The organism is Streptomyces sp. NPDC087440, from assembly GCF_044744005.1.
GTDB lineage: Bacteria > Actinomycetota > Actinomycetes > Streptomycetales > Streptomycetaceae > Streptomyces.
In genome coordinates this window covers 232,849-348,191 of record NZ_JBIUXN010000004.1, presented here as the reverse complement: position 1 = coordinate 348,191, position 115,343 = coordinate 232,849, and the positions used below count along the sequence as shown (strand labels likewise).

General features: G+C 71.9%; 99 protein-coding genes and 1 tRNA gene (2 of these 100 only partly in view). 70 read left to right on the top strand and 30 right to left on the bottom strand.

The window, feature by feature from the left end:
• The 21 genes from typA to ACIO3O_RS12535 all read left to right on the top strand — a co-directional run.
• A protein-coding gene (typA, locus tag ACIO3O_RS12635) for a translational GTPase TypA (protein WP_401744839.1) crosses the window boundary here: on the top strand, positions 1-1,774 show its 3' portion. Its footprint begins 131 nt before the window's first position; only the last 1,774 of its 1,905 coding nucleotides appear in the window; its start codon lies off the left edge, out of view; it ends in the stop codon at positions 1,772-1,774.
• Positions 1,775-2,221: 447 nt separating this feature from the next.
• A complete protein-coding gene (locus ACIO3O_RS12630; RefSeq protein WP_401744838.1) occupies positions 2,222-3,865 on the top strand; it encodes an ABC transporter substrate-binding protein in 1,644 nt (547 codons plus the stop codon).
• 143 nt (positions 3,866-4,008) lie between these two features.
• Positions 4,009-4,935 (top strand): ABC transporter permease, encoded by a 927-nt coding sequence (locus ACIO3O_RS12625; RefSeq protein ID WP_401744837.1) that lies wholly within the window; start codon positions 4,009-4,011, stop codon positions 4,933-4,935.
• The gene (locus tag ACIO3O_RS12620) at positions 4,928-5,896 is read left to right on the top strand and encodes an ABC transporter permease (protein ID WP_401744836.1); all 969 of its coding nucleotides are present in this window, start codon (positions 4,928-4,930) and stop codon (positions 5,894-5,896) included. Before ACIO3O_RS12625 ends, ACIO3O_RS12620 begins: the two co-directional genes overlap by 8 nt.
• Before the next feature lie 9 nt (positions 5,897-5,905).
• Complete coding sequence (locus tag ACIO3O_RS12615) at positions 5,906-6,964, top strand: ABC transporter ATP-binding protein (protein ID WP_401744835.1); 1,059 nt, start codon at positions 5,906-5,908, stop codon at positions 6,962-6,964.
• Positions 6,957-8,105 (top strand): ABC transporter ATP-binding protein, encoded by a 1,149-nt coding sequence (locus tag ACIO3O_RS12610; RefSeq protein ID WP_401744834.1) that lies wholly within the window; start codon positions 6,957-6,959, stop codon positions 8,103-8,105. The genes ACIO3O_RS12615 and ACIO3O_RS12610 overlap by 8 nt, the downstream gene beginning before the upstream one ends.
• A gap of 334 nt (positions 8,106-8,439) precedes the next feature.
• Complete coding sequence (locus tag ACIO3O_RS12605) at positions 8,440-10,059, top strand: ABC transporter substrate-binding protein (protein WP_401744833.1); 1,620 nt, start codon at positions 8,440-8,442, stop codon at positions 10,057-10,059.
• A 51-nt stretch (positions 10,060-10,110) separates the two neighbouring features.
• A complete protein-coding gene (locus tag ACIO3O_RS12600) occupies positions 10,111-11,034 on the top strand; it encodes an ABC transporter permease (protein ID WP_401744832.1) in 924 nt (307 codons plus the stop codon).
• Positions 11,027-11,995 (top strand): ABC transporter permease, encoded by a 969-nt coding sequence (locus ACIO3O_RS12595; RefSeq protein ID WP_401744831.1) that lies wholly within the window; start codon positions 11,027-11,029, stop codon positions 11,993-11,995. The genes ACIO3O_RS12600 and ACIO3O_RS12595 overlap by 8 nt, the downstream gene beginning before the upstream one ends.
• 13 nt (positions 11,996-12,008) lie before the next feature.
• Positions 12,009-12,983, top strand: a complete 975-nt coding sequence (locus tag ACIO3O_RS12590; protein WP_401744830.1) for an ABC transporter ATP-binding protein — start codon at positions 12,009-12,011, stop codon at positions 12,981-12,983.
• On the top strand, positions 12,976-14,118 hold the full coding sequence (locus ACIO3O_RS12585; RefSeq protein ID WP_401744829.1) for an ABC transporter ATP-binding protein: 1,143 nt from the start codon (positions 12,976-12,978) through the stop codon (positions 14,116-14,118). Before ACIO3O_RS12590 ends, ACIO3O_RS12585 begins: the two co-directional genes overlap by 8 nt.
• 215 nt (positions 14,119-14,333) lie before the next feature.
• Positions 14,334-15,407, top strand: coding sequence for a hypothetical protein (locus tag ACIO3O_RS12580; RefSeq protein ID WP_401744828.1), 1,074 nt, complete (start codon positions 14,334-14,336; stop codon positions 15,405-15,407).
• 235 nt (positions 15,408-15,642) lie between these two features.
• On the top strand, positions 15,643-15,837 hold the full coding sequence (locus ACIO3O_RS12575) for a hypothetical protein (RefSeq protein WP_401744827.1): 195 nt from the start codon (positions 15,643-15,645) through the stop codon (positions 15,835-15,837).
• 118 nt (positions 15,838-15,955) lie between these two features.
• Positions 15,956-16,846, top strand: coding sequence for an N-acetyl-1-D-myo-inositol-2-amino-2-deoxy-alpha-D-glucopyranoside deacetylase (gene mshB / locus ACIO3O_RS12570; RefSeq protein WP_401744826.1), 891 nt, complete (start codon positions 15,956-15,958; stop codon positions 16,844-16,846).
• Complete coding sequence (locus tag ACIO3O_RS12565; protein WP_401744825.1) at positions 16,843-17,355, top strand: DUF6113 family protein; 513 nt, start codon at positions 16,843-16,845, stop codon at positions 17,353-17,355. The genes mshB and ACIO3O_RS12565 overlap by 4 nt, the downstream gene beginning before the upstream one ends.
• 228 nt (positions 17,356-17,583) lie before the next feature.
• The gene (locus tag ACIO3O_RS12560; protein WP_401744824.1) at positions 17,584-19,836 is read left to right on the top strand and encodes a hypothetical protein; all 2,253 of its coding nucleotides are present in this window, start codon (positions 17,584-17,586) and stop codon (positions 19,834-19,836) included.
• A gap of 144 nt (positions 19,837-19,980) precedes the next feature.
• Positions 19,981-20,895: an ABC transporter ATP-binding protein gene (locus ACIO3O_RS12555; protein ID WP_401744823.1), complete on the top strand. Its 915-nt coding sequence runs from the start codon at positions 19,981-19,983 to the stop codon at positions 20,893-20,895.
• Complete coding sequence (locus tag ACIO3O_RS12550; protein ID WP_401744822.1) at positions 20,892-21,629, top strand: ABC transporter permease; 738 nt, start codon at positions 20,892-20,894, stop codon at positions 21,627-21,629. Before ACIO3O_RS12555 ends, ACIO3O_RS12550 begins: the two co-directional genes overlap by 4 nt.
• On the top strand, positions 21,626-22,816 hold the full coding sequence (locus ACIO3O_RS12545; protein WP_401744821.1) for a sensor histidine kinase: 1,191 nt from the start codon (positions 21,626-21,628) through the stop codon (positions 22,814-22,816). Before ACIO3O_RS12550 ends, ACIO3O_RS12545 begins: the two co-directional genes overlap by 4 nt.
• Positions 22,817-22,826: 10 nt before the next feature.
• Entirely contained in the window at positions 22,827-23,456 is a 630-nt protein-coding gene (locus tag ACIO3O_RS12540; protein WP_401744820.1) for a response regulator, read from the top strand.
• 100 nt (positions 23,457-23,556) lie between these two features.
• Positions 23,557-24,012: a carboxymuconolactone decarboxylase family protein gene (locus tag ACIO3O_RS12535; RefSeq protein WP_401744819.1), complete on the top strand. Its 456-nt coding sequence runs from the start codon at positions 23,557-23,559 to the stop codon at positions 24,010-24,012.
• A 10-nt stretch (positions 24,013-24,022) separates the two neighbouring features.
• On the opposite strand, the gene ACIO3O_RS12530 is transcribed toward ACIO3O_RS12535, so the two are convergent.
• On the bottom strand, positions 24,023-24,877 hold the full coding sequence (locus ACIO3O_RS12530) for a transglutaminase-like domain-containing protein (RefSeq protein WP_401744818.1): 855 nt from the start codon (positions 24,875-24,877) through the stop codon (positions 24,023-24,025).
• Between the two features lie 33 nt (positions 24,878-24,910).
• Positions 24,911-25,915 (bottom strand): GNAT family N-acetyltransferase, encoded by a 1,005-nt coding sequence (locus ACIO3O_RS12525; RefSeq protein WP_401744817.1) that lies wholly within the window; start codon positions 25,913-25,915, stop codon positions 24,911-24,913.
• Positions 25,916-26,059: 144 nt separating this feature from the next.
• Here ACIO3O_RS12525 and fdxA point away from each other — a divergent pair, with 144 nt between their 5' ends.
• Entirely contained in the window at positions 26,060-26,380 is a 321-nt protein-coding gene (fdxA, locus tag ACIO3O_RS12520; protein WP_014154250.1) for a ferredoxin, read from the top strand.
• A gap of 141 nt (positions 26,381-26,521) precedes the next feature.
• A complete protein-coding gene (gene dapC / locus ACIO3O_RS12515; protein WP_401744904.1) occupies positions 26,522-27,622 on the top strand; it encodes a succinyldiaminopimelate transaminase in 1,101 nt (366 codons plus the stop codon).
• Positions 27,623-27,743: 121 nt separating this feature from the next.
• On the opposite strand, the gene ACIO3O_RS12510 is transcribed toward dapC, so the two are convergent.
• Positions 27,744-28,193 carry an ATP-binding protein gene (locus ACIO3O_RS12510; protein ID WP_401744816.1) on the bottom strand — a complete coding sequence of 150 codons (450 nt, stop codon included), beginning with the start codon at positions 28,191-28,193 and terminating at the stop codon, positions 27,744-27,746.
• Between the two features lie 405 nt (positions 28,194-28,598).
• Positions 28,599-29,606 carry a hypothetical protein gene (locus tag ACIO3O_RS12505; protein ID WP_401744815.1) on the bottom strand — a complete coding sequence of 336 codons (1,008 nt, stop codon included), beginning with the start codon at positions 29,604-29,606 and terminating at the stop codon, positions 28,599-28,601.
• Positions 29,607-30,035: 429 nt separating this feature from the next.
• On the opposite strand from ACIO3O_RS12505, the gene dapE reads away from it, so the two are divergent.
• Together dapE and ACIO3O_RS12495 are read left to right on the top strand one after the other, a co-directional pair.
• The gene (dapE, locus tag ACIO3O_RS12500; protein ID WP_401744814.1) at positions 30,036-31,115 is read left to right on the top strand and encodes a succinyl-diaminopimelate desuccinylase; all 1,080 of its coding nucleotides are present in this window, start codon (positions 30,036-30,038) and stop codon (positions 31,113-31,115) included.
• Between the two features lie 69 nt (positions 31,116-31,184).
• Entirely contained in the window at positions 31,185-31,934 is a 750-nt protein-coding gene (locus ACIO3O_RS12495; RefSeq protein WP_401744813.1) for a TIGR00730 family Rossman fold protein, read from the top strand.
• Between the two features lie 65 nt (positions 31,935-31,999).
• Here ACIO3O_RS12495 and folP read toward each other — a convergent pair whose 3' ends face one another.
• The gene (gene folP / locus ACIO3O_RS12490) at positions 32,000-32,860 is read right to left on the bottom strand and encodes a dihydropteroate synthase (protein ID WP_401744812.1); all 861 of its coding nucleotides are present in this window, start codon (positions 32,858-32,860) and stop codon (positions 32,000-32,002) included.
• A gap of 135 nt (positions 32,861-32,995) precedes the next feature.
• Here folP and ACIO3O_RS12485 point away from each other — a divergent pair, with 135 nt between their 5' ends.
• Both ACIO3O_RS12485 and ACIO3O_RS12480 read left to right on the top strand, forming a co-directional pair.
• Positions 32,996-33,505 carry a DivIVA domain-containing protein gene (locus ACIO3O_RS12485; RefSeq protein WP_401744811.1) on the top strand — a complete coding sequence of 170 codons (510 nt, stop codon included), beginning with the start codon at positions 32,996-32,998 and terminating at the stop codon, positions 33,503-33,505.
• The gene (locus tag ACIO3O_RS12480; RefSeq protein WP_401744810.1) at positions 33,502-34,086 is read left to right on the top strand and encodes a DNA-3-methyladenine glycosylase I; all 585 of its coding nucleotides are present in this window, start codon (positions 33,502-33,504) and stop codon (positions 34,084-34,086) included. Before ACIO3O_RS12485 ends, ACIO3O_RS12480 begins: the two co-directional genes overlap by 4 nt.
• Positions 34,087-34,107: 21 nt before the next feature.
• Here the strand turns inward: ACIO3O_RS12480 and ACIO3O_RS12475 are convergent, their stop codons facing one another.
• Positions 34,108-34,908 (bottom strand): enoyl-CoA hydratase/isomerase family protein, encoded by an 801-nt coding sequence (locus ACIO3O_RS12475; protein WP_401744809.1) that lies wholly within the window; start codon positions 34,906-34,908, stop codon positions 34,108-34,110.
• A gap of 332 nt (positions 34,909-35,240) precedes the next feature.
• Here ACIO3O_RS12475 and ACIO3O_RS12470 point away from each other — a divergent pair, with 332 nt between their 5' ends.
• Positions 35,241-35,408, top strand: a complete 168-nt coding sequence (locus ACIO3O_RS12470; protein WP_003966491.1) for a DUF3117 domain-containing protein — start codon at positions 35,241-35,243, stop codon at positions 35,406-35,408.
• Between the two features lie 228 nt (positions 35,409-35,636).
• On the opposite strand, the gene ACIO3O_RS12465 is transcribed toward ACIO3O_RS12470, so the two are convergent.
• The gene (locus ACIO3O_RS12465; RefSeq protein WP_189820724.1) at positions 35,637-36,302 is read right to left on the bottom strand and encodes an O-methyltransferase; all 666 of its coding nucleotides are present in this window, start codon (positions 36,300-36,302) and stop codon (positions 35,637-35,639) included.
• A gap of 152 nt (positions 36,303-36,454) precedes the next feature.
• Between ACIO3O_RS12465 and sigE the strand changes: the two genes are divergently transcribed.
• The 5 genes from sigE to ACIO3O_RS12440 all read left to right on the top strand — a co-directional run bounded on the left by sigE (position 36,455) and on the right by ACIO3O_RS12440 (position 42,456).
• Complete coding sequence (gene sigE, locus ACIO3O_RS12460; protein ID WP_401744808.1) at positions 36,455-37,246, top strand: RNA polymerase sigma factor SigE; 792 nt, start codon at positions 36,455-36,457, stop codon at positions 37,244-37,246.
• Entirely contained in the window at positions 37,243-38,232 is a 990-nt protein-coding gene (locus tag ACIO3O_RS12455; RefSeq protein WP_401744807.1) for an anti-sigma factor family protein, read from the top strand. The genes sigE and ACIO3O_RS12455 overlap by 4 nt, the downstream gene beginning before the upstream one ends.
• Positions 38,233-38,699: 467 nt before the next feature.
• Positions 38,700-40,892 (top strand): trypsin-like peptidase domain-containing protein, encoded by a 2,193-nt coding sequence (locus ACIO3O_RS12450; RefSeq protein ID WP_401744806.1) that lies wholly within the window; start codon positions 38,700-38,702, stop codon positions 40,890-40,892.
• Between the two features lie 151 nt (positions 40,893-41,043).
• Positions 41,044-41,523 carry a sec-independent translocase gene (locus ACIO3O_RS12445; RefSeq protein ID WP_401744805.1) on the top strand — a complete coding sequence of 160 codons (480 nt, stop codon included), beginning with the start codon at positions 41,044-41,046 and terminating at the stop codon, positions 41,521-41,523.
• Between the two features lie 255 nt (positions 41,524-41,778).
• Entirely contained in the window at positions 41,779-42,456 is a 678-nt protein-coding gene (locus ACIO3O_RS12440) for a hypothetical protein (protein ID WP_401744804.1), read from the top strand.
• 59 nt (positions 42,457-42,515) lie between these two features.
• Here ACIO3O_RS12440 and ACIO3O_RS12435 read toward each other — a convergent pair whose 3' ends face one another.
• From ACIO3O_RS12435 to ACIO3O_RS12420, 4 genes are all read right to left on the bottom strand, one after another.
• The gene (locus tag ACIO3O_RS12435) at positions 42,516-44,678 is read right to left on the bottom strand and encodes a glucoamylase family protein (protein WP_401744803.1); all 2,163 of its coding nucleotides are present in this window, start codon (positions 44,676-44,678) and stop codon (positions 42,516-42,518) included.
• A 258-nt stretch (positions 44,679-44,936) separates the two neighbouring features.
• Entirely contained in the window at positions 44,937-46,070 is a 1,134-nt protein-coding gene (locus ACIO3O_RS12430) for an Mrp/NBP35 family ATP-binding protein (protein ID WP_401744802.1), read from the bottom strand.
• Between the two features lie 43 nt (positions 46,071-46,113).
• Positions 46,114-46,794, bottom strand: a complete 681-nt coding sequence (locus ACIO3O_RS12425) for a DUF1003 domain-containing protein (protein WP_401744801.1) — start codon at positions 46,792-46,794, stop codon at positions 46,114-46,116.
• A complete protein-coding gene (locus ACIO3O_RS12420; RefSeq protein ID WP_401744903.1) occupies positions 46,715-47,986 on the bottom strand; it encodes a magnesium transporter MgtE N-terminal domain-containing protein in 1,272 nt (423 codons plus the stop codon). The genes ACIO3O_RS12425 and ACIO3O_RS12420 overlap by 80 nt, the downstream gene beginning before the upstream one ends.
• A gap of 207 nt (positions 47,987-48,193) precedes the next feature.
• Between ACIO3O_RS12420 and ACIO3O_RS12415 the strand changes: the two genes are divergently transcribed.
• Positions 48,194-48,961 (top strand): hypothetical protein, encoded by a 768-nt coding sequence (locus tag ACIO3O_RS12415; RefSeq protein WP_401744800.1) that lies wholly within the window; start codon positions 48,194-48,196, stop codon positions 48,959-48,961.
• Here ACIO3O_RS12415 and ACIO3O_RS12410 read toward each other — a convergent pair.
• Together ACIO3O_RS12410 and ACIO3O_RS12405 are read right to left on the bottom strand one after the other, a co-directional pair.
• On the bottom strand, positions 48,958-49,482 hold the full coding sequence (locus ACIO3O_RS12410) for a hypothetical protein (protein WP_401744799.1): 525 nt from the start codon (positions 49,480-49,482) through the stop codon (positions 48,958-48,960). The two genes, ACIO3O_RS12415 and ACIO3O_RS12410, sit on opposite strands and share 4 nt — an antisense overlap.
• Before the next feature lie 34 nt (positions 49,483-49,516).
• Entirely contained in the window at positions 49,517-50,629 is a 1,113-nt protein-coding gene (locus tag ACIO3O_RS12405; protein ID WP_401744798.1) for a magnesium and cobalt transport protein CorA, read from the bottom strand.
• A gap of 524 nt (positions 50,630-51,153) precedes the next feature.
• On the opposite strand from ACIO3O_RS12405, the gene ACIO3O_RS12400 reads away from it, so the two are divergent.
• A complete protein-coding gene (locus ACIO3O_RS12400; RefSeq protein WP_401744797.1) occupies positions 51,154-51,738 on the top strand; it encodes a suppressor of fused domain protein in 585 nt (194 codons plus the stop codon).
• Between the two features lie 138 nt (positions 51,739-51,876).
• Here the strand turns inward: ACIO3O_RS12400 and ACIO3O_RS12395 are convergent, their stop codons facing one another.
• On the bottom strand, positions 51,877-52,218 hold the full coding sequence (locus ACIO3O_RS12395) for a peptidoglycan-binding protein (protein ID WP_401744796.1): 342 nt from the start codon (positions 52,216-52,218) through the stop codon (positions 51,877-51,879).
• A gap of 212 nt (positions 52,219-52,430) precedes the next feature.
• Positions 52,431-53,678 (bottom strand): MFS transporter, encoded by a 1,248-nt coding sequence (locus ACIO3O_RS12390; protein WP_401744795.1) that lies wholly within the window; start codon positions 53,676-53,678, stop codon positions 52,431-52,433.
• Between the two features lie 189 nt (positions 53,679-53,867).
• Between ACIO3O_RS12390 and ACIO3O_RS12385 the strand changes: the two genes are divergently transcribed.
• The 3 genes from ACIO3O_RS12385 (at position 53,868) to ACIO3O_RS12375 (ending at position 56,304) form a co-directional block, all read left to right on the top strand.
• Positions 53,868-54,503: a DUF6758 family protein gene (locus tag ACIO3O_RS12385; RefSeq protein WP_401744794.1), complete on the top strand. Its 636-nt coding sequence runs from the start codon at positions 53,868-53,870 to the stop codon at positions 54,501-54,503.
• Positions 54,504-54,658: 155 nt separating this feature from the next.
• Positions 54,659-55,525, top strand: a complete 867-nt coding sequence (locus tag ACIO3O_RS12380) for a PHP domain-containing protein (RefSeq protein WP_401744793.1) — start codon at positions 54,659-54,661, stop codon at positions 55,523-55,525.
• 173 nt (positions 55,526-55,698) lie between these two features.
• The gene (locus tag ACIO3O_RS12375) at positions 55,699-56,304 is read left to right on the top strand and encodes a MarC family protein (RefSeq protein WP_401744792.1); all 606 of its coding nucleotides are present in this window, start codon (positions 55,699-55,701) and stop codon (positions 56,302-56,304) included.
• A gap of 122 nt (positions 56,305-56,426) precedes the next feature.
• On the opposite strand, the gene ACIO3O_RS12370 is transcribed toward ACIO3O_RS12375, so the two are convergent.
• Positions 56,427-56,579, bottom strand: a complete 153-nt coding sequence (locus ACIO3O_RS12370; protein ID WP_401744791.1) for a hypothetical protein — start codon at positions 56,577-56,579, stop codon at positions 56,427-56,429.
• Between the two features lie 222 nt (positions 56,580-56,801).
• Here ACIO3O_RS12370 and ACIO3O_RS12365 point away from each other — a divergent pair, with 222 nt between their 5' ends.
• Together ACIO3O_RS12365 and ACIO3O_RS12360 are read left to right on the top strand one after the other, a co-directional pair.
• Positions 56,802-57,737 carry an NYN domain-containing protein gene (locus ACIO3O_RS12365; protein WP_401744790.1) on the top strand — a complete coding sequence of 312 codons (936 nt, stop codon included), beginning with the start codon at positions 56,802-56,804 and terminating at the stop codon, positions 57,735-57,737.
• Positions 57,738-57,810: 73 nt separating this feature from the next.
• On the top strand, positions 57,811-58,695 hold the full coding sequence (locus ACIO3O_RS12360) for an alpha/beta fold hydrolase (RefSeq protein WP_401744789.1): 885 nt from the start codon (positions 57,811-57,813) through the stop codon (positions 58,693-58,695).
• Positions 58,696-59,157: 462 nt separating this feature from the next.
• On the opposite strand, the gene ACIO3O_RS12355 is transcribed toward ACIO3O_RS12360, so the two are convergent.
• A complete protein-coding gene (locus ACIO3O_RS12355) occupies positions 59,158-61,161 on the bottom strand; it encodes a DEAD/DEAH box helicase (RefSeq protein ID WP_401744788.1) in 2,004 nt (667 codons plus the stop codon).
• 493 nt (positions 61,162-61,654) lie between these two features.
• On the opposite strand from ACIO3O_RS12355, the gene ACIO3O_RS12350 reads away from it, so the two are divergent.
• A complete protein-coding gene (locus ACIO3O_RS12350; RefSeq protein WP_401744787.1) occupies positions 61,655-62,413 on the top strand; it encodes a ferritin-like fold-containing protein in 759 nt (252 codons plus the stop codon).
• Positions 62,414-62,554: 141 nt separating this feature from the next.
• Here the strand turns inward: ACIO3O_RS12350 and ACIO3O_RS12345 are convergent, their stop codons facing one another.
• From ACIO3O_RS12345 to ACIO3O_RS12330, 4 genes are all read right to left on the bottom strand, one after another.
• Positions 62,555-62,824 (bottom strand): hypothetical protein, encoded by a 270-nt coding sequence (locus tag ACIO3O_RS12345; protein ID WP_401744786.1) that lies wholly within the window; start codon positions 62,822-62,824, stop codon positions 62,555-62,557.
• A gap of 250 nt (positions 62,825-63,074) precedes the next feature.
• Positions 63,075-63,302 carry a DUF3107 domain-containing protein gene (locus ACIO3O_RS12340; RefSeq protein ID WP_345228559.1) on the bottom strand — a complete coding sequence of 76 codons (228 nt, stop codon included), beginning with the start codon at positions 63,300-63,302 and terminating at the stop codon, positions 63,075-63,077.
• Between the two features lie 137 nt (positions 63,303-63,439).
• A complete protein-coding gene (locus ACIO3O_RS12335; RefSeq protein WP_189820701.1) occupies positions 63,440-64,081 on the bottom strand; it encodes a TetR/AcrR family transcriptional regulator in 642 nt (213 codons plus the stop codon).
• Between the two features lie 278 nt (positions 64,082-64,359).
• A complete protein-coding gene (locus ACIO3O_RS12330; protein WP_401744785.1) occupies positions 64,360-64,581 on the bottom strand; it encodes a hypothetical protein in 222 nt (73 codons plus the stop codon).
• Between the two features lie 166 nt (positions 64,582-64,747).
• On the opposite strand from ACIO3O_RS12330, the gene ACIO3O_RS12325 reads away from it, so the two are divergent.
• The 8 genes from ACIO3O_RS12325 (at position 64,748) to ACIO3O_RS12290 (ending at position 76,281) form a co-directional block, all read left to right on the top strand.
• Entirely contained in the window at positions 64,748-65,782 is a 1,035-nt protein-coding gene (locus tag ACIO3O_RS12325; RefSeq protein ID WP_401744784.1) for an alpha/beta fold hydrolase, read from the top strand.
• Positions 65,783-66,210: 428 nt separating this feature from the next.
• On the top strand, positions 66,211-67,362 hold the full coding sequence (locus ACIO3O_RS12320) for a DUF3152 domain-containing protein (protein WP_401744783.1): 1,152 nt from the start codon (positions 66,211-66,213) through the stop codon (positions 67,360-67,362).
• 230 nt (positions 67,363-67,592) lie between these two features.
• The gene (locus ACIO3O_RS12315) at positions 67,593-69,491 is read left to right on the top strand and encodes a DUF3492 domain-containing protein (protein WP_401744782.1); all 1,899 of its coding nucleotides are present in this window, start codon (positions 67,593-67,595) and stop codon (positions 69,489-69,491) included.
• A complete protein-coding gene (locus tag ACIO3O_RS12310; RefSeq protein WP_401744781.1) occupies positions 69,488-70,762 on the top strand; it encodes a hypothetical protein in 1,275 nt (424 codons plus the stop codon). The genes ACIO3O_RS12315 and ACIO3O_RS12310 overlap by 4 nt, the downstream gene beginning before the upstream one ends.
• 294 nt (positions 70,763-71,056) lie before the next feature.
• Positions 71,057-72,064 (top strand): NAD-dependent epimerase/dehydratase family protein, encoded by a 1,008-nt coding sequence (locus tag ACIO3O_RS12305; protein WP_189820696.1) that lies wholly within the window; start codon positions 71,057-71,059, stop codon positions 72,062-72,064.
• A complete protein-coding gene (locus tag ACIO3O_RS12300; protein ID WP_401744780.1) occupies positions 72,052-72,861 on the top strand; it encodes a spherulation-specific family 4 protein in 810 nt (269 codons plus the stop codon). Before ACIO3O_RS12305 ends, ACIO3O_RS12300 begins: the two co-directional genes overlap by 13 nt.
• 63 nt (positions 72,862-72,924) lie before the next feature.
• Positions 72,925-74,103 (top strand): adenylyltransferase/sulfurtransferase MoeZ, encoded by a 1,179-nt coding sequence (gene moeZ, locus ACIO3O_RS12295; protein ID WP_189820694.1) that lies wholly within the window; start codon positions 72,925-72,927, stop codon positions 74,101-74,103.
• A 165-nt stretch (positions 74,104-74,268) separates the two neighbouring features.
• Positions 74,269-76,281, top strand: coding sequence for a DUF11 domain-containing protein (locus tag ACIO3O_RS12290; RefSeq protein WP_401744779.1), 2,013 nt, complete (start codon positions 74,269-74,271; stop codon positions 76,279-76,281).
• Positions 76,282-76,333: 52 nt separating this feature from the next.
• Here the strand turns inward: ACIO3O_RS12290 and ACIO3O_RS12285 are convergent, their stop codons facing one another.
• The 3 genes from ACIO3O_RS12285 to ACIO3O_RS12275 all read right to left on the bottom strand — a co-directional run bounded on the left by ACIO3O_RS12285 (position 76,334) and on the right by ACIO3O_RS12275 (position 82,555).
• Positions 76,334-77,941 (bottom strand): alpha/beta fold hydrolase, encoded by a 1,608-nt coding sequence (locus tag ACIO3O_RS12285; protein ID WP_401744778.1) that lies wholly within the window; start codon positions 77,939-77,941, stop codon positions 76,334-76,336.
• A 177-nt stretch (positions 77,942-78,118) separates the two neighbouring features.
• The gene (locus ACIO3O_RS12280; protein WP_401744777.1) at positions 78,119-79,675 is read right to left on the bottom strand and encodes an alpha/beta hydrolase; all 1,557 of its coding nucleotides are present in this window, start codon (positions 79,673-79,675) and stop codon (positions 78,119-78,121) included.
• Positions 79,676-79,780: 105 nt separating this feature from the next.
• On the bottom strand, positions 79,781-82,555 hold the full coding sequence (locus tag ACIO3O_RS12275; protein ID WP_401744776.1) for a lysylphosphatidylglycerol synthase domain-containing protein: 2,775 nt from the start codon (positions 82,553-82,555) through the stop codon (positions 79,781-79,783).
• 200 nt (positions 82,556-82,755) lie between these two features.
• Here ACIO3O_RS12275 and ACIO3O_RS12270 point away from each other — a divergent pair, with 200 nt between their 5' ends.
• The 5 genes from ACIO3O_RS12270 to nudC all read left to right on the top strand — a co-directional run bounded on the left by ACIO3O_RS12270 (position 82,756) and on the right by nudC (position 93,282).
• A complete protein-coding gene (locus ACIO3O_RS12270; protein ID WP_401744775.1) occupies positions 82,756-83,172 on the top strand; it encodes an MGMT family protein in 417 nt (138 codons plus the stop codon).
• A 278-nt stretch (positions 83,173-83,450) separates the two neighbouring features.
• Positions 83,451-87,098, top strand: a complete 3,648-nt coding sequence (locus ACIO3O_RS12265; protein ID WP_401744774.1) for a UvrD-helicase domain-containing protein — start codon at positions 83,451-83,453, stop codon at positions 87,096-87,098.
• An 86-nt stretch (positions 87,099-87,184) separates the two neighbouring features.
• Positions 87,185-90,781: a UvrD-helicase domain-containing protein gene (locus ACIO3O_RS12260; protein WP_401744773.1), complete on the top strand. Its 3,597-nt coding sequence runs from the start codon at positions 87,185-87,187 to the stop codon at positions 90,779-90,781.
• A 10-nt stretch (positions 90,782-90,791) separates the two neighbouring features.
• Positions 90,792-92,189 carry a dipeptidase gene (locus ACIO3O_RS12255; RefSeq protein ID WP_401744772.1) on the top strand — a complete coding sequence of 466 codons (1,398 nt, stop codon included), beginning with the start codon at positions 90,792-90,794 and terminating at the stop codon, positions 92,187-92,189.
• Between the two features lie 181 nt (positions 92,190-92,370).
• Positions 92,371-93,282 carry an NAD(+) diphosphatase gene (gene nudC / locus ACIO3O_RS12250; RefSeq protein ID WP_401744902.1) on the top strand — a complete coding sequence of 304 codons (912 nt, stop codon included), beginning with the start codon at positions 92,371-92,373 and terminating at the stop codon, positions 93,280-93,282.
• 115 nt (positions 93,283-93,397) lie between these two features.
• Here the strand turns inward: nudC and ACIO3O_RS12245 are convergent, their stop codons facing one another.
• Positions 93,398-93,655, bottom strand: a complete 258-nt coding sequence (locus ACIO3O_RS12245) for a glutaredoxin domain-containing protein (RefSeq protein WP_345228545.1) — start codon at positions 93,653-93,655, stop codon at positions 93,398-93,400.
• A gap of 189 nt (positions 93,656-93,844) precedes the next feature.
• Between ACIO3O_RS12245 and ACIO3O_RS12240 the strand changes: the two genes are divergently transcribed.
• The 5 genes from ACIO3O_RS12240 to ACIO3O_RS12220 all read left to right on the top strand — a co-directional run bounded on the left by ACIO3O_RS12240 (position 93,845) and on the right by ACIO3O_RS12220 (position 97,772).
• Complete coding sequence (locus ACIO3O_RS12240) at positions 93,845-96,028, top strand: ATP-dependent DNA helicase UvrD2 (protein ID WP_401744771.1); 2,184 nt, start codon at positions 93,845-93,847, stop codon at positions 96,026-96,028.
• Positions 96,029-96,219: 191 nt separating this feature from the next.
• Complete coding sequence (locus tag ACIO3O_RS12235) at positions 96,220-96,570, top strand: hypothetical protein (RefSeq protein WP_401744770.1); 351 nt, start codon at positions 96,220-96,222, stop codon at positions 96,568-96,570.
• Between the two features lie 171 nt (positions 96,571-96,741).
• Entirely contained in the window at positions 96,742-97,110 is a 369-nt protein-coding gene (locus ACIO3O_RS12230; RefSeq protein ID WP_401744769.1) for a WhiB family transcriptional regulator, read from the top strand.
• Positions 97,107-97,436, top strand: coding sequence for a hypothetical protein (locus tag ACIO3O_RS12225; RefSeq protein ID WP_189820681.1), 330 nt, complete (start codon positions 97,107-97,109; stop codon positions 97,434-97,436). Before ACIO3O_RS12230 ends, ACIO3O_RS12225 begins: the two co-directional genes overlap by 4 nt.
• A gap of 126 nt (positions 97,437-97,562) precedes the next feature.
• Positions 97,563-97,772 (top strand): hypothetical protein, encoded by a 210-nt coding sequence (locus tag ACIO3O_RS12220; RefSeq protein WP_401744768.1) that lies wholly within the window; start codon positions 97,563-97,565, stop codon positions 97,770-97,772.
• A 40-nt stretch (positions 97,773-97,812) separates the two neighbouring features.
• Here ACIO3O_RS12220 and ACIO3O_RS12215 read toward each other — a convergent pair whose 3' ends face one another.
• Both ACIO3O_RS12215 and ACIO3O_RS12210 read right to left on the bottom strand, forming a co-directional pair.
• Complete coding sequence (locus ACIO3O_RS12215) at positions 97,813-99,189, bottom strand: ABC1 kinase family protein (protein ID WP_401744767.1); 1,377 nt, start codon at positions 99,187-99,189, stop codon at positions 97,813-97,815.
• Between the two features lie 87 nt (positions 99,190-99,276).
• Positions 99,277-100,416 carry a ThiF family adenylyltransferase gene (locus ACIO3O_RS12210; RefSeq protein ID WP_401744766.1) on the bottom strand — a complete coding sequence of 380 codons (1,140 nt, stop codon included), beginning with the start codon at positions 100,414-100,416 and terminating at the stop codon, positions 99,277-99,279.
• 264 nt (positions 100,417-100,680) lie between these two features.
• Here ACIO3O_RS12210 and ACIO3O_RS12205 point away from each other — a divergent pair, with 264 nt between their 5' ends.
• From ACIO3O_RS12205 to ACIO3O_RS12190, 4 genes are all read left to right on the top strand, one after another.
• Entirely contained in the window at positions 100,681-101,223 is a 543-nt protein-coding gene (locus ACIO3O_RS12205; RefSeq protein ID WP_401744765.1) for a M48 family metallopeptidase, read from the top strand.
• A 145-nt stretch (positions 101,224-101,368) separates the two neighbouring features.
• Positions 101,369-103,102: a TerD family protein gene (locus ACIO3O_RS12200; RefSeq protein ID WP_401744764.1), complete on the top strand. Its 1,734-nt coding sequence runs from the start codon at positions 101,369-101,371 to the stop codon at positions 103,100-103,102.
• A gap of 14 nt (positions 103,103-103,116) precedes the next feature.
• Positions 103,117-103,797 (top strand): AIM24 family protein, encoded by a 681-nt coding sequence (locus ACIO3O_RS12195; RefSeq protein ID WP_401744763.1) that lies wholly within the window; start codon positions 103,117-103,119, stop codon positions 103,795-103,797.
• A 16-nt stretch (positions 103,798-103,813) separates the two neighbouring features.
• Positions 103,814-104,569, top strand: a complete 756-nt coding sequence (locus tag ACIO3O_RS12190; protein ID WP_401744762.1) for an AIM24 family protein — start codon at positions 103,814-103,816, stop codon at positions 104,567-104,569.
• Between the two features lie 74 nt (positions 104,570-104,643).
• Here the strand turns inward: ACIO3O_RS12190 and ACIO3O_RS12185 are convergent, their stop codons facing one another.
• Positions 104,644-105,174: an NUDIX hydrolase gene (locus ACIO3O_RS12185; RefSeq protein WP_401744761.1), complete on the bottom strand. Its 531-nt coding sequence runs from the start codon at positions 105,172-105,174 to the stop codon at positions 104,644-104,646.
• The gene (locus ACIO3O_RS12180) at positions 105,171-106,631 is read right to left on the bottom strand and encodes a zinc-dependent metalloprotease (protein WP_401744760.1); all 1,461 of its coding nucleotides are present in this window, start codon (positions 106,629-106,631) and stop codon (positions 105,171-105,173) included. The genes ACIO3O_RS12185 and ACIO3O_RS12180 overlap by 4 nt, the downstream gene beginning before the upstream one ends.
• 191 nt (positions 106,632-106,822) lie before the next feature.
• Between ACIO3O_RS12180 and ACIO3O_RS12175 the strand changes: the two genes are divergently transcribed.
• The 4 genes from ACIO3O_RS12175 to ACIO3O_RS12160 all read left to right on the top strand — a co-directional run bounded on the left by ACIO3O_RS12175 (position 106,823) and on the right by ACIO3O_RS12160 (position 110,184).
• Positions 106,823-107,971, top strand: a complete 1,149-nt coding sequence (locus ACIO3O_RS12175; protein WP_401744759.1) for an SDR family oxidoreductase — start codon at positions 106,823-106,825, stop codon at positions 107,969-107,971.
• Between the two features lie 114 nt (positions 107,972-108,085).
• Positions 108,086-108,556: a molybdenum cofactor biosynthesis protein MoaE gene (locus tag ACIO3O_RS12170; protein ID WP_401744758.1), complete on the top strand. Its 471-nt coding sequence runs from the start codon at positions 108,086-108,088 to the stop codon at positions 108,554-108,556.
• A 141-nt stretch (positions 108,557-108,697) separates the two neighbouring features.
• Positions 108,698-108,943, top strand: a complete 246-nt coding sequence (locus tag ACIO3O_RS12165; RefSeq protein WP_401744909.1) for a hypothetical protein — start codon at positions 108,698-108,700, stop codon at positions 108,941-108,943.
• A 152-nt stretch (positions 108,944-109,095) separates the two neighbouring features.
• Complete coding sequence (locus ACIO3O_RS12160) at positions 109,096-110,184, top strand: PDZ domain-containing protein (protein ID WP_401744757.1); 1,089 nt, start codon at positions 109,096-109,098, stop codon at positions 110,182-110,184.
• Between the two features lie 24 nt (positions 110,185-110,208).
• Here ACIO3O_RS12160 and ACIO3O_RS12155 read toward each other — a convergent pair whose 3' ends face one another.
• Positions 110,209-110,790, bottom strand: coding sequence for a PPA1309 family protein (locus ACIO3O_RS12155; protein ID WP_401744756.1), 582 nt, complete (start codon positions 110,788-110,790; stop codon positions 110,209-110,211).
• A gap of 188 nt (positions 110,791-110,978) precedes the next feature.
• Between ACIO3O_RS12155 and ACIO3O_RS12150 the strand changes: the two genes are divergently transcribed.
• The 3 genes from ACIO3O_RS12150 to ACIO3O_RS12140 all read left to right on the top strand — a co-directional run.
• On the top strand, positions 110,979-113,927 hold the full coding sequence (locus ACIO3O_RS12150) for a UPF0182 family protein (RefSeq protein WP_401744901.1): 2,949 nt from the start codon (positions 110,979-110,981) through the stop codon (positions 113,925-113,927).
• A 77-nt stretch (positions 113,928-114,004) separates the two neighbouring features.
• Positions 114,005-114,078 (top strand) — tRNA-Met (locus ACIO3O_RS12145).
• A gap of 172 nt (positions 114,079-114,250) precedes the next feature.
• Positions 114,251-115,343, top strand: the 5' portion of a protein-coding gene (locus ACIO3O_RS12140; protein WP_401744755.1) for a tetratricopeptide repeat protein. The gene runs 854 nt beyond the window's last position; only the first 1,093 of its 1,947 coding nucleotides appear in the window; the start codon lies at positions 114,251-114,253; its stop codon lies beyond the right edge, outside the window.

Below are 115,343 nucleotides of genomic sequence, written 5' to 3'. Positions count from 1 at the left end.
CCGCATGATGGACTCGAATGACCTGGAGCGTGAGAAGGGCATCACGATCCTGGCCAAGAACACCGCGGTCAAGTACCACCCGAAGGATGGCGGCGACGTCATCACCATCAACATCATCGACACCCCCGGTCACGCCGACTTCGGCGGTGAGGTCGAGCGCGGCCTGTCGATGGTGGACGCGGTCGTCCTGCTGGTCGACGCCTCCGAGGGCCCGCTGCCGCAGACGCGCTTCGTGCTCCGCAAGGCCCTCCAGCAGCGCCTGCCCGTCATCCTGTGCATCAACAAGACGGACCGCCCGGACTCCCGGATCGACGAGGTCGTCAACGAGACGTACGACCTGTTCCTGGACCTGGACGCGGACGAGGACCAGATCGAGTTCCCGATCGTCTACGCCTGCGGCCGTGACGGCATCGCCTCGCTGACCAAGCCGGAGGACGGCACCGTCCCCACGGACAGCGACAGCCTGGAGCCGTTCTTCTCCACGATCCTCCAGCACGTCCCGGCCCCCGAGTACGACGACGCCGCGCCGCTCCAGGCCCACGTCACCAACCTGGACGCCGACAACTTCCTCGGCCGCATCGCGCTGCTCCGCGTCGAGCAGGGCGAGCTGCGCAAGGGGCAGACGGTCGCCTGGATCAAGCGCGACGGCACGATCTCGAACGTCCGCATCTCCGAGCTGATGATGACCGAGGCGCTCACCCGCAAGCCCGCCGAGGTCGCGGGCCCCGGTGACATCTGCGCCGTCGCCGGTATCCCGGACATCATGATCGGCGAGACCCTGGCCGACCCGGAGAACCCGATCGCGCTCCCGCTGATCACGGTCGACGAGCCCGCCATCTCCATGACCATCGGCACCAACACCTCGCCGATGGTCGGCCGCGGCGGCACCGGCAAGGGCGCGGACGCCAAGGCCGCCGTCAAGGACCGCAAGGTGACGGCCCGTCAGGTCAAGGACCGCCTGGACCGCGAGCTCGTCGGCAACGTCTCGCTCCGCGTCCTGGACACCGAGCGCCCCGACGCCTGGGAGGTGCAGGGCCGCGGTGAGCTGGCGCTGGCCATCCTGGTCGAGCAGATGCGCCGCGAGGGCTTCGAGCTGACCATCGGCAAGCCGCAGGTCGTCACGCAGCTCGTCGACGGCAAGGTGCACGAGCCGGTCGAGCGCATGACGGTCGACGTCCCCGAGGAGCACATGGGCGCCGTCACGCAGCTCATGGGCGTCCGCAAGGGCCGCATGGACAACATGTCCAACCACGGCTCGGGCTGGGTCCGCATGGAGTTCGTCGTCCCGTCCCGCGGCCTCATCGGCTTCCGTACGGAGTTCCTGACGAACACCCGCGGCACCGGTATCGCCCACTCGATCCACGAGGGCCTGGAGCCGTGGTTCGGCCAGCTGGTGACCCGTAACAACGGCTCCCTGGTCGCCGACCGCTCCGGTACGGTCACGCCGTTCGCGATGATCAACCTCCAGGAGCGCGGTGTCCTGTTCACCGACCCCGGCACCGAGGTGTACGAGGGCATGATCGTCGGCGAGAACTCGCGCGCCGACGACATGGACGTGAACATCACCAAGGAGAAGAAGCTCACCAACATGCGTGCCGCTTCCGCCGACACCACCGAGAACGTGGTGCCGCCGCGCAAGCTGTCGCTGGAGCAGTCCCTGGAGTTCTGCCGCGACGACGAGTGCGTCGAGGTGACCCCGGAGGCCGTGCGCATCCGCAAGGTCGTCCTGGACGCCAAGGAGCGCGGTCGTACGGCGTCGCGCGCCAAGCGCTGAGCACCACGCGTCACGTGCTGAGGGCCGGAGGCCCGACACTCGTCAGAGTGTCGGGCCTCCGGCGCGTCCGGACAAGATCCATCTGTCGCGAACTGACCCACCGGTCAAGTTGTTTTCACGCGCCATGTGTCCGGATATCGATCAACACTCTCCGGAAGTTGCGTTAACAGTCCGTTTCGGGGGTGTCTGTCTGGGCTCACTTTGTCCGGATTTCGGTCACTCGGCGGTAAGTGATGTTGTCAAAACGAGACCCTTTAAGTGTGGTTTACGGTCCGGACGTACTTAATAGTTGGCTCCACTGAGCTCGGGTCAATGGGTTAGGCGCTGTGGGGAGCGCCGACTCACGAGCACACTGGGGCACCAGAATCTTCTCGCCGTCAGGGGTGTCGGCGAGTGCACCTGTGCCCCCTCTTGCAGTTAACAAGTGGACTCATGAGGAGGAACCCCATGCGCGGTGCCAAGAGCGCCAAGTGGGTCGCAGGCGCGATAGTCGTGGCTCTGGCCGCTACCGCCTGCGGTGGTAACGACAAGAAGAGCGACAGCGGCATGGACGCCGGGAAGGCCGACCCGAACGGGATCCTGGTCGCCCAGCTGAGCGAGCCGCAGAACCCGCTCCAGCCGGCCAACGCCAAGGAGAGCCAGGGCAGCCGCGTGCTGCGCACCCTCTTCTCCGGCCTGGTCGACTACGAGCCCGGCACCGGCAAGCTGGTGAACGTCAACGCCGAGTCCGTCACGCCGAACGAGGACTCCAGCGTCTGGACCGTCAAGCTGAAGCCCGGCTGGAAGTTCCACGACGGCACCCCGGTGAACGCGAAGTCCTACGTGGCTTCCTGGAACTGGTCGGCCAACACCAAGAACAACCAGACCAACTCCAGCTGGTTCCAGGACATCAAGGGCTACACCGATGTCCACCCGGAGAAGGGCGACCCGACCAAGACCGAGATGGAGGGTCTGAAGGTCGTCGACGAGAACACCTTCACGATCGCCCTGAACGGCCCGGTCTCGTACTTCGCGTACAAGCTCGGTTACGACGTCTTCTCGCCGCTGCCGGAGTCCTTCTTCAAGGACCCGAAGGCCGCGGGCCAGAAGCCGGTCGGCAACGGCCCGTACAAGTTCGAGGCCTGGGACCACAACAAGGTCATCAAGGTCCGCAAGTACGACGGCTACCAGGGCCCGAACAAGGCCAAGAACGGTGGCATCGACTTCAAGAACTACACGACCGCGGAGTCGGCCTACTCGGCGCTGCGTTCGGACCAGCTGGACTGGATCGAGCAGGTCCCGGTCACCGCGCTGAAGAACTACAAGCAGGACCTCGGCGACCGCGCGATCGACCAGGAGTACTCGGCCGTCCAGTCGATCGTCCCGGCGTTCTACACGGACCAGTTCAAGAACATCAACCCGAAGGTCATCCAGGGCCTTTCGATGGCGATCGACCGCGAGACGATCACCAAGACGGTTCTGAACGGCACCCGTGAGCCCGCGGACTCCTTCGTCGCCCGCGGCGTGCTCGGCTACAAGGCCGGCGCCCTCGGCGACATCACGAAGTACGACCCGAAGAAGGCCAAGGCGCTCATCACCGAGGGTGGCGGCGTTCCGGGCAACAAGATCTCGATCCAGTTCAATGCCGACCAGCCGCACAAGGCGTGGGTCGACGCGGTCTGCAACTCGATCCGTCAGGCCACCCAGGTCGAGTGCGTCGGCGACTCGAAGCCGGACTTCGCGACCGACCTGAACGCCCGTGACGGCAAGAAGGTCAAGTCCATGTACCGCGGTGGCTGGGTGCTCGACTACCCGGTCAACTCGAACTTCATGCGCGACCTGTACGGCTCCACGGCCGCCGGTAACACCAGCGGTTACAAGAACCCGGAGTTCGACGCGCTTGCCGCCAAGGCGGACAAGGCGAAGACCCTGGACGAGACCGTGAAGATGTACCAGGACGCCGAGCAGATCCTGGCGAAGAACATGCCGGCCATCCCGCTGTGGTTCTACAAGGTCAACTCGGGCCAGTCCAAGAACGTGTTCGGCAAGATCGTGTACGGCCAGGACGGCGACCCGATCTTCACCGACGTTCAGGTCAAGGCCAAGAAGTAACTCTCAGAACCGGTCTGCCGGCGCCGCTCCCGTCCGGGGGCGGCGCCGGCAGGCAGGCGTAGGCCCGTCAATTCACCGCCCACACCCCATGGCGGAGAACAACTGCGAAGGCCATCGCCGACCCCTCACGGCATGGAGGCATGATGGGGCGCTACGTCGCTCGGCGACTGCTCCAGATGATCCCGGTGTTCCTCGGGACCACTCTGTTGATTTTCCTTATGGTTCACATCCTTCCCGGCGACCCGATCAGGGCCATGTTCGGCGACAAGGGTGCGGACCCGGCCCAGTTGGCGTCACTGCGTGAGAAGTTCGGGCTCGACCAGCCCCTCTACATGCAGTACTTCAACTACATGAAGGACCTGTTCCAGCTCAACTTCGGTGAGACCTTCGGCGGCCGACCCGTCTGGGACGAGATGACGGCCGCCTTCCCGGTGACCCTCCGCCTGACGATCGTCGCGCTCACCATCGAGCTGCTCATCGGTCTCTCGCTGGGCGCCTGGGCCGGTCTGAAGGTGGGCAAGGCCCCGGACACCGGTGTCCTGCTCTTCACCCTCATCGTCATCTCGGTGCCGGTGTTCATCATGGGCTACCTGGCCCGTTACGTCTTCGCGGACACCCTCGGCTGGGTGGCTCCGAACGTCGACGACTCGATGGACATCACCCAACTGTTGTTGCCGGGCTTCGTCCTCGCCATGCTCTCCATGGCGTACGTGGCACGACTGACGCGTACGACCTTCGCCGAGAACCTGCGCGCGGACTACATGCGCACCGCCCTCGCCAAGGGTCTGCCCCGACGCCGCATCGTCGGAGTGCACCTGCTGCGCAACTCCCTGATTCCCGTGGTGACCTTCGTCGGCACCGACATCGGTGGCTTCATCGGCGGCGCCGTCGTCACCGAGGGCATCTTCAACGTCCAGGGTGTGGGCAACCTGCTCTTCCGGGCGCTCCAGCAGCGTGAGGGTTCCACGATCGTCGGAATCGTCACCGTGTTCGTCCTGATCATCCTGGTGATCAACCTGATCGTCGACCTGCTGTACGCGGTCCTGGACCCGAGGATCCGGTATGCCTGACGTGACCAAGTCCAAGACCGACGCCGCCGTGGACGCCATCGCGCCCCCGGCCGCGGACGCGGCCCCCGAGGCCGCCGTCGCGAAGCCGTCGACCGGCAAGCCCCGCAGCCTCTGGGGCGACGCCTGGTACGACCTGCGCCACCGCCCGATGTTCTGGACCGCGGCGGTCATGCTGTTCGTCCTCCTGGTGATCGCGGCCTTCCCCGGCCTGTTCACCGGCGCCGACCCGCGGGCCGGCGACCTGACCAACCACTACCTGACGAAGCCCGAACTCGGGCACCTCTTCCAGGCGGACTGGTTCGGTTACGACATCCAGGGCCGGTCGATCTACTCCCGCGTCATCTACGGCACCCGCGCCTCGATCCTCGTCGGCGTCGGCGTCACCATCGCGATCACCCTCATCGGTGGTCTGCTGGGTCTGCTCTCCGGCTACTTCGGCGGCTGGATCGACTCGATCATCTCCCGCATCACGGACATCTTCTTCGGCCTGCCCTTCCTGCTCGGCACGATGGTCGTCCTGAACGCCTTCACCGAGCGCAAGGTGTACGTCGTCATCGCGGCGCTCGCGTTCCTCGGCTGGACGTCGATCTGCCGCGTGATGAGGGCCTCGGTGATCAGCGCCAAGCAGGCGGACTACGTGACCGCCGCCCGCGCGCTGGGTGCCGGGACCAGCCGGATGATCTTCCGGCACGTCCTGCCGAACGCGCTGGCGCCCACCATCGTGGTCGCCACCATCGCGCTCGGCGGCTTCATCTCCGCCGAGGCGACGCTGTCCTACCTGGGTCTGGGTCTCGCCGACCCGACCATCTCGTGGGGCATCGACATCTCGTCGGGCAGCGAGGAGATCCGCAACAACCTCCACGTGCTGATCTTCCCCGCCGGAATGCTGTTCCTTACGGTGTTCGCGTTCATCATGCTTGGTGACACGGTCCGTGACGCCCTCGACCCGAAGCTGCGCTAGGAGGGCGTCGTGACGATCATCGAAGAAACCGCAAGTGCCCCCCTCTCCGGAGCGGGCGACGCCGAGAACACCCCGCTGCTCGACGTGCGCGACCTGCACGTCGAGTTCCACACCCGCGACGGTGTGGCCAAGGCGGTCAACGGCGTGAACTACTCCGTCGCGGCGGGCGAGACCCTCGCCGTCCTCGGCGAGTCCGGCTCGGGCAAGTCCGTGACCGCGCAGGCGATCATGGGCATCCTCGACATGCCGCCCGGCAAGATCCCCAAGGGCCAGATCCTCTACCGCGGGCAGGACATGCTCACGATGGGGTACGAGGAGCGGCGCCAGATCCGCGGCCGGAAGATCGCGATGATCTTCCAGGACGCGCTCTCGTCCCTCAACCCCGTGCTCACCGTGGGCTACCAGCTCGGCGAGATGTACCGGGTGCACCTGGGCCTCTCCAAGAAGGAGGCCAAGGCCAGGGCCATCGAGCTGATGGACAAGGTCAAGATCCCCGCCGCCGCGGCGCGGGTCAACGACTACCCCCACCAGTTCTCCGGCGGTATGCGCCAGCGCATCATGATCGCGATGGCGCTCGCCCTGGAGCCCGACCTGATCATCGCGGACGAGCCGACCACGGCTCTCGACGTGACCGTTCAGGCGCAGGTCATGGACCTGCTCGCGGAGCTCCAGCGCGAGTTCAACATGGGCCTGATCCTGATCACCCACGACCTCGGCGTCGTCGCCGACGTCGCGGACAAGATCGCGGTCATGTACGCGGGCCGGATCGTCGAGACCGCCCCGGTCCACGAGATCTACGCGCGCCCCGCGCACCCGTACACCAAGGGACTCCTGGAATCGATCCCGCGCCTGGACCAGAAGGGCCAGGAGCTGTACGCGATCAAGGGTCTCCCGCCGAACCTGCTCAAGATCCCGTCGGGCTGCGCCTTCAACCCGCGCTGCCCCATGGCGCAGGACATCTGCCGTACGGACATTCCGCCGCTGGTGCAGGTCACCGAGCAGGGCGGCGCCGAACTGCCCGGCCGCGGTAGCGCGTGCCACTTCTGGAAGGAGACGATCCATGGCTGAGCTTCACAAGTCCGATGAGGCCGTGGACGCGACCCCCCACGTCACCGAGGTCGAGACGGTGGACGCCGCCTCGGTCGAGGAGGCCGTCGCCGCCATCGAGGCGCCGGTCGAGCGCGGGGAGCCGATCCTCCAGGTCCGCAACCTGGTCAAGCACTTCCCGCTGACCCAGGGCATCCTCTTCAAGCGCCAGGTCGGCGCGGTCAAGGCCGTGGACGGGGTCTCCTTCGACCTCCACCAGGGCGAGACGCTGGGCATCGTGGGCGAGTCCGGCTGTGGCAAGTCCACGGTCGCCCGGCTGCTGATGACGCTGGAGACGGCGACCGCGGGCGAGGTCTTCTACAAGGGCCAGGACATCACCAAGCTGTCCGGGCGCGCGCTGAAGGCGGTCCGCCGCAACATCCAGATGGTCTTCCAGGACCCGTACACCTCGCTGAACCCGCGCATGACGGTCGGCGACATCATCGGGGAGCCCTTCGAGATCCACCCCGAGGTGGCTCCCAAGGGCGACCGGCGCCGCAAGGTCCAGGACCTCCTCGACGTCGTGGGCCTCAACCCCGAGTACATCAACCGCTACCCGCACCAGTTCTCCGGCGGTCAGCGCCAGCGCATCGGCATCGCCCGCGGCCTCGCGCTCAACCCGGAGATCATCATCTGCGACGAGCCGGTCTCGGCTCTGGACGTGTCCGTCCAGGCGCAGGTGATCAACCTGATGGAGAAGCTCCAGGACGAGTTCAACCTGTCCTACCTCTTCATCGCGCACGACCTCTCCATCGTCCGGCACATCTCCGACCGCGTCGGCGTGATGTACCTGGGCAAGATGGCGGAGATCGGCTCGGACGCCGAGATCTACGAGCACCCGACCCACCCGTACACCCAGGCGCTCCTGTCGGCCGTCCCCGTCCCGGACCCGACCGCCCGCGACCACCGCGAGCGGATCGTGCTCACCGGTGACGTGCCCTCGCCGGCCAACCCGCCGTCGGGCTGCCGCTTCCGCACCCGCTGCTGGAAGGCCGAGGAGAAGTGCGCGCAGGAGGAGCCGCTGCTGGCGATTCCGACGCGCTTCGTCGGCCAGGACACTCCGGCGGCCCACGAGTCGGCGTGCCACTTCGCCGAGGTGAAGGACGTGGTGGGCGCGGCCTGACCCTCCGCGCTCGCTTTGCCAGGTCCCTCCGCACCGCCCCCGTTCCGAGATCCCTCGGGCCGGGGGCGGTGTTGTTTTCCGACGCCCCAGCCGCCTTGGGCGGCGGGGCCGCCCCCCGGGGGCGGGACGGGCGGGCAAGGGGGCGGCCCCTCCCGCTCCCGGCCCACCCGGGTGCCGCCCCTGCCCGAACGCCCGTGCCGAACGCCCGTCCACAGGGGCCCCGGCCCGCCCCGTACCGGACACGCCCGCATATGGCGGATGTGAAGATGCGGCACCGTACCAAATGGGGTGATATGGGTCCCTAAGTCATCTTCGGGACTCCAGGAGGCACCCCATGCGCGGAGCCAGGCACGCCAAGTGGGCCGCAGCCGCGGCCGCCGTCGCTCTCGCCGCGACCGCCTGCGGCGGCGGTGGCAGCGGCGGCAGCAGCGGAGAAGGCGTACTGAGCGCCTGGTGGGGCGACCCGCAGAACCCCCTGGAGCCCGCGAACACCACCGAGGTGCAGGGCGGCAAGGTCCTCGACATGGTCATGCGCGGCCTCAAGCGGTACAACCCGAAGACGGGCGCCGCCGAGGACATGGTCGCCGAGAAGATCGAGACCACCGACGCCCAGAACTTCACGGTCAAGCTCAAGGACTGGAAGTTCTCCAACGGCGAGAAGGTCACCGCCGAGTCCTTCGTGAAGGCCTGGAACTACGCGGCCAACACCAAGAACAAGCAGAAGGGCGCCCCCTTCTTCGGCTACATCGACGGCTACGACAAGGTCCACCCCGAGAAGGGCGACCCCACCGCCGAGACCCTCTCCGGCCTCAAGGTCGTGGACGAGAAGACCTTCACGGTCAAGCTCAACCAGAAGTTCTCCACCTGGCCCGAGACCCTCGGCTACGCGGCCTTCGCCCCGCTGCCCAAGGCCTTCTTCGACGACCACGACGCGTGGGTGTCCAAGCCGGTCGGCAACGGCCCGTACACCGTGGACAACTACGCCAAGGGCTCGGCGATGAACCTCAAGAAGTGGGCGGATTACCCGGGCCCGGACAAGGCGCAGAACAACGGCGTGGACCTGCGCGTCTACACCGAGAACACCGCCGCCTACAACGACCTCGTCGCCGGCAACCTCGACCTCCTCGACGACGTCCCCGCCGCCCAGCTCCAGAACGTCAAGAACGACGTCGGCGGCCGGTACGCCAGCCCGCCCGCCGGCATCATCCAGACCCTCGCCTTCCCCTTCTACAAGCCGGAGTGGAAGACCGAGAACGCGGCCAAGGTCCGCAAGGGCATCTCCAAGGCGATCAACCGCAAGCAGATCACCGAGTCGATCTTCCACGGCACCCGCACCCCCGCCACCGACTGGACCTCCCCGGTCCTGAAGGAGGAGGGCGGCTACAAGCCCGGGCTGTGCGGCACCGACTGCGAGTACGACGCGGCCGAGGCCAAGAAGCTGATCACCGAGGGCGGCGGCATCCCCGGCGGCCAGCTGAAGATCACGTACAACGCGGACAGCTCCCACAAGGAGTGGGTCGACGCCGTCTGCAACAGCATCAACAACGCGCTCGGCGACAACAAGGCCTGCGTCGGCAACCCCGTCGGCACCTTCGCCGACTTCCGCAGCAAGGTCTCCAAGCAGGAGATGGACGGCCCCTTCCGGGCGGGCTGGCAGATGGACTACCCGCTGATCCAGAACTTCCTGGAGCCGCTGTACTACACGGACGCCTCGTCCAACGACGGCAAGTTCTCCAGCCCGGCCTTCGACAAGCTGATGAACGAGGCCAACGCCGAGGTCGACACCGCCAAGGCCGTCGAGACCTACCAGAAGGCCGAGAAGGTCGTCGCCGACGAGATGGCCGCCGTCCCGCTCTGGTACCAGAACGGCAGCGTCGCCTACTCCGACCGCGTCTCCAACGTCGCGCTGAACCCCTTCAGCATCCCCGTCTACGGCGAGATCAAGGTCAACTGACGTCCACCGCTGACGAGTTCACCGTAACGACGACCACGGGAGCCCCCAGTCATGGGACGTTATGTGATCCGGCGTCTGCTCCAGATGATCCCGGTCTTCTTCGGCGCCACGCTGCTGATCTTCCTGATGGTCAACGTCATGGGCGACCCCGTCGCGGGCCTGTGCGGCGACCGCAAGTGCGACCCCGCGGTCGCCGCGCAGCTCAAGAAGGACTTCGGGCTCGACCAGCCGGTCTGGCAGCAGTACCTGACCTACCTCGGCAACCTCTTCACCGGTGACTTCGGCCGCGCCTTCAACGGCCAGAAGGTCACCGAGCTGATGAGCACCGCCTTCCCGGTGACCGCCCGGCTGACCGTCGTGGCGATCGTCTTCGAGATCGTCATCGGCATCAGCCTCGGCGTCCTCACCGGCCTGCGCAGGGGCCGCCCCATCGACACCGGGGTCCTCCTGCTCACCCTGATCGTCATCTCGATCCCCACCTTCGTCACCGGTCTGCTGCTCCAGCTGCTGCTCGGCGTGAAGTGGGGCTGGGTGAAACCGGCCGTCTCGCCGAACGCCACCTTCGACGAACTCCTGCTGCCGGGCCTGGTGCTGGCGTCCGTCTCGCTGGCGTACGTCACCCGACTGACCCGCACCTCCGTCGCGGAGAACGCCCGCGCCGACTACGTCCGCACCGCCGTCGCCAAGGGCCTGCCGCGCCGCCGGGTCATCTCCCGGCACCTGCTGCGCAACTCCCTGATCCCCGTGGTCACCTTCATCGGCACCGACGTCGGCGCCCTGATGGGCGGCGCGATCGTCACCGAGCGCATCTTCAACATCCACGGCGTCGGCTACCAGCTCTACCAGGGCATCGTCCGCCAGAGCTCGCAGACCGTCGTCGGCTTCGTGACCATCCTGGTCCTCGTCTATCTGGTGGCGAACCTGATCGTCGACCTCTTGTACGCCGTTCTCGACCCGAGGATCCGGTATGCCTGAGCCCACACCCCGCAAGGACGACACCGCGATCTCCGGCGCCGGAGCGGGCGGCGCGATGGACCTCGCCGTCGCCGAGGGCACCAGCCTGGAGCCCGGCCCGCAGAAGGGCGGCGACAAGGCCCGCAGTCTGTGGTCGGACGCCTGGCACGACCTGCGCCGCAACCCCGTCTTCATCGTCTCGGGGCTGATCATCGCCTTCCTGGTGTTCATCTCGCTGTGGCCCTCCGCCATCGCCTCGGGCGACCCGCTCGCCTGCGACCTGGCCAAGGCCCAGCAGGGCTCCCAGCCGGGCCACCCCTTCGGCTTCAACGGCCAGGGCTGCGACGTCTACACCCGTACCGTCTACGGCGCCCGGGCGTCGGTGACGGTCGGCGTCTGCGCCACCATCGGCGTCGCCCTCCTCGGCAGCATCCTGGGCGGCCTCGCGGGCTTCTTCGGCGGCTGGTTCGACGCGCTGCTCTCCCGCATCACGGACGTCTTCTTCGCCATCCCCGTCGTCCTCGGCGGCCTGGTCTTCCTCTCGGTCGTCCCCGGCACCACCGTCTGGCCGGTGATCACCTTCATCGTGCTGCTCGGCTGGCCGCAGATCGCCCGCATCGCGCGCGGCTCGGTGATCACCGCCAAGCAGAACGACTATGTGCAGGCCGCCCGGGCGCTCGGCGCGGGCAACTCCCGGATGCTGCTGCGGCACATCAGCCCCAACGCGGTCGCGCCGGTCATCGTCGTCGCGACCATCGCGCTGGGCACGTACATCGCGCTGGAGGCCACGCTCTCCTACCTCGGTGTCGGTCTGCGGCCGCCCACCGTGTCCTGGGGCATCGACATCTCCTCGGCCTCCGCGTACGTCCGCAACGCGCCCCACATGCTGCTGTGGCCGGCCGGAGCGCTGGCCGTCACGGTCCTCGCGTTCATCATGCTCGGCGACGCGGTGCGCGACGCCCTCGACCCCAAGCTGCGATAGAGGGTGTGCTGACATGCTGCTGGAAGTACGCGATCTGCACGTGGAGTTCAAGACCCGCGACGGCGTCGCCAAGGCCGTCAACGGCGTCAACTACAGCGTCGACGCGGGCGAGACCCTCGCCGTGCTCGGCGAGTCGGGCTCCGGCAAGTCGGTGACCGCGCAGGCCGTCATGGGCATCCTCGACATGCCGCCCGGACGCATCCCGCAGGGCGAGATCCTCTTCGAGGGCCAGGACGTCCTGAAGCTCAAGGAGGAGCAGCGCCGGAAGATCCGCGGCGCCGAGATGGCCATGATCTTCCAGGACGCGCTGTCCTCCCTGAACCCCGTCCTGTCGGTGGGGGAGCAGCTCGGCGAGATGTTCGTGGTGCACCGGGGGATGTCGAAGAAGGACTCCCGGGCCAAGGCCGTCGAGCTGATGGACCGGGTGCGCATCCCGGCCGCCAAGGAGCGGGTCGGCCAGTACCCGCACCAGTTCTCCGGCGGCATGCGCCAGCGCATCATGATCGCGATGGCGCTCGCCCTGGAGCCCAAGCTGATCATCGCGGACGAGCCGACGACCGCCCTCGACGTCACCGTCCAGGCCCAGGTCATGGACCTGCTCGCCGAGTTGCAGCGCGAGCTCAACATGGGCCTCATCCTCATCACCCACGACCTCGGTGTCGTCGCCGACGTCGCCGACAAGATCGCGGTGATGTACGCGGGCCGCATCGTCGAGACCGCCCCGGTCGAGGAGATCTACGCGAACCCCGCCCACCCGTATACCAAGGGACTCCTGGAATCGATCCCGCGCCTGGACCAGAAGGGCCAGGAGCTGTACGCGATCAAGGGCCTGCCCCCGAACCTGCTCAACATCCCGCCGGGCTGCGCCTTCAACCCCCGCTGCCCGATGGCCCAGGACATCTGCCGCAGCACGGTGCCGCCGCTGTTCGACGTGGCCGAGGGCCGCCAGAGCGCCTGCCACTTCTGGAAGGAGACGCTCGATGCCTGAGTCTGCTCACGAAAAGGCGGGCGCGACCGGAGCGGCCACGTCCGGCGCGACCACCTCCGGCGCCACCGAGGCGAGCGCCTGGGTGGGCCCCTCCACCCAGAGCGTCTCGCGCGGCGAAGCCATCCTGGAAGTACGGGACCTGGCCAAGCACTACCCGCTCACCCAGGGCATCATCCGCAAGAAGCAGGTCGGCGCGGTCAAGGCCGTCGACGGGGTCTCCTTCGACCTCGGCCGGGGCGAGACGCTGGGCATCGTCGGCGAGTCCGGCTGCGGCAAGTCGACCGTCGCCAAGATGCTCGTCCAGCTGGAGCAGCCCACGTCGGGCGCGATCCGCTACAAGGGCGAGGACATCACCAAGCTGTCCGGCCGCGCCCTGAAGGCCGTGCGCCGCAACATCCAGATGGTCTTCCAGGACCCGTACACCTCGCTGAACCCCCGCATGACGGTCGGCGACATCATCGGGGAGCCGTACGAGATCCACCCGGAGGTCGCGCCCAAGGGCGACCGGCGCCGCAAGGTCCAGGACCTCCTCGACGTGGTCGGCCTCAACCCCGAGTACATCAACCGCTACCCGCACCAGTTCTCCGGCGGCCAGCGCCAGCGCATCGGCATCGCCCGCGGCCTGGCCCTCAACCCGGAGATCATCGTCGCGGACGAACCGGTCTCGGCCCTCGACGTCTCGGTGCAGGCGCAGGTCATCAACCTCCTGGAGAAGCTCCAGCAGGAGTTCAACCTCTCCTACCTCTTCATTGCCCACGACCTCTCGATCGTCCGGCACATCTCGGACCGGGTCGGCGTGATGTACCTGGGCCGGATCGTCGAGATCGGCACCGACGCCGAGATCTACGAGCACCCCACCCACCCGTACACCCAGGCGCTCCTGTCCGCCGTCCCGGTGCCCGACCCCACCGCTCGCGACCACCGCGACCGCATCATCCTCAGCGGCGACGTGCCCTCCCCGGCCAACCCGCCGTCGGGCTGCCGCTTCCGCACCCGCTGCTGGAAGGCCCAGGAGCGGTGCGCGCAGGAGGTGCCGCTCCTGGCGGTCCCGGCGGTCTTCCGCGACGCCACCACACCGGCCGCGCACGACTCGGCCTGCCACTTCGCCGAGGAACGGGTCGTGGTCCCGCGCTGACGCCTGTAACTCCCGGGCAACGCGCGCGACACGTGCTTGCGAGAGCCTGAGGAACGTACGGCCGTGCGGGTGCCGTGGACCGGCCGGGGTGCGCCATGTCGCCCCGGCCGGTCGCCTTTCCCGCCGCGCCGCCGGTCGCTTTTCGTGGCCGACGGGTTACGCATCCGAACTCCGGCCCCTTGTTCAACTCCCTTACCAGGGTGGACCATTCAGCCATGGGAGCGACGGGGCAGCCTCAGTCACTGGTACGCGGCGCACGGTTCACCGGCAGCGGCGTCTGTCTGCTCCTGGCCCTCCTCACGGGCCTCTGGATCGTCCGCGACCTGCGCCTCGTCGACGACCCGGCCCGGCTCTGGTGGGCCTGGGCGGGCAGCGGCCCCGACCGCTTCCTCACCGCCAGCACCCTGTACGACCTGAGCCTGCTGCTCGTGTACGTCGTCGTGGCGGTCCTCGTCCCACGCTCCCCGGTGGCCGCCTCCGCCCTCGCCGTGACCGCCCTGGTCACCCTCGCCGTGCGGGCCCCGGCGCTGTGGGTGGAGGGCTTCGCGGAGGTGTATCCGCACGGGCTGCGGATGCGGGCCATGGTCTCCACGTTCCTCGCGCTGGGGCTCGCGGCGATCCTGCTGATCACGGTCGCGGCGGGCCGCAGGCCGGTGCGTTCCGGCCAGGGAGCGCCAGGGTCGTACGGGCGTACGGACGGACCCCTTTTCCAGGGGGCCCGCATTCCGACGCGCCCGGGGCGGGGGGCGGGGATCGCGTCCGCGGTGCTGCTGGTGGCGGTGGGGCTGGTGGCGTCGGCCTGGGAGGTGTACGGGTTCAGCCAGAATTCCGGTGATTTCTCCCGCTATGCGGAACGCTTCACCGGCAGCGGCGGCGGACTCCAGCTGCTCGGCGTGCCGGCGGGCTGGGCCTGTCTTGTTCTCGTCGTCATCTCCCTCACGGCGGCGGTCGGCGCACTGCTGGGCGCGGTGCACTCCAGGCCCCTGGGGCTGGTCGTGGCGGGGCTGGTGGGGGTCAGTGGGGCGGCCGGGGTGTCGTTGGCGGTACGGGCGGACCTCTTCACCGCGTTCGGGGCGCTCGGCGGGGTCGAACGGCTCACCGTCGTGGGCTGGGTGTTCCACCTGCTGGCCGGGGCCGCCCTGGTCCTGCTGCTGGGCCGCCGGGGCGTCCCGGGCGACCCGCCGCCCCGGCTCGCCGCGAACGTCTACGACGGCTACGGGCCCTCGCCGCTCCCCGGCGGCGGTGCGTTCGGACCGCCGCCGCCGAGCTCGCGCCCGCCGGGCTGGTAGGGCGCGGACGCGGCACCCGGTCCCTCAACTCGACCTGACGCGAGGGCGATTTCCGGCCACGCTCCCCAACTGCCCGCCCCCCGTGCGCCCCTCGTGCTGCCGTGCACCGATCAATGCGTGGATGCGGATAGTTATGATCCGTAGCGCTAGGTGGGTATAGACCTGCTGGCACCCGTCGTGCTGCCGTTGATCCGTTTCCGTCGTCCCTACCGAACTCAAGTGGAGGTGAACCGCCGTGGCACTCTCGATTTCACTGGTGGTGCTGCTGGCGATCGTCGTCTTCCTGCTGGTCCGGAAATCCGGACTGAAGGCCGGACACGCGGTGGTCTGCATGCTGCTCGGTTTCTACCTGGCCAGCTCGTCCATCGCGCCCACGATCAAGGACGTCACCACGAACGTCGCCGGAGTGCTGGGCAACTTCCACTTCTGACCTCCGGCACCCACCGACGGCCACCTCCGGAGCGGGAGACTCGGAGCGCCCGTCCCGGCGCGGGAGATGTCGGGGCGCGCAGGGGGCGCGCGAGCGCCCACCTCGTAGGCTGTCTTCCATGACCGATCTCCCCGCCCGTCGTCTGCTCCTCGTGCACGCCCACCCCGACGACGAGTCGATCAACAACGGCGCCACCATGGCCAAGTACGCGGCCGAAGGCGCCCAGGTCACCCTGGTGACCTGCACCCAGGGCGAGGAGGGCGAGATCATCCCGCCCTCCCTCGCCCACCTCGCCGCAGGTCAGGACGACGTACTCGGCCCCTACCGGGCCGTCGAGCTGGCCGATGCCATGAAGGAGCTGGGGGTCGCCGACCACCGCTTCCTCGCGGGCGCCGGCCACTACCGCGACTCCGGGATGATGAACACCCCGCAGAACCACCGCGAGAACGCCTTCTGGCACGCGGACGTGAACGCGGCGGCCTCGTACCTCGTGCAGGTGATCCGCGAGGTCCGCCCGCAGGTCCTGGTGACGTACGACCCGGACGGCGGCTACGGCCACCCCGACCACATTCAGGCCCACCGGGTCGCCATGCGCGCCACCGAGCTGGCCGCCGAACCCACCTACCGCCCGGACTTCGGCGTCCCGCACGCCGTCGACAAGGTGTACTGGAACCGGGTCCCGCGCCCCTTCGCCGAGGACGCCTTCGCCCGGCTGCGCGCCGAGGACCCCGGCTTCCCGGGCATCGCCCCCATCGACGACGTGCCGGGTGTGGTGGACGAGGAGCACATCACCACCGCGATCGACGGGACCGCGTACGCGGCCGCCAAGACGGCGGCGATGCGCGCGCACGCCACCCAGATCACGGTGCACGAGCCCTGGTTCCTGCTCTCCAACGAGCTGGCCCAGCCCGTCTTCACCACCGAGTTCTACGAAAGGGTCGTCCCCTCCCGCGACCCCGAGGGCGACGAGCCCCTCGAAACGGACCTCTTCGCGGGGGTCGACGCATGAGCGACGACCGCAAGCCCTCCGGGGGCTCTGGCTCCGCTCCCGCGAAGCGCAGCCTCGCCAAGTCGACGGGGACTCCACGGGCCGCCGCGGCCTCGTCCGGAGCCACCGCAGCCGGCCCCGCGCTGTTCGTGACCCAGCCGGTCGACCCCCGCCGCATCCCCGTCTACCTGGGCCTCCTCGTCCTCGGCGCGCTCACCGGGATCGCCGGGGCACTGGTCTCCGGGGCGCTCATGCCGGTCGGGCTGCTGCTGTCGCTGCTCGCCGCGGGCTGCCTCTTCTACGGGGGGACGTACGCGCTGCGCACCCGGCTCGGGGCGGCCGTCCCCGGACTGGGCTGGCTGCTCGCCGTACTGGTGGTCACCTCGGGCCGTACCGAGGGGGACCTCCTGGTCGGCGGCGGCACCGGCGCGAGCATCTTCCTGATCGGCGGCATCGCGCTCGCTGTGATCTGCGCCACGATGCCCCGGCTGTCCGTACCCGCCGGGGGCACCGCCCGTCCGGCGGGCTGACGCACCCCTTCCTTCCCCCTTCCTTCTGTTTCCCTCCGCTTTTCCCCGCCCGATTCACGCGTCCGGTCCCGCTTCGCCGCCCCCGTCCCCGCTGTTGTACGGGCAGCGCCCGTATCCACGGCCGCGGGGCTCGGGCCGGCGGCGGCCAGTATGGTGGTGCGCGCCGCCGAGCCGCCCGCAGCACATGGTCAAGAGAACGAGCGGTGGAGCCAACCGGGAGAACCTGCCTTGAGTCGTGAAACTGACAGTTCGTCCTCCGGCGCGCAGGGGCGCGGCGGAACCGCGTACCCCTCGGGTACGACGCCGTACGGACAGAGCCCGTACCCCTCGCTCCACCAGGACGGCCAGAACGGCCTTGGCGCGGGCGCCAACGACGAGCCCGCCGAGGCCGTGGAGTCGGACGAGCCCAGGACCGAGACGACCCTGACCACCCGCATCCGCATCAACATCCCCGGATCGCGCCCCATTCCGCCCGTCGTCATGCGCAAGCCCATGGCCGACAGCGAGGGTGACGGGGCGTCGGGCGCCCGGGCCGCGGACGCCGAGAGCACCGGCGAGACCGTCTGGCCGCCCTCCGAGCCGCTCTCCGCCGCGCCCTCCGCCTCCGACGGACCCTCAGCCGCCGCTGCGGGCCAGCCGCCGCTGCCGACCCGCGTGCAGGGCGCCACGGTCCGCGACCCGGGCGCCGACGGTTCCCCCGCGGGTTCCGCTTCCGGCGACGAGAAGCCGACCAGCGACTGGTTCGCGCCGCGCAAGGCCCCGGTGACGCCGCAGCCCACCCCGGACCGTCCGGCCGCGCCCGCCCCGCCCCAGGGCGGCGGCCTGCCGTACTTCACCGACGGCACCGGCCTCCCGGAGAGCGGTTCCGCCTCGGCGACCCCCACCGGCCCCACCACGGGCCCGGCCAGCGGCAGCAGCCCCCTGGCCCCCAAGGACCCCTCCACCGGCCCCGACACGACCGGCCAGCACTATCTGCCGGGCCCGGACACCACGGGCCAGCACCAGGTGCCGGGCATGGAGACCACCGGGCAGCACCAGATGCCGGGCATGGACACGACGGGCCAGCACCAGATGCCGGGCATGGACACGACGGGCCAGCACCAGATGCCCGGCATGGACACCACCGGCCAGCACCGGACGCCGGGTTCGGGTTCCGCTTCCGGCCCCTGGCCCGAGTCCCACCAGCCCCAGGGCACCCCTTCTCCGTACGGTACGAACCCGCTCACCGGCATGAACGCCGCGGGCGGCCTCGGCGACGACACCGCCGTCCTCACCCCGCAGACCGACCCCCGCGACGACCGGCCGGGCGGCCCCGGCCCGATGACGCCCCCCGGGTACGTCTCCGGCGACACCCTCACCAGCGGTGTCCCCGTGGTGCAGCCGGACGGGCCGCGCCCGCAGTTCCCCTCGGGGCCCCACCTCACCCCCCGGCTGCCGGACCCGCCGGGTGCCTCCGACTTCGGCCAGGGCGGCCCCGTACGCAACGAACCGGCACCCCCGCCGCCCGCGCCCAAGCCCGCAGCGCCCGCCAAGAAGGGCCGCTCCAAGGTGGTCCTGCTGGCGGTCGGCGTCGTCGTGATCGCCGGTGGCGTGTACGGCGCGGGCCTGCTGCTCAACCACTCCGACGTGCCCAAGGGCACCACCGTCCTCGGCGTGGACATCGGCGGCGGCACCAAGGACGAGGCCGTCGTCAAGCTCGACGCGCAGCTCGGCAAGCGGGCCGCGCTGCCGCTCCAGCTCGTCGTGGACGGCAAGAAGACCGAGCTGGCCCCCGGCAACGCGGGCCTGTCCCTGGACAGCCAGGAGACGGTGCGCGGCGCGTCCGGCACCGACTACAACCCGGTGTCCGTGGTCGGCTCCCTGTTCGGCGGCGAGCGCGTCGCCGAGCCGGTGGTCCCCGTCGACGAGGAGAAGCTGACGGTCGCCCTGACGTCGCTGGCCGGAACCTCCGGCACCGCCTCCGACGGCAGCATCGACTTCTCCAGCGGCAAGGCCGTCGCCAAGCCGGGCCGGCCCGGCAAGGCGCTCGACGCCAAGGCGTCCATGGCCAAGGTCCGCGACGCGTACCTGGCGCAGGTGCGCAGCGGCAAGCAGGTGCCGGTCGAACTGCCCGTGGTGGCCAAGCAGCCGACCGTCACCCAGGCCGAACTCGACCGCGCGATGAAGAAGTTCGCCGAGCCCGCCATGTCGGGGATCGTGCGGATCAACGCGGGCACGACCGGCAAGGGCATCGACTTCGGGCCCGCCCGGTCGCTGCCGAAGATCCTCTCGATGAAGGCGATCAACGGGAAGCTGGTCGAGGTCTACGACCTGAAGGCGATGAAGGAGCTGTGCGGCAGCACCTTCGACGGCGTGATGGTCAACAGCGCCACCGGCAAGCGTCCGCTGGCGATGGAGGACGTCCGCAACGCCATGCGCAAGGCCCTGGTCGGCACGAGCAAGGCCGAACGCACCCAGACCATCGACCTGAACCCGACGTAACCGCCGCCCAGTTCCGGGGAACCCCCGTGCCCTCAGGGGCACGGGGGTTCCGTGCGTTCCAGGGCCCCACCCATGACATCTGTCATGCCGAACACCGGACGGTCGTCTCTGCCGCCCCCCGTGCGCACAAGCCACCCTTGAAGCATGCAGACGACACCCGTCCAGTTCACCGGAGTGACGAAGGCGTACGGCCCCGTCAAGGCCGTCGCCGACCTCACCCTCACCCTCCGCCCCGGCGAGACCGTCGCCCTCCTCGGCCCCAACGGCGCCGGGAAGTCCACCACCCTCGACCTCCTCCTCGGCCTGCGCCCCGCCGACTCCGGCACGGTCACCCTGTTCGGCACCACCCCCCGGCAGGCCGTCGCCGACGGCCGGGTCGGCGCGATGCTCCAGAGCGGCGGCCTGATGGAGGAGGTGCGGGTTCGCGAGATCGTCCAGCTCGCCTGCGCCCTGCACCCCCAGCCGTACCCCGTGCAGGAAGTGCTCGACCGGGCGGGCGTCGCGGCGATCGCCGACCGCATGGTCAACAAGCTCTCCGGCGGCCAGGAACAGCGCGTCCGCTTCGCCCTGGCCACCGCAGGGGCCAACGACCTGATCGTCCTCGACGAGCCCACCACCGGCATGGACGTCACCTCCCGCCAGGCCTTCTGGGCCACCATGCGCGCCCAGGCCGACCAGGGCCGCACGGTCCTGTTCGCCACCCACTACCTGGAGGAGGCCGACGCCATCGCCGACCGGGTCCTGGTCCTGCACAAGGGCCGCCTGCTCGCCGACGGCACCGCCGCCGAGATCAAGGCGAAGGCGGGCGCCCGCCGGATCGCCTTCGACCTGGACGGCGAGATCGACGAAACCGCCCTGGGCGCCCTGCCCTTCCTCTCCCGGATCGCCGTCTCCGGCCGCACCGTGCGCCTGCAGTCGCACGACGCCGACGCGACCGTCCACGCGCTGTACGGCCTCGGGCTCTACCCGCGCAACCTCGAAGTAGCCGGACTCGGCCTGGAACAGGCCTTCGTGGCGATCACCGCAGCAGAAGAGAACAAGGAGTCCCAGGCCGCATGAAGACCCTCATCGCCCTCGAAATCCGCCGCACCCTGCGGAACAAGAAGTTCATGTTCTTCTCGGTGATCTACCCCTCCGCCCTCTTCCTGATGATCGCGGGCACCTCCGGCGACGAGAAGCTCCCGGGCACGAACCTGACCATGCCCCTGTTCGTCATGGTCGCCATGGCCTCCTTCGGCGCGCTGACCTCCGTCCTGATGGGCAACAGCGAACGCATCGCCAAGGAGCGCGAGAAGGGCTGGGTCCGCCAGCTGCGCCTCACCAGCCTCCCCGGCCGCGGCTACGTCCTCGCCAAGATCGCGGGCTCGGCGGTCGTCACACTGCCCGCCATCGTGATCGTGTTCGTCGTCGCCTCCGCCGCCAAGGGCGTACGCCTCGACGCCTGGCAGTGGATCGCGCTGACCGCCGTCATCTGGGCCGGAAGCGTCGTCTTCGCCGCGCTCGGCGTGGCCCTCGGCTACATCGCCAGCGGCGACGCGGTCCGCCCGGTCACGATGATCGTGTACTTCGGCCTGTCCATCCTGGGCGGCCTGTGGATGCCGGCCACCCTCTACCCTCAGTGGCTGCAGAACATCGCCGAGTGGCTCCCCACGCACGCGTACGCCGCCCTCGGCCAGGCCATCGAGCTGGGCGGCGCCCCGCACGCCAAGGACGTCGCCATCCTCGCCGCCTACTTCCTGCTCTTCGCGGGCGGAGCGGCCTGGCTGTACCGGAAGGACACGTTGAAGGCATGAACGAGGAGACGCCGGCCCGGACCGACGCGCCCGAGGCCCCCGCCCCCGGGCGGCGGCCGCGGAACATCCCGACCAAGGTGGTGGGGATCGCCGTCTGGCTCATCTTCCTGAGCGACCCGGTCGGCGACCTCGTCAGCGGCACGCACCTGCCCTGGGCCACCGTCCTCGGCACCCTGGGGCTGCTGGCCTTCGTCGCCGTGTACGTCTCCCTCTTCGCGAAACTGGTCTTCGGCCAGGGCTTCCGCACCCTGCCCCCGCGCACGGCGTGGTGCGCGCTCGGCGCACAGTTCGCCCTCGCCTGCCTCCTGAGCCTGACCCTCGGCGACCGCTGGCTGGCCCTGTTCGTGTACGTCGCCGTGTCGGCCGGCGCGACCCTTCCGGTGCGCCGGGCCCGCTGGGCGATCCCCGGCGTCACCCTCGTCATGGTCCTGATCGGCGTCGCCCGCAGCGACTGGCACGAGCTGGAGGCGACCGCCCTGCTGCCCCTGATGATCGGCGGCGCGATGGTCGGCGTACGCCAACTCGTGCGCACCACGCAGGAGTTGCGGGAGGCCCGGGCCACCGTCGCCCAGCTCGCCGCCAACGAGGAACGCCTGCGCCTCGCCCGCGACCTGCACGACCTCCTCGGCCACTCGCTCTCCCTGATCACCCTCAAGAGCGAACTCGCCGGACGGATGCTCCCCGCCCACCCCGAGCAGGCCGCCCAGCAGGTCGCCGACATCGAGAAGGTCAGCCGCCAGGCCCTCGTCGACGTCCGGGAGGCGGTCACCGGCTACCGCCGCGCCACCCTCCCCGCCGAACTCGCGGGAGCCCGCACCGCGTTGACCGCCGCCGGGATCGCGGCGGACGTGCCCGCCGAGACACCGGACGACCTCGGCGACGTACCCCCCGAGCGGGAGGAAGCCCTCGCCTGGGCGCTGCGCGAGGCCGTCACCAACGTCGTACGCCACAGTGGCGCCCGGCGCTGCACCGTGCGCCTGCGCCGCAACCAGACCCTCGACGGCGTTTTCCTGGAGCTGACGGTCGCCGACGACGGCCGGGGCGCGCCCGCCGCCCCGCGCCGGGGCAACGGCCTCACCGGCATGGGCGAACGCCTCGCCGAGGTCGGCGGCACGGCCGAACCCGACACCACGGGCCCGGGTTTCACCCTGCGGGCCCGGGTCCCGCTGCCGTCGGACGGACTCTAGGATCAGCTTCATGACCAGCCCGACCAGCACCGACAGCATCCGGGTCCTGCTCGCCGAGGACCAGTCGATGGTCCGCGAGGCACTGGCCGCGCTCCTCGGCCTGGAACCCGACATCGAGGTCGTCGCCCAGGTGGCCCGCGGCGACGAGGTACTGGCCGCCGCCCGCGCCACTCCCGTCGACGTGGCCCTCCTGGACATCGAGATGCCCGGCCTGACCGGCATCGAGGCCGCGGCACAGCTCACCGCCGAACTGCCCGGGGTCAAGGTCGTCGTCCTCACCACCTTCGGCCGCCCCGGCTATCTGCGCACCGCCATGGAGGCGGGCGCGGTCGCGTTCCTGGTGAAGGACGCCCCCGCCGCCCGGCTCGCCGACGCCGTCCGCAAGGTCCTCGCGGGGGAGCGGGTCATCGACCCGACCCTGGCCGCCGCCGCCCTCGCGGGCGGGGCCAACCCGCTCACCGACCGCGAACGCGAGGTGCTGCGGGTGGCCGCCGACGGCTCCACCAACGCGGAGATCGCCGCCGCCCTCCACCTCTCCCAGGGCACCGTCCGCAACTACCTCTCCACCGCCATCCAGAAGCTCGCCACCCGCAACCGGGCCGAGGCGGTCGGCGTCGCCCGCGAAAAGGGCTGGCTCTGAAAAAAGTTTCTGCCGCGACCTGTCACACTCCCCGCGCGGGCTCCGTCATAAGGGTGTGGGCGCGACCGAGCGCCCCGCGAACCTCCTGAAGGAGCCCGCCGTGGAAGCCCGTATCGCCAACCCCGCCACGATCATCCCCGAGGCCATGCCCGCCATCCTCTCCGTCGCCAAGGCGGCCCGGAAGGGCGGCGTCCCGGAGTCCACCCTGGAACTGATCCACCTGCGCGTCAGCCAGATCAACGGGTGCAGCGTCTGCGTCGTCAGCGGTGCGGCGAGCGCCCGCAAGGCGGGGGAGACCGACGAGCGCATCGACTCCGTCTCCGCCTGGCGCGAGGCCCCGTACTTCACCGACGCCGAGCGGGCCGCCCTCGACCTCGCCGAGTCCGCCACCCGCCTCGCCGACCGCCCCAACCCGGTGACCGACGAGGTCTGGGACGAGGCCGCCCGGCACTACGACGAGAAGCAGCTCGCCGCGATCACCCTGTGGATCGGCGTCAGCAACCTCTTCAACCGGCTCAACGCCACCACCCGACAGATCGCCGGAGCCAAGTGGTAGACACCGACGGTCAGTTGAGGCGGGCCCGCGCGGACCTGGCCCGCCCCCTGATCGCCTCCGCCGACGACGGCTCCACCGTCTCCACCACGTCGGCGTAGGCCTCCAGCTCCCGCGCCCCGCCCAGGAAGTCCCCGCGCTGCACCATCAGTTGGGCCTTCTCGTACCGCAGCCGCGCCGGATGGGCGGGCAGCAGCAGCGCCAGCTCCACCGCCCACAGCTGTACGTCGCTGCGCTCGGGCCTGGCCGCCGCCCACGCCCGGATGTTGTTCAGCACCCGCATCACGATGTCCAGCGGATCGGCCGCCCGCAGCATCGACGCGTCCAACGGCTCACCCGTCGCCCCCGCCACCAGCAGTTCGGCGTCCGCCCCGGTCAGCAGCCTGCCCCCGTTGAACGGGTCCACCAGCACCTGCGCGCCCGGCTCCCCGAACGCCACCACGAAGTGCCCCGGCAGCGCCACCCCGTACACCGGGGCCCCGGCCCGCCGGGCCACCTCCATCCACACCACCGACAGCAGGATCGGCAGCCCCCTGCGCCGCTTCAGCACCGCCGGAAGCAGCGAGGAGTCCAGCCGCCGGTAGTCCCCGGGCGTGCCCTCGAACCCGCAGCGCGCGCCCAGCAGTTCGGCCAGGGCCGTCGCCCAGGAGCGCGGCCCCGCCGGGCGGAACGGCAACAGCCCCGCCAGCCGGTCCAGTTCGATCTGCGCTTCGTCGATCCCGGCCTGCCCCAGCGCCGGGTCGCCGACCGCGCCGATCAGCAGGCACAGCGTCGCCAGATCGGGGTGCCCGGCCCGTGCCTCCTCGGCGAACTGCGCCCGCCAGTCGGTGGGTTCACCGCCGGGTGTGCCGTCTGCTGCCTCGTCCATGAAACCCTCGTACCCGCTCCTGGTGCGACCGCGCTATGCGGCCCGGTAGTGGTGGTAACTGTGGTGGGTGGCGAATCCCATCCCCTCGTACAGCGCCCGCGCCCCGTCGTTGTCGGCCTCCACCTGGAGCCACGCCGCCGACGCCCCTTCGTCCAGCGCCCGGCGCGCCAGTACGGCCATGACGGCCGTCGCCAGGCCCCGCCGTCGGTATGCGGGATCGACCTCGACGGCCGCGAATCCGGCCCACCGCCCGTCCACCACGCACCGCCCGATCGCCGCCGCCCGCCCCGGCTCCTCGCCCGGCACGGTCGCGAACCACACCGAGGGCCCGCCGTGCAGCACCTTCTCGACCTCCGGCCCCGGCGTCTGGAAGCGCTGGTAGCGCGCCATCCACACCGCGTCCGCCGCCCGCGAAAGCACCACGTCCGCCTCCGCCGGGCCCGCGTCCAGGTCGCCGACGGGCGCCAGCGCCGCGATCCGCACCAGGGCGGACACCTCCGACTCCCAGCCGTGCTCGGCCAGTTCGGCGCCCAGCACCTCCTGGGTCCCCTCGGCGCCGGTCGCCACCTGGACGTACGCCGGAAGCCCCCGCTCCTCGTACCACCGCCGTACGTACGCCAGCGCCTCGCCGGTCGGGACGCCCGGGTCGCCCAGCGGCAGCACGGAGTTGGCGCGCCGCGTGAAGCCGTTCGCCGCCCGCAGGGTCCAGCCGCCGAGGTCCTCGCTCTCCAGCGGCTGCCAGGCCCGCGCGGTCACCGTCGCCAGCTCCGCGAAGGTCGCCGAGGGGCCGCGCCGCCGGGCCGGGGCGGCGGGCACGAGCTTGCCCGCGACCATCGCGGCGGCGTCGACCCGTACCGTCTCGCCATTCTTTCGTGTGATCGACAGCACACCGCCGTGCCACGAGGTGAGCACGCCGACGACGTCCGCGAAGCGGGCACCGGCCGCAGAGTCCCCGGTCAGACGCCGGACTGATACCCGTTTGCCCACGTCATCCGGTGTCAGCCGTACCTCAAGTTGTCCGCCGGCAGTGAATTCCACAGCTCTGCCCACCCCTCCTGTTCGGATCGTGCCCGGGAACGGAGATACTAGGTGCGGGCATCGCACGACGCCGCGCTCCCGCGCGCCCGTGGACGGAGCCGGAGAAGCTCGGCCCGCCGCGCCCTATCGAGGAGGAACGACAGCGTGACCTACGTCATCGCGCAGCCTTGTGTCGACGTCAAGGACAAGGCGTGCATCGAGGAGTGCCCGGTCGACTGCATCTACGAGGGCTCCCGGTCCTTGTACATCCACCCGGACGAATGCGTCGACTGTGGTGCCTGTGAGCCGGTCTGCCCGGTCGAGGCGATCTTCTACGAGGACGACACTCCGGAGGAGTGGAAGGACTACTACAAGGCGAACGTCGAGTTCTTCGACGACCTCGGTTCGCCCGGTGGTGCCTCCAAGCTGGGCCTGATCGAGCGCGACCACGCGTTCATCGCCGCGCTGCCGCCGCAGAACCAGTAGACGGCAGACGCCTTCGAGCGTCGCCCTCGGTCCCGTACGGCCTTCGCTGCCGTACGGGACCGAGGCGTTTCCCGGCACCGGCCGACGCGCCTTCGGCACCGGCCGGTCCGTCCGCGTACGTACGAGAAAGTGACCCGCATCGTGTCCACAGTCACCGACCGCCTCCCCACCTTCCCCTGGGACAAGCTGGAGCCGTACAAGAAGACGGCCGCCGCCCACCCGGACGGCATCGTGGACCTCTCCGTCGGCACCCCCGTCGACCCGGTCCCCGAGCTGATCCAGAAGGCGCTGGTCGCCGCCGTGGACTCGCCCGGCTATCCGACGGTGTGGGGCACGGTCGCGCTGCGCGACGCGCTGGTGGAGTGGGTGGAGCGACGGCTCGGCGCCCGCGAGGTCCAGCACACCAACGTCCTGCCGGTGGTCGGCTCCAAGGAACTGGTGGCCTGGCTGCCGACCCAGCTCGGGCTCGGCCCCGGCGACCAGGTCGCCTACCCGCGCCTGGCGTACCCGACGTACGAGGTGGGCGCCCGCCTGGCCCGCGCCGAGCACGTCGTCTACGACGACCCGACCACCGACCTCGACCCGGCCAGGGTCAAGCTCCTGTGGCTGAACTCGCCGTCCAACCCGACCGGCAAGGTCATCGCCAAGGACGAGCTGACCCGCATCGTCGCCTGGGCCCGCGAGCACTCGATCCTGCTGGTCGCCGACGAGTGCTACCTGGAGCTGGGCTGGGAGGCCGACCCGGTCTCCGTCCTGCACGAGGACGTCTGCGGCGGCTCGCTGGACGGGATCATCGCCGTCCACTCCCTCTCCAAGCGCTCCAACCTCGCGGGCTACCGCGCCGCCTTCATCGCCGGTGACGCGGCCGTCCTCGGCGACCTGCTCCAGATCCGCAAGCACGGCGGCATGATGACCGCCGCCCCGGTGCAGGCGGCCACCGTCGCCGCCCTCGGCGACGACACGCACGTGGCCGAGCAGCGCGAGCGGTACGCGGCCCGCCGGACCGCCCTGCGCTCGGCCCTCGAAGCGCACGGCTTCCGGGTCGAGCACAGCGAGGCCAGTCTCTACCTGTGGGTCACCCGCGACGAGGACTGCTGGCAGACGGTCGCCCACCTCGCGGCGCTGGGCATCCTGGTGGCGCCCGGCGACTTCTACGGCGAGGCGGGCGCCCGCTTCGTACGCGTCGCCTTCACGGCCACGGACGAGCGCGTCGCTGCGGCGGTGGCCCGCCTGACGGTCTGAGACTGTCCGATACGTACGGTCTGCGTACGTGCGGTCCGCGTACGTGCGCTTTGCGTACGTACGTGAAGGGGCCCCGGGAGATTCGCCCTCCCGGGGCCCCATCGGTACTGCGGGGTCGTGCTTAGCCGAGGGGCAGGCCCTTGACGGGGAGGTTGCCGGCGCCGGGCAGGCCGCCGCCGGTCGGCAGACCACCGGTGGGCAGGCCGCCGTCCGTGGCGGTCTTGGCGGTCTCGCCGAGCACCTCACCGGCGCTTCCCGCGACGTCACCGGCGGCCTTCTGGGCGGCGGGGGTGGCGGTCTTGCCGGCCTTGCCGACGGTCTTGCCGGCCGCCGGGACGGCCTTCTTGACGGCAGCGCTGCTGGTGTCGCCCGCCACGTTGGACGCCTTCTGCGACGCGCCGTCGACGGTGTCGCCGAGACCGGCGCCGTCCAGCGCGGTCAGGCCACCGAGGTTCGGGGCAGCCGGGAGGTCGACCGCGCTGGCGGAGCCGGTCGCACCGATCACGGAGGCGGCGCCTGCGGCACCGATGAGGGCGGCGCGGGCGATCCGACGAGCCAGGGGGAGGGACATGGTGCTCCTTAGCGGGAGAAGACGTTGTGGGCGCTTGTGAGGCGCTGTCTGTCCGGCGATCGGACGCCATGACAACCGCTCGGAGGGCGGGGGAGGTTGCGGTGGGCCGAGGTAAAGAGTTCGCAATGCGGGGCATGGTCCGGTGCGGATAAAAACGGGCAAAGGCGAAGCGTCCGGTGCTCGCGGAAGGTGCTCACTTCCCTTGATTCCCAAGGGAATTCGCGTACGGAGTCCGAGATGGGGAGGGGTGTCGGCGCATCCGCCCGGCGGGCGGCCCGGACGCCTCCCTTCGGGTGACGTGTTGGACGGGTGATCGCCTGATGTTCGGACGGTGACCGGGTCTTGACCGGGGAGTGATCTGCCCGTTATCGGTTGTTTGTCCGGTCGGGTGGGGATCTCCGGTGCTTACGGGGAGGTGGTGATCCGTACGTCGTCGCCGCCGCCCGCACCGGCCGTCCGGCCCGGCGGGACCTTCTGCCAGCCCTTGGCGGCCTCGGTGGTGCGCCATTCGCGGTCCGCGTAGGCGATGCGGGTGACGCGCAGTTCGGCGGAGTGCGCCATCGCCCAGTGGGCCAGGGCCCAGCCGCGCTGCTGCGGGGAGGCGGTGACGTCGGTGGCGCCCCGGGCGGTCCCGGTCTCCCTCGGCACGGGGACGACGACGGTGCGGGCGTCGGGCGCACCGGCCGCGCTCGTGGCGCGGGGGCTCGTGGTGCCGGTGCCGGTGCCGGTGCCGGTGCTGGTGTTCGTGGTGCGGGGGAGGATCCCGGGGCCGAAGTCCCGGACCAGGCGCTCCCGTACCTTCGCGGGATCGCCCGGCGTGCTGTCGTCGCCGCGCCGGGACTCGCAGGAGAGGGAGGCGGGGGTGCGGCCGGTGAGCGCGGAGGCCAGCAGGGCGGCGTCGGGCTCGTGCTTGGCGTACGCCTGCGGGAAGCCGCTCTTCTGGACGCGCTGGGCGGCCACGGTCAGGGGGAGCCGCGAGTAGCCGGGGACCTCGGTGAGGTGCTGGTAGAAGCGGCCTGCCGAGTACGCGGGGTCGAGGATCTGGTCCTCGGTGCCCCATCCCTGCGACGGCCGCTGCTGGAACAGGCCGAGCGAGTCCCGGTCGCCGTGCCGGATGTTGCGCAGGGCGGACTCCTGGAGGGCGGTGGCCAGCGCGATGGTCACCGCTCGCTCCGGCATGCCGCGCGAAGTGCCCACCGACGAGATGGTCGCCGCGTTGACGGCCTGCTCGGTGGTCAGCTCGTACCGGGCGCCGCTCTCGGTGCCGCCCCGCACGAAACACCGGGTGTCTCCCTGGTCACCGGCGAAGAACTGCACCGTCACGTACCCGGCGAGGGCCACGAGCACGGCGACGCCGGCGCCGATCCGCACGGCACGGCTGCGAAGGGGAGAGGAACCGGAAACCTGAGCCACAGCCCCAAGGTACTGGAGCGTCTGCGGCCGGCTTCCCCGCTCCGGGGTGTCCCCGCTTCTCCGTGCCGGGTGCGTCGTGGTTGCTCGCGCAGTTCCCCGCGCCCCTGATGGCGTGCCCTTCGGGCAGCCATCCCCGCCCCCTTGGGCGGCGGGGCCGCCCCCCGGGGGCGGGACGGGCGGGCAAGGGGGCGGCCCGCCCGATCCGGGCCCACCCGGATACCGGCCCCTGCGCGCACCTTGGGTGCCGGATGCGCTCCACGCCGGAGCCCGGGAGACGCCTCCCGGTGCCGGGCCGCTTCAGCCCCGGCCCGCCGGGCCGAGGGAGTCCCCAGCCCCGCGCCCCTGATGGCGTGCCCTTCGGGCAGCCGTCCCCCTGCGGCGGAGCCGCCCCCCGGAGTCCCCGCCCCCGCCCCCGTTAGGCTCGGCCCCATGCCCGCAACCCCCCTTGACCTCACCCGTGACGCCGCCCACGTCACCGCCCAGCTCGTCGACTTCCGCTCCGAGAGCGGCACCGAGAAGCCCCTCGCCGACGCCGTCGAGCAGACCCTGCGGACCTTCCCGCACCTCACCGTCGACCGCCACGGCAACAACGTCGTCGCCCGCACGAACCTCGGCCGCCCCGAGCGCGTCGTCCTCGCCGGGCACATCGACACCGTCCCGATCGCGGACAACGTCCCGTCCCGGCTGGACGAGGACGGGGTGCTCTGGGGGTGCGGGACGAGCGACATGAAGGCGGGCGTCGCCCTCCAGCTCCGTATCGCCGCGACCGTCCCCGAACCCAACCGCGACCTCACCTTCGTCTTCTACGACAACGAGGAGGTCGCCGCCCACCTCAACGGCCTCGGCCACGTCGCCGAAGCCCACCCCGACTGGCTCGCCGCCGACTTCGCGGTCCTCCTCGAACCCTCCTACGGCGAGGTCGAGGGCGGCTGCCAGGGCACCCTGCGCGTCATCCTGCACACCACCGGCGAGCGCGCCCACTCCGCGCGCAGCTGGATGGGCTCCAACGCCATCCACAAGATCGCGCCGATCCTCGCGAAGCTGGACGCCTACGAACCGCGCCGCCCGGTGATCGACGGCCTGGAGTACCACGAGGGCCTCAACGCCGTCCGCGTCGACGGCGGCGTCGCCAACAACGTCATCCCCGACGCCTGCTCGGTGACGGTCAACTACCGCTACGCCCCCGACCTTTCGCCCGAGCAGGCCCTCGCCCACGTCCGCGAGACCTTCGCCGACTGCGACATCGCCGAGTTCGTCGTCGACGACCACTCCCCGGCGGCCCTCCCTGGCCTCTCCCACCCGGCCGCACAGGCCTTCATGGCGGCGGTCGGCGGCAAGGCCAACCCCAAGTTCGGCTGGACCGACGTCGCCCGCTTCAGCGCGCTCGGCGTACCGGCGGTGAACTACGGCCCCGGCGACCCCCTCCTCGCCCACAAGCGCGACGAACGCGTCGAGGTCGCCAAGATCCTCCAGGGCGAGGAACGACTCCATGCCTGGTTGACGGCCTGAATTTCACCGTTCGTCACATCCGTGGACCTACCCTGACCGGACAACGTACGGCAGCGAAGGGAGCACGGCATGACGCATCCTGAAGAGGGACGGACGCCCGAGGAGCAACGGCTCGGTCCGGTCCTGCGCCGCCGGGAACAGGTCCAGCCCGGCACGACGGACCAGCGTCTCCTCGACACCGAGGGCGACTCGGAGTGGGTCCACACCGACCCGTGGCGGGTCATGCGCATCCAGTCCGAGTTCGTGGAGGGCTTCGGCGCGCTCGCCGAACTCCCCAGCGCCATCAGTGTCTTCGGCTCCGCGCGCACCCCCGCCGACACGCCCGAGTACGAGGCGGGCGTCCGCATCGGCCGCGCCCTCGTGGAAGCGGGCTTCGCGGTGATCACGGGCGGCGGCCCGGGCGCGATGGAGGCGGCCAACAAGGGTGCGCGCGAGGCGAACGGCGTCTCCGTCGGCCTCGGTATCGAGCTCCCCTTCGAGCAGGGCCTCAACCAGCACGTCGACATCGGGGTCAACTTCCGCTACTTCTTCGTCCGCAAGACGATGTTCGTGAAGTACGCCGAAGGGTTCGTGGTCCTCCCGGGCGGCTTCGGCACCCTCGACGAGCTCTTCGAGGCCCTCACCCTGGTCCAGACCCAGAAGGTCACCCGCTTCCCGATCGTCCTCTTCGGTACGGACTACTGGGGCGGGCTGGTCGACTGGCTCCGCGACACGGTGATCGCCCAGGGCAAGGCCTCGGAGAAGGACCTCCTGCTCTTCCACGTCACCGACGACGTGGACGAGGCCGTGGCACTGGTCACGAAGGAGACGGGCAAATAGGCCCGGGACGGGGCCCGTCGACGACGACGGGCCCCGCCCGGCGCTAGGCCAGGCCCCGCCCGGCGCTACGCCAGGCCCCGGCGGGCGACCGCCGGTGGCCGGTGGCCCGCGATGGACGCCACCATGTCCAGGACCTGCTTCGTCTCCGCCACCTCGTGCACCCGGTACACCTGCGCCCCCAGCCACGCCGACACGGCCGTCGTCGCCAGCGTCCCGATCACCCGCTCCTTGACCGGCCGGTCCAGCGTCTCCCCGACGAAGTCCTTGTTGGAGAGCGACACGAGCACCGGCCACCCCGTCTCCGCCATCTCCCCGAGCCGCCGCGTCGCCTCCAGGCTGTGCCGGGTGTTCTTCCCGAAGTCGTGCCCCGGGTCGATCATGATCGCGTCCCGCCGCACCCCCAGCGCCGCCGCCCGCTCGGCCAGACCCACCGTGACGTCCAGGATGTCCGCCATGACGTCCTCGTACGTCACCCGGTGCGGCCGGGTGCGCGGCTCGGCCCCGCCCGCGTGCGTGCAGACCAGCCCCACGTCGTAGCGCGCCGCGACCTCGGCCAGCTTCGGGTCGACGCCGCCCCACGCGTCGTTGAGCAGGTCCGCGCCCGCCTCGCAGACCGCCTCGCCGACCTCGTGCCGCCAGGTGTCGACGCTGATCACGACCTCCGGGTGCCTGCGCCGCACCTCGGCGACGAAGCCGACGGTCCGCCGCGCCTCCTCCTCGGCGCTGACCTCCTCGCCGGGGCCCGCCTTGACCCCGCCGATGTCGATGATGGCGGCGCCCTCCGCCACGGCCTGTTCCACGCGGGCGAGCGCGGGCTCGTCGCGGAAGGTCGCGCCCTGGTCGTAGAAGGAGTCCGGGGTGCGGTTCACGATCGCCATGATCACCGGCTCGTGCGTCTCGAAAACACGCCGTCCCAGCCGCAGCATCTGCAGGTTCCTCCTCGTCACGGACCACCGACGGCCCAGGTGAGGCCGTCTGCGACCTTAACTGTCACACCCGCATGGCACGATCGGGGCCGGAAGATTTCCGTACCGTCCAGGTCCGCGCCCGGGGAGCCGCTCGTGTTCGTGTTCTTGCTCTTGGCGATGGTGGTGGTCGTCGCCGCCGTGACGCTCGCCGTCGTCGGCACCGGCGGCGACCAGGGGCCGCTGCCCGAGGCCGCCCCGGACCACCTGGTGGACCCGTTGCCGCTGACCCGCCCGATCGGCCGCGCGGACATCGAGGCGCTGCGCCTGCCGCTGGCCGTCCGGGGGTACCGGATGGCGGACGTGGACGACGTCCTGGGCCGGGTCGGCGCGGAACTGGCCGAGCGGGACTCCCGCATCGCCGAACTGGAAGCGGCCCTCGCGGGCGCCCAGGCCACCACGGTCGGCGGCCCCGACCTCTTCACCAAACGCCCCGCCCCGGCCCGGCCGGAGCACCCCTGGACGTCACCGGCCGAAACCCCCGACCGCCCGGCTCCGGAGGCCGCAGCCCCGGAGGCCCCTGCCCCGGAGACCCCTGTCGGCGAGCCCGAAGCCGCCCCCGAGCCCCAGGACGCACGCCCCGCCCCCGAGGAGCCCCAGCCGTGACCGCAGCCGCCCCCGGCCCCGACGGCGCCCTGCGCTGCCCCTGGGGCCTGGCCACCGAGGACTACACGGCGTACCACGACACGGAGTGGGGCCGCCCGGTCCACGGCGACGACGCGCTCTACGAACGCCTGTGCCTGGAGGCCTTCCAGTCCGGCCTCTCCTGGCTGACGATCCTGCGCCGCCGCGAGGGCTTCCGCACCGCCTTCGCGGGCTTCGAGATCGCCGAGGTCGCCGCGTTCACCGACGCGGACGCGGCCCGGCTCCTCGCCGACCCCGGCATCATCCGCAACCGCGCCAAGATCGAGGCCACCCTCGCCAACGCACGGGTCCTCGCCGGGTGGCCCGAGGGCGACCTCGACCGGCTGATCTGGTCGCACGCCCCGGACCCGAAGGGCCGCCCCGCCCCCCGCACGCTCGCGGACGTGCCCGCCGTCACCCCGGAGTCGACGGCGCTCGCCAAGGACCTCAAGAAGCGCGGCATCCGCTTCGTCGGCCCGACCACGGCCTACGCCCTGATGCAGGCGTGCGGCCTGGTCGACGACCACCTCGCCGACTGCGTCGCCCGGGGCAGCGGCTCGTAACGCGAACGGACGGACAACCGCTCAGCGGCCCAGGTACTTCGGCCGCGCCTTGTCGATGAAGGCCTGCACCGCGATCGCGTGGTCCTCCGAGGCCCCCGCCAGCGACTGGAGCTCGTCCTCCTTCTCCAGCGTCTCGGCGAGACCGTGGTCCGTGCCGTACGAGAGCGACGCCTTCAGCGCGGCGTACGCGACCGTCGGACCCTCCGCCAGCGCCCGCGCCACGGCCGTCGCCTCGGCGGCCAGCGCGGCGGCCGGGACCACCCGGTTCACCAGGCCCAGGTCGAGCGCCTCCTGTGCCGGGACCGAGCGGGGGAAGAGCAGCAGGTCGGCGGCCCTGCCGTGGCCGATCAGGCGCGGCAGGGTCCAGGAGACGCCCGAGTCGGCGGTCAGCGCGACCCCGGCGAAGGACGTGTTGAAGACGGAGTTCTCCGCGACGATCCGGTAGTCCGCGGCGAGCGCGAAGCCCAGGCCCGCACCGGCGGCGGCCCCGTTGACCCCCGCGACGACCGGCTTCGGCATCTCGGTGAGCGCCCGGATGATCGGGTTGTAGTGCTCCTGCACGGTGCTCATCGTGTTGCCGGTGCCCGCCTCGCGGTCGGCGGTCAGCGAGGAGATGTGCTCCTTGAGGTCCTGGCCGACGCAGAACGCCCGCCCGGTCGCCGTCAGCAGCACCGCCCGCACGGCGGTGTCGGCGGCCGCGGACAGCACCGCCTCCCGGAGGGCGACCTTGGCCTCGGTGTTCATCGCGTTCATGGCGTCGGGACGATTGATCGTGATCGTCGCGAGTCCGTCGGTCACCTCGTAGAGCACGGTGTCTGCCATCGTCGGTCCCCTCCTGAGGGCTCCCGGGGCCCTGCGCAGCTCCCGGCAGCGGAAAAATGGGCATGCACAGGCCAGCATGTCGGAGATCTTCGACCCTGCACATGTGACCTGCGTCAAACAAAAAGGCACCCCGTGGCGGTACGAAGCGGCGAAGTATCGCAGCCGGATCGCCGAATTGAGTGGTTTTGCGGCTGCGCGTTGCGCAAGCGATGCGAACCGATGTTGGTCATTGGGTCCTGCGATGCGGGATAATGGCCTGGAAGCAATGTGTTCGATGCCGGTGACACCTGGGTTGTCGGCTGCGTGAGCTGGTTTCAGGAAGGGGAACGAGCATGGCGGCCATGAAGCCGCGGACGGGCGACGGCCCGCTCGAGGTGACCAAGGAGGGGCGGGGCATCGTCATGCGCGTTCCGCTCGAAGGCGGCGGTCGACTTGTCGTCGAGCTGACTCCGGACGAGGCCGATGCACTCGGCGACGCCCTGAAGAAGGTCGTCGGCTAACGCCTGAAGGCGGAAAGCGCTCTACATCTCTCCACTGCCCCGGCCGCGCGCGAGCGCGTCACCGGGGCAGTGGTGCTTCCCGTGATCTCACCGGGGAAGTGGTGCGTTCCGGGGGAGCCACCGGGGCACAGTGGTGCGTTCCGGGGGAGTCACCGGGGCAGTGGTGCGTCCGGGAACGGCAGGAGCGGTCGTACGGTACGTGCCTTCGGCCCTGCCGATACGGGCCCCTCAGCCCCGGCGCACCGCGCACAGCAGCCCGTCGCCCACCGGCAGCAGTGAGGACACCAGCTCCGTCGACTCGCGCACCGTGCGCAGCAGCTCCCGCAGCCGCAGCACCTCCGCGGGCTGCGCCGCCGAGTCCACCGTGCGGCCGTCCGCGAAGACGCCCTCGAAGCACACCAGACCGCCAGGTCGCAGCAGCCGCAACGATTCAGCGAGATAGTCCAGCGACTCCAGCCGGTCGCCGTCGCAGAAGACGAGGTCGTACCCGCCGTCCGCGAGGCGCGGCAGTACGTCCAGTGCCCGGCCGGGGATGAAGCGCGCCCGGTTGCCGGCGAAGCCCGCCGAGCGGAACGCCTGCTTGGCGAAGCCCTGCCGCTCCGGCTCCAGGTCGACGGTGGTCAGCACGCCGTCCGGGCGCATCCCGTGCAGCAGATAGATGCCGGACACGCCCGTGCCCGTACCGATCTCGGCGACGGCCTTGGCGTCCGCGGTCCCGGCCAGCAGCCGCAGCGCGGCGCCGGTGCCCGGGGACACCGAGGGGACGCCCGCGTCCCGGGCCCGGTCCCGGGCCCAGCGCAGAGTGTCGTCCTCGGCGACGTAGGCGTCGGCGAACGCCCAGCTCGTCTGCCGGTTGGCGGTAATGACCCTCTCCTGTCCCCGTAGTTGGCGCAACGGTGACTGTATCCGCTGGAGTCGGGAACTCGCAGATGGGACCGGTCGTTAGGAGGGGACAGGGGGGACAGATGGATCACGGGGACCGGGACCGGCAAGGGTCCCAAAATTCACGCAAAGACTCTTATCCGGAGCTAACGGGCGAGGTGGTTATGGTAGGGGCTCCACTGGACACCACCAGAGCCGACAGGGGAGGTGCGGCTGCGGCCGGTGATCGGGGAGGAGTGTTCAAACGCTTCTTCAGGTCTGCGGGCGAGCCGAAATCCGTGACCGACACCGCTGACCGTTCCACCGCCGCCCCCGTCTCCACGACGGCGACCTTCGCTGACTTCTCGGACGCGGAGGAGACGTGGACGCCTCCCACCTGGGAGGAGATCGTCAGCACGCACAGCACCCGCGTCTACCGCCTGGCCTACCGCCTGACGGGCAATCAGCACGACGCGGAGGACCTGACCCAGGAAGTCTTCGTCCGGGTCTTCCGCTCACTGTCGACGTACACGCCCGGCACCTTCGAGGGCTGGCTGCACCGGATCACGACCAACCTCTTCCTGGACATGGTGCGCCGCAAGCAGCGCATCCGCTTCGACTCGCTCGGCGACGACGCGGCCGAGCGGCTGCCCAGCCGCGACCCGTCGCCCCAGCAGGCCTTCCAGGACACCCACTTCGACGCGGACGTGCAGCAGGCGCTGGACACCCTCGCGCCCGAGTTCCGCGCCGCCGTCGTGCTCTGCGACATCGAGGGACTCTCGTACGAGGAGATCGCCGCGACCCTCGGCGTCAAGCTGGGCACGGTCCGCAGCCGCATCCACCGCGGCCGCTCCCACCTGCGCAAGGCCCTCAAGCACCGGTCCCCCGAGGCCCGCGCCGAGCAGCGCGCGATGGCCTCCGTGGGCGCGGGCGTGCCGCTCGTGCCCTCACCGGCGGGAGAGGGGGGTCTCGGGTGAGCGGGTCCCGGCCCACCCCGGCGGAACAGCACCTCGGGGACCGGCTCGCCGCCCTGGTGGACGGCGAACTGGGACATGACGCGCGCGAGCGCGGTCTGGCCCATCTGGCGACCTGCGCCAAGTGCAAGGCCGAGGCCGACGCGCAGCGCAGGCTCAAGGACGTCTTCGCGCAGAGCGCACCCCCGGCCCCCTCCGCGGGCTTCCTGGCCCGCCTCCAGGGGCTGCCCGGCGGCTCCGAGGGCGAGGACGGGCCGGGCGGCGACGGGCCTGCGGGCCGCAGAAGATTCGGCGAGGGCACGGCCTTCGGGGTCTACGCCTCCGAGGACCCGCTGGGCTTCGGCAGCCGGATCGGCTACGAGTCCCAGGGCGCCCACCCGGGCGTCCTGCCCGGCGGCTCCGGTGACCGGGGCTTCCGCATCCACGAGGTCGGCAGGACCGACAGCGAGCGGGCGGGCGGGCGCAGGCCGCGCCGGTTCGCGTTCGCCGCGGCGAGCGCGGTGTCGCTGGCCGCGATCGCGCTCGGCGGCGCACTGCCCGCCGAGACCCCCAACAACCCCACCGCCAGGGGCGAGCGGGCGGGCGGACTGGTCCCGACCCGGGCCGCGACCCCCGCGGGCGGCACGGACGGCAGCCGCCGTCAGGGCGGCGCGACCAGTGTCGGCTCGTCGACTGCCGGCGGTGCGACGCTGCTGTCGGCCACGACCACCAACCGGGCGGGCTCGGCCGCCGCGCCCCCCGTTCCGTACGACGCCCGGCTGACGGCGCGTCCGCCCGGGGCCCAGCAGGGCCCGCCGCAGGGGCTGTTGCGCGGTCAGGGCCGGTGGGACCGGGGGCTGCGGGTGTTCCCCGTCTCCGTCCCCGCCACGGAAACCTCGTACACGCTGCCGCTGATGGGCCGGGGACCGGTACCCACGGCGACGCCGTCGACACCGGACCACCTGACCGCACCCGCCGCGCCCGAGCTCTCCGTCTCCCGCAGCCGCTGATCCGTACGGGGCGACCCGCCCTCTGCGCGCGCCATCGCAAACCTGGTTGAATCCAGGGAAGGGGTGCCCGCCACGGGCGCGGAGACCGGTTCCCGCCGCGATCGGCGGGGGCCAAGGGCAGTTGCGGGGAGAGCATGGACGAGGGCAAGCCCGCCGGACCACGGGCGAAGTGGTGGAGCCGCCCCGCACAGGGGAGGCCCGCCCCGGGCGGGGACACGGCTCCGCCGGTGCCGGAGCAGGTTCCTGACGTACGGCCGGACGCGACGCCCGCTGCGTCGGGGCAGGCCCCCGAGGCACGGCCGGACGCGCCCCCGTCGCCGGTGGACGAGACCTCTCCGCCGCCGGACGCGGTGCCGCCTGCGTTGAGTGGAACTCCACCGGTGCCGGGCGCGGTGCCGCCTGTGCTGGACGGGGCTCCGTCCGTGCCGGATGCGTCCCCGCCGGTGCCGAAGCAGGCTCCTCCTGGGATGGACGCGACCTCGTCGCCGCCGGACGCGAACCGGCCGGTGCCGGGTGCGGTGCCGCCGGTGCTGGATGGGGCTCCGTCTGTGCCGGACGCGTCCTCGCCCGTACTGGAGCAGGCTCCTCCCGGAACCGACGCGACCCCGTCGCCGATGGACGCGACTCGGCCGGTGCCGGGTGCGGTGCCGCCCGTGCCGGATGGGACCCCGCCGGTGCCGGGTGCGGTGCCGCCCGTGCCGGACGCGACCCCGCTCGTACCGGAGCACGCTCCTCCCGGACCGGGCGCGGCCGCGCGCCCGGAGGCGGAGCACGCCGCCGTGCCCCGGGAGCCCGCGACCCCGGCCGACGAGCCGCAGGACGCGATACCGCCGCAGCGCGACCCCGACCCGTCGCCGCCCACCGGGCAGGTCCCGGCGGGCGAGGCCGCCGGGAGTGCTCCGGCCGGTGGTTTCGGCAGCGGCCGGGCCACGCCCCTGCACGATCCCGACCCGTACGGCACGCCGCCCTACGGCGAGCCCGGCCCCTGGGCGCCCGCGCCCCCGGTGCAGCGGCCGGCCCCGGCCGAGGGCGCCCTCGTACCGCCGCACTTCGACGGCGGCCCGGGACCGGCCCACCCGCAGACCCCACCCGCGCCTGGCGCGCACGCGCCGACCCCGCACCCGCAGGCCGCGCAGACCCCGCCCGTGCCGGGCCCGCACACGCAGGCCCCGCACCCGCAACCCGCGCAGACCCCGCCCGTGCCGGGCCCGCACGCGCAGCCTGCGTCGGGCTCGCACGCGCCGACCTCGCACCCGCAGACCCCGCAGACCCCCCACCCCGCCCCGCCGCCCGGGCCGCCGCAGTCCGAGTACGCGCAGGGCTCCGCGCAGGCGTACCCCCAGGCGGGCCCCGAGCCCCAGGGGGCCGCCGTGCACCAGCAGGCACCGCAGCCTCCGCAGCCCCAGGGCCCCCCGTCGCCCGAGCACCCCCACGGTGCGCCCGGCGCCCCGCAGGCGTACCCGGCGTCGCAGTGGCTCCAGTACGACCCGTGGAGTGCGAGCGCGGCGCCCCCGCAGGCGCTGACGTACGCCGGGGAGCCGCCCCGGAAGCGGCGGCGCGGCGGACTGTTCGTCGGGGCCCTGGTGATCGCGCTGGTCGCGGGCGGTGTCGGCGGGGGAATAGGGGCGTACGTCGAACGCAACGACGGCTTCGGCGGCAGCTCCGTACGCCTGCCGCAGACCGGGAAGGCGCCCACCGACCGCGCCCCCGACACCGTCGCGGGCATCGCCGCCAGTGCCCTGCCGAGCGTGGTCACCTTCCACGTCAGCGGCAGCAGCGGCAAGGGCACCGGCACCGGCTTCGTCCTCGACAACAAGGGCCACATCCTCACCAACAACCACGTGGTGGAACCGGCGGGCAAGACCGGCGTCATCTCCCTCACCTTCAGCAGCGGCGAGACCGCCCGTGCCAAGCTGGTCGGCAAGGACAGCGGCTACGACCTCGCCGTCGTGAAGGTCACCGGCGTCTCGGGGATGAAGCCGCTGCCGCTCGGGAACTCCGACAACGTCCGCGTCGGCGACCCCGTGGTCGCCATCGGCGCACCCTTCGACCTCCAGAACACCGTCACCGCCGGCATCATCAGCGCCAAGCAGCGCCCGATCACGGCGGGCGGCGAGAAGGGCGACGGCAGCGACGTCAGTTACGTCGACGCCCTCCAGACCGACGCACCCATCAACCCCGGCAACTCCGGCGGACCGCTCGTTGACTCCCAGGCCCGCGTGATCGGCGTCAACAGCGCCATCCGGGGCCCCGACAACGGCGGCCTCGACAGCGGCCAGGCGGGCAGCATCGGCCTCGGCTTCGCGATCCCGATCAACCAGGCCAAGCGGGTCGCCGAGGAGCTGATCAGCACCGGCAAGGCCACCCATCCGGTGATCGGCGTCTCCCTCGACATGAAGTTCACCGGCGACGGCGCGAAGGTCGGCGCGAAGGGCGCCGACGACTCTCCGGCGGTCACCCCGGGCGGCCCCGGCGCCAAGGCGGGCATCAAGTCCGGCGACGTCATCACCAAGATCGACGGGCAGCGGGTGCACAGCGGCGAGGAGCTGATCGTCAAAATCCGGTCAAGGCGTCCGGGGGAGCGGATGGGCCTGACGCTGGAGCGCGACGGCAGGGCGCAGGACGTCACCCTGGTGCTCGGATCGGCGGGCGACTCCTGAGGGTTGCCGCACCCGGGGCATTCCGCCGTGCCGGGTGCCCGGCGACGCCGAACGGCCCTGTGGGCGGCAGATGGGTGTCACCTGAAGGTACCGTCCGGACAGCTGGGGCGGGTACCGTGGAACGAGCCCGGAGAATCCAAGGAGCTGCAAGGTGTTCAGTGACATAGGCGGACTGGAGCTGTTGACGCTCGCGGTCCTCGCCGTGCTCATCTTCGGCCCGGACAAGCTGCCGAAGCTGATCCAGGACGTCACGCGGACCATCCGCAAGATCCGGGAGTTCTCGGACAGCGCGAAGCAGGACATCCGCAGCGAGCTGGGGCCGGAGTTCAAGGACTTCGAGTTCGAGGACCTCAACCCCAAGAACTTCGTGCGCAAGCAGCTCGCCGAGCACGGCGGGGACGACCTCGGGCTCAAGGAGATCCGCGAGAGCTTCGACCTGCGCGAGGAGCTCCAGGAGGTCACGGACGTGGTGAACGGCAAGGCACGCCCTGCCGTACGGACGCCCACCGACGAACCCGGGGCCGAGGCGCCCAAGGCGGACCTGACGAAGAAGCCGGAGACGGCTCGGGCCACGGCCCCGGCGAATCTCCGCAAGGAGGAACGCCCGGTGTTCGACCCCGACACGACCTGAGGGGTACGGGGCTCCAGGGGCCGGCGCCACTGCGCCCGGCCCCTTTCTGCTGGCCGGGGCACGCCTGGAGGGGCGGGGAGACCCGTGCGCCCGGCCACGACGACCCGCATGTGCGACCGGCCGCCCACGACGCACCCGCACGGATCTTCACCAACGCATCCGCAGGGGTTGGCTATTCTCCATCTGGTCCGGTAGCAGGACGCCCGAGGGGGGCGGGCCGCACCGGAGCGGAGACACGAGGAGGCGGCCGGGCAGATGGAGACGACGAGTCGGGCAGGGGCGCAGGAGGATTCCGGTGCGCCCGGTGGTTCCACCACGGAAGGGGTTCCGGCAGCCCGGCGTACGGTCGACGGCTATCTGCGCGCCCCCTTCCCCTGGTACGGGCTGGACGAGGCCTTCACCGGACCCCGCTGGCTGATGCAGGTCGGCACCGCGGCCGACGGCACCGTCCAGCACGGGGCGATGGGCCACGGCGACGAGCCGACGATAAAGACCTCCGGCGAGGAGGGCCCCGACAAGGAGCGCTTCGCGGTCGTGGTGACCGTCGCCGCCTCCCCGGTGCGCCGCAGCGGCGACGGCACGGGCACGCTGGAGGCCACCTCGGTGTCCTCCGCCGCCTGGCTGGCCGGGTCCGGGCTGCTTTCGCAGACCTGGCCCGCGCAGCTCGACCACTCGATGCGGGACAACTGGCTGGACCAGCAGACCGAGGTCTCCTTCGAGCTGGCCGACGACCTGGAGGGCCCCGACTGGTCGGCGCTCTCGCTGCCGGTCGACGGGGTGCCGACGCCCTTCCACTACCGCGAGTCCGAGTACGGCTGGGTGCTCGCCGGGTCCACGCAGTCCGGCGTCCACATCGGGGCGTACGGACGTGGCATGAGCGCGTACGGGCTGGGCTTCTCGGTGGTGAAGGACGTCACGACGTACGACGGCTGAGGACAGAGAGGTAAGGGGCTGCGTCCCGGACGCAGCCCCTTACTCCTGCACCGCAGGTACTACTGACACACGGCGTCCTTCGGCCACGCCGCGCAGATGCCCCGCTTCAGGTCGGGGCTGCGCATGGTCTCCGCCTGGGTGGTGCCGCCCCGGTGGTTGTCGAGGTTCATCAGCATCGCGCCCTGGCTCATGCCGGACAGCTTGCGGGAGTACCAGGGCAGACCCGGGTGGGCGCCCGCGTTCTTCCGCTCGAAGGCGATCTCCTTGGCCAGCTTCTCGTCGCTCGTGCCGGGCGCGCGGTTGGCTCGCGCGGCCTGCTCCAGCTCGTCCGCCGACAGCTGCTTGGTCGTGTAGGAGTAGGTGAAGCCGAGGCGGTGGTTCCAGACGCCGGGCACGGTCATGAAGTGCCGCAGCGCCCGCAACGACTCCTTCGGGTAGTACGGGACGACCGACGCCGCCGCGTGCGGCTGGAGCGTGTTGTCGCTGTGCACGTGGCCGCCGCGCATCGGCGGGGAGCCGTACACCCGGTACTCGCGGCCGTTCGGCGGGCCGTCCGCGTCACTGCGGCCCCAGGCGTCCGGACCGTACTCCGTCATGATCTTCGGCAGCTTGGTGTGCTGGTCGGTCGCGAATTGGCGTGCCGCCCTCGCCGCGAGCCCGGTGTTCTCCGCCCAGTTCACGGCCTGCGTCTGCTTGCCGCCGGGCAGGGTCTCCTTGCCCAGGCGGGCGAAGTCGATCCAGCCGTGCGTGAACATGTACGCGAACATCGAGCCCTCGTAGGTGGGCACGAGGGAGATGTCGCCGTACGAGCGGCGCTCGCGCGGCCAGGCGAACCAGGCGTCCGTCGGGGCGGGGTGCTTTGTGGAGCCCGCCGCCTGGAGCTGGACGACGAAGCCCTCGTCGGTGGGCCGGTCCCAGTGCTCGTCCAGGTGACAGCCCTGGCCGCCGACGGCCTTGAACTGGTCGTCCGCGTCGTCCTTGCCCTCTTCGATCCGCTCCTTGCAGACCGAGTCCGGGTACCAGCTGAAGAGCTGGTACGGGACCTTGCCCCGGCGCTTGTCGGTCATCCAGTCCCAGTCGGCCCGCTCGATGATCTTCGTGGCGAGGTCGACCACCTCGGGCACGTCGCGGTAGTGCTCGCGGACGTGCTGCACGCCCATGAGGAGGAAGCCGGAGTCGACGGTGGACAGTTCGCCGAAGGCGCGCTTGCCCTTGCTGTTGGTCCAGTGCCAGTACAGGCCGCGGTAGCCGTTCTGGTCGACCGAGTCCTCGGCGTCCGCGTCGGCCTTCTGGCCGTCGTACAGCTTCCGCAGGGTGTTGGTGACGCGGCCGAGCGCCTCCTCGCGGCTGATCCAGCCGCGCTTCTCGCCGATCGCCATCGCGGACAGGCCGTAGCCGGTCGCCGAGATGTTGATCTGCCACAGCTTCGTCGTCTCGGACTGCCACAGGCCGCTGGGGCGGTGGTAGTAGTCCACGAAGTACTGGAAGGCGCGCTTCGAGGCGAGTTCGGCGATGCGGTCGTCGCTCGCCTTCGTCAGGTCCTCGGGCTTCGCGTCGCTGTCGACGAACTCCACGTCGTCGACCAGGACCGAGCCCTCGACCGGGCCGCCCGGGTCGCCGTTGATCATGAACTCTTCGAGCTGGTGCGGGTCGACGTCCCCCGGCTGCCCGTCGTTCCAGGTCTTCTTGTCGGTGAAGTCGAGGGGGAGGTCGACGTCCTGCCACTGCCCGTTGTCGACATACTCCGCGACGTGCCAGGCCTTCTTCCCCTTCTTGTCGCGCAGACCGATGAACAGCTCGACCTTCTTGCCGGGGTGCCCGGTCGGCTTCAGCTTCAGCCGCAGCGCGTCCAGCTTCACCTTCTCGCCCGCCACACCGCGGAAGAAGTCGTCGCGGTCCAGGTAGACGTTGTCGCCGTCACCGCCCCACAGGCTCTCGACCGCGTACCAACTGCCCTTCTTGGCGAAGTCGTAGTCGAGCCGCAGGACGCCGGGCCGCCCGTCGGGGCCCTTCGCCGCGTCCCAACGGCGCGTCAGGACATCGCCGTTGATGATCGAGTGGTCGCCGAGCATGTCGTTGAAGCCGGTCTCGGGGTCGTTGGTGAGGAGGGGGTACGTCACCTCCTGCGCGGCCCGCGGACTGTCGGGGACGGCCGTCGCGGCGCCCGCCGCGCCGGTGCACAGCAGCGCCGCGGTGGCGGTGGCTGCCAGGGTCCTTCGCACGTCGTCAGTTCTCCCTCATGCATGCGTCACCCGGCGCGGAGAGGCCGGGGGGATCGGCTGCACCGTACGGACAGAAGAGGGACAAGAGGTGTGAAAGGGCTGAAGGTGGGCACGTCGGGCGGATCGTCGGACGGACGGAATCGTCACACGGGCGCACTCGTCACACGGACGCACTCGTCGGACTCGCCGGAAGGGCAGCAAAGAACCCCGCCGGTCGTACGGAATGCGTACGTCCGACGGGGTCCCTTCCAGCGCGTACTAGAACTTGTTGCGCGGCGTGATCCCCAGCGACATCCCGGAGAGCCCGCGCGCCCGGCCGCCCAGCTTCCCGGCGATGGCCCGCAGCGCGGAACCGGCGGGGGACTCGGGGTCGCTCAGCACGACGGGACGGCCGTCGTCGCCGCCCTCCCGCAGCCGTACGTCGATCGGGATGGAGCCCAGCACGGGCACGTTGGCACCGGTGGTCTTGGTGAGGCCCTCGGCGACCCTCTGGCCGCCGCCCGTGCCGAAGACGTCCACGATCTCGTCGCAGTGCGGGCAGGGCATGCCCGACATGTTCTCCACCACGCCGACGATCTTCTGGTGCGTCTGCACGGCGATCGACCCGGCCCGCTCGGCGACCTCGGCGGCGGCCTGCTGCGGGGTGGTGACGACGAGGATCTCGGCGTTCGGCACGAGCTGCGCGACGGAGATCGCGATGTCTCCGGTGCCCGGCGGCAGGTCCAGCAGCAGGACGTCCAGGTCGCCCCAGTACACGTCCGCCAGGAACTGCTGGAGCGCGCGGTGCAGCATCGGGCCGCGCCACACGACCGGGGCGTTGCCCGGGGTGAACATGCCGATGGAGATGACCTTCACGCCGTTCGCCGACGGCGGCATGATCATGTTCTCGACCTGGGTGGGACGGCCGTCCACGCCCAGCATGCGGGGCACGCTGTGCCCGTAGATGTCCGCGTCGACGACGCCGACCTTGAGCCCGTCGGCGGCCATCGCGGCGGCCAGGTTGACCGTCACCGAGGACTTGCCGACGCCGCCCTTGCCGGAGGCCACCGCGTACACCCGGGTCAGCGAGCCGGGCTGGGCGAAGGGGACCTCGCGCTCGGCGGTGCCGCCGCGCAGCGCGCCCGCCAGCTCCTTGCGCTGCTCGTCGCTCATCACGTCGAGCTCGACGGTGACGGCGGTGACGCCCTCGACCCGCTCGACGGCCTCGCGGACGTTGGTGGTGATGGTCTCGCGCATCGGGCAGCCGGAGACGGTCAGATAGACCGCGACGGCGACCGTCCCGTCCGCCCCGATCTCGACCGATTTGACCATGCCGAGTTCAGTGATGGGCCGGTGGATCTCGGGGTCGTTCACCGTCGCCAGTGCTTCGCGCACCGCGTCTTCCGTAACCATGACTCGATACTACGGCGGTACGCCGGGAGGCCGGGAAGCCCGGTCAACGGTCGCCTTCGTCACTCCGGTTCGTCGGCTCCGGCGGGAATACGGTCCGCCGCTCCTCCAACTCCTTGACCAGGTCCTGGAGTTCGGAGCGAATCCAGTCACGGGTCGCGACCTCGCCGAGGCCCATCCGCAGCGCGGCGATCTCCCGTGTGAGGTATTCGGTGTCGGCGATGGAACGCTCGTTCTGCTTGCGGTCCTGCTCGTGCGTGACCCGGTCCCGGTCGTCCTGCCGGTTCTGCGCGAGGAGGATCAGCGGGGCCGCGTACGACGCCTGGAGGGAGAGCGCCAGCGTCAGGAAGATGAAGGGGAACTCGTCGAAGCGCAGCTCCTTGGGCGCGAAGACGTTCCACAGCACCCAGACGATGATCACCGCGGTCATCCAGACGATGAACCGCCCCGTCCCGAGGAACCGGGCGATTCTCTCCGAAAACCGACCGAAGGCCTCCGGATCCCACTCGGGCAGCAGACGGGTACGCGGCGCTTTCGGCTGATCCAGACGCACACGGGAGGCGCGCGTCACCGCGCTCGCGCCGGTCTGGGACCGCGCGCGCTCCTTGCCCTCACCACCCCGGGACTCACCCCCCGGCCTGTTCGGCTTAGTGGCCACCGACGACACCCCCCGGGTTGAACTCGGTCTCCCGCCAGTCCTCCGGCAGCAGGTGGTCCAGTACGTCATCGACGGTCACCGCGCCCAGCAGCGACCCGCCCTCGTCGACGACGGGCGCCGCGACCATGTTGTACGCGGCGAGATAGCTGGTCACGGCGGGCAGCGGGGTGTCCGGCGAGAGCGGCGGAAGGTCGGACTCCACCACCGAGGACACCAGCGTCCCGGGCGGCTCCCGCAGCAGCCGCTGGAAGTGCACCGTGCCCAGGTACTTGCCGGTCGGCGTCTCGTCCGGCGGGCGGCACACGTAGACCTGCGCCGCCAGCGCGGGGGAGAGGTCCTGCTGCCGTACGCGGGCCAGCGCGTCGGCCACCGTCGCGTCGGGCCGCAGCACGATCGGCTCGGTCGTCATCAGACCACCGGCCGTCCGCTCCTCGTACGACAACAGCCGCCGTACATCGGCCGCGTCGTCCGGCTGCATCAGCGTCAGCAGCCGCTCCTTGTCCTCCTCGGGCAGCTCGGAGAGCAGGTCGGCGGCGTCGTCCGGGTCCATCGCCTCCAGGACGTCGGCGGCCCGCTCCTCCTTCAGCTTGCCGAGGATCTCGATCGAGTCGTCCTCCGGCAGCTCTTCCAGTACGTCGGCCAGCCGGTCGTCGTCGAGCGCGGAGGCCACCTCGGCGCGGCGCTTGGGGGTGAGGTGGTGCAGGGCGTTGGCGAGGTCGGTGGGCCGCAGCTGCTCGTACGCGGCGATGAGGCTCTCCGCGCCCTGCCCGTGCTCCTCCAGCGAGAACCCGGTGACGGCCGACCACTCCACCGTCAGCGTCTCGCCCTTCCTCCGCAGCGCCCCGATCTTCCCCTTGCGTACGAAGACCTTGTCGATCTCCCAGTCACGGCGGGCCGGAAGCTGCGCGATCGCCACGTCGAGGACGGTGACCTCCTCGTCGCCCTCCACCAGCCGCACCCGGCGGTCGAGGAGCTCGCCCAGCACCAGGCGCTCGGTGGGCCGCTGCTCGAAGCGCCGCATGTTGACGACACCCGTGGTGATGACCTGGCCCGACTCCACGCCGGTCACCCGGGTCATCGGCAGGAAGATGCGGCGGCGGCTCACCACCTCCACCACCAGCCCCAGCAGCCGCGGGGGCCTGCGCCCCACCCGCAGCATGGCCACCAGGTCGCGCACGCGCCCCACCTGGTCGCCGTTGGGGTCGAAGACCGGCACTCCGGCCAGGTGCGAGACGAAGACGCGGGGCGCCCCTGCTGCCATCCCGACCGCCTCCTCGTCTCTTCCTTCACGCACGCGCGTATTTGTCTGCAAATACGCCGGACACCGGCTTCAGGCTAGCCCGTGACGATCATCGACGCTCCGCCGGGCGGCCGTACGGCTCCCTGCCTCCCGGCCGGGTGTGCCCGGGTACGCTGCCCTCTGCCGAACCGGACCACCGGACCCCTTCGACGAGAGGCAGTGCCGACCGTGACCGCATTCCCCCCGGCAGCCCGCGCACGCAGGGCCGTACTCGCCGGTGCGGTGTGCGCCGGTCTCGTGGCGGGGCTCGCGGGGTGCGGCGAGGACCCCGACGAGGGGACGAACGGGGTCGGCAAGCTGAGCGCCGCCGAGATCGAGGGCAAGGCCCGCGCGACCGCGAAGGCGGCCACCTCGGTACGGCTCACCGGCACCTTCGTCAGCCGTGGTGGCACGTACAAACTCGCCATGCGCCTGAAGAACACGGGCGGCTCGGGCTCGGTCACCACCAAGGACTCCACCTTCGAGCTCCTGCGCGTCGAGGACGAGCTCTTCATGAAGGCGGGCGCCGACTTCTGGCGGCACGACGCCACCAAGCCGGGCGCGGAGTTCAAGAAGGAGGACGAGGAGGCGGCGGACAAGCTGGAGGACAAGTACGTCAAGGTCCCCAAGGGCGACCCGGCGTACGACCAGTTCCGCGGCTTCACCGACAAGTCGGTCCTCCTCGACGGCCTCCTCGGCCTGAACGGCACCCTCAACAAGGGCGACCGCGAGACGATCGGCGGCCTGCGCACCATCAAGGTCGTCGGCGGTGAGGACGGCCAGGGCGGTGCCCTCGACGTCTCCCTGGAGAAGAAGCCCTACCCCCTGCGCCTCGCCCGCGCGGGCGGCGCGGGCGTGGTCCAGCTCGCCGACTGGGACAAGGACTTCCCCCTGACCCCGCCCCCGAAGGACCTGACGGTCGACTACGGCCGCCAGCTCCCGAAGGCGGGCGACTAGCGCTTCCGCCGCTTCAGCAGCAGCTTCGGCAGGCCCGCCGGAATGGGATGTCGGGTCGTCGCGGCGGACGGCAGTGGTGCGGCGGCCAGGTCGCCGGCCGGCAGGGGGTCGGTGCCGCCCTGCGGGGTGAGCCGCAGGACCCGGCACTCGCGTGCCCAGCGGTCCGTCATGTGCTCGGCGTCGGGGGCGTTCAGCCGCTTGCCCTTCAGCTCCGCGACGGCGGCGTCCCACTCCTCCGTGCCCGCGGTCAGCTCCTTGACGACGGCGGTCCAGGCGACGAGGCGGCCGCCCTTGTCCTTGCTGCGTACGGTCACGTGGGCGACGGAGCCGTCGTCCAGGCCGGGGAAGGGCTGCTCGCCGGGGCCGTCGCCGACGAGGTGCAGGGCCCCGTCGAGCCAGACGTGCCACAGGGCGCGGGCGGGCCCGGTTCCCCGGACCCAGACGAGCCCGGACTTCTTGGTGGCCTCCTCGACGAGGGCCTGGTCGAGGAGGTGCTGGCCGGGGGCCGGGGGCTGCGACATGGGGGCAGCTTAATTGCCGCGCAGCCCGGTGTTCCTACAGCCAGCCGTTCCGCTTCAGCGCCCGGTGGATGCCCAGGCACACCGCCGCGATGCCGCCCAGGACCATCGCGTACCCGTACTTCCAGTGCAGCTCCGGCATGTGGTCGAAGTTCATGCCGTAGACGCCGCAGATCATCGTGGGGACGGCGACGATCGCCGCCCAGGAGGTGATCTTGCGCATGTCCTCGTTCTGGGCGACCGTCGCCTGCGCGAGGTTGGCCTGGAGGATGGAGTTGAGGAGTTCGTCGAAGCCGACGACCTGCTCGTGGACGCGTGCCAGGTGGTCCGCCACGTCCCGGAAGTACTTCTGGATGTCCGGGTCGACCAGCCGCATCGGCCGCTCGCTGAGCTGCTGCATCGGACGCAGGAGCGGGGCGACCGCCCGCTTGAACTCCAGCACCTCGCGCTTCAGCTGGTAGATCCGGCCCGCGTCCGCACCCCGCGAACTGCCCTTCGCCGGGGCGGAGAACACGTCGATCTCCACCTCGTCGATGTCGTCCTGGACGGCGGAGGCGACCGCGATGTACCCGTCGACGACGTGGTCCGCGATCGAGTGGAGCACCGCGGAGGGGCCCTTGGAGAGCAGCTCCGGGTCGTCCTGGAGGCGGTGGCGCAGCGCCCGCAGGGAGCCCTTGCCGCCGTGCCGGACGGTGATCACGAAGTCCCGGCCGGTGAAGCACATCACCTCGCCGGTCTCCACGACCTGGCTGGTCGCGGTCAGCTCGGTGTGCTCCACGTAGTGGATGGTCTTGAAGACGGTGAAGAGGGTGTCGTCGTACCGCTCCAGCTTCGGCCGCTGGTGCGCGTGCACCGCGTCCTCGACGGCCAGCGGGTGCAGCCCGAACTCGGCCGCGATGCCCGCGAACTCCGCCTCGGTCGGCTCGTGCAGGCCGATCCACGCGAAGCCCTCGCCGGACTCCCGGACGCGGATCATCGCCTCGTGCGGGGTGGCGCACTCCTTCAGGCGGCGGCCGTCGCGGTAGACGGCGCAGTCGACGACGGCACTGCTCGCGGAGTGGTCGCGGGTGGCGTCGTAGTTGGTGTAGACGGTGGGGCTCTTGCGCAGGGACGGGCGTACCACTGCGCGCAGGTCACGGATCATCGACATGGCGGGCTCCTTCACGGAGAAGCCGTCGGCGGGTGCGTGGCACTGCCCGGAATGGAGACGTGCGGCGCCACGGCGCTGTGGCGGTCGCGTGCACGTCGGCAAAGCGGGCGGCACCGCGAGGTCGCGGTGACGGCGTTCGCTCAGACACGGATCAGGCAAATCAGGTGAGGGTGACGTGCTCTTCCGTCGTGCCCGTCGGGCGCGGGGCCCTGCGTGAATTCCCGTGGGAGCACCGATGTTTCCGTGCTCGAAGGGCCGGGTACGAAGCCTCGGACCGCGTGCGTCAGACGTGTGTCAGAGGAGGTACGGAAGAGCGGTTGGTACTACCGGGTCGACTTCGGTCCACCGCAGTCCCACCTCCTCCGGCCGGTCCCCCGTGAGGGACGACTGTCTCCTCGGGGCTGGAAAGCAACGCTTCTGCGAGCTGCCCCGATTCAGCGGCCCAGGTTACCAGCCGTCCCCGGTGTCAAGCCCCGCCACGGTCGGCCTTTGCCCGTTCCATACGCGGCCTATGCTCGCGGACCATGGGAGATGTTCTTGCGCTGGTAGAAGCCCGACTGCGGACGACCTTGGGCGAACCGGACGCGCGCGCGGCCGTCACGTTCCTCGGCACGGACCGGATCGAGGTGCTGCGCTTCCCGGACGGCGACCTCGTCCGCTACGCCACCCTCGGCATGTCCGCGGCCCCGATGACCGACCCGACCGCCGCCCTCGCCGACCCCGTCAAGGGCCCGCGCGCGGAGCTGGTCCTCTCAGTACGGGCCGGGCTCGCCGACACCGACAAGGTGCTCCGCCCGCTCGCGGTACTGGCCGCGTCCCCGCAGGTGGAGGGCCTGATCGTGGCGCCGGGCGCGTCCCTGGACGTGGGCGGGCCGCTGTGGCCCGGGGCGCCCTTCCACTCCGTACTCGTGGCGGAGGGCGGCGGCCTGGTGGAGGACCTGGAGCTGGACGACCCGATGGACCCGGTCCGCTTCCTGCCGCTGCTGCCGATGACGCCGAACGAGGCGGCCTGGAAGCGCGTGAAGGGGGCGCAGGAGCTCCAGGAGCGCTGGCTCGCGCAGGGTACGGACCTCCGCGACCCGCTGCGCGCGGGCGTCCCGCTGGACTGATCACCGGCCCTCGCAGAAGGGCCTGAATTCGCTGTTGGGTTCGACTCCGGTACGGGGCGGGGCGCACCGCACGCGCGAAGGCCCGGCCGGTGGTCCTCCCGGCCGGGCCCGTCCGCGTATCGGTGTTCCTGACTGTTCCTAACTGCGCAGCGCCGCCCAGGTGTTGGCGCCCACCTTGCCGTCGACGGCGAGGCCGCCGTACCAGTGCTGGAACTGGCGCACCGCGCCCTCGGTGTTCGCCCCGAAGACGCCGTCCACGCCCTGCGGGCCGACCTCGAAGCCCCAGGAGCGCAGCAGGCACTGGACCTCGCGGACCCGGTCGCCGGTGTGGCCGCGGACGGTGAGTGCGGTGCCGTAGTACCAGCCGCAGTCGCGGGCGACGGCCTGCGCGGGTGCGGCCGGTGCGACGGCCTCGGCGGTGGAGACCCCGAGTCCGAGTACCAGGACGGTCGCGGCCAGGGCGGTGAACAGCTTCTTCATGCGCTTCCCCTTCGTACGAGTGGTGCGTTACGACGGTGGGGCGCGCCCGGTGCCCCCGGCCAGACCCCCGCTGTCGCCTCCCGGAACGGGAAACGGGCAACGCCGCGGGGAAACGCCGGGCGGCCCGGCCCCGTACCGCCGCAAACGCAACGGGAAGCCCCGCCGCACGGCTGGGGGCGGCCGTGCGACGGGGCGGTTCGGGGGGAGGGGGCTCAGTTGGCGAAGACGGTGACGCTGTCCTCGGTGGCGTGCACCGGCTGGAGTTCCTCGGCCTCGTGGGTGAGGGCCTTGCGGCGGACCAGGACGACCACCGCGCCGAGCACCGCCGTGATCGCGGCGACGACGAACGGGATGTGGATGTTGCTCCACTCCTCGATCTTCGGGGCGAGGAAGGGGGCAGCGGCGGCGGCGAACCAGCGGACGAAGTTGTAGCCCGCGCTGGCCACCGGCCGGGGGGCGTCCGAGACGCCGAGCGCCAGCTCCGTGTAGACGGTGTTGTTCACGCCGATGAAGGCGCCGGAGACGATCGTGCCGACGATGGCGGTGGTGTGGTTGCCGAAGCCCAGCACCAGCAGGTCGACGGCGAGCAGGACCAGGGATGCGCCCAGCACCTTCAGCGAGCCGAACCGCTTCTGCATGCGCGGGGCGACCAGCACCGAGAAGACCGCGAGCAGCAGGCCCCAGGCGAAGAAGACCGCGCCCGACTTGTACGGCGTCATGTTCAGGACGAACGGGGTGAAGGCCAGGATGGTGAAGAACGCGTAGTTGTAGAAGAACGCGGAGGCGGCGACGGAGGCCAGGCCGCCGTGGCCGAGTGCCTTGATCGGGTCGAGCAGCGACGTCTTCTTCGCGGGCTTCGGCTGTTCCTTCAGGAACGCGATGATGCACAGGAAGCCGATGGCCATCAGGGCGGCGGTGCCGAAGAACGGGTAGCGCCAGCTGGCGTTGCCGAGCGCCGCGCCGAGCAGCGGGCCGCAGGCCATGCCCAGGCCCAGTGCCGATTCGTACAGCAGGATCGCGGCGGCGCTGCCACCGGCCGCGGCGCCCACGATCACGGCGAGCGACGTCGAGACGAAGAGCGCGTTGCCCAGACCCCAGCCCGCCCGGAAGCCGACCAGTTCGCCGACCGAGGAGGACGTGCCGGACAGCGCGGCGAAGACGATGACCAGCGCGAGTCCGGCGAGCAGGGTCTTGCGGCCGCCGATCCGGCTGGAGACGAAGCCGGTGACCAGCATCGCGACGGCCGTGATCAGGAAGTACGAGGTGAAGAGCAGCGACACCTGGCTCGGGGTGGCGCTCAGCCCCTTGGCTATCGAGGGCAGGATCGGGTCGACCAGGCCGATGCCCATGAAGGCGACGACGGACGCTCCGGCCGTCGCCCAGACCGCCTTCGGCTGGCGCAGGATGCTGCCCGCGCCCTTGTCGAAGGGATCCTCTCCCTTGCCCTCACCGTGCTGCATGACGTCTCTCGCTCTCCACTAGATCGTTGCGATATACAAACAATAAGTTAGAGCGGCTAATGAATGCAAGTTACATCTAGTTTTGGCTGGTGAGGGGCGGGGGAGAGTTCGGGAAGCGTCGGAAACAACGCGCGCCGGACGGGTGATCGTCCTTGACGCGGCGTCGAGCGGGGAGGACTGTTGGGCGCTATGAGGGGCGAACCCAGTTGCCCGAAGTGCGGAGGCCGGGTCAGGACGCCCGGTCTCTTCGCCGACACCTGGCAGTGCGGCGACCATGGGGCGGTGCATCCGCTCCAGCCGGTGCTGCCGCCCAGCGTCGAAGCGCTCTCGGTCGCGGTGAACCGTGCGGAAGTGCCCGTGTGGATGCCGTGGCCGCTGCCGGTCGGCTGGCTGTACAGCGGCATCGCGTACGCGGGCGACGACCGCAGCGGCGGACGTGCCACGGCGGTGGCCTGCTCGGGGCCGGGACCGCTCGGCGGATTCGGTGAACTCCTTCTGGTGGCCGAGGAGTTGGGGGTCGGGCTCGGCGCGAGATACGCGGGCATCGACGGCCCCGACCCCGGGGCGCACATCTCCATGGAGAAGCCCCCGCAGACCAAACTCCTCGCGGCCGGCCGCCCCACCCCGCTCTGGCACGTCTCCGGCACGCCCACCGACCGCGCGGTGTTCGCGGGGGAGGCGCGGGGGCTGTGGCTGTGGGCGATCGTCTGGCCGGAGCAGTCGGGGCTGCTGATGTACGACGAGCTGGTGCTGACCGATCTGCGGGACGCGGGCGCAGAGGTGGAGCTGCTGCCGTGCGGGGCGTTGTCGCCGAGGTTCCTGTAGCGGGGGCTGCGGCGGGGGCGGTGTTCTGCGGGCGGGGTGCGTGACCTGGTGCCTGGGAGTGCTTTGGGGGCGTCTTGGGGGTGCCCGGGGGTGTTCGAATCCCAGTTACCCTTGAACGTCCCCTCTGTCCGTCCTGCCCCCTTGGAGCCCCGCGCGTGCGTATCGACCTGCACACCCACTCCACGGCATCCGACGGCACGGACACCCCCGCCGAACTGGTCCGCAACGCGGCCGCCGCAGGGCTCGACGTCGTCGCCCTCACCGACCACGACTCGGTACGCGGCCACGCCGAGGCGATCGCGCACCTCCCCGAGGGCCTCACCCTCGTCACCGGCGCCGAACTCTCCTGCCGCCTCGACGACACCGGCATGCACATGCTGGCCTACCTCTTCGACCCCGAGGAGCCCGAGTTCGCCCGCGAGCGCGAGCTGGTCCGGGACGACCGGGTGCCGCGCGCGCAGGGCATGGTCGCCAAGCTCCAGGACCTCGGCGTGCCGATCACCTGGGAGCAGGTGGCCCGCATCGCCGGTGACGCCTCCCTGGGCCGCCCGCACATCGCGGAGGCCCTCGTCGAGCTGGGCGTGGTCGAGGACGTCTCCGCCGCCTTCACCTCCGAGTGGCTGGCCAACGACGGCCGCGCGTACGTCGACAAGCACGAGCTGGACCCCTTCACCGCCATCCGCCTGGTCAAGGCCGCCGGTGGCGTCACCGTCTTCGCGCACCCCGGCGCCGCCAAGCGCGGCGACACGGTGCCGCTGACCTCGATCGCCGAACTGGCCGCCGCCGGTCTCGACGGCATCGAGGTCGACCACATGGACCACGACGCGTCCGACCGAGCCCGCCTGCGTGCGTTCGCCGCCGAGCACGACCTCCTGGTCACCGGCTCCAGCGACTACCACGGCTCCCGCAAGACCGTCCGGCTCGGGGACTACACCACCCACCCCGACGTCTACGGCGAGATCACCCGCCGCGCGACCGGCGCCTTCCCGGTGCCCGGTGCGGGCGGACGCCCGCGCGCGTAAGGCGCGTCGCGCGCAGCTGAATCCGGGGCACCCGTTCGCCCCGGGCGCGCCTGCCGACGCCGGGCTCCCCGGTGTCGTACGACAAACACCTCACCCCCCTCATGTTCCGTACGGAGCTGTGCCCGCGTGCGCCCGCACCCGCTCGGCACGGCCCTGACCCGCAAGGCTCTCCTGTGCTCGACTTCGCCGTCTTCGGCTCCCTGTTCCTCACCCTTTTCGTGATCATGGACCCCCCGGGGATCACCCCGATCTTCCTCGGACTGACCTCCGGCCGCCCCGCCAAGGTGCAGCGCCGCATGGCCTGGCAGGCCGTGGCCGTCGCCTTCGGCGTGATCACCGTCTTCGGGATCATCGGCCAGCAGATCCTGGACTACCTGCACATCTCGATTCCGGCGCTGATGATCGCCGGTGGTCTGCTCCTGCTGCTGATCGCGCTGGACCTGCTCACCGGCAAGAACGAGGAGCCCACGCAGACCAAGGACGTCAACATCGCCCTCGTACCGCTGGGCATGCCGCTGCTCGCCGGGCCCGGCGCGATCGTCTCGGTGATCCTCGCGGTGCAGCGCAACGACAGCCTCACCGGTCAGATCTCGGTGTGGGCGGCGATCGTCGCCATGCACCTGGTGCTGTGGCTGGCGATGCGGTTCTCGCTGGTGATCATCCGGGTGATCAAGGAGGGCGGTGTGGTGCTGGTGACGCGGCTCGCGGGCATGATGCTCTCCGCGCTGGCCGTGCAGCAGATCATCAACGGGGTCACGCAGGTGATTCAGGGCAGCTGAGGCGCGTACGCCCGACTGCCGTGTGCAGCCGTCTCCGTCTACGGAAAACGCCCCCGTGCAGTTCCTGCACGGGGGCGTTTTCTCGCATCAACTCATCACGTCGTCTTGCGTCGTCTTACGTGTTACGAGGCCGTGGTGTCGGCCGGGCGGATGTAGATGCGCTGGCCGATTGCGGCGGCCTGCTGCACGATCCGGTTGACGGAGGCGGCGTCCACGACGGTGCTGTCGACGGCGGTGCCGTCCACATCGTCCAGGCGCATGATTTCGAAGCGCATGCGCTTCTCCCTTCGTCTGATCCTCCTGCTGGAGAACTGGGGTGAATGTAAGGGGCACGCGTGGGCAGGGTTGCCGTTGCGTTCCAAGGGGTACAACGAGCCTCCCCCCAGAAAGATTCCCTACACTAAAGAAAATTTTCGTGAGGCTAACTACCCATGGGGAAGAGGCCCCGGGGACACCGGTTGTGCGGGGGTCTCCAGGGCCCGGAGAATGGGACCCGTATGGACGACGCACAGCCTTCGGGCCCCTCAGACCCCACCGATCCCGCTGACCTCGCCAGGATCTCCGCCCGCCTGGACCGCACCAACGAGCTCCTCACCCGGGTGCTCGCCGAGGTCTCCAAGACGCCCTCCACCCACGCGATCTTCGTGGACGCCGGTTACGTCTACGCGGCGGCGGGCCTGCTGGTCACCGGCACCGAGGACCGGCGCTCCTTCGACCTGGACGCCGAGGGCCTGATCGAGGCCTTCATCGACAAGGCGCGCACGATCTTCGCCGACAGCCGACTGCTCCGCGTGTACTGGTACGACGGTGCCAGGCGCCGCATCCACACCACCGAGCAGCAGTCCATCGCCGAGCTCCCCGACGTCAAGGTCCGCCTCGGCAACCTCAACGCCAACAACCAGCAGAAGGGTGTCGACTCCCTGATCCGTACGGACCTGGAGTCCCTCGCCCGGCACCGCGCGATCAGCGACGCGGCCCTGGTCGGCGGCGACGAGGACCTCGTCTCGGCGGTCGAGGCGGCGCAGGGGTACGGGGCGCGCGTCCACCTCTGGGGCATCGAGGCCGGTGACGGCCGCAACCAGGCCGAACCGCTGCTCTGGGAGGTCGACAGCCAGCGCACCTTCGACCTCGACTTCTGCAAGCCGTACGTCACGCGCCGCCCGGTGACGACGTACGAGCAGGAGAACGGGCCGACGCCCAAGCGGGAGGAGGTCCGCTTCCTGGGTGCGCAGATCGCCGCGAAGTGGCTGGCCGAGCGGGGGCGGCAGGAGCTGGGGGAGCTGCTGCCGGGGCGGCCGTACCTGCCGGGGCCGGTGGACCAGGAGCTGCTGGTGGAGGCGGAGCGGATGCTCCAGCGGTCGCTGCGGGGGCACTCGGACCTGCGGAGGTCGCTGCGGGACGGGTTCTGGCAGCACTTGCAGGCGCAGTACTGAGCGCGCCGTGGGGGCGTACTGAGCGCGACGTGGGGCCGCCGCCCCGGGCGAACCCACCGGTAACCTCGACCGCATGAGCAGGCCGCCCACCTTCACCCCGCCCGCCGGCGTCCGCGCCGTCCCCCTCCGCACGGGTCGCGGCACCTTCGCCGCGCTCGAAGCGGGGCCGGTCGCAGCGCCGCGCGGCACCGCCCTCCTCCTCCCCGGGTTCACCGGAAGCAAGGAGGACTTCATCGCCAACCTCCGCCCGCTCGCGGACGCCGGGTACCGGGTCGTCGCCGTGGACGGGCGGGGGCAGTACGAGTCCCAGGGGCCGAGGGATGATCAATCCCCCTACGCGCAAGGGGAGTTGGCGCTCGACGTCCTCGCGCAGGCGGAGGTGCTGAGCGGCGGCGGGGGGCCGCTGCACCTCCTCGGGCACTCGCTCGGCGGGCAGATCGCCCGCGCCGCCGCGATCCTCGACCCGGCGCCCTTCCGCACCCTCACCCTCATGTCGTCCGGTCCCGCCGAGATCGATCCGGTTCAGCAGGAGAAGGCCGCGCTGCTCACCCAGGCCCTCGGGTTCATGACCATGAGCGAGGTCTGGGACGCGATGCAGGCCATGGAGACGCCCGCACCGGAGGAGACCAAGGAGGCGGCGCGGGAGGCGCAGGACCCGGCCCTGGAGGCCGCCCTGCGGCACCGCTGGCTGCTGCACAGTCCCGCCCAGCTGATCGCGACGGGCCGCGCTCTCACGGTGGAACCGGACCGGGTCGCGGAGGTGCGGGGCACGGGGCTGCCGCTGCACGTGGTCTCGGGGACGGTGGACGACACGTGGCCGGTGGCGCTGCTGGACGAGATGGCGGTCCGGCTGGGGGCGTGGCGGACGGTCGTCGCGGGGGCGGGGCACTCGCCCAACACGGATCGGCCCGAGGAGACGGCGGAGGCGGTCGCGGCGTTCTGGTCCCGGCACGGGTGAGGGGCTGGGGGTGGGGGGCGGTCCGTGCGGGGCGGTGGGGGTCTCGGTTCCGTGCGGGTGCGTCGTGGCTGGTCGCGCAGTTCCCCGCGCCCCTGGATGGATGCCCTCCGGGCACCATCCCCCCGCCGGGCGGCGAAGCCGCCCCCACCCTTCCCCCAGCCCCCTTGGGCGGCGGGGCCGCCCTCCCCCTTTCCCCGTAGCCGCCTTGGGCGGCGGGGCCGCCTCACCTCCTCTCCCTAGCCGCCTTGGGCGGCGGGGCCGCCCCCCGGGGGCGGGACGGGCGGGCAAGGGGGCGGCCCCTCCCGCTCCCGGCCCAGCCCGGTGCCGCCCCTGGCCCCGCACCTGCGCCGGGCGCACGTCCCAAGGGGCCCCGGCCCACCCCCGTACCCGTACACATGACGATGGCCCCGCCCCCTGCGTAAGAGGGGGCGGGGCCATCACCGGCACAGACGAGCGCGCGCGTCAGCTCTCCTGCTGCGCCGCTGGCTTCCGCGTCGCGCGGCGGCGACGCGGCTTCGCCTCGCCCTCCGCAGCCGACTCGGTCGCCTTCGGCTTCTCCGTCTTCGGCTTCGTGGAGGACGCACGCGTCGACGTACGACGACGGGGCTGCGTCGGCTCCGGCTCCGGCATCGGGGCCATCTGGAAGTCGACCTCCGGCTCCGCCGAGACCCGCGCCCGCACCGGGCGCTTCAGCCGCGGACGTACCGGAGCCTCGACCACCTGGGTCGCCTCGACGACCGGCGCCGCCTTGGCCCGGGGGGCCCGCGCACGGGTGGGACGCTTCGCCGGGACCTCGTCGGCCTCCGGCGCCGGGGCGGTGACCTTCACGGTCCGCTTCCGGGTGGTCTTCTTGGCCGGAGCGGCCTCCTCGGCCACCGGGGCCTCGGCCACCGGCGCGGCAGCGACAGCGGCCTCGACCGGCTCGGCGGTCTTCCGGGCACGCGTACGGGTACGCGGCGCCTTCGGGGCGGCCTCCTCGGCCACCGGAGCCTCAGCGACCGGAGCCTCGGCCACCACGGCCTCGGCGACGACCGGAGCCACCGCGGTCGCCCGCGTCCTGCGACGGCGGCGCGGCGTGCGCGGCTCCGACGCGTCCGGGGCCTCGGCGGTCTCGGTGGCGGCAGGGGTCTCGGGGGTCACGGCCGCGGGAGCGGCAGCATCCAGGTCCGAGCCGCCGCGGGTGCGGCGGCGCTGGCGCGGCGTGCGGGTGCGCGCCGGGCGCTCCTCGACGACCGTGGCAGCGGCTGCGGGAGCCGACTTGCGGCCGCGGCCGCCCGTCTCGCCCAGGTCCTCCAGCTCCTCCGCGCGCAGACCGGCGCGGGTACGGTCGGCCCGGGGCAGTATGCCCTTGGTGCCCGCGGGGATGGAGAGGATCTCGTACAGGTGGGGGGACGTGGAGTACGTCTCCTCCGGCTCGTCGAAGGGGAGGTCCAGCGCCTTGTTGATGAGCTTCCAGCGCGGGATGTCGTCCCAGTCGACCAGGGTGACGGCGATGCCCTTGGCGCCCGCGCGGCCGGTGCGGCCGACGCGGTGCAGGTAGGTCTTCTCGTCCTCGGGCGTCTGGTAGTTGATGACGTGCGTGACGCCCTCGACGTCGATGCCGCGGGCGGCGACGTCGGTGCAGACCAGCACGTCGACCTTGCCGTTGCGGAAGGCGCGCAGCGCCTGCTCGCGGGCGCCCTGGCCGAGGTCGCCGTGCACGGCGCCGGACGCGAAGCCGCGCTTCTCCAGCTGCTCGGCGATGTCGGCGGCGGTCCGCTTGGTACGGCAGAAGATCATCGCGAGGCCGCGGCCGTCGGCCTGGAGGATGCGGGAGACCAGCTCCGGCTTGTCCATGTTGTGGGCACGGAAGACGTGCTGCGCGATGTTCGCGACGGTCGCGCCCGTGTCGTCCGGCGCGGTGGCGCGGATGTGCGTGGGCTGCGACATGTAACGACGGGCCAGGCCGATGACGGCGCCGGGCATGGTCGCGGAGAAGAGCATGGTCTGCCGCTTGGGCGGCAGCATGTTCATGATGCGCTCGACGTCCGGGAGGAAGCCGAGGTCCAGCATCTCGTCGGCCTCGTCGAGGACGAGGGCGCGGATGTGGGACAGGTCCAGCTTGCGCTGGCCGGCCAGGTCGAGCAGGCGGCCCGGGGTGCCGACGATGATGTCGACGCCCTTCTTGAGCGCCTCGACCTGCGGCTCGTACGCGCGGCCGCCGTAGATGGCCAGGACACGCACGTTGCGCGCCTTGCCGGCGGTCAGCAGGTCGTTGGTGACCTGCTGGCACAGCTCGCGGGTCGGTACGACGACGAGGGCCTGCGGGGCGTCGGTGAGCTGCTCGGGCTTGGCCCGGCCCGCCTCGACGTCCGCGGGAACGGTGACGCGCTCAAGGAGCGGCAGACCGAAACCGAGGGTCTTGCCCGTACCGGTCTTGGCCTGGCCGATGACGTCGCTGCCCGAAAGCGCGACGGGGAGCGTCATCTCCTGGATGGGGAAGGGGGACGTGATGCCGACTGCCTCAAGGGCTTCGGCCGTCTCGGAGAGAATGCCGAGGTCACGGAACGTAGTCAGGGTGCTGCCTCTTCTGTGAGACGCGACTCAAGGCGAACAACGGGGGTCGTACCGTGCCTGGGTCTCATCCGGCCTTGGGAGGACCGGGTGGCGCGGGACCACTGCCATTGCTCTAGCGCTCGTGTCGCTGAGGGTTCCCTCGTCTGCGGAAGTGCTTGTGCACCGCGCGCACGGAGGGCTGTCGGGTCGGAGCCGATCGGGCCACCGACCGGGCATCCTCATTCGGATGGCCTGCACAGAGCGCGCGCACCAGGGTGCGTACGCGGGGAATGCTCAGCAGGCGCATTACCACTGTACCCCGGATTCGCGCATGTGTGTTGGGTGAATTCGTAGGAATGGTGGGACGGCGGTGTACGCCTGCTCGTCTGACCAGGCCCTTACGCCCCCCTGCGCGCGGGCTATTGTGCGGTTTATGGAGACGCCTGACACCCCCGCCGAACCCGCCGCGACCGAAGCCCCCGCACCCACCGGAATTGCCGCCCAGGACTGGGCCACGGCCTCCGTGGAGCCGACCTACCGCGACGCGGTGATCGACCTCCTCGGCGCCCTCGCGTACGGCGAGCTGGCGGCCTTCGAGCGGCTCGCCGAGGACGCGAAGCTGGCGCCGACGCTGGGCGACAAGGCGGAACTGGCGAAGATGGCCTCCGCCGAGTTCCACCACTTCGAGCGCCTGCGCGACCGCCTCTCGGCCATCGACTCCGAGCCGACCGCCGCCATGGAGCCCTTCGCCAAGCCCCTCGACGACTTCCACCGCCTGACCGCCCCGTCCGACTGGCTGGAGGGCCTGGTCAAGGCGTACGTCGGCGACTCGATCGCCAGTGACTTCTACCGCGAGGTCGCCGCCCGCCTGGACACCGACACCCGCTCCCTCGTGCTCGCCGTCCTCGACGACACCGGGCACGGCAACTTCGCCGTCGAGAAGGTGCGTGCCGCCATCGAGGCCGACCCGCGGGTCGGCGGGCGGCTCGCGCTGTGGGCGCGGCGGCTGATGGGCGAGGCGCTGTCGCAGGCGCAGCGCGTGGTGGCCGAGCGCGACTCGCTGTCGACCATGCTGGTGGGCGGCGTGGCGGACGGCTTCGACCTCGCGGAGGTCGGCCGGATGTTCTCCCGCATCACCGAGGCGCACACCAAGCGGATGGCGGCGCTGGGACTGGCGGCCTGAACCGCGCGGCTGGCTGCGCTGGGTGACCCGGACGGCTGGCGGCGCTGGGACGGGCCGCCTGACCTGCGGATTTCTTGATACGTAGTGCCCTGCGCCGACGGCGCAGCAGAGCGGGGCCCGTCCACCGGACGGGCCCCGTCGCTACGCCGCGGCCGATCGGCGGCGGATGCGTCCGGTGGGGCGCAGCAGCAGCGAGAGCGACACCGCTCCCACCGCGGCCGCCCCGACGAGGGTCGCGAAGGGGTGTCCGGGGCCGACGGCCGCATGCGTCAGCCAGGCGCCGAACAGGGCGCCGAAGAGGCCCGCGGTGAGCACCAGCGGGCGGGACGGCAGGCGTTCGGGCAGCCGGGAGACGGCCGCCCACGCGAGGGCGAGGCCAAGGATGACGGAGCCGAGAGCTTCCAAGATCAACGCGGTTCCCTCCTGTGCACTGCAACGTGGGCAAATGGGTCGTAGCCCGTCTTACCCGGAGGGTGCGGAATGCAACCCTCCCCAACGGCCCGGGACCACGAACGGCCCTTCGGCGAGGGAGCCTTCGGGGCCGCTCCCGGCTGCTTCGGGGGCCGCTTCGGGGGTTCCGGGGCCGTCAGGAGGGCAGACGTGCGCAGGGCCCGGCGGGTTGATCCCGCCGGGCCCTGCGCACGTACCTGTGTGACGCGTACTAGAGGGCGCCGAAGCCCACTCGACGCTGCGCCTGCTCGCCGATCTCCACGTAGGCGATGCGGTCCGCCGGCACCAGGACCCTGCGGCCCTTTTCGTCGTTCAGGCTGAGCAGCTGTGCCTTGCCGGCCAGCGCGTCGGCCACGGCGCGCTCGACCTCCTCGGCAGACTGCCCGCTCTCCAGAACGATCTCCCGGGGTGCGTGCTGCACGCCGATCTTGACCTCCACGGCTATGTCCCTCCGACGATCTGGGTCGGCGCGGTCCACCGCGCCGTACGTTCAGACACATTAGCCCGGAGAGAGCACGTCATTCGCTTTCCGGGCAACGCCGGGAGCGAACACGCCCCGGCGTCGGCGCATCGGCGTCAGTGCTGCTCGGAGCCGTGCAGCGGGAAGCCCGCGATGCCCCGCCAGGCCAGCGAGGTGAGGAGCTGGACCGCCTGGTCGCGCGGGATGGTGCTGCCGCTGGACAGCCAGTAGCGGGCCACCACCTGCGAGACCCCGCCCAGGCCCACGGCCAGCAGCATCGACTCGTCCTTGGACAGGCCGGTGTCCTCGGCGATGACCTCGCTGATGGCCTCCGCGCACTGGAGCGAGACCCGGTCCACGCGCTCGCGCACGGCGGGCTCGTTCGTCAGGTCGGACTCGAAGACCAGGCGGAAGGCGCCGCCCTCGTCCTGGACGTACGCGAAGTAGGCGTCCATGGTCGCGGCGACGCGCAGCTTGTTGTCGGTGGTCGAGGCGAGTGCCGTGCGGACCGCCTGGAGCAGCGACTCGCAGTGCTGGTCCAGCAGCGCCAGGTACAGGTCCAGCTTGCCGGGGAAGTGCTGGTAGAGCACCGGCTTGCTGACTCCGGCGCGCTCGGCGATGTCGTCCATCGCGGCCGCGTGGTAGCCCTGCGCCACGAACACTTCCTGGGCCGCGCCCAGGAGCTGGTTGCGTCGGGCTCGGCGTGGCAGGCGGGTGCCCCGCGGACGTGCCGCCTCTGTCTGCTCGGTGGCTGTCACGCCGCCTCCCATGTCTTTCAAGTTCACGGACCTCTCACCGCACGGCTGTTCCGTGTGATGTGCGCCGCGCCGCCATCGTACTTTTCGGTAACCCCCCTGTGCGCGGTGCGGACGGAGAATTTCACGGAGCGGACACCGAGTGAAGGGTGATCAGTGGGCCGAAATGCGGAGAAGTGGGCCCGCTCAGCGGTGGCCCCGGCCTCGGTCCCGCACGGTCTCGGTCCCGCACGGTCTCGCGGTGGCCGCCGGGTCGGTCCGGCGGTGGGCCCTGCCCCGTCTCAGCGGTAGTCGTCCTCGTCGAGGGCCACCACGCGCGCCTGTTCCGCGACGTCCGCCGGGTTCGCGGAGCCCGGGTCGAGTGGCGGAAGGGGGTCGTCCGTCTCCTGTCGTACGTCGGTGTGCTGCTCGGCGGCGTCCGCCTCGGGCGTCTCGGGGGCGAGGGCCGCCGACTCGGCGGGGTCCGCGCGGAAGTCGTCCGGTTCGGTGGGGTCCACAGTCATGGTGTTCCGCCTTTCCGGCGCGCGGCCCGTCATGTGCGGGCGCACGTCCTCTTTCGAGCGTAGGAGCGCGCGGGGGCGCGCGCCATGCGGTCGGGGGGCGCACGAGGGGGAGTCTGTGACCGCGAACACACGAGCCCCTGCGTGATCGTCTCGTAACATTGGCGCCATGTCTTCGACCGATCTGCCGGAATCCAGCACCGCGGCCGCCCCGTTGCCGATGGTCAGTGCCGTCAGGGTCGCCGAGGGGGAGGAACTGAGGACCGTCTCCCTGCCCGGTCTGACGCTGAACGTGCGCTCCCGGCCTCCGGCGCAGCAGGGCCTGCCGCCCGCGCTGTACGTCCACGGGCTCGGCGGCTCCTCGCAGAACTGGTCGGCGCTGATGCCGCTGCTCGACGGCGTGGTCGACGGCGAGGCCCTCGACCTGCCGGGGTTCGGCGACTCCCCGCCGCCCGACGACGGCAACTACTCGGTCACCGGGCACGCGCGCGCCGTCATCCGCTTCCTCGACGCCCGTGGCCGCGGCCCCGTCCACCTCTTCGGCAACTCCCTCGGCGGCTCGGTCTCCACCCGTGTCGCCGCCGTCCGCCCCGACCTGGTGCGCACGCTCACCCTGGTGTCGCCCGCCCTGCCGGAGCTGCGGGTGCAGAAGACCGCCGTCCCCACCGGGCTGCTCGCGATCCCGGGCGTCGCCGGGCTCTTCGCCAGGCTCAGCCGCGACTGGACGGCCGAACAGCGCACGCGCGGCGTGACGGGCCTGTGTTACGGCGATCCCTCCCGGGTCTCCGAGGAGGGCTTCCGGGCCGCCGTCGAGGAGATGGAACGGCGGCTCCAGCTGCCGTACTTCTGGGACGCGATGACCCGTTCCGCGCGGGGCATCGTGGACGCGTACACCCTCGGTGGCCAGCACGGACTGTGGAAGCAGGCGGAGCGGGTGCTCGCGCCCACCCTGCTGGTGTACGGCGGGCGCGACCAGCTGGTGTCCTTCCGCATGGCGCGCAAGGCCTCGGCGGCTTTCCGCGATTCCCGGCTCCTGGCCCTTCCGGACGCGGGACATGTGGCGATGATGGAGTACCCCGAGGAGGTCGCCGAGGCGTTCCTGGGACTGCTGCAGACGCATGCCCCCGTTGCCCCCGCCGCCCCCGTGGGGTCGTCGGCGCAGGCGGACCCGCACAACGCAGAGCACACGGAAACAAGGAGCTGATCCGCCGCGTGGGACGTCACAGCCGCCGAGGCGCCGCACCGAAGGGTGCCGACGAGACGCCTGGCATACCCGGCGGCGCCGCCGCCACCCGAGGTGTCGCAGGTGCGCCCGCCGCACCCGGCACCGGGCGACGCCGCCGCGGTGACACAGGGGCGATACCGCGCGTCGACACAGGGGCGATACCGCGAGTCCAGGACACCGGCGCGACAGCGCGTTACCAGGACACCGGCCCGGTGCCCCGTTTTCAGCCGCGCCACCTCGCGGGGGGACCGCAGGCACCGGTGCGCGGCGGACACCCCGAGCAGCGCGAACCGGGCGGGGGCTGGGGGGATACCGGCGGCGGACGTCATGGAATCACCGGTGCTGGTGCTGGTGCTGGTGCTGGTGCTGGTGCCGGTGCCGGTGCCGGTGCTCGTGCTGGTTCGGGCTTGGGCGCCGGCTCGGGTGCCGTCACCGACACCGGCAGCGGGCGCTACGGCGACTGGGTCGGGGCGCCGCAGACACAGCCGCAGACACGTCCGCAGCCGCAGCCGCAGCCGCCCGCCGGGATCGGTGTCGGTGCGCGCATTCCCGCGCAGCGGCGTCCGGGGCAGCGCGCTCCCGGGCCGCGCCGCGACTTCGTCGAGGCCTTCGAGGAACCGCAGCCGCAGCCCCGTACGGCAGGTCCCCGTGACCCGTACGACGCCGTCACCGACTGGGGCGACGCAGAGGCCCTGCACGCGGGTGCCGACGACTCCGACGGCACGGCCCCCCGCTCCGGGCGCTGGCTGGCCCGTACCGTCATCGGCGTCTCCGCCGCGGCGGTGACAGCGGCGCTCGCGGTCATGGTGACGGGCCCGGGATCGTCGTCGGGACCGAAGGACAAGGCCGCCGGTGCCGGTGTCGTCGACCGTGACGGCGCCGACGACCCCTCGCGCGACAAGGACCGCACCGCTCCGCAGGGCAACGAGCTGAAGAAGGCTCCGGCCACCGGACTGTCGTACGAGCAGCGCATGGCGCAGAAGCTGCCGATGGCCGCCGACCAGCGTGGGCCGAACGCCTTCGACACCGTGCCCGGGGAGGCCGCCGCGCCGCGCAAGGGGGCCAAGCACTTCCGCTACCGCGTGGACGTGGAGAAGGACCTCGGGCTCGACGGGAAGTTCTTCGCCGACGCCGTGCAGCGGACGCTGAACGACAAGCGCAGCTGGGCCGGGGACGGCCGGATGTCGTTCGAGCGGGTGTCCACGGAGAAGGCCGACTTCGTGGTGACGCTCGCGTCCCCGGTCACCACCGACATCTGGTGCGAGAAGTCGGGCCTGGAGACGCTCTCGCGCAACGTCTCCTGCGACTCCGCCCGCACCGAGCGCGTCATGATCAACGCCTTCCGCTGGGCCGGGGGTTCGGAGACCTTCGGCGACGCGCTGCTCTTCCCGTACCGGCAGATGCTCATCAACCACGAGGTCGGTCACCGGCTCGGGCACAACCACGAGATCTGCTCCCAGGACGGCGCACTCGCACCGGTGATGATGCAGCAGACGAAGACGCTGGAGACCGGCGACAAGAAGTGCCGCCCCAACGCATGGGTGCACCCGGAGAGTTGACGCGCGGGCCCGCGGGCTCCTGCGCGCGACCGCAGGGGCTCGCGCGCGTGCACACACCTCTCTAGCGCGACCAAACGCGACCCGCGCAGGAAAGTTACGACTCTTCACCCCTTCCGGTGGTGCGATGGACAACCGTCCGTCGCAGCACCGGCATGTCCGCATACGGTCGGTCCCGCTGCGAGTCGCCGGATCAACGGCGGCTGCCCACAAGGGAGATCGGGGGTGTACACGTGCGGATCGGACTGCTTACGGAGGGTGGTTACCCGTATGCGACCGGTGAATCCAGGTTCTGGTGCGACCGGCTTGTGCGCGGGCTCGCGCGGCATGCGTTCGACCTCTACGCCCTGAGCCGCAGCGCGGACCAGGAGGAGCAGGGGTGGCTGGAACTGCCGCCGCAGGTGCAGCGGGTGCGCACCGCCCCGCTGTGGGTCTCCGAGGCCGACTTCAGGACCTCGTACGGACGCCTCGGCGCCCGCACCCACGGGCGGCGCGAACGGCGCCGCTTCGACGAGCACTTCGGGGAACTGGTCTCGGCGGTCTGCGCGGGGGAGACGGCGGGGGACGGCCCGACGGTGGCGGAGCGTTTCTCCGCCGGGCTGTACGGGCTGGCCGAACTCGCCCGTGAGAAGGGCGGGTTGCACACCGCGCTGCGCTCCGAACGCGCCGTGCGTGCGCTGGAGCGCGCCTGTCGCGCGCCGGGCGCACCCCGGGTCGTACAGATCGCGAAAGTGCCCGACTACCTGGCCTTCGCCGACTTCCTGGAGCGCACCCTGCGCCCCCTCTCGCTCGACTGGTACGACGCCGGGGAGGGTGGCCTGGGAGCCGTCGACCTGTGCCACGCGGCCTCGGGCGGCACGGCGGCGCTGCCGGGGCTGCTGGCCAAGCGCTTCTTCGGGGTGCCGCTGCTGGTGACCGAGTACGGGGTGCAGCTGCGGGCGCACTACCTGGCCGCGCAGGAGGCCGAGTCGAGCGCTTCCGTACGGACGCTGCTCGCCTCCTTCCAGGGGCTGCTGGCCGCCGAGGTGTACGCCCAGGCCGCCGTCATCACCCCGGGCAACGCGCACGCCCGGCGCTGGCAGGAGCGCTGCGGCGCCGACCGCGCCAAGCTGCGCACGGTGTACCCGGGGATGGATTCCGAACGGTTCGCGACCGTCGGGGAGGCCACGGGGGAGGCCATGGGGGAGGCGGCCACTCCCGGCGGGCCCGGGGCGGGCCCGGACGGCACGCTGGTGTGGGTGGGCCGGGTGGACCCCACCAAGGACCTGGTGGCGCTGCTGCACGCCTTCGCGGCGGTGCGCAGGGCCGAGCCGGACGTGCGGCTGCGGATCATCGCCGCGCCGATCGCCGAGCCCGACCGCACCGCGCGCGGATACCTGGCGCACTGCCGGGCGCTGGCCGCCCAGCTCTTCCCCGACGAGGCCGCCGACGCGTACGCCGAGGGCGAGAGCCCGGTCTCCTTCGAGGAGATCGGCGGGCCGGGGGCCCCGGAGCTGGCGGACGCGTACGCGGCGGGCTCCGTGGTCGTGCTCTCCAGCGTGGTGGAAGGCTTCCCCATCGGCCTCGTCGAGGCGATGTTCTGCGGACGGGCCACCGTCTCCACGGACGTCGGCGCGGTGGTCGAAGTCATCGGCGGTACGGGCCTGGTGGTGCCGCCGCGCAACCCCCGCGCCCTCGCGGACGCCTGCCTCGCGCTGTTGCGGGACCCGGAGCGCAGGGCGCGCCTGGGGGCGGCGGGGCGCGCAAGGGCGCTCGAACTGTTCACCGTCGAGCAGAACCTCGCGGCATTTCGCGGCATTTACCTGGAGCTGGTTTCGCACTGCCCGGTGCGCAGGGAGACACGGGACGCCGATCCCCTGCCGTTCGAGTTCCCGGCGGAGGCGTATGTGCCGGGCACCTGGACGGGCGGTGCGCCGCTCGACTTCGGGCGCACGCCGAGCTGGGCGGCGTACGAGACGCCCGAGGAGACCGGGACCCCGCCCGGGACCCCGCCCGGGACCCCGCCCGGGGCCCTGCCCGGGGCCTTGTCCGGGGAGCCGCTCGCCGCGGTGGCCGTCCTGGCCGAACCCGATCCGCCGCACGCGGAGTACTTGTCCGACACCACCGACCCCGTACGGGAGGCACGCACATGACCACGCAGACGGCAGACGCGACGGGCATGGCGGAGACCCCTGCCCAGGGCACCGACGTGTCCGCGATGCGGTCCACGACGGCTTCGGTCCCGGTGCAGCCGGTGCCTCTCGACGCCGGTGCCGGTGCTCGTTCGGGCACCGGCACGGATGCTCGCGCCGGCACCGGTGCCGGCGCTCGGAAGGACGCCGGCACCGGTGTGCGGGTGAGCGCGTCGCGCAGTGGGCCCGCCGACCCGGTCAAGGTGCTCATGCACCGCCACCGCGAACTGTGCGAACGGGCCGTCGACCCCCTGGAGATCGCCGCGGGCCTCGAAGCGCACGGCGTCACCGACCGCACCGCCGCCCGCTTCCGGCACCGGGACGTCTTCTCCCTCGCCGAGGAGCTCTACGCCCGCGTGCCGCGTGCCGACGAGGAGGACACCTCGGCCCGGCACGCCCCGCAGCCCCCGGCGCCCGGCGACGCGCTCCCGGCCGCCTGGGCGGCGTCCGCACTGCTGCCCGGTGTCCTGTGCGCCCTCACCCTGCTCGGCGCGGACCGGCTGACCGGCGGCGCCAGGATCGCGGTCGCCGCCGCCGGGGCGCCGGCCACGCTCGCCGCCGTCGCCCTGTGCCTGCGGCGCGGACCGCTGCGGGCCGACGGCTACGCGCCGTGGACACGCTCCTGCTGGCTGCTGCTGTACGCGGTCCTGGGCGACGGCGTACTGAACCGGCTGCTCGGCGACGGCCCCCTCTGGGCACCGGAACCGGCCACCCTCCTCGGGCTCACCGCCGCCCTGGCACCCGCCGCCTGGTGCGCCCGGCTGCTGTCCGTGCAGGCCCGCCGCAGGCTCAGCGTGAGCCGGGGCACCGAGGACTTCGGGGCGGCGGTGCGGCCGCTGCTGTTCGGGGTGTTCGGCCTGTACGCCGTGACGCTGACGATGCTGCTGTACGCGGCTGCCGGGCTCGGCTTCGGCGGTGCCTTCGCGGTGTCCTCGCTGGCCGTCGGGTCCCTGCTGTTCCTGGCCCGACTGCTCGCCGTGCACGGGATGCCCGGGGCGGGCGCGGCCGGACTCACCGCCGCCTGCACCGTCGAAGTCCTCGCCCTCGCCGCCCTGTCGGCGTCCCGGCTGCCCGGCTGTGCGGCCCTGGCGGAGCCGGTGCGGGCCGTCGTGCGGGAGTGGGGCACGGGAGCCGTCCCGGCCGCCGCCTGCGGCGCCGCGGCCCTCGGCCTCCTCGCCCATGCCGCCGTCGCACTGTCTCGGGCCTCCGCACACGCGGGGCGGCGCGACTGACCACGCGGCGCGACAGCGCGCGGGCCCACCCGCCCCCGGTGTGTCCCGCGCGCACAGCGGCACCGCGATCGCCCTGCCGCCCGCCCCCTCCGTCGTACGACCCCTACGTCCGTACGACCCGACCGAGCCACCCCCCTGGCAGCCCCGGAGCCGACGCCGAGGCAGCCGCAGCACCACCCCGTCACACCCGCAGCACCCGTACAAACACCCTCAAGGAGAACGTCACATGACCCCCCCACCCCCTGTGTCCGTGCAGTCCGTGCGCGCCCGTCGGCACCGAGGGGAGGAGGCACGATGAGGGTCCTCCTGCTCGGCGCCAACGGATACCTCGGCCGCTTCGTCGCGGACCGGCTCCTCGCCGACCCCGCCGTCCAACTCACCGCCCTCGGGCGGGGCGACGACGCCGACGTGCGGTTCGACCTCGCCACCGGCAGCCCCGGCGCCCTGACCCGGTTCCTGGACGCCGTGCATCCCGGCGTCGTCGTCAACTGCGCCGGTGCCACCCGGGGCGGCGCCCGCGACCTCACCCGGCACAACACCGTCGCCGTCGCCACCGTCTGCGAGGCCCTCCGCCGCAGCGGCTGCGGGGCGCGCCTGGTCCAGCTCGGCTGTGCCGCCGAGTACGGGCCCTCCCAGCCCGGCTCCTCCACCGCCGAGGACGCCGTGCCGCGCCCCGGCGGACCGTACGGCGTCAGCAAGCTGGCCGCCACCGAGCTGGTCCTCGGCTCGGGCCTGGACGCCGTCGTGCTGCGCGTGTTCTCGCCGGTCGGGCCCGGCACGCCCGCCGGATCGCCACTCGGCCGCCTCGCCGAGGCGATGCGCCGGGCCATGCAGTCCGGCGACGGCGAACTCAAGCTCTCCGGGCTCGGCGTGCAGCGCGACTTCGTCGACGTACGGGACGTGGCGCGCGCCGTGCACGCCGCCTCCCTGTCCGCCGCACAGGGCGTCGTGAACATCGGCACCGGACGCGCGGTACGACTGCGCGACGCCGCCGCCGTCCTCGCCCGGGTCGCCGGATACGGCGGCGCCCTGCACGAACTGGACGCCCCCAGCGGGTACTCCAGCTCCGCGGCCGCCAGCGCCGCCGTCCGCAACGGCGGTGTGCCCACCATCGGCGCCCCCCGCTCCGGAGACGCCCTCACCGAACACCTCGGGGCGGCCCCGTACCCGTACCCCGACGGCTGCGGAAGCTGGCAGCAGGCCGACGTGCGCACCGCCCGCGACCGGCTCGGCTGGCGGCCCCGGATCAACCTGGAGGAGTCGCTCGCGGACATCTGGATGGAGGCGGCGTGCCGCATCTGAGCACCTCCGGCGCCGTCCGCCCCGCCATAGGGGCGGACCGGCTCGGGATCGGTGTCCCGGGCTACGCGCACCCGCTGCTCGCACCGGTCGAGTGGGCCGAACTGCTGCGCTTCTCGCGGCTGCACTCCGGCCCCGGAAGCACGGCGCCCCTGCACTGGACGGTGCTCAACGTCGCCGACGGGCCCGGCGCGCGCCCCGACCCGCACTGCCTCGACGCCTCCGGGCGACTGCGCAACGCGGGCCTGCGGGTGCTCGGACACCTGGACATGACGTACGGGGCACGGGCGTTCGGCGAGCTGGTGGCCGACGCCCAGCGTTTCCTGGACTGGTACCGGGTCGACGGCTTCTATCTCGACCGCTGTCCCACAGAGCGGGACGAACTGTCCGAAACCCGGCGGCTGACCGCCACCCTGCGGTCGATGCTGGAGGGGACGAACGCCCTCGACGGCGGCCGTCTCGTCCTCGGCCACGGCACCCATCCGTACGCCGGATACGCCGAGACCGCCGACCAGTTGGTGACCTTCTCCGGGCCGTGGACGGACTACCGCTGGTCCCAGGCGGCTCAGTGGACGGCCGCCTACCCGGCCTCCCGCTTCTGCCACCTGGTGCACGGGGTGCCGCGCACACATCTGGAGGAGGCGCTGCGGATCGCCCGCTGGCAGGGGGCGGGCACCATCTGGTTCACCGACCGGACCGAGCGGGCGGGCACCGACGACCCGGTCGGCAGCCCCTGGGAGGCCCTGCCCGGGTACTGGGACGAAATCGTCTCGCGCATCGGACCGGGTGTCTCGGAATGAGAAGGGGCGTGGCAGTGTTACACGACGAACAACCGTATTGATTGACCGACCACCGGAGTTCCCGTGTCGCTGCCACCCCTGGTCGAGCCCGCTGCCGAGCTCACCGTCGACGAGGTCCGTCGGTACTCCCGCCACCTGATCATCCCGGACGTCGGGATGGACGGGCAGAAGCGCCTGAAGAACGCCAAGGTGCTCGCTGTGGGCGCCGGCGGCCTCGGGTCCCCTGCCCTGATGTACCTGGCCGCCGCAGGCGTCGGCACGCTCGGCATCGTCGAGTTCGACGAGGTCGACGAATCGAATCTGCAGCGCCAGATCATCCACAGCCAGGCCGACATCGGCCGCTCGAAGGCGGAGTCCGCCAAGGACTCGGTCCTCGGCATCAACCCGTACGTGAACGTCGTCCTGCACGAAGAGCGGCTCGAAGCCGAGAACGTGATGGAGATCTTCTCCCAGTACGACCTGATCGTCGACGGCACGGACAACTTCGCGACGCGCTACCTGGTCAACGACGCGTGCGTGCTGCTGAACAAGCCGTACGTATGGGGCTCGATCTACCGCTTCGACGGCCAGGCCTCGGTCTTCTGGTCCGAGCACGGTCCCTGCTACCGCTGCCTGTACCCGGAGCCCCCGCCGCCGGGCATGGTCCCCAGCTGCGCCGAGGGCGGCGTGCTCGGTGTGCTGTGCGCGTCGATCGGCTCCATCCAGGTCACCGAGGCCATCAAGGTCCTGACCGGCGTGGGCGACCCGCTGGTCGGTCGCCTGATGATCTACGACGCCCTGGAGATGCAGTACCGCCAGGTCAAGGTCCGCAAGGACCCCGACTGCGCGGTCTGCGGCCCGAACGCGACCGTCACCGAGCTCATCGACTACGAGGCCTTCTGCGGCGTCGTGTCCGAGGAGGCCCAGGAGGCCGCCGCCGGTTCGACGATCACTCCCAAGCAGCTCAAGGAGTGGATCGACGCCGACGAGAAGATCGAGATCATCGACGTCCGCGAGCCGAACGAGTACGAGATCGTCTCGATCCCCGGCGCCAAACTGATCCCCAAGGGCGAGTTCCTGATGGGCACCGCCCTGGAGAGCCTGCCGCAGGACAAGAAGATCGTCCTGCACTGCAAGACGGGTGTCCGCAGTGCGGAAGTCCTCGCCGTGCTGAAGTCGGCGGGCTTCGCCGACGCCGTGCACGTCGGCGGCGGCGTGATCGGCTGGGTCCACCAGATCGAGCCGGAGAAGCCGGTCTACTAGACCTGTCGTGTGTACGGAGGGGCCGGGCGGCCGTGGGCTGCCCGGCCCCTCCGGCATGACCCGAACGAGTGAGCGGGCGGAGCGGCGGTCGGGCGTCGCGGCAGGTGGCGGCGATAAGTAGGGCTGTCCGCTCATGTCCTTCGCGCCCCGAGAGGTCCCGCCTTCATGACTCACGTTTCCGGGAGGCGGCGGCAGGCGCTGTTGCTGTCCTCGATGCTCGTCGCCACCCCGCTGCTGTCCCTGTCGTACGCCCCGGCCGTCGGCGCGCACGCCCGCGCGGCCGTCGACTGCACGCCCTCCGCCGGTTTCACGAACTGTGTGCGCTTCGAGCACACGGGCGCCGACCAGACCTTCACCGTCCCGACGGGCGTCTCCAGCCTCGACGTACGGATGTGGGGTGCGGGTGGCGGCGGGGCGGACCCGGCCTACTACGCGGGCAGTCTCGCGGGTGCGGGCGGCGGCTTCACCCGGGGTACCCTCGCCGTGTCGACCGGTGCGGTGCTCACCGTGACCGCGGGCGGCGGCGGCGAGGTCAGTTCCACGATCGCCCCCTACGGAGGCGGCGGCGAGGGCGGCAGCACCGCCACCGACAAGGCCATGGGCGGTGCGGGCGGCGGCATGAGCGCCCTGTGGACCGGAAGCTACGGCGGTACGCCGCTCATGATCGCCGGTGGTGGCGGCGGCGCCTCCCCGGGCTCGGACCCCGCCCCGTACGCCGGCGCCGGCGGCGGGGCGACCGGTGGCCAGGACGGCGACGCCACCAAGTCCGGCCGGGGCGGCACCCAGTCGGCGGGCGGCGCGGCAGCGGCCGGCGGCAGCGGCACCCCCTGCACTGTGCCGGCTGCCGCGGGGAGCCGGTTCAAGGGCGGCAACGGAGCCGACGTCGCGGGTGACGGCGAAGGCGGCGGCGGTGGTGGCGGCGGCTACTTCGGCGGCGGTGGCGGTGCCTGCCAGATGAACGGCGGCGGCACCCCCAACGGCGGCGGCGGCGGAGGCTCCGGCTTCATCGGCGGTACCGGCGTCAGCGGCGCGGTCACCGAGGCGGGCACCCCGAGCACCGCGCAGGGGACGGGCGGCACCGCCGCCCGCAGCGGCGACGACCAGTACGTCGCGGGCAAGGGCAGCGGCGGCGGGGCGGGCAACGGCGGCGACGGCATGGTCGTCCTCCAGTGGGCGGCAGCGGCCCCCACCTCCGCGCTCGCCATCACCAAGAGCGTGGCCCCCGCCCCGTACCTGCCGGGCAAGCCGCTGACGTACACGGTGAAGGTCACCAACTCCGGACCCGGAGCCGCGAACGGCGCCCGGGTGAAGGACGAACTGCCCACCGCGCTCAAGGACTTCACCTGGACCTGCGCCCCCACCGGCGGCGGCGTCTGCACCACACCCGCCGGCACCGGGAACATCGACGCGGCCGTCGACCTGCCCCCGGGTGCGGAGGCCGCCTTCACCGTCACCGGCACCGTCCCGCCCGGCACGACGGGCACCCTCGACAACACGGCCTCCGTCACCGCCGGGGGCCGGGACGCCAACTGCGCGCCGACCTGCACCAGCTCCACGAAGGCCGACCCGGAGCTGCGGGCCGACCTCGTGATCCGCAAGGAGACCGTGACGCCGGGCGGCAAGGCGGTCAAGCCGGGCCAGACCTTCGGCTACCGGATCACCGTCGACAACCGCGGTCCCGCCGCCGCCCCGGACGTCAAGGTGACCGACGCGCTGCCCGCCGCCCTCGCCTTCGCCTCCTCGGCGGACGGCTGCACGGCCGCCGGACAGGACGTCACCTGCGGCCCCAAGGGCCCCCTGGCCGACGGGAGTTCGCTCACCTGGACCTTCCAGGTGAAGCTGGCCGCCGGATACCGGGGCACCGGCGCCGACATCGACAACCGGGCCACCGTCACCTCGGCCGCCCCCGACCCGGACCCGGCCAACAACACCAGCGCTTCGGGGGCCGCACCCGTCACGGTCGTCCACCCGCCCAAGCCCCCGGTAAAGCCCACCAAGCCGACGAAGCCCACCGGCCACGGCCACAAGCCCGGCCACGGCAAGCCCCGCAACCAGCCCGTGCCCCAACTCGCCACCACCGGCGCCGAGTCCGGCCACCTGTGGGTCGCGGGCGGCTTCGGCCTGGTCTTCCTCGGCGGCCTGACCATGTTCGCCGCACGGCAGATCCCCCGGGACTGACGTCCTCCCCAGGCGGCCCGCACGGGCCGCCCGGCAGCACCCGCGGCGGGCACTACGAGCAGACGGTGCCCGCCGCCGGTATTTTCCCGTCCAGCAGATACGCGTTGACCGTCCGCACCACGCAGGCGTTGCCCGTCGGGTACGCCCCGTGGCCCTCGCCCTGGAACGTGACGTGCACGCCGACGCCCTTGCCCAGTTCCTCCGCCATCCGCTGCGACCCCTCGAACGGCGTCGCCGGGTCCCCGGTGCCGCCGACGACCAGGACCGGGGCCGCGCCGGGGGCCGAGACGTCCGTGTCGGTGTGCGCGCCCTTCACCGGCCAGGACGCGCACCAGCCCGCCAGGTCCCAGGCCAGGAACGGGCCGAAGACGGGGGAGACCTTCCGGAAGTCCGCGAGGTGCGTGGCGCGGACCTGCTCGGCCGTCGGCCGGGCCGCGGTGTCGGCGCAGGAGACGGCGCGCTGCGAGTGGTGCGCCGTGCTGTAGTGCCCCTGCGAGTCACGGTCGTTGTAGGAGTCGGCGAGCAGGAGCAGCAGGGTGCCGTCGCCGTTCTCCGCGGCCTTCAGCGCGCGGGTGAGAGTGGGCCAGCTGTCCTTGCTGTAGAGCGGGGCGATGATGCCGGTCAGGGCGAGGCTCTGGGTGAGCCTGCGCCCGCCGGACGCCGGGAGCGGTTCCCGGTCCAGGCGCTCCAGCAGCCGCACCACCCGCTCGGTGCCCGCCTTCGCGCTCGTACCGCCGCTCCGGGAGTAGTTGTCCAGGGCCCGCTGGAAGCCGAGGGCCTGGTTGCGGGCGCCGGCCACGCCGTCGGCGGTCGGGTCGACGACCGCGTCCATCACCAGCCGCCCCACCTTCTTCGGGAACAGGTGGGCGTACACACCGCCCAGTTCGGTGCCGTAGGAGAAGCCGAAGTAGTGCAGCTTGCGGTCGCCCAGCACCTGGCGCAGGACGTCCATGTCACGGGCGGCGTCGTCCGTACCGACGTGCGGGAGGATCTTCCCGGAGCGCCGGGCGCAGCCTTCGCCGAACGCCTTGGCGTCCGCGAAGTACGCCTTCTCCTCGGCGGGGGTGTCCGGCGTGGAGTCCAGGGCCAGCGAGACGTCGGTCTGCTTGTCGTCCCGGCACACCACCTCCGCGCTCTCCGCCACGCCCCGGGGGTCAAAGCCCACCAGGTCGTACCGCTCGCGCAGGTACCCGAACATGTCGCCCATCAGCGGCAGGGACGCCACCCCCGACCCGCCGGGCCCGCCGAAGTTGAACAGGAGCGAGCCGACCCGCTTGCCGTCGCCGCCCGTCGCGCGCGCCCGGATCAGTGCGATGCCGAGGGTCTCGCCCTTCGGGGCGGCGTAGTCCAGCGGGACCCTGGCGGTGGCGCACTGCCACTCCTGGCCGGGGCGCTGCGCCTCGTTGCCCTGCGCCTTCGTCGGCGCGGCGCACTCCTTCCAGGCCAGCTTCTGCCCGGTCAGAGCCGCCGGGAGCGCCGACGTCGGGTCCGGGGCGGGCGGCTGCGCGGTGCCCGGCGGCGGGGCGGCCGTGCCCGTGCCGCCCGTCTCCGGCCGGGACGGCTTCGTACTCGTACCGCATCCACCGACGGCGACGGTTAGCAGAACCGCCGTCACCGCCAGGGCACTTGCCCTGCTGCGTCCCGCTCCCCGTCGTGCCATGACCGATCCCCCCGCCGTGCGTCGTGACGCACACGTTCCGACACCTGCCCCGCCATCGAAAGCAAGTGCCAACATCCTAGGGTCGACCACTGACAGTCACGGAAATCCCTTGCGGTGACTGGGCGTTACCGGTCCGGCCCGCCCTGCGCGCGGTCCCGGCCGCCCCTGCGGGCGGTCCTACTCGCAGACCTTCCCCGCCGCCGGAACCTTCCCCTCCAGCAGGTAGTCGTCCACGGTCGACTTCACGCAGGTGCTGCCGCTGTTGTACGCGCCGTGGCCCTCGCCCTTGTACGTCAACTCGACGCCGACGTCCTTGCCCAACTGCTCGGCCATCTTCCGCGCGCCCTCGTAGGGCGTCGCCGGGTCACCGGTGTTGCCGACCACGACGATGGGAGCCGCGCCCGGAGCGCTCACGTCGGGGGTCTCCCACTGGCCGGGCACCGGCCACGACGAGCAGCCGGAGAGGCCCCAGGCGAGGAAGTCGCCGAAGACGGGGGAGGCGGCCTTGAACTCGGCGACCTTCGACTTGGCGTAAGCCAGGTCGTAACGCTCCTTGGAGTCCACGCAGTTGATCGCGGCGTTGGCGGCCCCGATGTTGCTGTAGGTGCCGTCCTGGTTGCGGCCGTTCATGGCGTCGGCGAGGACCAGCAGCAGCGCGCCGTTGCCGCCGTCCGCCTCGTCGAGGCCCTGCTCCAGGTAGGGCCAGAACTCCTTCGAGTACAGCGTCTGGACGATGCCGTTGGTGGCCTGGCTCTGCGTCAGCTCCCGTCCGCCCGCGCCCGGGATCGGCTTCTTGTCGAGGCGCTGCAGCAGGGCGACGATGTTGTCCTCGATCTCCTTCGGCGTGCTGCCCTGGAGCTTGCAGTCGTCGCCGCGCGCCACACAGTCCTTGGCGAAGTTGTTCAGCGCGAGCTGGAAGCCCTTGGCCTGGCCCAGGGAGCTCTGCTCGGTCTTCTGGGTGGGGTCCACCACCGCGTCGAACACGGCCCGGCCGACCCGCTTCGGGTACAGGTGCGCGTACACGCCGCCCAGCTCGGTGCCGTACGAGATGCCGAAGTAGTGCAGCTTCTCGTCGCCCAGCACCTGGCGCATCAGGTCGAGGTCCTTGGCCGCGTTGGTGGTGCCCACGTACGGCAGTTCCTTGCCGGAGTTCTTCTGGCAGGCCTCCGCGTACGCCTTGACGCCGTCGGCGTACGCCTTCTCCTCGGCGGCGTCGTCGGGGGTGGCGTCCTCGGCGTAGTACGCGTCGAGCGCCTTGTCGTCCTGGCACTTCACAGGAGCGCTGCGGCCCACCCCCCGGGGGTCAAAGCTCACCAGGTCGTACCGGGTGCGCAGCTTCTCGTAGTCCTTGGCGGCGCTCGGCAGGGTGGTCACGCCGGAGCCGCCGGGGCCGCCGAAGTTGAAGATCAGCGAGCCGATGCGCTTGTCCTTGTCGGCCGCCTCCGCCCGGATCAGGGCCAGTTCGATGCGCTCGCCGTCGGGCTTGGCGTAGTCGCGCGGCGCCTCCATGGTGGCGCACTTCCACGCGGTGCCGCCCGGCAGCGGCGACGGCTTCGTGCCCTCGCCCTGGGCTGCGGTGGGGGCCGGGCACTCCTCCCACGTGAGTTTCTGCGTGGTGAGGTCCTGCTTCTCGCCGTCCTTCTTCCCGCCTCCGTCGGAGCAACCCGCGAGGGACAGCAGCACGACGACGGAGGCGGCGAGGGCGGGAGCGCGCAGAGCGGAAGGGGTAGCCATGCCCTCCATCGTGCGCCGTGGGGTGCCGGATCGCGCGCGCCGGGGTCCAAGCGGGTGCCCCTGTCACCGTCTTTGAGGTGACAGGGGGCGGGGTGCGCACGGTGGTTACAGGGCGCCCTTGCGGGTCAGCGAGTTGAAGCACAGCCAGCCCGGCAGCACGGGCAGATAGAACGTCAGCAGCCGGTACAGCAGCACCGCAGGCGCCGCGATGGACGTCGGCAGTCCCGCGATGCCGAGCGCGGTGATCAGCGCGGTCTCGACCGCTCCGACGCCGCCCGGGGTCGGTACCGCCGAACCCACCGCGTTGGCAGTCAGGAACACCACCGCGACGGTGGCGTAACTGAGGTGGTCGGCGTCTCCGTCGCCGAAGGCACGGATCGAGGCGTCGAGACACATGACGAACACCACGGTCAGCAACACCATGCCGCCGATGCCGGTGGCGAGCTTCTTCGGCCGCTGGAGCACATCCAGCATGCGCGGCACCACACCGGCGAACAGCGATCGCACCCGGGTGACGACGAACTTCCGCAGGAACGGCACCGCCGTCACGATCATCGCCAGCACCGCCGCCGTCAGCAGGCCCGCGATCACCGTCCGGGACGGGTTCTCCCAGGAGGTCTGCTGGGTGCCCGTCACATAGCCGAAGATCATCAGCAGTCCGATGTGGCTGGCCAGGCCGAACAACTGGGACGCACCCACGCTGGCGACCGCGAGCCCGGGGCGGACCCCAGCGCGCTGTAGGAAGCGGGTGTTGAGCGCCACACCACCGATCGCTGCCGGGGCCACCAGCTTCACGAACGAACCCGCCACCTGCGCCTTGACGGTCTGCCAGAACGACACCTTCTCCGGGACGAAGCCCAGCAGACTCATCGCGGCCGCCACATAGCTGAGTGCGGAGAACAGCACCGCCACCGCCACCCAGCCCCACTTCATCGAGACGAACGCGTCGGTGACGGGGTTGTTCAGGAGGAACGAGGTCAGGATGTACGCGGCGAAGACGCCTGCCAGCAGACTGATCAGAGTGCGCGGCTTGATGCGCTCCAGGCGGACCGCCTCCACCGGAGCCTGAGGGCGGATCAGCAGCACCTGGTGGCGGATCTGAGCGAGCAGGTCCTCCTCCCTGGCGTCCTCCAGCGCCTCGTCGATGGCCTCCTTCTCGGCCTTCTTCTCCGCGCGAACGGCCTTGCGTCCCGGCGCGTCCTCCGCCTCCTCGCCCTTCTCCCGCTTCTCCCGCGCCCTGGCCTCCTTGGCCGCCGCCGACGCCGCCAGCACCGCCTCGCGCTGCCGTTGTGCGCGATCGCGGCCCAGCTTGCGCAGCGTCGCGCGGGTGGAGCGGCTCAGGGCGATCGGCTGGAGCAGGGGAAGGCTGTCGGCCACCGTGTCGGGGCCCAGCACCTCCAGTGCGGTCGCCACGGCCCGCTCGGCGCCCGCGCGCAGCCCCAGGGTCGTCAGGAGCTGTGCCACGTCCATCCGCAGCACGACGTCGCCCGCGGCGATCTCGCCGCCCCGCAGGTCCGTCAGTATCACCGTGCCGGAACGATCCACCAGGATGGCGTCACCGGTCAGCCTGCGGTGCGCGATGCGCCGCGACTGGAGGGCCTCCACCTGGCGCCACGCGTCGCGCAGCAACGCGTCGGTGATCTCCTCGTCGGGCAGCGAGTCCAGGGTCCGGCCGCCCAGGTGCTCGTACACGAGCATCACGGCGTCCGGGCCGAGCTCGGAGGTGGCGATCAGCTTCGGGGCGTTCGCACCGGCGGCGATGGCCGCGTACGCCAGGAGCGCCTCTTGCTCCAGCGCCTGTCGCAGGGACTGGATCGACCGGCGCTGGGTGATGCCGCGCAGGGTGACCCGCCGCCACACCCGGTAGAAGAACCCGTGCGCCTGCTGCTCGCGGTCGACGACGGTGATGTCCAGCGGCGGACCGTCCTCCAGGGTGACGATGTAGCGCCGTCCCCGGTCGCCCTTGTCGCCCACGTCCGGGTCGTCCTCGGCGCGCATCGCCGACACCGGGCGGAAGCCCACGTGCCGCAGCCCGGCGAGGAGGGTCTGCCCGGTCGGGCGCACGTTGGGGGAGCCCACCGCGTAGAGGGTCGCGTACGCCACCGTCCAGCCGATGAGCACCGTGACGATGATCGACAGGGGTGTCGTCTGGCCGCCCACCAGCACGGCGAAGGCGTTGAGCAGCAGCACCGCCCACAGCGCCACCCGCCAGCGCGGCCTGCGCGCCATCCCGACGGCCGTCATGTACGCGATCACCGGCGCGAGGTAGCCGTGCACCGGGTCGGTGAGACCCGTGCCGTCGCTGGCGAGCCGGGTGAGGGCCTCCCGGATGGGCTTCGGGGCGGAGCCGGAGACCCACAGGTCGGTGGCGAGGGCGACCCCGTGCGCGAGCACGGCCGCCAGCACGCCGTCGGCGATGCGCAGCCCGTCGCGTTTGATGAGCCGCTCGATCGCGAATCCCACCGGGAGGATCAGCACGGCGATGCTGGAGATCAGACCCGCCAGCCGCACGAAGACCACCGGGGTCTGCGCCGTGCCGTCGATGATGTCCTGCTCCAGGCCGGACGCGGTGCCGTGCGCGAACGCCGCCAGCGCGATCACACAGACGATGCCGAACAGGCCCGACAGCAGCCGCACCAGGTCGGCGGGCCGGTGCACCCGCGCGGCGAGCAGCGGCTCGTCGCCGGACACCCGTTCCGAATGGCTCGTGTCCGTCCGTACGAGAGTCGCCCCTCCGGAAGACCGCTGTGCGGCCTCCTGCGGCCGTGGCGGGCCGTCGTCGCTCTGCTCGCCGCCGCCGTGCGGGGCGTCCGTCTCAGGGCGCGGGACGGCATCAGGAGCGCCCGCCGCCGGTCGAGGCTGCACGTCCTGCTCCTTCATCGTCGTCTCTTCTTGCTCTCGTCTCACCGGTCACCGTCCGGATGATGGTGGCATGACCGGATGATGACAGGGGGCGTCAGGGTGCCGGGCCCCCGTTCGTCTCGTGCACGGTACGCGCGCGCGTGGGCGCAGGCCCACTGTGTTTGGCTCCCGGGGCGCGGGGCGGCCCGTTGTCGGTGGTGTGGTGCAGGATGGGCCGGATGAGCGACGAGCTGCCCCCCGGCGACGCACTGCCCTCCGGTGAGGAACCGCCCCCGGGCGACGCACTGCCCGAGTACGCGGAACGGGTCCTGGCGGTCGCCGAGGAGGTCCCGCCCGGCCGGGTCATGACGTACGGCGACGTGGCCGAGTGGCTGGGCGAGGGCGGCCCGCGCCAGGTCGGCCGGGTGATGGCCCTGTACGGCGGCGCGGTGCCCTGGTGGCGCGTGGTCCGCTCCGACGGCCGCCTGCTCCCCGGACACGAACTGCGCGCCCTGGACCACTACCGGGCCGAGGGCACCCCGCTGCGCACCGCCCCGCGCAGCGCCGAGGGCCACCTGCCGCGCCTCGACATGAGGCGGGCCCGGTGGGACGGCGGGTCGGGCACCGGGGCGGGTCCCGGGAGCGACGGCTCCTGAGACCGGGCCCGGTGCGCGGCGGATCGCGGGGCTCACACCGCCCAGCTTCCGCCATCGGCCACCGTCACGGGCAGTCCGAAGACCGTACGGAGTACGCCGCCGCGCACCCCGGTGCGCTCCCGCGGAGCCCGGAGGCGCTGCGTCAGGTGTGTTCACTGGCGTAGCGTCGACAGCACCCGGTACGTCGGACGCGCACGGCACACCGGCCCCGTACGGCACAGTCACCCCCTACGGCCGCGAGACGGCCGGCACACCACCCACCAGGACCGGCGATCCACGTGAGCACCTCCACTTCCTCGGGCCACCCGGGGACCTCCCGGAACCAGCCGTACCGGCACTACCCACGGTCGCGGCAGCGGACCCCGGGTGCCTACCGTCTGATCCGGACGGCACCGGGCCGCGTGGACCCTCCTCTGCTGGACGCACAGCAGCGCGCGGTGGTTGACCACGCCGAGGGCCCCCTGCTCGTCCTGGCGGGCCCCGGCACCGGCAAGACGACCACCCTCGTCGAGGCGGTCGCCGCCCGGATCGCCGACGGAGTGCGCCCCGAAAGGGTGCTGGTCCTGACCTTCAGCCGCAAGGCGGCCGTCGAACTGCGCGACCGGATGGCACTGCGCCTGGGCTCCCGGCAGGCGCCGCAGGCCACCACCTTCCACTCGTTCTGCTACGCCCTGGTCCGCGCGCACCAGGACAGCGACCTGTTCAGCGAACCGCTGCGGCTGCTCTCGGGCCCCGAGCAGGACGTGGCGGTGCGCGAGCTGCTCGCCGGGGAGATCGACCTGGAGAGGACCGGCCTGGCGCACGTGCGCTGGCCCGACGAGCTGCGCGCCTGCCTCACCACCCGCGGCTTCGCCGACGAGGTCCGCGCCGTCATCGCCCGCAGCCGCGAACTGGGACTCGGGCCCGGGGCGCTGCGCGACTTCGCGGTCACCATCGGCCGCCCCGACTGGAAGGCCGCCGCCACCTTCCTCGCTGAGTACCTCGACGTCCTCGACATGCAGGGCGTCCTGGACTACGCCGAACTGGTGCACCGCGCGGTGCTCCTCGCCGAACGCGAGGCGACGACCGGACGCCTGGCCTCCGCGTACGACGCCGTGTTCGTCGACGAGTACCAGGACACCGACCCCGCCCAGGTCCGGCTGCTGCACGCGCTCGCCGGACAGGGGCGCACCCTGGTGGCCCTCGGCGACCCCGACCAGTCGATCTACGCCTTCCGCGGTGCCGACGTCGGCGGCATCCTCGACTTCCCGCACACCTTCCGCCGTACGGACGGCCACCCGGCCCGCGTGGAGGTCCTCACCACCTCCCGCCGCTCGGGGGCCGACCTGCTGGCCGCCACCCGGCTGCTGACCCGCAGGATGCCGCTGAACCGGCTCCCGGCGGCCGCCGTGCAGGCGCACCGGGACCTCGCCCCCGTGCGCGAGGGCGGCAGGGTCGAGGTCAACACGTACCCGACGGCGGGCGCCGAACTGGACAACGTCGCGGACATCCTGCGCCGGGCGCACCTGGAGGAGGGTGTGCCGTGGAGCGAGATGGCGGTGCTGGTGCGCGCGGGCGGGCGGACCATACCGTCGGTGCGGCGGGCGCTGACCTCGGCGGGGGTGCCGCTGGAGATCGACGGCGACGACCTGCCGCTGCGGCACGAGCCCGCGGTGACACCCCTGCTGACGGCACTGCGGGCGGTGGCGCGGGCGGCGCTGGCGCACGGGCCACGGACGCCGTTCACGGAGGACGAGGAGGGCGGGGACGCGGCCACCGGTGCGCAGGATGCGCCCGGCGCCGGTGTGCAGGACGTGTCCGGCGTCGGTGATGCGGATGCTTCCGGCACTGGTGGTGAGGGTGCGCCCGGCACCGGTGAGGAGGATGCGTCCGGCACTGGTGGTGAGAGTGCGCCCGGCACCGGTGGTGAGGGGGTGCCCAGCACCGGTGTGCAGGATGCGTCCGGCACTGGTGGTGAGGATGCGTCCGGCACTGGCGTCGAGGATGCGCCCGGCACCGGTGGCGGGGACGCGCCCGGCACCCGTGGCGGGGACGCGCCCCCCGCCGCCTCCTGGCTCGACGCCGAGACCGCCGCCGAACTCCTCGCCTCCCCCCTGGCGGGCATGGACGCCGCCGACCTGCGCCGCCTCGGGCGCGCCCTGCGCGACGAGGAGCGGGAAGCGGGCAACAAGGTGCCGCCGCCCTCCGACGTCCTCCTGGCCCGAGCCCTCGCCGAACCCGAACGCCTCGTCGCCCACGACCCCGCCTACGCGCGCGGCGCCCAGCACCTGGGCGCACTGCTGCGCAAGGCCCGGGAGCGCCTCGCGGGCGGCGGCACCGCCGAGGAGGCCCTGTGGGAGCTGTGGAGCGGCACCGGCTGGCCCGGCCGCCTGGAGCGGGCCGCCCTGCGCGGCGGCGCGGCGGGCCGCAACGCCGACCGCGACCTGGACGCCGTGTGCGCCCTCTTCGACACCGCCGCCCGCGCGGAGGAGCGTTCCGGCGGCCGGGGCGCGCTGAACTTCCTGGAGGAGCTGGACGCCCAGGACATCGCCGCCGACACCCTCAGCAAACGCACCGTACGGCCCGAAGCCGTGCGCCTGATGACCGCGCACCGCTCCAAGGGCCTGGAGTGGCGGCTCGTCGTCGTCACCGGTGTGCAGGAGGGGCTCTGGCCCGACCTGCGCCGCCGGGGCTCCCTCCTGGAGGCCGACCGCATCGGCCGCGACGGCCTCGCCGAACCCCTCACCCCCGGCGCCCTGCTCGCCGAGGAGCGCAGGCTCTTCTACGTCGCCGCCACGCGCGCGCGAGAGCGCCTGGTGGTCACCGCCGTGAAGACGCCCGCCGACGACGGCGACCAGCCCTCCCGCTTCCTCACCGAACTCGGCGTCGAACCCAAGGACGTCACCGGCCGCCCCCGCCGCCCCCTCGCCGTCTCCGCACTGGTGGCGGAACTGCGCGCCACCACCGTCGACCCGGACGCCTCCGACACCTTGCGCGACGCCGCCGCCCGCCGCCTGGCCCGCCTCGCCGCGCTCGCCGACGACGACGGGGTGGCCATGGTGCCCGCCGCCCACCCCGACACCTGGTGGGGCCTGCGCGCGCCGACGCACAGCGCCGTACCGCTGCGCGACCGCGACCAGCCGGTCGCCCTGTCCGGCAGCGCCCTGGACCAGCTCGCCAACACCTGCTCCCTCCAGTGGTTCCTGGGCCGCGAGGTCAAGGCCGACGCCCCCGCGACCGCCGCCCAGGGCTTCGGCAACGTGGTGCACGTCCTCGCCGACGAGGTCGCCTCCGGGCGCACCCCCGCCGACCTGGACGTCCTCATGGAGCGCCTGGACTCGGTGTGGGACGGGCTCGCCTTCGACGCGCCCTGGAAGTCCCGGCAGGAGAAGGAGAACGCGCGCGCCGCCCTGGAACGCTTCCTGAAGTGGCACGTCACCGACCGGGGCGGGCGCACCGCCGTGGTCACCGAGCACGACTTCGACGTGACGCTGGAGGCGGGCGACGCGTACCGGGTGCGCATCCGGGGCTCCATGGACCGCGTCGAGACCGACGGACAGGGCCGGGCGTACGTCGTCGACTTCAAGACCGGCAAGTCCGCGCCCACCCGCGACGAGGTCGCCCACCACCCGCAGCTCGCCGTCTACCAGCTCGCCGTCCGCGAGGGCGCCGTCGACGACGTCTTCGACGGCCGACGCCCCGAGGCGGGCGGCGCGGAACTCGTCCAGCTGCGGCAGGCCGCCGCGAAGAAGGACGGCGGCGAGACCCTGCCCAAGATCCAGGCACAGGCGCCCCTGGAGGGGGAGTGGGTCGGCGACCTGCTGGCCACGGCGGCCGGACGGGTCCTGGACGAACGTTTCGCCCCGAAAACGGGCAGCCAGTGCGCCCACTGCGCCTTCCGCGCCTCGTGCAGCGCCCAGCCGGAGGGCAAGCACGTGGTCGATTAGTCGAATGGGCGGGGTCGATTAGCCGATTGCGCAGGTCATAGCCCCTGTGAAGCCCGTTGTCAGTGGTGCCGGATAGCCTTTTCGAGGTGACCACCACAATCACCGACCCCGAGCAGCTCAAGCGGCTCCTCGGCATCCCGTTCACCCCGGAGCAGCTGGCGTGCATCACGGCACCCACCGCCCCGCAGGTCATCGTGGCCGGGGCCGGATCGGGCAAGACGACGGTGATGGCCGCCCGCGTGGTCTGGCTGGTGGGCACCGGACAGGTCGCCCCCGAGCAGGTCCTCGGCCTGACCTTCACCAACAAGGCGGCCGCCGAGCTCGCCGAGCGCGTCCGCAAGGCCCTGGTCGCCGCCGGGATCACCGACCCGGACGTCATCGACCCCGACAATCCGCCCGGCGAACCCCGCATCTCCACCTACCACGCCTTCGCCGGGCAGCTCCTCACCGACCACGGCCTGCGCATCGGCCTGGAGCCCTCCGCCCGCCTCCTCGCCGACGCCACCCGCTACCAGCTCGCCGCCCGCGTGCTGCGCGAGGCCCCCGGCCCCTATCCCGCCCTCACCCGCTCCTTCGCCACCCTGGTCAGCGACCTCCTGGCGCTGGACGCGGAGCTCGCCGAGCACCTCGTACGACCGTCGGCCCTGCGCTCGTACGACACGGAACTCCTGCACACCCTCGCGGGCGTCAAGCTCTCCAACGCCGACCTGCGCAAGGTCCCCGAAGCCGCCGAGGCCCGCCGGGAACTCCTGGAGCTGACCGTCCGCTACCAGGACCAGAAGCGCAGCCGGGACCTCCTGGACTTCGGCGACCAGATCGCACTCTCCGCACGGCTCGCCGCCCTGCCCGAGGTGAGCGAGATCCTGCGCGGCGAGTTCCGCGTCGTCCTCCTCGACGAGTACCAGGACACCTCCGTCGCCCAACGGCTGCTCCTGTCGGGCCTGTTCGGCGGCGGCACCGGGCACCCCGTCACCGCCGTCGGCGACCCCTGCCAGGCGATCTACGGCTGGCGCGGCGCGTCCGTGGCCAACCTCGACGACTTCCCCGAGCACTTCCCGTACGCGGACGGCCGCCCCGCCGACCGGTACGCGCTCAGCGAGAACCGCCGCAGCGGCGGCCGCCTCCTGGACCTCGCCAACGGCCTCGCCGCCCCCCTGCGCGCCATGCACCGGGGCGTCGAGGCCCTGCGCGCGGCACCGGGCGAGGAGCAGTCCGGCACGGTGCGCTGCGCCCTGCTGCGCACCCACGAGGAGGAGATCGCCTGGATCGCCGACTCCCTCGCCCACCAGGTGCACACCGGCACCGCCCCCAGGGACATCGCCGTCCTGTGCCGCACCGCAGGGGACTTCCCCGAGATCCAGGCGGCCCTGGTCGCCCGGGACGTCCCCGTCGAGGTGGTCGGCCTGTCCGGGCTGCTGCACCTGCCCGAGGTCGCCGACCTGGTCGCCGTCTGCGAGGTCCTCCAGGACCCGGGCGCCAACGCCTCTCTCGTACGGCTCCTGACCGGCCCGCGCTGGCGCATCGGCCCCCGCGACCTGGCCCTCCTCGGCCGCCGCGCCCGCCTCCTCGTGCACCGGGGCGGCGCCGACGACGACCCCGACCGCAGGCTCGCGGAGGCCGTCGAGGGGGTCGACCCGTCCGAGGTGATATCGCTCGCGGACGCCCTCGACACCTTCCTGGAGTCGCCCGACAAGGGGGACGATGGGCAGCCGTTCTCGGGCGAGGCCCGGGTGCGGTTCGCCCACCTCGCCCGCGAACTGCGCGACCTGCGCCGCTCGCTCGCCGACCCGCTGATGGACGTCCTGCACCGCGTCCTGCACACCACGGGCCTGGAGGTCGAACTCTCCGCGTCCCCGCACGCGCTGGCAGCCCGCCGCCGCGAGACCCTCAACAACTTCCTCGACATCGCGGCCGGTTTCGCGTCCCTCGACGGGGAGGCCACCCTGCTCGCCTTCCTCGGCTTCCTGCGCACGGCCGCCCAGTACGAGAAGGGCCTCGACAACGCGCTGCCGGGCGGCGAGGACACCGTGAAGGTGCTCACCGCACACAAGTCCAAGGGGCTGGAGTGGCAGGTCGTCGCCGCCCCCGGCCTGGTCAGGGGCGCCTTCCCGAGCGACCGCGGCCGCGAGTCCTGGACCGCCCAGCCGCAGGTCCTCCCGCACGCCCTGCGCGGCGACGCGCAGACACTGCCCGACGTGACGGAGTGGGACAGCAAGGGGATCAAGCTGTTCAAGGACGCGATGAAGGAGCACCAGCACATCGAGGAACTGCGCCTCGGCTACGTCACCTTCACCCGCCCCAAGCAACTGCTGCTCGGCTCCGGACACTGGTGGGGTCCCAACCAGAAGAAGACCCGCGGCCCCTCCGACTTCCTCGACGCGCTGTACGAGCACTGCGCGGCCGGTTTCGGCGAGATCGAGGCCTGGGCGGACGCACCGGAGGAGGGCGAGGAGAACCCCGCCCTCCAGGAGTCCGCCGTGGACCGCGCCTGGCCGCTGCCGCTGGACGACGACGCCCTGGTCCGCCGCCGCAGGGCCCGCGCCACCGTCCTGGCCCACCTGGACGCCCTGCGCGACGCACCCGAGGCCCCGCCCGTACCGGAGCCGGCGGCGTGGGACGACTGGATTCCGGAGGAGGCCCCGGAGGACCCCGAGGCCTGGCCCGTACCGGACGAAGAGCCGGAGCCCGCCGACTGGGACGCCCTCTCCACCCACCGCCCGGGGCCCGCGACCGCCCACCACCCGGACCCCGAGGCCACCCAGCACGAGACACCCGGCCCGTCGGCGGAGCACGGGGCGCGCCCCCACCCGGAGGAGGGAGCCCCCGAACCGGAAGCGCGAACCCCTGCCTCCGGGGAGGCGATCCCTGTCTCCGGGGATGCCGGGGATGCCGGGGACACCCGCCCCCCGCAGCCCCCCGAGGACGCCCCCACCGCGCTCACCGCGGAGGAAGCCCGCACCGTCGACTCCTGGGACCGCGACCTCGACGCCCTCGCCGACGAGCTGCGCCGCGCCCGCGCCACCACCCGCGACGTCCCCGTGCCGCCCTCCCTGTCCGCCACCCAGCTCATGCGCCTGGCCGCCGACCCCGACGGCTTCGCCCAGGAGCTGGCCCGCCCCATGCCCAAGCCGCCGCAGCCCGCCGCCCGGCGCGGCACCCGCTTCCACGCCTGGGTGGAGTCCCGCTTCGAGGAGCTGCCGCTGCCGATGCTCGGCCCCGAGGACCTCCCCGGCGGCGACGAGGACGACACCGAGATCGCCGACGAACGCGACCTGGCCGCGCTCAAGGAGGCCTTCGAGCGCACCGCGTACGCCCGCCGCACCCCGTACCGCACGGAAACCCCCTTCCACCTCACCCTGGCGGGCCGGGTCATCCGGGGACGTATCGACGCCGTCTACTACGACGCGGCGTCGGGGACGTACGAGATCGTCGACTGGAAGACCAGCCGCCACCGCGCCGCCGACCCCCTCCAGCTCGCCATCTACCGGCTGGCCTGGGCCGAGCTGCACGGGCTTGAGCCGGAAGAGGTCCTCGCCACATTCCTGTACGTCCGCAGCGGCGAGAGCGTGCGCCCCCGCAGCCTCCCCGGCCGCCGTGAGCTGGAGCGCATCCTCTCCGGCGACAGAGCGGCCGAGGAGTCCGTGACCTGGGCACCGGACGCCGCACCTCCCCCGGAGAGTTAGGCTCAAGGTCATGAGCGACACCCCGGACAGCGCCGTCCGTACGTACATAGAAGAGCACCGCGACGCCTTCCTGGCCGACCTGGCCGAGTGGCTGCGCATCCCCTCCGTCTCGGCCCAGCCCGAGCACGCCGGGGACGTACGGCGCAGTGCCGAGTGGCTGGCCGCCAAGCTCAAGGAGACCGGCTTCCCGGTCACCGAGATCTGGCCCACCGACGGCGCCCCTGCGGTCTTCGCCGAGTGGCCCTCCGGCGATCAGGACGCCCCCACGGTCCTGGTCTACGGACACCACGACGTGCAGCCCGCCGCCCGCGAGGACGGCTGGCACACGGAGCCCTTCGAGCCGACGACGATCGACGGCCGGATGTACGCGCGCGGTGCCGCCGACGACAAGGGCCAGGTGTTCTTCCACACCCTCGGCGTCCGCGCGCACCTCGCCGCGACCGGCCGCACCGCCCCCGCCGTGAACCTCAAGCTCCTCGTCGAGGGCGAGGAGGAGTCCGGCTCCCCGCACTTCCGCGCGCTCGTCGAGGCCCGCCGCGACCGCCTCGCCGCCGACGCCGTGATCGTCTCCGACACCGGCATGTGGTCCGAGGACACCCCGACCGTGTGCACGGGCATGCGCGGCGTCGCCGACTGCGAGATCACCTTCCGCGGCCCCGACCAGGACATCCACTCCGGCTCCTTCGGCGGTGCGGTGCCCAACCCCGCCACCGTCGTCGCCCGCGTGGTCGCCGCCCTGCACGACGAGGACGGCCACATCACCGTCCCCGGCTTCTACGACGGCATCGTCCCGCTCACCGAGCAGGAGCGCGCGCTCTTCGCCGAGCTGCCCTTCGACGAGGCGCAGTGGCTGCGTACGGCCAAGTCCCACGCCACCCACGGCGAGGCCGGGTACTCCACGCTGGAGCGCATCTGGGCCCGCCCGACCGCCGAGGTCAACGGCATCGGCGGCGGCTACCAGGGCCCCGGCGGCAAGACCATCGTCCCGGCGTCCGCCGAGCTGAAGCTGTCGTTCCGCCTCGTCGCGGGCCAGGACCCCGACACGATCGAGCAGGCCGTACGGGACTGGATCGCGGCCCGCGTACCGGCCGGCATCCGCCACGAGATCACCTTCGGCGCCGCGACGCGCCCCTGCCTGACCCCGCTCGACCACCCCGCCCTGCAGTCCGTCGTACGGGCCATGGGCCGGGCCTTCGAGCAGCCGATCCGCTTCACCCGCGAAGGAGGCTCCGGCCCTGCCGCCGACCTCCAGGACGTCCTCGACGCCCCCGTGCTCTTCCTGGGCATCTCCGTGCCGTCCGACGGCTGGCACGCGCCCAACGAGAAGGTCGAACTGGACCTGCTGCTCAAGGGCGTCGAGACCACCGCGTACCTGTGGGGCGACCTCGCCGCGCAGCCCCTTCGCTGACCGAACCGCTGAGCAGAACAGAATCCCGATCCACCCGGGGGAGTTGGAAGCACCTGTGAGCACCAGCACCGACAACGGCGTCACCGGCACCGGAAACGGCGTCACCACGAGCACCGGCAGCACGAGTACCACCGGCGGCACGAACACCACCGGCGTCACCGCCGCCGCCTTCGACCGGCCGATCGCCCTCGCCGCCTCCAGCGGCATCGACCGCGCCGCGCACCACCGCATGGACGAGGCCTGGCTGGCCGCCGCCTGGAGCCACCCCTCGACCCGCGTCTTCGTCGTCTCCGGCGGCCAGGCGCTGATCGACGACACCCCCGACGGCCGCACCGAACTGGTGATGACCCCGGCGTTCGAGGCCCCGCTCACCGAGACCCACCGCTACTTCCTGGGCACCGACGACGAGGGCGTCAGTTACTTCGCCCTCCAGAAGGACAGCCTCCCCGGCCGCATGGACCAGTCCGCGCGCCCCGCCGGGCTGCGCGAGGCGGGCCTGCTGCTGTCGCCCCGCGACGCGGGCCTGCTGGTGCACGCGGTGGCCCTGGAGAACTGGCAGCGGCTGCATCGTTTCTGCTCCCGCTGCGGCGAGCGCACCGTGATCGCCGCCGCCGGGCACATCCGCCGCTGCCAGGCCTGCGGCGCCGAGCACTACCCGCGCACCGACCCCGCCGTGATCATGCTGGTCACCGACGACCAGGACCGGGCCCTCCTCGGCCGCCAGGTGCACTGGCCCGAGGGCCGCTTCTCCACCCTCGCGGGCTTCGTCGAGCCCGGCGAGTCCATCGAGCAGTCGGTGGCCCGCGAGGTCTTCGAGGAGGCGGGCGTCGTCGTCGGCGAGGTCGAGTACCTGGCCAGCCAGCCGTGGCCGTTCCCGTCCAGCCTGATGCTGGGCTTCACGGCCCGCGCCACCAGTTCCGAGATCAACGTGGACGGCGAGGAGATCGAGGAAGCCCGCTGGTTCTCCCGCGCGGACCTGGCCGCCGCCTTCGCGTCCGGCGAGGTGCTGCCGCCGTTCGGCATCTCCATCGCGGCCCGCCTGATCGAGCGCTGGTACGGCGAGCCGCTGCCGAAGCCGGGCCGCGCGGCCTGAGCCGCCCCGTACGCCTGAGCCGCCGCGTACGCCGTACGCCCGAGCCGCCCCGTACGTACGACAACGGCCGCCCCGCGACATGCGGGGCGGCCGTTGTCCTCGGCGCGAATCCGGGTCAGGCGGCGGCCAGCGCCTGCTTGACCTGCGCCAGCGACGGGTTCGTCATGACCGACTCGGTGCCCGCCTCGGACACCACGAGCAGGGTCGGCACCGTCTGATTTCCACCGTTGGCCTTCTCCACGAACGCGGCCGAGTCGGCGTCGTGCTCGATGTTGACCTCGTTGTAGGCGATGCCTTCGCGGTCCATCTGGCTCTTCAGCCGGCGGCAGTAGCCGCACCACGTGGTGCTGTACATCGTGACGGTGCCCGACATGTCCCTCTTGCTCCTCTGCTTGGCTGGGGCTCGGCTGAGCTGAACCCTTCAGCGATCCGTACTCCCAGTGACTCGAACGTACGGGACCCACCGACCATTCCCACCACCCCTCCCGCATTCGTACGACCGGACCCCACCCCCTGTGGACAACCACCGCAGCAGTCCCGGGAGACCTGGCAGCATGGCAGGGTGACAGCAGCAACGCACTCCTCCCTTTTCCCGCAGGTCCCGGAGACGGCCGACGCGGTGCTCGACGGGCTCGACCCCGAGCAGCGCCAGGTCGCGACCGCCCTGCACGGCCCGGTGTGCGTCCTCGCCGGAGCCGGTACGGGAAAGACCCGCGCGATCACCCACCGGATCGCGTACGGGGTGCGCCTGGGCACCTTCGAGCAGAACAGCCTGCTGGCCGTGACCTTCACCACCCGCGCCGCCGGCGAGATGCGCGGACGGCTGCGCCAGCTCGGTGCGGGCGGCGTCCAGGTCCGCACCTTCCACGCCGCCGCCCTGCGCCAGCTCCGCTACTTCTGGCCCAAGGTCGTCGGCGGCGACCTGCCCCGGCTGATCGAACGCAAGGTGCAACTGGTCGCGGAGGCCGCCGGGCGCCTCGGCATCCGCCTCGACCGGGGCGAGCTGCGCGACGTCACCAGCGAGATCGAATGGGCCAAGGTCACCCAGACCGTCCCCGACGACTACCCCGCCGCCATCGCCAAGGCCCACCGCACGGCCCCGCGCGGCGAGGCGGAAATCAGCCAGATCTACACCGCGTACGAGCAGCTCAAGCGGGAGCGCGGGCTGATCGACTTCGAGGACGTGCTGCTGCTCACCGTCGGCATCCTCCAGGACCAGCACCTGATCGCCGACGAGTTCCGCCGCCAGTACCAGCACTTCGTCGTCGACGAGTACCAGGACGTCAGCCCCCTCCAGCAGCGCCTGCTCGAACTGTGGCTCGGCGAGCGCGACAGCCTGTGCGTCGTCGGCGACGCCAACCAGACGATCTACTCCTTCACCGGCGCCACCCCCGACCACCTGCTGAACTTCCGCACCCGCCATCCCGGGGCGACCGTCGTCAAGCTGGTCCGCGACTACCGCTCCACCCCCCAGGTCGTGCACCTGGCCAACGGCGTCCTCGCCCCGGCCACCGGCCGCGCCGCCGAGAACCGCCTCGAACTCATCTCCCAGCGCGAGCAGGGCCCCGCCCCCGTCTTCCGCGAGTACGGCGACGAGCCCGCCGAGGCCGAGGGCACCGCCCGGCGCATCCGCGACCTGATCGCCGCGGGCGTCCCGGCCGGTGAGATCGCCGTGCTCTACCGCATCAACGCCCAGTCCGAGGTGTACGAGCAGGCGCTCGCCGACGCCGGGGTGCCCTACCAGCTGCGCGGCGCCGAGCGCTTCTTCGAGCGGCCCGAGGTGAACGAGGCGATCCACGCCCTGCGCAGCGCCGCCCGCTTCGGCGGCAACGACCACCTCCTCGACGGCGTCGAGGGCCTGCCCTCACAGGTCCGCGCCATCCTCAGCGGCAACGGCTGGAAACCGACCCCACCGGCCGGCTCCGGAGTGGTCCGCGACCGGTGGGAGTCCCTCGCCGCCCTGGTCCGCCTCGCCGAGGACTTCTCCCGGGCCGCACCGCAGGCCACCCTCACCGCCCTCGTCGCCGAACTGGAGGAGCGCAAGGCCGCCCAGCACGCGCCCACCGTCCAGGGCGTCACCCTCGCCTCCCTGCACGCGGCCAAGGGCCTGGAGTGGGACGCCGTGTTCCTGGTCGGCCTCACCGAGGGCATGATGCCGATCACGTACGCCAAGACCGACGAGCAGATCGAGGAGGAGCGCCGCCTGCTGTACGTCGGCGTCACCCGGGCCCGCGTGCACCTCAGCCTGTCCTGGGCGCTGGCCCGCTCGCCCGGCGGACGCGCCTCCCGGATCGCCAGCCGCTTCCTCAAGGGCCTGCGCCCCGGCTCCGGCACCCAGGTGTCCCGGGCCGCCGCGGGAGGCTCACCGGCGGCCACGGGCGCCGCTCCCGGCACCACGGTGCGGACCTTCCGGGGGCCGGTCCGCTGCCGGGTGTGCGGCAAGACACTCATCGACGGCGGCGAGATGAAGCTGATGCGCTGCGAGGGCTGCCCCTCCGACATGGACGAGGGCCTGTACGAGCGACTGCACGGCTGGCGCGGGCGGCAGGCGAAGAAGGTGGGGCTGCCGGGGTACTGCGTCTTCACCGACAAGACCCTCATGGCGATCGCCGAGGCCCGCCCCGAGGACGCGGGTGATCTCACCCGGATCGCCGGGGTCGGACACCGCAAGACGAAGCTGTACGGAACGGCTGTTCTCGCCCTCTGCGCAGGTCAGGAGCTTGACGAGGAGGGGCAGGAGGACTGAGGGGGGAGCGGCGGGGGTGTGAGAAAAACTCGTCGAAAAAATAGTTTGCGCTTCCTGTGGGGAGCCCCATAGGTTCTTAACCACGGGAACAGCGGCTCTTCTCTGAAGCCCTGTCTCTGTGCTGTACTTATCCGAATACGTGTGTGTCGGCTTCGGCCGGGACCCCTAGACGCCGAGAGGAGGCGATTCCAGTGACCAGCTTCATTACCTTCACCAAAATGACCGATCGCTCCGTCGTCTCCGCCTGCACCCTCGGCTCTTCCCTGCTCGTTGCTTCCTCCGCCGCTTCGCTGCGCGGCACCGGTCTGTCTGGCGCCTCCGCCCTCAGCCCGGCCCCGCTGGCGAGCCTCCCCGTCCGGGGAACCGTCGAGGGCGGCAATGAGCGACCGACCAAGGCACCGGAGGCAGCAGTAGCGAAGGCACAGGCGCAGGCCTATGCGTTCGCGGCGACCGGTGCCGGATTTACCACGCAGACGACGACGCAGCACCAGCACAAGATGTGGGCCTTCCGTGGGCTCGAACCCTGGAGTGATCCAGCCTGACGACGATCAGGCCGGCGCCTTCAGGGCCGCGGAACCCCACCCGGGTTTCGCGGCCCTTCTGTTTTCCCCGAACGGGGCGAACGGACTGAAGGAGCCTCGGGACCAAGCAACACCGGTACCAGCCACCACCCGGCCAACAGGCCGGAACGAACAGACGAGGAATCCACCACCGTGCAGACCGACACGCACGCCCCGTCCGTACCGACTTCCCACCCGATCCCGCCGCCCGGCTCCACGGAGGACCCGACCTTGACCCCCCTCACCGCGCTCACCGCGCTCGACGACGCCATCGAGAACCTCGGCGTGCCCGTCCCCTGCCGTTCGTACGACCCGGAGGTCTTCTTCGCCGAGACCCCGGCCGACGTCGAGTACGCCAAGTCGCTCTGCCGCACCTGCCCGCTGGTCGAGGCCTGCCTCGCCGGTGCCAAGGAGCGCCGCGAGCCCTGGGGTGTCTGGGGTGGCGAGCTGTTCGTCCAGGGCGTTGTCGTCGCCCGGAAGCGTCCGCGTGGCCGTCCGCGCAAGAACCCGGTCGCAGCATGAACATCACCGGCACAGGACCCATTGACCGCCCCCACACGCACGATCCCCAGAAGCAGGACCCGATGACCCCCACGACCTACGAGCCGTCCGGCTCCGCGACTTCCACCGCAAGCACCATCGGCGCGAACGCCTCGCGTCAGAACAGGACCCGCGAGATGCAACTCATTCCAGAAGCCCTGGCTCGTGCCCATATGCAAGAGCGTCGGCGGGAAGCCGACGCCGAGCGCCAGGCCGTGCGCCTGGTCGCCGCCCGGCGCATGCAGCGTCGCGCGGAGCGCGTGTCGCTCCGTGCCCGCCGCGCGCTGGCCATGGCGGTCATGCAGTAGCAGACCGCCGCAGGGCACGCAGTACCCGAGCAACGCCACAGATGTCCGTGGGGCCGGTCCGCAAGGGCCGGCCCCACGGGCGTGTACGGGGGAGACTCCGCCCGCCGGCGGGGTTATCGTCGCGAGGTGGACCCGCAGCAGCCAGGCCCCGCGCAGCCCGCGCCCGACGACGGCGACGCGGGCGTCGTGTGCGCGCAGTGCGGCACGCGCGCCCAGGGACCCCCGCCGACCTGGACCCTCTCCGTCGAGGGCGGCAGCAGACGCCACTTCTGCGTCGACTGCGCCCGCACCCACCTCCGCGCCATCGAGGGCCGACTCGACTCGTCCTGGTGGTGACCCGGACGCCCGGTGGTGCCCCGGCCGGGCTCCGGCCCCGCTACTCGGCCCGGGACCGCTCCACCGGCTGCTCCTCCTCCGGTACGAACCCCGGCAGCCAGGCCTCCAGCTCCTCCCGCAGCCGCACCGTCGCCCCCAGCTGACAGAGCACCCCGATGGTGCTCAGCGTGACCCGGTGGATCAGCAGGTACGCGGGCGGCAGGTTGAGCTGCTTGCCCAACTGGTGGGCGGGGGAGCGGACATCGGCGATCCGGCCCGCCTGCTGCCGCAGCCAGCCCCGGCTGAACGCGAACTCCTCGACCTGGACCGGCTCGATGATCGGCAGCAGGTAGTCCAGCACCGCACCGGGGTCCAGCTCGATGTCCTCCTTGACGAACCCGTCGCGGCGCAGCATGTCGTACACCCCGTCCGCGTCGCCCTCCAAGGTCATCCGCAGGGCCTCCCCGATGGCCTCCGGCAGGCCTCCCGGCAGCCGGTCGACGGTCCCGAAGTCCAGCACCCCCAGCCGCCACGGCCCCTCGTCACCCGCTCCGTCCGAACCCGCGGGCAGCAGCCGGAAGTTCCCCGGATGCGGGTCCGCGTGCAGCAGGCCCGTGCGCGCCGGACCCGAGAAGAGGAACCGGGCCAGCAACTGCCCCGCCCGGTCACGCTGTTCCGGCGTCCCGTCCGCGATCACGTCGGCGAGCGGCACACCGTCCATCCACTCCGTGACCAGCACCTGGTCGCACTGGTGCACCACGTCCGGCACCACCACGTCGGGGTCGGCGGCGAACTCCGCCGCGTGCTCGCGCTGGGCCCGCGCCTCCAGCTCGTAGTCCAGCTCCTCCGTCACCCGGTCCCGCAGCTCCGAGATCAACGGCTTGATGTCCATGCCGGGGATCAGCGGACCCAACAGCCGGGCGAACCTGCCCAGTTGGTTGAGGTCCGACAGCAGTGCCTCACCGGCGCCCGGGTACTGCACCTTGACGGCCACCGCCCGCCCGTCGTGCCACACCGCCCGGTGCACCTGCCCTATCGAGGCGGCAGCCGACGGCTTGTCCTCGAACTCCCGGAACAGCTCCCGCCAGTCCTCGCCCAGCCGCTCGTCGAGCACCTTGTGCACCGTGCTCGTCGGCATCGGAGGCGCCGCCTCCTGAAGTTTCGTCAGGGCCGCCCGGTACGGTCCGGCGATCTCCTCCGGCAGCGCGGACTCGAAGACGGACAGTGCCTGCCCGAACTTCATCGCCCCGCCCTTCAGCTCGCCCAGGACCTTGAAGAGCTGTTCCGCCGTGCGCTGTTGCAGCTCCCGCCCGACGATCTCCGCCGACTTCCCGCCGATCCGTTTGCCCAGACCCCAGGCGGTCCGGCCGGCGAAGCCCAGTGGCAACGCGGCCAGTTTGGCGGTACGGGTGACCGCCTTCCGGGGAAGATCAGACATGAGCCCCTCCAAATCCCAGACAGCCGCACCGCACCTGCCCCGGAGCCCCCGCTTCCGCGGTCGTCTCCCCGGCACTTTCGACGGCGCCTACCGTGCCATTGTGTCGTGCGGCCTCAAGCCTTCCTCGGCGGCGTCCCCCTCCCTCTCCCGACCTGCGCCGCAGGAGCAGTCCCGGTGCGCGGTGAGCTCCTCGCACCGCCAGTCCAACAGCGGCAGGGCCGCCTCCCACCGCGCCCCGGCGCTCGACGGCAACTCCCCGTCCAGGAAGGCCAGCGCATGGGCGGCCGCCAACCCCGCCACGGCGGTGGCCAACGCGACGTCGCACCCCGGCACCCCGTCCCGCCGCCCCGAACGCCACTGCGCCCGCATCCTCGCCCACCCCGGATCACGCTCCTCCCGCGTCCGCGCCAGACACCCGGCGCACGCCGTCCCGCCCGGCAGCACCAGGGGCCCCACCACCCCCGTCGCCTCCACCACGCCCGCGTACAGGTGCGGAACCCCGGCCGTCACCCAGGGCTCGGCCGCGGCGGGGTCCGGCACATAGGCGTCCAGCCCGTCCCGGGGCGCCACCACGACCAGCGACAGCGCGGGCTCGGCGTCCGCGGCCGGGCCCGGCCGGTGCCGGGGAGCACGCCCGGGGGCACAGTCCCGTACGACACGACGGGCGGCGGTGTCGCGACGTGTGCCCACCGCGTCCGACCCCGCCCCGCCCGGTGCCACGTCCCACGGCTCCACGCACCCGCCGTCCAGCACGTCGACCCGCCCCACGCCCGCCGCCGACAGCACCCCGGCGAGCGCCGTGCCGACCCGCCCCGCACCCCGCACCTGCACCCGGGCCGCCCGGCGCGCCGCCAGCCGCCGGGCCCCGCCGCCCGGCTCCGGATGCACCACGCTCAGCGAGGCCAGGTCGGGCCGCAGCCGGTCGGCCTCCCCGGACCGCGCCAGCAGGGCCACCGCCCCCGGCCCGCCCGCGCCCACGTCGTCGATCAGCCCCGCCGCCGCGAGCCGCGCCACCAGCCGGTCCGCCTGCTCCTCCGGCAGCCCCCGCGCCCGCGCCTCCTGCCGCAGCAGCGGCATGCCCCGCGTCCCGTCCAGCAGCCCGAGCAGCGTGCCGGTCGCCGTGTCCACCGGGCCGACCAGCACCGCGTGCGCGGACGTCACCCCGAACTGCACGCTCTGCCGGTCCCGCCAGGCCCGCCGCAGTGCGGGCTTCACCCTCGGATGCATCGGTCCCACCCCCGTCTCCCCGTCGTCGCCGCTCCCGCGGCCGGTCCGCGAGATCGCCTGGGACCAGAATGCGCCGCCGCGGAAATCCGTGCCGAAAGTTGTCCACAGGGCCGGGTGTTAGTCGTACGAACTCCTGCGAGCGGTCCCGGGGGAGGGGCCGGGGGCAGGGTTCGGGAAGGCGTCGGGAAGGCGTCGGGGCGCGGCTTCCGGCCGTAACCCCGCCAAGGCAGGACTTCCGCCGGGCACAGCGGGTAACGTCGTGGCGTGTCCGTCGACCCGTCCCCCCGCTTCGCCGTCGAGGTCCGCAGAAGTGCCCGGCGCAGCCGCACCGTTTCCGCGTACCGCGAGGGCGACCGCACCATCGTGCTCATTCCGGCCCGGATGTCCGAGGCCGAGGAGCAGCGCTGGGTCGGCGTGATGCTCGACAAGCTGGCCGCCCAGGAGAGCAAGCGGGCCCTCGGCGACGACGACCTCACCGACCGCGCCGCCCACCTCTCCGACCAGTACTTCGACGGCCGTGCCAAGCCCGCTTCGGTGCGCTGGGTGACCAACCAGAACACCCGCTGGGGCTCCTGCACCCCCTCCGAGGGCAGCATCCGGCTCTCCCACCGGCTCCAGGGAATGCCGGAGTACGTCATCGACTACGTGCTCCTGCACGAGCTGGCGCACCTCCTGGTCCCCGGCCACGGCGCCCGCTTCTGGCAGCTCCTGGAGGCCTACCCCCGTACCGAGCGGGCCCGCGGCTACCTCGAAGGGGTGGTCGCCGCCGACCGCCTGCCCCACCTGCCCAAAGCGCGCGAGCAGTAGCACCCGCCCCGCGTCCACCGCCGGAGCGGGACACCGCCCCGCGGTGCTCTGTACCGACTGTGTACCGGCCTGCCGCACTGTCGGAGATAGCGGATAGCCTGCTTCGCGACGCATCCACATCCGGGACGGGGGACGGTCGTTACGTATGGCCAGGGAATTCCAGCGCGGCCACAAGGCCAAGATCAGTGACCTCACAGCGGGGACGGACCTGTACGTAGGCGTGCAGATCGGCGCTCCCGGGCTGACCTTCGACATCAGCTGCTTCGGCCTCGACGCGGGCGAGCAGCTCAGCGACGACCGGTACTTCATCTTCTTCAACCAGCCCAAGTCGCCCGAGGAGTCCATCCAGCTCCTGGGCGCGCAGGCCGGTGACACGGAGTCGTTCCGCGTCACCCTCGACCGCATCCCGGCGCACATCCACAAGCTGTCCTTCACCGCGACCATCGACGGCGCCGGACAGATGTCGCAGGTGTCCCCCGGCTACATCCGGGTCGTGGCGGGCGGCGAGGAAGTCGCCCGGTACTCCTTCAACGGCTCCGAGTTCAGCACCGAGCGCGCCGTCATGCTCGGCGACTTCTACCTCAAGGACGTGTGGCGCTTCGCCGCCGTCGGCCAGGGCTTCGACGGAGGCCTGGAGGCGCTGCTGAAGAACTTCGGCGGCGAGGTCGAGGAGGAGCAGCAGCAACAGCCCCCGGCCCCGGCACCGCAGCAGGGCGCGGCGCCCGGATTCGCCCCGCCCGCCCAGTCCGGCCCGCCCCAGCCCGTACCGCAGCAGCCGGCCCCGTCCTTCGGCGCACCAGCACCAGCACCAGCACCAGCACCGGCGCCCGCGCCCCAGGCACCAGCCCCGGCGCCCGCCCCGCAGTACACCCCGCCGCCCCAGGGCAGCACACCGCCCCCGGCGCCCGCGCCCGCCGTCCCGCCGGTGCACGCCGCGCAGACTATCGCCGCACCGCTGCACACGCAGCAGCCGTACGGCCAGCCGCCGCACGCCCCGCAGGCGCCCCAGCCGCCCCAGGGGTACGGCCAGCAGGTCCCGGGCCAGAGCCAGGGCGGCCAGTACGGCTACCCGCAGGGCGCACCGGCCGCCCCCGGACCGTACGGACAGCAGCCGGGCCAGCCGTATCCGCCCCAGCAGCACCACCAGCCGTACGGCCAGCAGGGCATGCCGCCGCAGGGCATCCCCCAGGGCATCCCGCCGCAGGGCGCCCCGCAGGCCCCCGGCCTCCAGGCCGCCCTGCAGAAGTTCCGCGAGACGCCCACCGGCCAGCGCTGGACCCCGCAGAACGAGCAACTGATGCGGGTCGACCTCGGCAACAACGGCACCGCCGTACTCGCCCGCCAGGGCAGCATGGTGATGTACCAGGGCAAGGTCGAATTCAGCTACAAGGGCGCCGGTTTCCGGGGCCGCATCGTCGGCAACGCCACCGGCCAGGAAATGCAGCTGATGCGCTGTACCGGCGCCGGCCAGGTCTTCTTCGCGGAGAACGCTGCCCACCTGCATCCCATCGAACTCCAGGGCGACGGCATCTGCGTCTCCGCCGAGAACGTCCTCGCCTTCGACGAGACCCTCCAGCACGAGGTCCGCCGCATCGAGGGCCACGGCATCCCCGGCGGCGCGCTGTTCACGATGATGTTCCACGGCACCGGCACCGTCGTGGTGAAGACCCAGGGCATCCCGGTCGTCCTCCCGGTCACCCCCACCACCTTCGCCGACAGCAACGCCATCGTCGCCTGGTCGGCCGCCTCCCAGGTGATCCTCTCCAGCCAGGTCCGGCTGCGCCGCCAGGCGTTCCCCGGCCACAGCGGAGAGACCGTGAACCTCCAGTTCCGGGGAGCCCCCGGGAACTTCATCGTCGTCCAGCCGTACGAGGTCTGAGGGAGCCCGAAGAAATGAACCAGCAACTCGCGGGCTTCGCCCCGACCCCTGTCTCCGCCCGCATGGAGAACCACGGCCGCTCCATGGTCAAGATCGCCATGGCGAGCGGGCAGGACCTGTTCGCGCGCACCGGCTCGATGGTCGCCTACGAGGGCTTCGTCCAGTACGAACCCAACCCCCCGGCGGTGCGCCAGATCGCCTCGCAGTGGATCACCGGCGAGGGCGCGCCCCTCATGAAGTGCTCCGGCGACGGCCTGCTCTACCTCGCCGACTACGGCGCGGACGTCGTCGTCATCAACCTCAACAACGACGCCCTCTCCGTCAACGGCACCAACCTGCTCGCCTTCGACGCGACCCTCCAGTGGGGCGTCGAGCGGGTCAAGGGCCTCGCCAAGTTCGCCGGACAGGGCCTGTGGAACGTCAAGGTCACCGGCACCGGCTGGGTCGCCCTCACCTCGCGCGGCACGCCCATCGTCGTCGACTGCGGCCGCGGCGAGGACGAGACGTACGTCGACCCGGACGCCCTGGTCGCCTGGTCCCCGAACCTCAAGGTCAAGGGCAAGCGCAGTTTCAAGGCGTCCTCGCTGATCGGCCGCGGCAGCGGCGAGGCGTACCAGATGGCCTTCTCGGGCCAGGGCGTCGTCGTCGTACAGCCGAGCGAGGACAGCTCGGACCGCCTGCGGATCAGGCACTGAGGGGGATACGGAGATCATGCAGAGCCCGCTTTTCGGCCACACGGAAGTGCAGTCCACCGAGCGCTACACCGCGCAGAACGCACAGCTGCTGCGCGTCGCCCTGACCGGCCACGACGACGTCCTCGCCCGCAAGGGCAGCATGGTCGCCTACCAGGGGCTGATGGAGTTCGACGGCGAGTACGTCTCGCAGCAGCAACAGCGCGCCCGCGCCAACACCGGCGAGGGCCTGGACCTGATGCGCTGCTCCGGTCAGGGCACCGTCTTCCTGGCCAACCTCGCGCAGTACATCCACGTCGTGGACGTCGACCAGGACGGCCTCACCGTCGACAGCAGCTACGTCCTGGCCCTGGACTCGGCGCTGCACACCGAGGTCATCGCGGTGGACAGCCAGTACGGCATCTCCGGCTCCGGCAAGTACCAGCTGAACATCTCCGGCCGCGGCAAGGTCGCCCTGATGACCTCGGGGCAGCCCTTGATGATGCAGGTCACGCCCGACCGGTACATCAGCGCCGACGCGGACGCCGTGGTCGCCTGGTCGGCGTCGCTGCGGGTGCAGATGCAGGCGCAGACGCACTCCTCGGGGATACGGCGCAGGCGCGGCAACACGGGTGAGGGCTGGGAGCTCAGCTTCCTCGGCCAGGGCATCGTCCTGGTCCAGCCCAGCGAGGTCATGCCGCCGCAGAACGCGGTGATCGGCCAGGGCATGGCCGCCCAGTACGGCATGGGCCAGCACGGCGCGCACGGCCAGAACCAGGGCAACGCCTGGAACTAGCGACAGGGCAAGAAGTAAGGGGCGACCTCCAGGAGGTCGCCCCTTACTCATGTACGCCGAAGGCGCCGCCGGAACTACCGCGAAGCCAGCGCCGCCCGCGTCCGCTCCACCAGCCGGACGACCGACGCGTCGGCCACGTCCGCGACCTCGTCGTAGGTGAACCAGCGCAGGTCGTCCGACTCGTCGCTGATCGCCTCGACCGCGCCAGCCGGGGCGAGCGCCGCGTACTGCACGTCCAGATGCCAGTGGCACGGCGCCGGAATCGGGTGCCGGTCCAGGCGCACCGGGCCCACCGGAAGCAGCGTCAGGCCCGCGATGCCGGACTCCTCGGTGGCCTCGCGCAACGCCGCGTCCGCCACCGTGGCGTCACCGCTCTCGCAGTGCCCGCCCATCTGGAGCCACATCTTCAGCTTCTTGTGCAGCGTCAGCAGCACCCGCCCGCGCTCGGCGTCCACCACCAGCGCGCTGGCCGTGAGGTGACCGGCCGTGCAGGCCTTCCACATCCCGTCCGGGTGCGCGGAGAGGTGGTCCAGGTACTGCTGCCGCAGCTCGGCCTGGTCCTCGTACCCCTTGAGGACCAGGACCGCGTCGTCGTGCAGGGTCACTTGCCGCCCTCGTCGCCTTCGTCGTCCTTCGTCAGGTTCGGCTTCTCGTCCGCAGCGGGCTTCCCCTCCGAGGAGGCACCGCCGCTCGCGGCCTCGCCCAGCATCTTGTCGAGCTCGGAGAAGTCCATCTGCTCGCGGTGCACAAAGCCGTCCGGGTCGTCCAGGTCGGCCGCCGTCGGCAGCATGTCCGGGTGCTCCCACAGGCCGTCACGGCCCTCGTGGCCGCGCGCGTCCGTGAGCGAGGCCCACAGCCGGGCGGCGTCCCGCAGACGGCGCGGGCGCAGCTGCATGCCCACCAGCGTCGCGAAGGTCTGCTCGGCCGGACCACCGGTGGCGCGCCGCCTGCGCAGCGTCTCGCGCAGCGCGTCGGCGGACGTCAGACGGGGCTTCGCGGCCTCGTGCACGACGGCGTCGACCCAGCCCTCGACGAGTGCCAGCGCCGTCTCCAGACGGGCCAGGGCGGCCTTCTGCGCCGGGGTCTCCTCCGGCTGGAACATGCCCTGCTGGAGGGCCTCCTGAAGCTGCTCGGGGTTGGACGGGTCGAGACCGCCGACCGCCTCCTCCAGCTTCGAGGTGTCCACGGTGATCCCGCGGGCGTACCCCTCGACCGCGCCGAACAGGTGCGAGCGCAGCCACGGCACATGTGCGAAGAGCCGCTGGTGGGCGGCCTCGCGCAGCGCCAGGTACAGCCGCACCTCGTTCTCGTCGACGCTCAGGTCCTTGCCGAACGCCGCCACGTTCAGCGGGAGCAGCGCGGCCTTGCCGGCCGGGCCGAGCGGCAGACCGATGTCGGTCGACCCGGTCACCTCGCCCGCCAGCACACCGATGGCCTGCCCGATCTGCTGGCCGAACATGGCGCCGCCCATGGAGCGCATCATGCCGATCAGCGGGCCCGCCATGGCCTGCATCTCCTCCGGCAGCACATCGCCCATGGCCGCGCCGACGCGCTCCGCCACCGGGTCTACGAGCTGCTTCCACGCCGGGAGGGTCGCCTCGACCCACTCCGCACGGCTCCACGCCACCGCGGTGGTCGCACCGGAGGGCAGCGAGGTCACGCCGTCCAGCCAGTGGTCCGCCAGCCGCACGGCCTCCTCGACGGCCGAGCGCTCACCGGCGCTGACGCTGGCGTCCTTGGTGCCGTCGGAGGTGCCCTGCGCGACGGTCTGCCGGGCGATGTCCTTGGCCATGTCCCAGTTCACGGGGCCGCCCTCGTAGCTCAGCATCTGGCCGAGCTGCTGGAAGGCCGCACCCAGGTCGTTCGGGTTCATCGAACCGAACATCGCGGCGAACGGATTGTCACCGCCCATGCCGCCCATGCCGGGCAGCGAGCCGAACCCGAAGGGGTTCGACGGGTCACCGCCGGAACCCTGCCCACCACCGGCAGGGTCCTTCTTCTTGCCGTCGCCGTCCTCCGGCTCCTCCGGCGGAAGGCCGAATCCGAATGGGGTGTCACTCACGGGTTTCCTCGGCTCGTAGGGCCGCCGGAGTTGGCCGGCGGCGGCTGCCCGGCTTCTGCACCCAGCGTAGACACCCGAACAGGTTCCGGGCTCGGTGCTCCGCCGACTCAAGGCCTGCGGCAGGATGGACGCCACCTGGTCCGTACGCGCCAACTCGCGTACGTACTGAAGACAACCGCTGGAGACGCCCGGTGAGTTCCCCAGATCCGCAGGTTCGCGCAACAGATCCCAAGGTTCGCGCAGCGCGAAACCCGTCAACCCCCGCCAACCCGTCCCGCGGCTCCGTGCGCGGCCCGGTCGTCGCGGTCACCGGTGCCGCGTCCGGAGTCGGTGCCCACCTGACCCGGCGCCTGGCCGAGTCCGAGGAGATCAAGCAGGTCGTCGCCATCGACGAGCGGCGCGGCGACGTCTCCGAGGCGCAGTGGCACATCCTCGACGTCCGCGACCCCGCCATCGCCGAGAAGCTGCGCGGCGCGGACGTCGTCGTGCACCTGGCGCTCGACCTCGACCTGGAGACCGACCCGGCGGCCCGTACGGCGTACAACGTGCGCGGCACGCAGACGGTACTTACTGCCGCAGCCGCCGCAGGAGTGCACCGGGTCGTCCTGTGCACCAGCGCCATGGTCTACGGCGCCCTCCCCGACAACGACATCCCCCTCTCCGAGGACGCCGAGCTGCGCGCCACCGCCGAGGCCACCGGCGTCGGCGACCTCCTGGAGGTCGAGCGCCTGGGCCGCCGCGCCCCGCGCGCCCACCCCGGACTCAACGTCACCGTCGTGCGCCCCGCCGTCCTCGTCGGCGGCACGGACACGGCCCTGACCCGCTACTTCGAGTCGCCCCGCCTCCTGGTGGCCGCCGGATCGCGCCCCACCTGGCAGTTCTGCCACGTGGACGACCTGGTGAGCGCCCTGGAGTACGCCGTCCTGGAGAAGGTCGAGGGCGAGATCGCGGTGGGCTGCGACGGCTGGCTGGAGCAGGAGGAGGTCGAGGAGCTCAGCGGCATCCGCCGCATGGAACTGCCCTCGGCGGTCGCCCTGGGAGCCGCCGCGCGCCTGCACCGGATCGGCCTCACCCCGTCCCCGGCGGGCGACCTGGCGTACACCATGCACCCCTGGGTGGTCAGCGTCTCGCGGCTGCACGACGCGGGCTGGCGGCCGCAGTGGACCAACGAGGAGGTCCTCGCCGAACTCCTCAAGGAGGTGGAGGGACGGCACACCGTCGCCGGTCGCAGGCTCGGCCGCAAGGACGCCACCGCCGCCGGTGCCGCGGGCGCCACCGTCGCCCTGCTGGGTACGGCCGCACTGGTGCGCCGCGCCCGCAAGGCGCGCCGCCGCATCTGACCGCGACAGCGCACCCGGTGCCGTGCGCAACTGTAGGAGGCTCCAGAGGTCGCCCCCGTGTGCCGGGCGATAACGCAATTCCGCGTTGTCAGTGGCGTACGGCACGATGGGGGCATGGCAGGCACTCCCAGCACCATCACCACCCACCCGGGCGAACAGGCGGCGCAGGACCCGATCCGGCTGCTCGCCATCCGTGACACGGCGCTCTCCCTCGACGAGGTCTTCCGGGCCGTCGGGGAGGACGCGGCGGGCGGCACCGCCCTGTTCGTCGGCACCGTGCGCAACCACGACGGCGGCGCGGACGTCGACGCGCTGGGCTACTCCTGCCACCCCACCGCCGAGGCGGAAATGCGCCGGGTGGCCGAGCAGGTCGTCGCCAAGTACCCCGTGCGGGCGCTCGCGGCCGTCCACCGGGTGGGCGACCTCGCGGTGGGCGACCTCGCGGTCGTGGTGGCCGTCTCCTGCCCGCACCGGGCGGAGGCCTTCGAGGCCTGCCGCATGCTCATCGACGACCTGAAGCACGACGTGCCGATCTGGAAGCACCAGAAGTTCTCCGACGGCGCAGAGGAATGGGTCGGCGCGTAGCGCCGTCGTTGAGGGGCGGTGGCCGGGCGACGGGAGGGCGGGTCGGCGCCTGTTAGCCGCAAGTCGGCGCTCTAAACACGGATGCCGTCAACCGCACCGATTTGCGTAACCCGACCCCGGGGCCGAGCGTTGAAGCAGCGGATGGTTAATCTGCTGATCGGCTGGCTGCGATCGCTCGGATTGTTCAGCGGTCGCTCACTGGGTCGGGAGGTCGGAATGGCTGCACTTGCCTGGTTGCTGATTCCGCTTTTCGCAGCCGTAGGGGCTGCGATATGGGGAAGCTGGGCCGCCCGCAATCGCACGACCGGCGACGTCGCCGAGTTGGCGGGCTACGAGAAGTTCCGCGAAGCGATGGAGAAGTCCCACTCCGGTACCGAGGCCGCCTGACCCCGGCCACCGAGGCCGCCTGAGACCGAGGCCGCCCGCCGCCCCGACGCCCGCACCCGTCGTCCGTACGCGAGAGCCGCCGGAAACCCCGAGCGCCCCGTACGGACCGGCCCCAGCGGTGCACGTGCGGGCCCGTCCCGTACTGTCGTTCCATGCCACGCCGCACCGCGACGATGCTCGCTTCCACCCTCGTCCTCATCGCGCTGCTCTGTGCGGGTGTCCTCATCAAGGTTCCGTACGCGGAGATGTCCCCGGGACCCACGTACAACACCCTCGGCGAGGCCGGCGGCGAGCCGGTGCTCCAGATCTCCGGGCACAAGACGTACCCGACGACCGGGCACCTCAACATGACGACGGTCCGCGTCACGGGCGCCAACTACCGGATGAACCTCGTCGAGACGGTGGCGGGCTGGCTGGCCCACGACAGCGTCGTGGTGCCGCACGACACGCTCTACCCGGACGGCAAGACCGAGGAGCAGTCCACCCAGGAGAACGCCGAGGAGTTCAGCCAGTCGCAGGAGAGCGCCAAGGTGGCCGCCCTCCAGCAGCTGAAGCTGCCCGTCGCCACCCGGGTGGTCGTGGCCAGCGTCGTCAAGGACAGCCCCGCGGAGAACCAGCTGCACGCGGGCGACGTCATCCGCGAGGTCGACGGCACGAAGGTCAAGGAACCGGGCGACGTCTCCCGGCTGGTCACCCGGCACAAGCCCGGTGAGACCGTCGTCTTCACCATCGTGCCGGTCAAGGACGCCGAGGCCGCCGAGAAGGCGCACAAGGAGCCCACGGCCACCGAGAAGGTCAGCGTCACCACGAAGAAGGCCGACGACAACGGCCGGGCGATCGTCGGCATCCAGGCCGGTACCGACCACACCTTCCCGTTCACCATCGACATCAAGCTGGCCGACGTGGGCGGCCCCAGCGCCGGGCTGATGTTCTCCCTCGGCATCGTCGACAAGCTCACCGAGGGCGACCTGACCGGCGGAAAGTTCGTCGCCGGTACGGGCACCATCGACGAGAAGGGCAAGGTCGGCCCGATCGGCGGCATCCAGATGAAGACGGTCGCCGCCCGGGCCGCCGGCGCGGAGTACTTCCTGACGCCCAAGGACAACTGCGCAACCGCCTCCGCCGACGTCCCCGACGGGCTCACCCTGGTGAAGGTGGACACCCTCGACGACGCCGTGAAGGCGATGGACGGCATCCGCAAGGGCGACCGGGGCAGCCTGCCGAAGTGCACGACGGGCTGACCCGCATCCCTCACGCCACCTGAGTCACGACTCGAACGTCGCGGCCAGCGCCTCGGCCAGCCCCGGCACCAGGTCCGGACCCGTCAGCACCTCGTTCGGCGAGTCCTTCTCGCGCAGCCGGATCGCCGACTCGCGGGCCCCGCCGCGCAGCACCGCCACCGTCATCCGGACCTCCTGACGGTCCGGGTGCGCGGCCACCCACTTGGTGAGCTGCTTGCCCTTCATCCCCTCCGGCACCGACGCCTCCGCCGACGGCGGCAGCATCAGCCGCTCCACCGTGAGCGCGCAGCCCGCCACCTGGCCGGGCCAGGCGATCGTGCCGAGGAACTCGTCCAGCGCCTTGCCGCGCGGAATCTCCTCCTGCTCGATCGGCGTGTAGCCGGCGGCCTGTCCCGGCTCGATGCCGAGCTGCTTGGCGAGCCCCGGCTCCTGCTTGCGCAGCTTCGCCGTGTCCACCAGCGCGAACAGCCGCGCGGGCTTGTCCCAGCCGAGGCCGGAGGCGTACTCGTCGATCTCCAGGACCGCCCGGGTGAGCGGACTGGCGGCCATCGGAGTGCCCGGAGCGGGCATCGGAGGGGTGTGGTCTGAGGGGGAGGAGTTGGACATGGTGAATATCCTGCCTCCTTCGGCCCCCAAAGCGGGAACTGAGTAAAGCTTCAGTAAGTTGCATAGGTACGGGCTCTACGATCGCGCGGCCCGGCAATACCTGTTAGACCCGCTAGACACCGCAAACACCAGAGCTAGACACCGCAAACAACACAGCGAACTTCGAGGTGCGCACGTTGGCTTTCCAGATGCCGGACCGCGGCGGAGGCCCGACCGGGCCACGGATCAGAGTGGGCCGGCCCTCCCGGCGCGCCCGGACCCTGCTCATGACACTGGGGGTCCTGGCCGTCCTGGCCATGGCGTTCGTCATGTTCGCGGGGTTCTGGACGGACTGGCTCTGGTACCGGTCGGTCAAATTCTCCTCCGTCTTCACCACCACCCTGTGGACCAAGATCGGCCTGTTCGCCGTCTTCGGTCTCCTCATGGCCGCAGCCGTCGGCGTGAACGTCTGGCTGGCGCACCGCCTGCGGCCGCCGCTCAGCGCCATGTCGATGGAGCAGCAGAGCCTCGACCGCTACCGGATGGGCCTGGCCCCGTACAAGAAGTGGGTGCTGATCGCGATCACCGCCCTCGTCGGGCTGATCGCGGGCGCGTCCGCCGCCGGGCAGTGGCGCACCTGGCTCTTGTGGGTCAACGGCGAGCTGTTCGGGCAGAAGGACCCGCAGTTCGGGCTCGACGTGGCGTTCTACGCCTTCGACCTGCCCTGGTACCGCTTCCTGCTCGGCTTCGGGTTCGCCGCCGCGGTGATCTCGCTGGTCGCCGCCGCCCTGGTGCACTACCTGTACGGCGGACTGCGGCTCACCACGCCCGGTGCGCGCGCGAGCGCCGCCGCGACGGGGCACCTGTCGGTGCTGCTCGGCGTGTTCGTCGCGCTGAAGGCCGTCGCGTACTGGCTCGACCGGTACGGGCTGGCGGTGAAGTCCAGTGACTTCAAGGCCACCGGCAACTGGACGGGTCTGCGCTACGTCGACGCCAACGCCTACCTCCCGGCGAAGACGATCCTGTTCTGCATCGCCGTCATCTGCGCCGTGCTGTTCTTCGCGACGCTGTGGCGCCGCACCTGGCAGCTGCCGGTGATCGGCTTCGGTCTGATGGTGCTCTCCGCGATCCTGATCGGCGGGCTCTACCCGGCGATCGTGCAGAAGTTCCAGGTCCAGCCGAACGAGCAGGCCAAGGAAGCGGAGTACATCAAGAAGAACATCGATGCGACCCGCAAGGCGTACGACATCGACGGCGCCAAGGTCACCGACTACGCGGGCGCGGGCGACAGCGGCGACAGCGCGCAGCTGCGCAAGGACGCCGACACGGCGGCCAGCTACCGCCTGCTCGACCCGAACGTGGTCTCGCCCACCTTCCGCCAGCTCCAGCAGGAGCGGAAGTACTACCAGTTCCCGCAGACCCTCGACGTGGACCGCTACAACGGTCAGGACACCGTCATCGGCCTGCGCGAGCTGGACCTCAAGGGCATCCCGAAGCGGAACTGGATCAACGACCACTTCTACTACACCCACGGCTACGGCGCGGTCAGCGCCAAGGGCACGTCCGTGAACGCGGACAACGAGGGCGGCCCGGAGTTCACCGAGTCGGGTCTGCCGTCCAGCGGTGTGCTCAGCGAGAAGGCCAAGTACGAGCAGCGGATCTACTACGGCGAGAAGACCGAGCAGTACTCGATCGTCGGCGGCCCGCAGCAGGAGCTCGACTACGAGAAGAACGGCGAGCCCACCAAGACCACCAGCTACAAGGGCAACAGCGGCGTCAACCTCGCCAACCCGTTCAACCGTGCGGCCTACGCCGTCACGATGAGCGAGCCGCAGATCCTCTACTCCGGCGCCATCGGCGAGGGCTCGCGGATCCTGTACAACCGCACGCCCAAGGAGCGCGTCGAGGCCGTCGCCCCCTGGCTGACCATCGACGGCGACGCCTACCCGGCGATCATCGGCAACCGCATCCAGTGGATCGTCGACGCCTACACCACGACCAACGGCTACCCGTACGCGTCGCGCACCACGCTCGGCGACACCACGACCGACTCGCTGACCACCAACCAGCGCGCCGTCGTCGCCCAGCAGAACCAGGTCAACTACATCCGCAACTCGGTGAAGGCGACCGTCGACGCGTACGACGGCACGGTCAAGCTCTACGAGTGGGACGAGAAGGACCCGGTCCTCAAGACCTGGAAGAAGGCGTTCCCGGGCACGGTCGAGGACAAGGACAAGATCCCGGCGCAGCTCAAGGAACACCTGCGCTACCCGCAGGACATGTTCAAGGTCCAGCGCGAGCTGCTCACCCGCTACCACGTCACCGAGCCCAAGCAGTTCTACTCGGGCTCCGACGCCTGGCAGGTCCCGGACGACCCGACGACCGACGCCAAGGGCGCCGTGCCGCCGTACTACCTGAGCCTGAAGATGCCCGGCGACAAGGAGCAGAACTTCTCCCTGACGACGACCTTCACGCCCAACGGACGCCCCAACCTCGGGGGGTTCATGGCGGTCGACGCGGATGCGGCGAGTCCGAGCTACGGCACCATAAGGCTCCTGAGAGTCACCGGTGACGTCCTCGGTCCGCAGCAGGTGCAGAACCGGCTGAGCACCAACCCCGACGTCACGGAGTTCGTCCGCAACACCAAGGGCGCCAACTCGGACATCGAGTACGGCAACCTGCTGACGATCCCGCTCAACGACGGGTTCCTGTACGTCACCCCGGTGTACGCCCAGGGCAACAACGCCCAGTACCCGCTGCTGAAGAAGGTCGGCGTCTCCTACGGCAAGGAGACCGTCTTCAAGGACAGCCTCGCCGAGGCGCTGAACGCGGTCTTCGGCGAGAAGGGCGCGGAGACCCCGCCGGACAAGGGCGACGGCACCACCAAGCCGCCCGCGACCGGCTCCGCGGCGCTCCAGAAGGCCATCGCGGACGCCTCTGCCGCACTGGCCGACAGCGACAAGGCGCTCGCCAAGTCGCCGCAGGACTGGGTCGCGTACGGCAAGGCGCAGGACGCACTGCGCGACGCGCTCCAGCGGGCGGCCGACGCCCAGAAGAGCGCACCGCCCGCCGACAACAAGGGCGACAACAAGGGCGACGGCAAGACGCCGGACCCCGCGAAGTCGCCGGACGCGGGCACACCACCGAAGAACGACTGATCCCCCGGGGCCGGCCGCCGTGGAGAAAACGGCTGGTCGGCCCCACCCCGCAGCGTGGTACGGTTGCAGAACAACGACGCGGGGTGGAGCAGCTCGGTAGCTCGCTGGGCTCATAACCCAGAGGTCGCAGGTTCAAATCCTGTCCCCGCTACTGAAGGAAGAGGGCCCGAATCCATTGAGGATTCGGGCCCTCTTCGTATGTCCGTACACCGTATGTGTTTGACTTGTCGCCCTGTGGGCATGTCGACAAAACGCTGAAGTGACCTCAAAGGCTGCGGTATACCAGGTGTACCCGGGTTGCGGGTGGTGCGACGATGAAAACTATGGGGGACAGGGCAACTCTGTTGGAGACAGGGCGGGTTGAGACAACGCGGGACAACACGGCACGGGACGAGACGGCACGGGACGGGTCCGGACGGGACCGGGCGGCCCTGCTGGAACAGCGGCGGGCCGACGACGGCACCGACACTGCCACGGCCGAGGACGAAGTGCGCCACCGGCAGGCCGCCGCGAACGGCGACGCCGCGTCCATGAGCGTCCTCGGCTCCCTGCTGCTGCGCCGCGGCGACCTCGACGGAGCCGAACCGCACCTGCGCGCCGCCACCGCCGCCGGTGACCGGGCCGCCGCCAACAACCTCGGGGTCCTGCTGCACCAGCGCGGGTACGCGGAGGAGGCCGCCGGATGGTGGCGCATCGCCGCCGTCGCCGGGTCCTCCGCCGCCGCCCACGCACTGGGCCGCCACTACCGCGAGCGCGGTGACGAGCCCGCCGCCGAGTACTGGCTGCGGCAGTCCGCCGAGCACGGTCACGCCCTGGGCGCGTACGCCCTCGCCGACCTTCTGGAGCACCGGGGCGACGTCGGCGCCGAGCGCTGGCTGCGGGCCGCCGCCGAACAGGGCCACCGGGAGGCCTCGTACCGCCTGGCACGGCTGCTGGACCGGCGGGCCGGTACACCCACCGGGGGCGGGCCCGCCGCCGACGTGGCGAGCCGTCGGGGCATCACGTGGGACACCGATCCGCGCATGCTGCGTACGTCGTCGGTGGCACCCGGCGAGAAGCCGCCCGCCGTCGAGGCCGAGCAGTGGTACCGGCAGGCCGCCGCGCGCGGACACCGCAGGGCCGCCCTGCACCTGGGCGTCATCCTGGAGGCCCGCGGCGAGCTGAAGGAGGCCGGGCGCTGGTACCTGACCTCCGCCAAGGACGGCGAGCCGCGCGCCGCCTGCGCACTGGGCTTCCTGCTGCGCGACGCGGGCGACGAGGAGAGCGCCGCCGTGTGGTGGCTGCGCGCCGCCCAGGAGGGCGACGGGAACGCCGCGAACGCCCTGGGGGCGCAGCACGCCGCCCGGGGCGAGCAGCAGACCGCCGAGCGCTGGTATCGGGCCGCCCTGGACGCCGGTGACATCAACGGGGCGTACA

What these genes read in the sequence shown, in the direction of transcription:
- ACIO3O_RS12565 (WP_401744825.1), top strand. Translation starts at nt 16,843, where the DNA reads ATGAGCGACGACCGCAAGCCCTCCGGGGGCTCTGGCTCCGCTCCCGCG.
- mshB (WP_401744826.1), top strand. Translation starts at nt 15,956, where the DNA reads ATGACCGATCTCCCCGCCCGTCGTCTGCTCCTCGTGCACGCCCACCCC.
- ACIO3O_RS12590 (WP_401744830.1), top strand. Translation starts at nt 12,009, where the DNA reads ATGCTGCTGGAAGTACGCGATCTGCACGTGGAGTTCAAGACCCGCGAC.
- ACIO3O_RS12610 (WP_401744834.1), top strand. Translation starts at nt 6,957, where the DNA reads ATGGCTGAGCTTCACAAGTCCGATGAGGCCGTGGACGCGACCCCCCAC.
- ACIO3O_RS12330 (WP_401744785.1), bottom strand. Translation starts at nt 64,581, where the DNA reads ATGACTGTGGACCCCACCGAACCGGACGACTTCCGCGCGGACCCCGCC.
- ACIO3O_RS12195 (WP_401744763.1), top strand. Translation starts at nt 103,117, where the DNA reads ATGAACCAGCAACTCGCGGGCTTCGCCCCGACCCCTGTCTCCGCCCGC.
- ACIO3O_RS12290 (WP_401744779.1), top strand. Translation starts at nt 74,269, where the DNA reads ATGACTCACGTTTCCGGGAGGCGGCGGCAGGCGCTGTTGCTGTCCTCG.
- ACIO3O_RS12430 (WP_401744802.1), bottom strand. Translation starts at nt 46,070, where the DNA reads ATGGTTACGGAAGACGCGGTGCGCGAAGCACTGGCGACGGTGAACGAC.
- ACIO3O_RS12155 (WP_401744756.1), bottom strand. Translation starts at nt 110,790, where the DNA reads ATGTCCAACTCCTCCCCCTCAGACCACACCCCTCCGATGCCCGCTCCG.
- ACIO3O_RS12275 (WP_401744776.1), bottom strand. Translation starts at nt 82,555, where the DNA reads ATGAAGGAGCAGGACGTGCAGCCTCGACCGGCGGCGGGCGCTCCTGAT.
- ACIO3O_RS12310 (WP_401744781.1), top strand. Translation starts at nt 69,488, where the DNA reads ATGACCACGCAGACGGCAGACGCGACGGGCATGGCGGAGACCCCTGCC.
- ACIO3O_RS12400 (WP_401744797.1), top strand. Translation starts at nt 51,154, where the DNA reads ATGGGAGATGTTCTTGCGCTGGTAGAAGCCCGACTGCGGACGACCTTG.
- ACIO3O_RS12580 (WP_401744828.1), top strand. Translation starts at nt 14,334, where the DNA reads ATGGGAGCGACGGGGCAGCCTCAGTCACTGGTACGCGGCGCACGGTTC.
- ACIO3O_RS12245 (WP_345228545.1), bottom strand. Translation starts at nt 93,655, where the DNA reads ATGTCGGGCACCGTCACGATGTACAGCACCACGTGGTGCGGCTACTGC.
- ACIO3O_RS12390 (WP_401744795.1), bottom strand. Translation starts at nt 53,678, where the DNA reads ATGCAGCACGGTGAGGGCAAGGGAGAGGATCCCTTCGACAAGGGCGCG.
- ACIO3O_RS12285 (WP_401744778.1), bottom strand. Translation starts at nt 77,941, where the DNA reads ATGGCACGACGGGGAGCGGGACGCAGCAGGGCAAGTGCCCTGGCGGTG.
- ACIO3O_RS12540 (WP_401744820.1), top strand. Translation starts at nt 22,827, where the DNA reads ATGACCAGCCCGACCAGCACCGACAGCATCCGGGTCCTGCTCGCCGAG.
- ACIO3O_RS12270 (WP_401744775.1), top strand. Translation starts at nt 82,756, where the DNA reads ATGAGCGACGAGCTGCCCCCCGGCGACGCACTGCCCTCCGGTGAGGAA.
- ACIO3O_RS12420 (WP_401744903.1), bottom strand. Translation starts at nt 47,986, where the DNA reads ATGGCAGCAGGGGCGCCCCGCGTCTTCGTCTCGCACCTGGCCGGAGTG.
- dapE (WP_401744814.1), top strand. Translation starts at nt 30,036, where the DNA reads ATGCCCGCAACCCCCCTTGACCTCACCCGTGACGCCGCCCACGTCACC.
- ACIO3O_RS12475 (WP_401744809.1), bottom strand. Translation starts at nt 34,908, where the DNA reads ATGGCAGACACCGTGCTCTACGAGGTGACCGACGGACTCGCGACGATC.
- ACIO3O_RS12200 (WP_401744764.1), top strand. Translation starts at nt 101,369, where the DNA reads ATGGCCAGGGAATTCCAGCGCGGCCACAAGGCCAAGATCAGTGACCTC.
- ACIO3O_RS12170 (WP_401744758.1), top strand. Translation starts at nt 108,086, where the DNA reads ATGGCAGGCACTCCCAGCACCATCACCACCCACCCGGGCGAACAGGCG.
- ACIO3O_RS12545 (WP_401744821.1), top strand. Translation starts at nt 21,626, where the DNA reads ATGAACGAGGAGACGCCGGCCCGGACCGACGCGCCCGAGGCCCCCGCC.
- ACIO3O_RS12510 (WP_401744816.1), bottom strand. Translation starts at nt 28,193, where the DNA reads ATGTCCCTCCCCCTGGCTCGTCGGATCGCCCGCGCCGCCCTCATCGGT.
- ACIO3O_RS12555 (WP_401744823.1), top strand. Translation starts at nt 19,981, where the DNA reads ATGCAGACGACACCCGTCCAGTTCACCGGAGTGACGAAGGCGTACGGC.
- ACIO3O_RS12165 (WP_401744909.1), top strand. Translation starts at nt 108,698, where the DNA reads ATGGTTAATCTGCTGATCGGCTGGCTGCGATCGCTCGGATTGTTCAGC.
- ACIO3O_RS12190 (WP_401744762.1), top strand. Translation starts at nt 103,814, where the DNA reads ATGCAGAGCCCGCTTTTCGGCCACACGGAAGTGCAGTCCACCGAGCGC.
- ACIO3O_RS12225 (WP_189820681.1), top strand. Translation starts at nt 97,107, where the DNA reads ATGAACATCACCGGCACAGGACCCATTGACCGCCCCCACACGCACGAT.
- ACIO3O_RS12160 (WP_401744757.1), top strand. Translation starts at nt 109,096, where the DNA reads ATGCCACGCCGCACCGCGACGATGCTCGCTTCCACCCTCGTCCTCATC.
- ACIO3O_RS12365 (WP_401744790.1), top strand. Translation starts at nt 56,802, where the DNA reads ATGGACGACGCACAGCCTTCGGGCCCCTCAGACCCCACCGATCCCGCT.
- ACIO3O_RS12595 (WP_401744831.1), top strand. Translation starts at nt 11,027, where the DNA reads ATGCCTGAGCCCACACCCCGCAAGGACGACACCGCGATCTCCGGCGCC.
- ACIO3O_RS12530 (WP_401744818.1), bottom strand. Translation starts at nt 24,877, where the DNA reads ATGGACGAGGCAGCAGACGGCACACCCGGCGGTGAACCCACCGACTGG.
- ACIO3O_RS12395 (WP_401744796.1), bottom strand. Translation starts at nt 52,218, where the DNA reads ATGAAGAAGCTGTTCACCGCCCTGGCCGCGACCGTCCTGGTACTCGGA.
- ACIO3O_RS12305 (WP_189820696.1), top strand. Translation starts at nt 71,057, where the DNA reads ATGAGGGTCCTCCTGCTCGGCGCCAACGGATACCTCGGCCGCTTCGTC.
- sigE (WP_401744808.1), top strand. Translation starts at nt 36,455, where the DNA reads ATGGTAGGGGCTCCACTGGACACCACCAGAGCCGACAGGGGAGGTGCG.
- ACIO3O_RS12585 (WP_401744829.1), top strand. Translation starts at nt 12,976, where the DNA reads ATGCCTGAGTCTGCTCACGAAAAGGCGGGCGCGACCGGAGCGGCCACG.
- ACIO3O_RS12210 (WP_401744766.1), bottom strand. Translation starts at nt 100,416, where the DNA reads ATGCATCCGAGGGTGAAGCCCGCACTGCGGCGGGCCTGGCGGGACCGG.
- ACIO3O_RS12410 (WP_401744799.1), bottom strand. Translation starts at nt 49,482, where the DNA reads ATGTCGCAGCCCCCGGCCCCCGGCCAGCACCTCCTCGACCAGGCCCTC.
- ACIO3O_RS12425 (WP_401744801.1), bottom strand. Translation starts at nt 46,794, where the DNA reads ATGACGTACTGGACCACCTGCTGCCGGAGGACTGGCGGGAGACCGAGT.
- ACIO3O_RS12215 (WP_401744767.1), bottom strand. Translation starts at nt 99,189, where the DNA reads ATGTCTGATCTTCCCCGGAAGGCGGTCACCCGTACCGCCAAACTGGCC.
- ACIO3O_RS12355 (WP_401744788.1), bottom strand. Translation starts at nt 61,161, where the DNA reads ATGACGCTCCCCGTCGCGCTTTCGGGCAGCGACGTCATCGGCCAGGCC.
- ACIO3O_RS12440 (WP_401744804.1), top strand. Translation starts at nt 41,779, where the DNA reads ATGGAGACGACGAGTCGGGCAGGGGCGCAGGAGGATTCCGGTGCGCCC.
- ACIO3O_RS12550 (WP_401744822.1), top strand. Translation starts at nt 20,892, where the DNA reads ATGAAGACCCTCATCGCCCTCGAAATCCGCCGCACCCTGCGGAACAAG.
- folP (WP_401744812.1), bottom strand. Translation starts at nt 32,860, where the DNA reads ATGCTGCGGCTGGGACGGCGTGTTTTCGAGACGCACGAGCCGGTGATC.
- ACIO3O_RS12325 (WP_401744784.1), top strand. Translation starts at nt 64,748, where the DNA reads ATGTCTTCGACCGATCTGCCGGAATCCAGCACCGCGGCCGCCCCGTTG.
- ACIO3O_RS12385 (WP_401744794.1), top strand. Translation starts at nt 53,868, where the DNA reads ATGAGGGGCGAACCCAGTTGCCCGAAGTGCGGAGGCCGGGTCAGGACG.
- ACIO3O_RS12405 (WP_401744798.1), bottom strand. Translation starts at nt 50,629, where the DNA reads ATGTCGATGATCCGTGACCTGCGCGCAGTGGTACGCCCGTCCCTGCGC.
- ACIO3O_RS12630 (WP_401744838.1), top strand. Translation starts at nt 2,222, where the DNA reads ATGCGCGGTGCCAAGAGCGCCAAGTGGGTCGCAGGCGCGATAGTCGTG.
- ACIO3O_RS12280 (WP_401744777.1), bottom strand. Translation starts at nt 79,675, where the DNA reads ATGGCTACCCCTTCCGCTCTGCGCGCTCCCGCCCTCGCCGCCTCCGTC.
- ACIO3O_RS12255 (WP_401744772.1), top strand. Translation starts at nt 90,792, where the DNA reads ATGAGCGACACCCCGGACAGCGCCGTCCGTACGTACATAGAAGAGCAC.
- ACIO3O_RS12600 (WP_401744832.1), top strand. Translation starts at nt 10,111, where the DNA reads ATGGGACGTTATGTGATCCGGCGTCTGCTCCAGATGATCCCGGTCTTC.
- ACIO3O_RS12620 (WP_401744836.1), top strand. Translation starts at nt 4,928, where the DNA reads ATGCCTGACGTGACCAAGTCCAAGACCGACGCCGCCGTGGACGCCATC.
- ACIO3O_RS12625 (WP_401744837.1), top strand. Translation starts at nt 4,009, where the DNA reads ATGGGGCGCTACGTCGCTCGGCGACTGCTCCAGATGATCCCGGTGTTC.
- ACIO3O_RS12470 (WP_003966491.1), top strand. Translation starts at nt 35,241, where the DNA reads ATGGCGGCCATGAAGCCGCGGACGGGCGACGGCCCGCTCGAGGTGACC.
- ACIO3O_RS12495 (WP_401744813.1), top strand. Translation starts at nt 31,185, where the DNA reads ATGACGCATCCTGAAGAGGGACGGACGCCCGAGGAGCAACGGCTCGGT.
- ACIO3O_RS12360 (WP_401744789.1), top strand. Translation starts at nt 57,811, where the DNA reads ATGAGCAGGCCGCCCACCTTCACCCCGCCCGCCGGCGTCCGCGCCGTC.
- ACIO3O_RS12370 (WP_401744791.1), bottom strand. Translation starts at nt 56,579, where the DNA reads ATGCGCTTCGAAATCATGCGCCTGGACGATGTGGACGGCACCGCCGTC.
- ACIO3O_RS12605 (WP_401744833.1), top strand. Translation starts at nt 8,440, where the DNA reads ATGCGCGGAGCCAGGCACGCCAAGTGGGCCGCAGCCGCGGCCGCCGTC.
- ACIO3O_RS12450 (WP_401744806.1), top strand. Translation starts at nt 38,700, where the DNA reads ATGGACGCGACCTCGTCGCCGCCGGACGCGAACCGGCCGGTGCCGGGT.
- ACIO3O_RS12150 (WP_401744901.1), top strand. Translation starts at nt 110,979, where the DNA reads ATGCCGGACCGCGGCGGAGGCCCGACCGGGCCACGGATCAGAGTGGGC.